The organism is Lysinibacillus sp. FSL K6-4013 (assembly GCF_038630435.1).
Lineage (GTDB): Bacteria > Bacillota > Bacilli > Bacillales_A > Planococcaceae > Lysinibacillus > Lysinibacillus boronitolerans.
Window position 1 is genome coordinate 2,245,692 of record NZ_CP152031.1, and the last position, 115,343, is coordinate 2,361,034.

At 38.4% G+C, this 115,343-nt stretch carries 110 protein-coding genes, 1 pseudogene, 1 riboswitch and 1 other annotated feature (2 of these 113 cut by a window edge); of the genes and pseudogenes, 80 read left to right on the top strand and 31 right to left on the bottom strand.

Going from position 1 to position 115,343, the window contains the following annotated elements; translation table 11 throughout:
* Positions 1-230: the 3' end of a GNAT family N-acetyltransferase gene (locus MHB39_RS11120; RefSeq protein ID WP_342546755.1), read on the top strand. It extends 295 nt beyond the left edge of the window; only the last 230 of its 525 coding nucleotides appear in the window; the start codon falls outside the window, past its left edge; the stop codon is at positions 228-230.
* 32 nt (positions 231-262) lie between these two features.
* Here MHB39_RS11120 and MHB39_RS11125 read toward each other — a convergent pair whose 3' ends face one another.
* Positions 263-1,420, bottom strand: a complete 1,158-nt coding sequence (locus MHB39_RS11125) for a Ger(x)C family spore germination protein (RefSeq protein WP_342546756.1) — start codon at positions 1,418-1,420, stop codon at positions 263-265.
* A gap of 155 nt (positions 1,421-1,575) precedes the next feature.
* On the opposite strand from MHB39_RS11125, the gene MHB39_RS11130 reads away from it, so the two are divergent.
* Positions 1,576-2,370: a PhzF family phenazine biosynthesis protein gene (locus tag MHB39_RS11130; protein ID WP_342546758.1), complete on the top strand. Its 795-nt coding sequence runs from the start codon at positions 1,576-1,578 to the stop codon at positions 2,368-2,370.
* A gap of 272 nt (positions 2,371-2,642) precedes the next feature.
* Here the strand turns inward: MHB39_RS11130 and MHB39_RS11135 are convergent, their stop codons facing one another.
* Positions 2,643-4,019, bottom strand: coding sequence for an MATE family efflux transporter (locus tag MHB39_RS11135; RefSeq protein WP_036078928.1), 1,377 nt, complete (start codon positions 4,017-4,019; stop codon positions 2,643-2,645).
* A 20-nt stretch (positions 4,020-4,039) separates the two neighbouring features.
* On the bottom strand, positions 4,040-4,519 hold the full coding sequence (locus MHB39_RS11140) for a DUF6530 family protein (protein WP_016994140.1): 480 nt from the start codon (positions 4,517-4,519) through the stop codon (positions 4,040-4,042).
* A 242-nt stretch (positions 4,520-4,761) separates the two neighbouring features.
* On the opposite strand from MHB39_RS11140, the gene MHB39_RS11145 reads away from it, so the two are divergent.
* From MHB39_RS11145 to MHB39_RS11155, 3 genes are read left to right on the top strand one after another with little or no spacing between them, the layout of a single operon-like run.
* The gene (locus MHB39_RS11145; RefSeq protein WP_342546761.1) at positions 4,762-6,393 is read left to right on the top strand and encodes a diguanylate cyclase; all 1,632 of its coding nucleotides are present in this window, start codon (positions 4,762-4,764) and stop codon (positions 6,391-6,393) included.
* Positions 6,394-6,416: 23 nt separating this feature from the next.
* Positions 6,417-6,779, top strand: coding sequence for a response regulator (locus tag MHB39_RS11150; RefSeq protein WP_016994138.1), 363 nt, complete (start codon positions 6,417-6,419; stop codon positions 6,777-6,779).
* Positions 6,772-9,339, top strand: a complete 2,568-nt coding sequence (locus MHB39_RS11155; RefSeq protein ID WP_342546765.1) for an ATP-binding protein — start codon at positions 6,772-6,774, stop codon at positions 9,337-9,339. The genes MHB39_RS11150 and MHB39_RS11155 overlap by 8 nt, the downstream gene beginning before the upstream one ends.
* A gap of 34 nt (positions 9,340-9,373) precedes the next feature.
* Here MHB39_RS11155 and MHB39_RS11160 read toward each other — a convergent pair.
* A protein-coding gene (locus MHB39_RS11160) for an IS3 family transposase (protein WP_339280167.1) occupies positions 9,374-10,704 on the bottom strand; the annotation gives its coding sequence in 2 pieces (ribosomal slippage) (positions 9,374-10,323 and positions 10,323-10,704; 1,332 coding nt in all).
* Between the two features lie 122 nt (positions 10,705-10,826).
* Here MHB39_RS11160 and MHB39_RS11165 point away from each other — a divergent pair.
* The 5 genes from MHB39_RS11165 (at position 10,827) to MHB39_RS11185 (ending at position 16,072) form a co-directional block, all read left to right on the top strand.
* Positions 10,827-11,030: a response regulator gene (locus tag MHB39_RS11165; protein WP_342546767.1), complete on the top strand. Its 204-nt coding sequence runs from the start codon at positions 10,827-10,829 to the stop codon at positions 11,028-11,030.
* A gap of 648 nt (positions 11,031-11,678) precedes the next feature.
* Entirely contained in the window at positions 11,679-13,364 is a 1,686-nt protein-coding gene (locus MHB39_RS11170; RefSeq protein ID WP_342546769.1) for a methyl-accepting chemotaxis protein, read from the top strand.
* Positions 13,365-13,574: 210 nt separating this feature from the next.
* Positions 13,575-13,913: a hypothetical protein gene (locus MHB39_RS11175; RefSeq protein WP_342546770.1), complete on the top strand. Its 339-nt coding sequence runs from the start codon at positions 13,575-13,577 to the stop codon at positions 13,911-13,913.
* A gap of 19 nt (positions 13,914-13,932) precedes the next feature.
* Complete coding sequence (locus MHB39_RS11180) at positions 13,933-14,535, top strand: histidine phosphatase family protein (RefSeq protein WP_342546772.1); 603 nt, start codon at positions 13,933-13,935, stop codon at positions 14,533-14,535.
* A 343-nt stretch (positions 14,536-14,878) separates the two neighbouring features.
* The gene (locus MHB39_RS11185) at positions 14,879-16,072 is read left to right on the top strand and encodes an MFS transporter (RefSeq protein WP_036078941.1); all 1,194 of its coding nucleotides are present in this window, start codon (positions 14,879-14,881) and stop codon (positions 16,070-16,072) included.
* A gap of 24 nt (positions 16,073-16,096) precedes the next feature.
* On the opposite strand, the gene MHB39_RS11190 is transcribed toward MHB39_RS11185, so the two are convergent.
* Entirely contained in the window at positions 16,097-17,749 is a 1,653-nt protein-coding gene (locus tag MHB39_RS11190; protein ID WP_339280866.1) for an IS1182 family transposase, read from the bottom strand.
* A gap of 242 nt (positions 17,750-17,991) precedes the next feature.
* Between MHB39_RS11190 and MHB39_RS11195 the strand changes: the two genes are divergently transcribed.
* The 3 genes from MHB39_RS11195 (at position 17,992) to MHB39_RS11205 (ending at position 19,410) form a co-directional block, all read left to right on the top strand.
* Entirely contained in the window at positions 17,992-18,528 is a 537-nt protein-coding gene (locus tag MHB39_RS11195) for a TlpA disulfide reductase family protein (RefSeq protein WP_333004138.1), read from the top strand.
* A 73-nt stretch (positions 18,529-18,601) separates the two neighbouring features.
* Positions 18,602-18,940, top strand: a complete 339-nt coding sequence (locus MHB39_RS11200; RefSeq protein WP_342546773.1) for a hypothetical protein — start codon at positions 18,602-18,604, stop codon at positions 18,938-18,940.
* Between the two features lie 245 nt (positions 18,941-19,185).
* On the top strand, positions 19,186-19,410 hold the full coding sequence (locus MHB39_RS11205; RefSeq protein ID WP_342546774.1) for a hypothetical protein: 225 nt from the start codon (positions 19,186-19,188) through the stop codon (positions 19,408-19,410).
* 50 nt (positions 19,411-19,460) lie between these two features.
* On the opposite strand, the gene MHB39_RS11210 is transcribed toward MHB39_RS11205, so the two are convergent.
* On the bottom strand, positions 19,461-19,973 hold the full coding sequence (locus MHB39_RS11210) for a GNAT family N-acetyltransferase (RefSeq protein WP_016994060.1): 513 nt from the start codon (positions 19,971-19,973) through the stop codon (positions 19,461-19,463).
* 360 nt (positions 19,974-20,333) lie between these two features.
* Between MHB39_RS11210 and MHB39_RS11215 the strand changes: the two genes are divergently transcribed.
* Complete coding sequence (locus MHB39_RS11215) at positions 20,334-23,405, top strand: ATP-binding protein (protein WP_342546775.1); 3,072 nt, start codon at positions 20,334-20,336, stop codon at positions 23,403-23,405.
* 48 nt (positions 23,406-23,453) lie between these two features.
* On the opposite strand, the gene MHB39_RS11220 is transcribed toward MHB39_RS11215, so the two are convergent.
* Positions 23,454-24,344, bottom strand: a complete 891-nt coding sequence (locus MHB39_RS11220) for a DMT family transporter (RefSeq protein WP_342546777.1) — start codon at positions 24,342-24,344, stop codon at positions 23,454-23,456.
* Between the two features lie 191 nt (positions 24,345-24,535).
* On the opposite strand from MHB39_RS11220, the gene MHB39_RS11225 reads away from it, so the two are divergent.
* The 3 genes from MHB39_RS11225 to MHB39_RS11235 all read left to right on the top strand — a co-directional run bounded on the left by MHB39_RS11225 (position 24,536) and on the right by MHB39_RS11235 (position 25,963).
* The gene (locus MHB39_RS11225; protein WP_103118092.1) at positions 24,536-25,024 is read left to right on the top strand and encodes an Lrp/AsnC family transcriptional regulator; all 489 of its coding nucleotides are present in this window, start codon (positions 24,536-24,538) and stop codon (positions 25,022-25,024) included.
* Between the two features lie 225 nt (positions 25,025-25,249).
* Positions 25,250-25,528, top strand: coding sequence for a metalloregulator ArsR/SmtB family transcription factor (locus tag MHB39_RS11230; RefSeq protein ID WP_066036897.1), 279 nt, complete (start codon positions 25,250-25,252; stop codon positions 25,526-25,528).
* A gap of 51 nt (positions 25,529-25,579) precedes the next feature.
* Entirely contained in the window at positions 25,580-25,963 is a 384-nt protein-coding gene (locus tag MHB39_RS11235) for a VOC family protein (protein ID WP_054548625.1), read from the top strand.
* A 46-nt stretch (positions 25,964-26,009) separates the two neighbouring features.
* On the opposite strand, the gene MHB39_RS11240 is transcribed toward MHB39_RS11235, so the two are convergent.
* A complete protein-coding gene (locus tag MHB39_RS11240; protein WP_342546780.1) occupies positions 26,010-26,183 on the bottom strand; it encodes a hypothetical protein in 174 nt (57 codons plus the stop codon).
* A 91-nt stretch (positions 26,184-26,274) separates the two neighbouring features.
* Positions 26,275-27,120, bottom strand: coding sequence for a copper amine oxidase N-terminal domain-containing protein (locus MHB39_RS11245; RefSeq protein WP_342546782.1), 846 nt, complete (start codon positions 27,118-27,120; stop codon positions 26,275-26,277).
* Between the two features lie 301 nt (positions 27,121-27,421).
* On the opposite strand from MHB39_RS11245, the gene MHB39_RS11250 reads away from it, so the two are divergent.
* Entirely contained in the window at positions 27,422-27,586 is a 165-nt protein-coding gene (locus MHB39_RS11250) for a hypothetical protein (protein ID WP_004230164.1), read from the top strand.
* Positions 27,587-28,102: 516 nt separating this feature from the next.
* Here MHB39_RS11250 and MHB39_RS11255 read toward each other — a convergent pair.
* Positions 28,103-28,582 carry a DinB family protein gene (locus MHB39_RS11255; protein WP_342546783.1) on the bottom strand — a complete coding sequence of 160 codons (480 nt, stop codon included), beginning with the start codon at positions 28,580-28,582 and terminating at the stop codon, positions 28,103-28,105.
* Positions 28,583-28,666: 84 nt separating this feature from the next.
* On the bottom strand, positions 28,667-29,284 hold the full coding sequence (locus MHB39_RS11260; RefSeq protein WP_004230157.1) for a LysE family translocator: 618 nt from the start codon (positions 29,282-29,284) through the stop codon (positions 28,667-28,669).
* Positions 29,285-29,497: 213 nt separating this feature from the next.
* Here MHB39_RS11260 and fabZ point away from each other — a divergent pair, with 213 nt between their 5' ends.
* The 5 genes from fabZ (at position 29,498) to MHB39_RS11285 (ending at position 31,958) form a co-directional block, all read left to right on the top strand.
* Positions 29,498-29,923: a 3-hydroxyacyl-ACP dehydratase FabZ gene (gene fabZ / locus MHB39_RS11265; RefSeq protein WP_004230156.1), complete on the top strand. Its 426-nt coding sequence runs from the start codon at positions 29,498-29,500 to the stop codon at positions 29,921-29,923.
* A gap of 17 nt (positions 29,924-29,940) precedes the next feature.
* Positions 29,941-30,123, top strand: a complete 183-nt coding sequence (locus MHB39_RS11270; protein WP_112118705.1) for a hypothetical protein — start codon at positions 29,941-29,943, stop codon at positions 30,121-30,123.
* Between the two features lie 88 nt (positions 30,124-30,211).
* A complete protein-coding gene (locus MHB39_RS11275; RefSeq protein WP_048392926.1) occupies positions 30,212-30,706 on the top strand; it encodes a hypothetical protein in 495 nt (164 codons plus the stop codon).
* A complete protein-coding gene (locus tag MHB39_RS11280; RefSeq protein WP_112118704.1) occupies positions 30,690-31,148 on the top strand; it encodes a DinB family protein in 459 nt (152 codons plus the stop codon). The genes MHB39_RS11275 and MHB39_RS11280 overlap by 17 nt, the downstream gene beginning before the upstream one ends.
* Positions 31,149-31,211: 63 nt before the next feature.
* The gene (locus MHB39_RS11285) at positions 31,212-31,958 is read left to right on the top strand and encodes a polysaccharide deacetylase family protein (RefSeq protein ID WP_048392923.1); all 747 of its coding nucleotides are present in this window, start codon (positions 31,212-31,214) and stop codon (positions 31,956-31,958) included.
* A gap of 43 nt (positions 31,959-32,001) precedes the next feature.
* On the opposite strand, the gene MHB39_RS11290 is transcribed toward MHB39_RS11285, so the two are convergent.
* Entirely contained in the window at positions 32,002-32,286 is a 285-nt protein-coding gene (locus tag MHB39_RS11290; protein ID WP_342546788.1) for a translation initiation factor 2, read from the bottom strand.
* Between the two features lie 131 nt (positions 32,287-32,417).
* Here MHB39_RS11290 and MHB39_RS11295 point away from each other — a divergent pair, with 131 nt between their 5' ends.
* From MHB39_RS11295 to MHB39_RS11335, 9 genes are all read left to right on the top strand, one after another.
* Positions 32,418-33,191, top strand: coding sequence for a GNAT family N-acetyltransferase (locus MHB39_RS11295; RefSeq protein ID WP_342546789.1), 774 nt, complete (start codon positions 32,418-32,420; stop codon positions 33,189-33,191).
* 300 nt (positions 33,192-33,491) lie between these two features.
* On the top strand, positions 33,492-35,006 hold the full coding sequence (locus MHB39_RS11300) for a S41 family peptidase (protein ID WP_048392917.1): 1,515 nt from the start codon (positions 33,492-33,494) through the stop codon (positions 35,004-35,006).
* 68 nt (positions 35,007-35,074) lie between these two features.
* Positions 35,075-35,977: a CobW family GTP-binding protein gene (locus MHB39_RS11305; RefSeq protein WP_257961012.1), complete on the top strand. Its 903-nt coding sequence runs from the start codon at positions 35,075-35,077 to the stop codon at positions 35,975-35,977.
* 443 nt (positions 35,978-36,420) lie between these two features.
* On the top strand, positions 36,421-37,110 hold the full coding sequence (locus MHB39_RS11310) for a CAP domain-containing protein (RefSeq protein WP_257961011.1): 690 nt from the start codon (positions 36,421-36,423) through the stop codon (positions 37,108-37,110).
* 206 nt (positions 37,111-37,316) lie between these two features.
* Complete coding sequence (locus tag MHB39_RS11315) at positions 37,317-37,523, top strand: helix-turn-helix domain-containing protein (RefSeq protein WP_342546792.1); 207 nt, start codon at positions 37,317-37,319, stop codon at positions 37,521-37,523.
* A 178-nt stretch (positions 37,524-37,701) separates the two neighbouring features.
* Positions 37,702-40,656 (top strand): EAL domain-containing protein, encoded by a 2,955-nt coding sequence (locus MHB39_RS11320; RefSeq protein WP_342546793.1) that lies wholly within the window; start codon positions 37,702-37,704, stop codon positions 40,654-40,656.
* Positions 40,657-40,777: 121 nt separating this feature from the next.
* A complete protein-coding gene (locus MHB39_RS11325; protein ID WP_342546796.1) occupies positions 40,778-42,211 on the top strand; it encodes a spore germination protein in 1,434 nt (477 codons plus the stop codon).
* Positions 42,208-43,236, top strand: coding sequence for a GerAB/ArcD/ProY family transporter (locus MHB39_RS11330; protein ID WP_342546797.1), 1,029 nt, complete (start codon positions 42,208-42,210; stop codon positions 43,234-43,236). The genes MHB39_RS11325 and MHB39_RS11330 overlap by 4 nt, the downstream gene beginning before the upstream one ends.
* Complete coding sequence (locus MHB39_RS11335) at positions 43,226-44,302, top strand: Ger(x)C family spore germination protein (RefSeq protein WP_342546799.1); 1,077 nt, start codon at positions 43,226-43,228, stop codon at positions 44,300-44,302. The genes MHB39_RS11330 and MHB39_RS11335 overlap by 11 nt, the downstream gene beginning before the upstream one ends.
* Before the next feature lie 40 nt (positions 44,303-44,342).
* On the opposite strand, the gene MHB39_RS11340 is transcribed toward MHB39_RS11335, so the two are convergent.
* Positions 44,343-45,689 (bottom strand): MATE family efflux transporter, encoded by a 1,347-nt coding sequence (locus MHB39_RS11340; protein ID WP_342546801.1) that lies wholly within the window; start codon positions 45,687-45,689, stop codon positions 44,343-44,345.
* A 171-nt stretch (positions 45,690-45,860) separates the two neighbouring features.
* On the opposite strand from MHB39_RS11340, the gene MHB39_RS11345 reads away from it, so the two are divergent.
* Positions 45,861-46,937, top strand: coding sequence for an undecaprenyldiphospho-muramoylpentapeptide beta-N-acetylglucosaminyltransferase (locus MHB39_RS11345; RefSeq protein WP_258858972.1), 1,077 nt, complete (start codon positions 45,861-45,863; stop codon positions 46,935-46,937).
* Positions 46,938-47,020: 83 nt separating this feature from the next.
* Here MHB39_RS11345 and MHB39_RS11350 read toward each other — a convergent pair whose 3' ends face one another.
* A complete protein-coding gene (locus tag MHB39_RS11350) occupies positions 47,021-47,569 on the bottom strand; it encodes a GNAT family protein (protein WP_036078985.1) in 549 nt (182 codons plus the stop codon).
* A gap of 542 nt (positions 47,570-48,111) precedes the next feature.
* Here MHB39_RS11350 and MHB39_RS11355 point away from each other — a divergent pair.
* The 9 genes from MHB39_RS11355 (at position 48,112) to MHB39_RS11395 (ending at position 60,320) form a co-directional block, all read left to right on the top strand.
* The gene (locus MHB39_RS11355) at positions 48,112-50,139 is read left to right on the top strand and encodes a diguanylate cyclase (protein ID WP_342546805.1); all 2,028 of its coding nucleotides are present in this window, start codon (positions 48,112-48,114) and stop codon (positions 50,137-50,139) included.
* 112 nt (positions 50,140-50,251) lie between these two features.
* Positions 50,252-50,926: a response regulator transcription factor gene (locus tag MHB39_RS11360; protein WP_048392894.1), complete on the top strand. Its 675-nt coding sequence runs from the start codon at positions 50,252-50,254 to the stop codon at positions 50,924-50,926.
* Entirely contained in the window at positions 50,923-52,308 is a 1,386-nt protein-coding gene (locus tag MHB39_RS11365) for a HAMP domain-containing histidine kinase (protein WP_342546807.1), read from the top strand. Before MHB39_RS11360 ends, MHB39_RS11365 begins: the two co-directional genes overlap by 4 nt.
* A gap of 232 nt (positions 52,309-52,540) precedes the next feature.
* A complete protein-coding gene (locus MHB39_RS11370) occupies positions 52,541-55,366 on the top strand; it encodes a 2-oxoglutarate dehydrogenase E1 component (RefSeq protein ID WP_342546809.1) in 2,826 nt (941 codons plus the stop codon).
* A 91-nt stretch (positions 55,367-55,457) separates the two neighbouring features.
* Positions 55,458-56,717: a 2-oxoglutarate dehydrogenase complex dihydrolipoyllysine-residue succinyltransferase gene (gene odhB, locus MHB39_RS11375; protein WP_036078993.1), complete on the top strand. Its 1,260-nt coding sequence runs from the start codon at positions 55,458-55,460 to the stop codon at positions 56,715-56,717.
* 340 nt (positions 56,718-57,057) lie between these two features.
* Positions 57,058-57,244: riboswitch (Lysine riboswitch) on the top strand.
* 118 nt (positions 57,245-57,362) lie between these two features.
* A complete protein-coding gene (locus MHB39_RS11380; protein WP_036078994.1) occupies positions 57,363-58,220 on the top strand; it encodes a transporter substrate-binding domain-containing protein in 858 nt (285 codons plus the stop codon).
* 169 nt (positions 58,221-58,389) lie between these two features.
* On the top strand, positions 58,390-59,115 hold the full coding sequence (locus MHB39_RS11385; RefSeq protein ID WP_004230111.1) for an amino acid ABC transporter permease: 726 nt from the start codon (positions 58,390-58,392) through the stop codon (positions 59,113-59,115).
* Between the two features lie 12 nt (positions 59,116-59,127).
* Positions 59,128-59,859, top strand: coding sequence for an amino acid ABC transporter ATP-binding protein (locus tag MHB39_RS11390; protein ID WP_016994031.1), 732 nt, complete (start codon positions 59,128-59,130; stop codon positions 59,857-59,859).
* A gap of 263 nt (positions 59,860-60,122) precedes the next feature.
* Positions 60,123-60,320 carry a DUF6501 family protein gene (locus MHB39_RS11395; RefSeq protein ID WP_016994029.1) on the top strand — a complete coding sequence of 66 codons (198 nt, stop codon included), beginning with the start codon at positions 60,123-60,125 and terminating at the stop codon, positions 60,318-60,320.
* A 46-nt stretch (positions 60,321-60,366) separates the two neighbouring features.
* On the opposite strand, the gene MHB39_RS11400 is transcribed toward MHB39_RS11395, so the two are convergent.
* Both MHB39_RS11400 and MHB39_RS11405 read right to left on the bottom strand, forming a co-directional pair.
* On the bottom strand, positions 60,367-61,434 hold the full coding sequence (locus MHB39_RS11400; RefSeq protein WP_036078996.1) for a toxic anion resistance protein: 1,068 nt from the start codon (positions 61,432-61,434) through the stop codon (positions 60,367-60,369).
* Positions 61,431-62,081, bottom strand: coding sequence for a 5-bromo-4-chloroindolyl phosphate hydrolysis family protein (locus MHB39_RS11405; protein WP_342546813.1), 651 nt, complete (start codon positions 62,079-62,081; stop codon positions 61,431-61,433). The genes MHB39_RS11400 and MHB39_RS11405 overlap by 4 nt, the downstream gene beginning before the upstream one ends.
* A 372-nt stretch (positions 62,082-62,453) precedes the next feature.
* On the opposite strand from MHB39_RS11405, the gene MHB39_RS11410 reads away from it, so the two are divergent.
* On the top strand, positions 62,454-62,666 hold the full coding sequence (locus MHB39_RS11410) for a hypothetical protein (RefSeq protein WP_036078997.1): 213 nt from the start codon (positions 62,454-62,456) through the stop codon (positions 62,664-62,666).
* 68 nt (positions 62,667-62,734) lie between these two features.
* Here MHB39_RS11410 and MHB39_RS11415 read toward each other — a convergent pair whose 3' ends face one another.
* Entirely contained in the window at positions 62,735-63,016 is a 282-nt protein-coding gene (locus tag MHB39_RS11415; protein ID WP_016994023.1) for an acylphosphatase, read from the bottom strand.
* 45 nt (positions 63,017-63,061) lie between these two features.
* Positions 63,062-64,789, bottom strand: a complete 1,728-nt coding sequence (locus MHB39_RS11420; protein ID WP_312124385.1) for a globin-coupled sensor protein — start codon at positions 64,787-64,789, stop codon at positions 63,062-63,064.
* A 123-nt stretch (positions 64,790-64,912) separates the two neighbouring features.
* Here MHB39_RS11420 and MHB39_RS11425 point away from each other — a divergent pair, with 123 nt between their 5' ends.
* From MHB39_RS11425 to MHB39_RS11435, 3 genes are all read left to right on the top strand, one after another.
* On the top strand, positions 64,913-65,197 hold the full coding sequence (locus tag MHB39_RS11425) for a DUF1033 family protein (RefSeq protein ID WP_208644731.1): 285 nt from the start codon (positions 64,913-64,915) through the stop codon (positions 65,195-65,197).
* Positions 65,198-65,419: 222 nt separating this feature from the next.
* The gene (locus tag MHB39_RS11430; RefSeq protein WP_004230088.1) at positions 65,420-65,620 is read left to right on the top strand and encodes a cold-shock protein; all 201 of its coding nucleotides are present in this window, start codon (positions 65,420-65,422) and stop codon (positions 65,618-65,620) included.
* 274 nt (positions 65,621-65,894) lie between these two features.
* A complete protein-coding gene (locus MHB39_RS11435) occupies positions 65,895-66,386 on the top strand; it encodes a DUF1232 domain-containing protein (RefSeq protein WP_066036791.1) in 492 nt (163 codons plus the stop codon).
* A gap of 61 nt (positions 66,387-66,447) precedes the next feature.
* Here the strand turns inward: MHB39_RS11435 and MHB39_RS11440 are convergent, their stop codons facing one another.
* The gene (locus MHB39_RS11440) at positions 66,448-67,263 is read right to left on the bottom strand and encodes a serine protease (protein WP_103118108.1); all 816 of its coding nucleotides are present in this window, start codon (positions 67,261-67,263) and stop codon (positions 66,448-66,450) included.
* A gap of 58 nt (positions 67,264-67,321) precedes the next feature.
* On the bottom strand, positions 67,322-67,960 hold the full coding sequence (locus tag MHB39_RS11445) for a hypothetical protein (RefSeq protein ID WP_342546820.1): 639 nt from the start codon (positions 67,958-67,960) through the stop codon (positions 67,322-67,324).
* 171 nt (positions 67,961-68,131) lie between these two features.
* On the opposite strand from MHB39_RS11445, the gene MHB39_RS11450 reads away from it, so the two are divergent.
* The 4 genes from MHB39_RS11450 to MHB39_RS11465 all read left to right on the top strand — a co-directional run bounded on the left by MHB39_RS11450 (position 68,132) and on the right by MHB39_RS11465 (position 71,454).
* Positions 68,132-68,602 carry a DinB family protein gene (locus tag MHB39_RS11450; RefSeq protein ID WP_342546821.1) on the top strand — a complete coding sequence of 157 codons (471 nt, stop codon included), beginning with the start codon at positions 68,132-68,134 and terminating at the stop codon, positions 68,600-68,602.
* A gap of 81 nt (positions 68,603-68,683) precedes the next feature.
* Positions 68,684-69,241 carry a TetR/AcrR family transcriptional regulator gene (locus tag MHB39_RS11455; RefSeq protein WP_339280941.1) on the top strand — a complete coding sequence of 186 codons (558 nt, stop codon included), beginning with the start codon at positions 68,684-68,686 and terminating at the stop codon, positions 69,239-69,241.
* 27 nt (positions 69,242-69,268) lie between these two features.
* Positions 69,269-70,504 carry a beta-ketoacyl-ACP synthase II gene (fabF, locus tag MHB39_RS11460; protein WP_342546822.1) on the top strand — a complete coding sequence of 412 codons (1,236 nt, stop codon included), beginning with the start codon at positions 69,269-69,271 and terminating at the stop codon, positions 70,502-70,504.
* A 203-nt stretch (positions 70,505-70,707) separates the two neighbouring features.
* A complete protein-coding gene (locus MHB39_RS11465) occupies positions 70,708-71,454 on the top strand; it encodes an amidohydrolase family protein (RefSeq protein WP_036079015.1) in 747 nt (248 codons plus the stop codon).
* Between the two features lie 58 nt (positions 71,455-71,512).
* Here the strand turns inward: MHB39_RS11465 and MHB39_RS11470 are convergent, their stop codons facing one another.
* The gene (locus MHB39_RS11470) at positions 71,513-72,232 is read right to left on the bottom strand and encodes a metallophosphoesterase family protein (protein ID WP_036079017.1); all 720 of its coding nucleotides are present in this window, start codon (positions 72,230-72,232) and stop codon (positions 71,513-71,515) included.
* Positions 72,233-72,359: 127 nt separating this feature from the next.
* Complete coding sequence (locus MHB39_RS11475; RefSeq protein ID WP_036079018.1) at positions 72,360-73,964, bottom strand: ATP-binding cassette domain-containing protein; 1,605 nt, start codon at positions 73,962-73,964, stop codon at positions 72,360-72,362.
* A 592-nt stretch (positions 73,965-74,556) separates the two neighbouring features.
* Here MHB39_RS11475 and MHB39_RS11480 point away from each other — a divergent pair.
* The 5 genes from MHB39_RS11480 to recQ all read left to right on the top strand — a co-directional run bounded on the left by MHB39_RS11480 (position 74,557) and on the right by recQ (position 82,905).
* Complete coding sequence (locus MHB39_RS11480; protein WP_342546825.1) at positions 74,557-76,443, top strand: FAD-dependent oxidoreductase; 1,887 nt, start codon at positions 74,557-74,559, stop codon at positions 76,441-76,443.
* Positions 76,444-76,523: 80 nt separating this feature from the next.
* Positions 76,524-76,743, top strand: a binding site (T-box leader).
* A 44-nt stretch (positions 76,744-76,787) separates the two neighbouring features.
* On the top strand, positions 76,788-78,461 hold the full coding sequence (gene argS, locus MHB39_RS11485; protein WP_342546826.1) for an arginine--tRNA ligase: 1,674 nt from the start codon (positions 76,788-76,790) through the stop codon (positions 78,459-78,461).
* Between the two features lie 130 nt (positions 78,462-78,591).
* Positions 78,592-79,773, top strand: a complete 1,182-nt coding sequence (locus tag MHB39_RS11490) for an MFS transporter (RefSeq protein ID WP_342546829.1) — start codon at positions 78,592-78,594, stop codon at positions 79,771-79,773.
* A gap of 248 nt (positions 79,774-80,021) precedes the next feature.
* Positions 80,022-81,125: a hypothetical protein gene (locus MHB39_RS11495; RefSeq protein WP_342546831.1), complete on the top strand. Its 1,104-nt coding sequence runs from the start codon at positions 80,022-80,024 to the stop codon at positions 81,123-81,125.
* A 7-nt stretch (positions 81,126-81,132) separates the two neighbouring features.
* Positions 81,133-82,905 (top strand): DNA helicase RecQ, encoded by a 1,773-nt coding sequence (recQ, locus tag MHB39_RS11500; RefSeq protein WP_036079031.1) that lies wholly within the window; start codon positions 81,133-81,135, stop codon positions 82,903-82,905.
* 62 nt (positions 82,906-82,967) lie between these two features.
* Here the strand turns inward: recQ and msrA are convergent, their stop codons facing one another.
* A complete protein-coding gene (gene msrA / locus MHB39_RS11505) occupies positions 82,968-83,489 on the bottom strand; it encodes a peptide-methionine (S)-S-oxide reductase MsrA (RefSeq protein ID WP_081977511.1) in 522 nt (173 codons plus the stop codon).
* Between the two features lie 174 nt (positions 83,490-83,663).
* Here msrA and MHB39_RS11510 point away from each other — a divergent pair, with 174 nt between their 5' ends.
* From MHB39_RS11510 to MHB39_RS11520, 3 genes are all read left to right on the top strand, one after another.
* Positions 83,664-84,614 (top strand): LCP family protein, encoded by a 951-nt coding sequence (locus MHB39_RS11510; RefSeq protein WP_016992687.1) that lies wholly within the window; start codon positions 83,664-83,666, stop codon positions 84,612-84,614.
* A gap of 64 nt (positions 84,615-84,678) precedes the next feature.
* Positions 84,679-85,878 carry an AI-2E family transporter gene (locus tag MHB39_RS11515; protein ID WP_016992686.1) on the top strand — a complete coding sequence of 400 codons (1,200 nt, stop codon included), beginning with the start codon at positions 84,679-84,681 and terminating at the stop codon, positions 85,876-85,878.
* Between the two features lie 98 nt (positions 85,879-85,976).
* The gene (locus MHB39_RS11520; RefSeq protein ID WP_342546833.1) at positions 85,977-86,342 is read left to right on the top strand and encodes a cupin domain-containing protein; all 366 of its coding nucleotides are present in this window, start codon (positions 85,977-85,979) and stop codon (positions 86,340-86,342) included.
* A 55-nt stretch (positions 86,343-86,397) separates the two neighbouring features.
* Here MHB39_RS11520 and MHB39_RS11525 read toward each other — a convergent pair whose 3' ends face one another.
* A complete protein-coding gene (locus MHB39_RS11525; RefSeq protein ID WP_342546834.1) occupies positions 86,398-87,573 on the bottom strand; it encodes an aminotransferase class I/II-fold pyridoxal phosphate-dependent enzyme in 1,176 nt (391 codons plus the stop codon).
* Between the two features lie 232 nt (positions 87,574-87,805).
* Here MHB39_RS11525 and MHB39_RS11530 point away from each other — a divergent pair, with 232 nt between their 5' ends.
* Together MHB39_RS11530 and MHB39_RS11535 are read left to right on the top strand one after the other, a co-directional pair.
* Positions 87,806-88,687: an aminoglycoside 6-adenylyltransferase gene (locus MHB39_RS11530; protein WP_342546836.1), complete on the top strand. Its 882-nt coding sequence runs from the start codon at positions 87,806-87,808 to the stop codon at positions 88,685-88,687.
* A gap of 13 nt (positions 88,688-88,700) precedes the next feature.
* Positions 88,701-89,516 (top strand): hypothetical protein, encoded by an 816-nt coding sequence (locus tag MHB39_RS11535; RefSeq protein WP_342546837.1) that lies wholly within the window; start codon positions 88,701-88,703, stop codon positions 89,514-89,516.
* 46 nt (positions 89,517-89,562) lie between these two features.
* Here the strand turns inward: MHB39_RS11535 and MHB39_RS11540 are convergent, their stop codons facing one another.
* On the bottom strand, positions 89,563-90,357 hold the full coding sequence (locus MHB39_RS11540; RefSeq protein WP_036079040.1) for an enoyl-CoA hydratase/isomerase family protein: 795 nt from the start codon (positions 90,355-90,357) through the stop codon (positions 89,563-89,565).
* A 367-nt stretch (positions 90,358-90,724) separates the two neighbouring features.
* On the opposite strand from MHB39_RS11540, the gene MHB39_RS11545 reads away from it, so the two are divergent.
* Positions 90,725-91,600 carry a site-specific integrase gene (locus MHB39_RS11545; RefSeq protein ID WP_342546840.1) on the top strand — a complete coding sequence of 292 codons (876 nt, stop codon included), beginning with the start codon at positions 90,725-90,727 and terminating at the stop codon, positions 91,598-91,600.
* Between the two features lie 43 nt (positions 91,601-91,643).
* Here the strand turns inward: MHB39_RS11545 and MHB39_RS11550 are convergent, their stop codons facing one another.
* The 3 genes from MHB39_RS11550 to MHB39_RS11560 all read right to left on the bottom strand — a co-directional run bounded on the left by MHB39_RS11550 (position 91,644) and on the right by MHB39_RS11560 (position 94,969).
* Positions 91,644-92,498 (bottom strand): transglutaminase family protein, encoded by an 855-nt coding sequence (locus tag MHB39_RS11550; protein ID WP_048392841.1) that lies wholly within the window; start codon positions 92,496-92,498, stop codon positions 91,644-91,646.
* Between the two features lie 61 nt (positions 92,499-92,559).
* On the bottom strand, positions 92,560-93,525 hold the full coding sequence (locus tag MHB39_RS11555) for an alpha-E domain-containing protein (protein WP_342546841.1): 966 nt from the start codon (positions 93,523-93,525) through the stop codon (positions 92,560-92,562).
* Entirely contained in the window at positions 93,479-94,969 is a 1,491-nt protein-coding gene (locus tag MHB39_RS11560; protein ID WP_342546842.1) for a circularly permuted type 2 ATP-grasp protein, read from the bottom strand. Before MHB39_RS11560 ends, MHB39_RS11555 begins: the two co-directional genes overlap by 47 nt.
* Positions 94,970-95,045: 76 nt before the next feature.
* Between MHB39_RS11560 and MHB39_RS11565 the strand changes: the two genes are divergently transcribed.
* From MHB39_RS11565 to MHB39_RS11635, 15 genes and pseudogenes are all read left to right on the top strand, one after another.
* Positions 95,046-95,459, top strand: coding sequence for a hypothetical protein (locus MHB39_RS11565; RefSeq protein ID WP_016992678.1), 414 nt, complete (start codon positions 95,046-95,048; stop codon positions 95,457-95,459).
* Between the two features lie 311 nt (positions 95,460-95,770).
* Positions 95,771-96,733 (top strand): tyrosine recombinase XerC, encoded by a 963-nt coding sequence (locus MHB39_RS11570; protein WP_342546843.1) that lies wholly within the window; start codon positions 95,771-95,773, stop codon positions 96,731-96,733.
* A 57-nt stretch (positions 96,734-96,790) separates the two neighbouring features.
* Complete coding sequence (locus MHB39_RS11575; protein ID WP_342546844.1) at positions 96,791-97,285, top strand: DinB family protein; 495 nt, start codon at positions 96,791-96,793, stop codon at positions 97,283-97,285.
* Positions 97,286-97,447: 162 nt separating this feature from the next.
* Entirely contained in the window at positions 97,448-97,597 is a 150-nt protein-coding gene (locus MHB39_RS11580; RefSeq protein ID WP_004230023.1) for a hypothetical protein, read from the top strand.
* Positions 97,598-97,797: 200 nt separating this feature from the next.
* Positions 97,798-97,968, top strand: a complete 171-nt coding sequence (locus MHB39_RS11585; RefSeq protein WP_016992674.1) for a hypothetical protein — start codon at positions 97,798-97,800, stop codon at positions 97,966-97,968.
* A 391-nt stretch (positions 97,969-98,359) separates the two neighbouring features.
* Positions 98,360-100,078 carry an EAL domain-containing protein gene (locus MHB39_RS11590; RefSeq protein ID WP_342546845.1) on the top strand — a complete coding sequence of 573 codons (1,719 nt, stop codon included), beginning with the start codon at positions 98,360-98,362 and terminating at the stop codon, positions 100,076-100,078.
* Positions 100,079-100,445: 367 nt separating this feature from the next.
* The gene (gene proS, locus MHB39_RS11595) at positions 100,446-101,882 is read left to right on the top strand and encodes a proline--tRNA ligase (protein WP_112118671.1); all 1,437 of its coding nucleotides are present in this window, start codon (positions 100,446-100,448) and stop codon (positions 101,880-101,882) included.
* A 100-nt stretch (positions 101,883-101,982) separates the two neighbouring features.
* Positions 101,983-103,065: a hypothetical protein gene (locus MHB39_RS11600; RefSeq protein ID WP_342546846.1), complete on the top strand. Its 1,083-nt coding sequence runs from the start codon at positions 101,983-101,985 to the stop codon at positions 103,063-103,065.
* Between the two features lie 16 nt (positions 103,066-103,081).
* Positions 103,082-103,768, top strand: a complete 687-nt coding sequence (locus MHB39_RS11605) for a diphthine--ammonia ligase (RefSeq protein WP_342546847.1) — start codon at positions 103,082-103,084, stop codon at positions 103,766-103,768.
* A gap of 102 nt (positions 103,769-103,870) precedes the next feature.
* Entirely contained in the window at positions 103,871-104,194 is a 324-nt protein-coding gene (locus MHB39_RS11610; protein WP_342546848.1) for a winged helix-turn-helix domain-containing protein, read from the top strand.
* A gap of 36 nt (positions 104,195-104,230) precedes the next feature.
* A complete protein-coding gene (locus MHB39_RS11615) occupies positions 104,231-104,449 on the top strand; it encodes a hypothetical protein (protein WP_016992667.1) in 219 nt (72 codons plus the stop codon).
* Positions 104,450-104,742: 293 nt separating this feature from the next.
* On the top strand, positions 104,743-105,069 hold the full coding sequence (locus tag MHB39_RS11620; RefSeq protein WP_016992666.1) for a metalloregulator ArsR/SmtB family transcription factor: 327 nt from the start codon (positions 104,743-104,745) through the stop codon (positions 105,067-105,069).
* Positions 105,066-105,476, top strand: a complete 411-nt coding sequence (locus MHB39_RS11625) for an SRPBCC domain-containing protein (protein ID WP_258858943.1) — start codon at positions 105,066-105,068, stop codon at positions 105,474-105,476. The genes MHB39_RS11620 and MHB39_RS11625 overlap by 4 nt, the downstream gene beginning before the upstream one ends.
* Positions 105,477-105,579: 103 nt before the next feature.
* Positions 105,580-106,362, top strand: a pseudogene (locus tag MHB39_RS11630) (excinuclease ABC subunit UvrA); the annotation flags it as partial.
* 628 nt (positions 106,363-106,990) lie between these two features.
* A complete protein-coding gene (locus tag MHB39_RS11635) occupies positions 106,991-107,599 on the top strand; it encodes a DUF4304 domain-containing protein (protein ID WP_342546850.1) in 609 nt (202 codons plus the stop codon).
* 49 nt (positions 107,600-107,648) lie between these two features.
* Here MHB39_RS11635 and MHB39_RS11640 read toward each other — a convergent pair whose 3' ends face one another.
* Positions 107,649-108,251: a YitT family protein gene (locus MHB39_RS11640; protein WP_342546851.1), complete on the bottom strand. Its 603-nt coding sequence runs from the start codon at positions 108,249-108,251 to the stop codon at positions 107,649-107,651.
* Between the two features lie 125 nt (positions 108,252-108,376).
* Between MHB39_RS11640 and MHB39_RS11645 the strand changes: the two genes are divergently transcribed.
* Positions 108,377-108,895 carry a GNAT family N-acetyltransferase gene (locus tag MHB39_RS11645; protein ID WP_342546852.1) on the top strand — a complete coding sequence of 173 codons (519 nt, stop codon included), beginning with the start codon at positions 108,377-108,379 and terminating at the stop codon, positions 108,893-108,895.
* A 45-nt stretch (positions 108,896-108,940) separates the two neighbouring features.
* Here the strand turns inward: MHB39_RS11645 and MHB39_RS11650 are convergent, their stop codons facing one another.
* Positions 108,941-109,558, bottom strand: a complete 618-nt coding sequence (locus MHB39_RS11650; protein ID WP_313150178.1) for an FMN-binding negative transcriptional regulator — start codon at positions 109,556-109,558, stop codon at positions 108,941-108,943.
* A gap of 166 nt (positions 109,559-109,724) precedes the next feature.
* Here MHB39_RS11650 and MHB39_RS11655 point away from each other — a divergent pair, with 166 nt between their 5' ends.
* Together MHB39_RS11655 and MHB39_RS11660 are read left to right on the top strand one after the other, a co-directional pair.
* Entirely contained in the window at positions 109,725-111,140 is a 1,416-nt protein-coding gene (locus MHB39_RS11655) for a PLP-dependent aminotransferase family protein (RefSeq protein WP_342546853.1), read from the top strand.
* Between the two features lie 70 nt (positions 111,141-111,210).
* Positions 111,211-111,642, top strand: a complete 432-nt coding sequence (locus MHB39_RS11660) for a DUF2935 domain-containing protein (RefSeq protein WP_016991725.1) — start codon at positions 111,211-111,213, stop codon at positions 111,640-111,642.
* A gap of 80 nt (positions 111,643-111,722) precedes the next feature.
* Here the strand turns inward: MHB39_RS11660 and MHB39_RS11665 are convergent, their stop codons facing one another.
* On the bottom strand, positions 111,723-112,088 hold the full coding sequence (locus MHB39_RS11665; RefSeq protein ID WP_333004043.1) for a hypothetical protein: 366 nt from the start codon (positions 112,086-112,088) through the stop codon (positions 111,723-111,725).
* 347 nt (positions 112,089-112,435) lie between these two features.
* Here MHB39_RS11665 and MHB39_RS11670 point away from each other — a divergent pair, with 347 nt between their 5' ends.
* Positions 112,436-115,343: the 5' portion of an ATP-binding protein gene (locus MHB39_RS11670; RefSeq protein ID WP_342546855.1), read on the top strand. The gene runs 140 nt beyond the window's last position; only the first 2,908 of its 3,048 coding nucleotides appear in the window; it begins with the start codon at positions 112,436-112,438; its stop codon lies off the right edge, out of view.

Below are 115,343 nucleotides of genomic sequence, written 5' to 3' on the forward strand. Positions count from 1 at the left end.
TTCCTGAATATTGGGGCAAGGGCTATGCTCAAGAAGCTGTGAAACGAGCCATTTCCTATGGTTTTGAAGAGATGGATTTACTACGGATTGGCGCCATTGTATTTAAAGAAAATGAAGCTTCTAATCTACTATTGCAAAAAATGGGCTTCGACCAAGAAGGGCTATTAAAAAAATATATGCATCAAAACAATGTGCCACACGATACTTATATTTACTCGCTCATAAAATAAAATGTTAACCAGATACCTACGTCGGCATCTGGTCATTTTTTTATTGTTTCTGTAAATGTTTTTCGACCTGGATTGATTTTGGCTACATCCACATCAATTTTACTAATTGAATCCTCTGATAATGGGATTTTTCCATCTTTCTCAAGCTTTTTCCAAGCCTTGACGTTATCGCGGTAGAGATATTCTGACAATCGATAGATATCCACATCTAATTTTAGACCTTCTTTATAGGTTTCCTGAATTTCCTTTTTCACTTCTTTTACAATAAGCTCTTTCAGCTCCTGTTCGGTTACTTTTCCTTTAAAACCATTGATGGTCGCATTGATTCTCAATTTGACTTCAAATGTAACAGCCTCTTGTTTGACAAGTGGTTCCACATCGACATGTATTTTCTCAATACTGACCGTTAGTTCTTCCTGGTCACTTGTGTTTAATTGAAAGGTAATCTCCCCGCGATTTGTATAGTTATGCATCCATTGACTTCCGCGAGCCGCAGTGTCTTGCACGAACCCCTTAAAGCCATCTTTCGATAGGACACCAACCCCTGAAAAATAGGTTTCCTCAACTTGCTCCTCATCTGTTTCCCAATCGTCTTTAATGGACACATAAGGAATTGTTACTTCATAACTTGGCTCATTTAAGCCAATGACAACATCTCTTAAGTCTTTTGGTTCGATAAATGTTTCTTGTTCTGTTGGGTTGATTGGGTTACTTAATTTTGATGAGGATAACGAATTTCTTAAGATTGGTGTGACAAGCAATATATCTTCAACTGGGTTTTTTGTACAATACACCCAGATTTGATACCTAGTATCACGAAAGCGTATGAATGTATCGATGACAGGAATAATGTGTTCATTTTCCATAGCCTGCTCTGAAAAAATCATATATCGCATATGCCCCCAAAAAATTTCTTGATCCGAGGAGCGATATAATTTGTAAATTGCCTCTTCTATTGTTTTACCAGTGGCACGTCCCACTTCAGCAGGCGCCACCGTTGCGCTAGGCTGTATAGATTTCGCGACATCGGCGAAATTAATCACTTGTAAATAGACAATATACTCGTCGTTTTGGTAGTCTACACCTACTGCATTTATATAGTACATTCTTTGCGGCTCCGTAATATCCCAGCATCCAGCGAGTAAGGTCGTCAATCCGATGATCAATAAAAATTTGAAATAAGTTTTCATGGTTTCTCCACTCGAATTGCTCTACAGTTGTATTTTATAGTGTTAGCTTAGACAAAAGATGGCTTTTTTATAAAGTGCTAGCTGAGGAAATGAAATTTGGAAAATTATATCCAATGAGACAACTTTCAGATATGATGAGGCAAGGAGGTGAGATTGTGACTCGTGTTTCATATTGTCTAATTAATACATTCACGAATGAGCTGTATAAAGGGAATCCTGCAGCAGTATGTCTATTAGATGAAAAATTTTCTGAGGAGACCATGCAAAAAATTGCACAGGAGATACCTGTCCCAACAACAGCCTTTATTGAAAAAAGACAGGTTGATTTTTCGCTGAAATGGTTTACGCCACATATGGAAATACCCATTTGTGGTCACGGCACCCTTGCTAGTGCCTTTGTGCTTTGGCAGCAAGGAATTGTAACAAAGGAGCATACAATTACATTTCATACAGCAGGTGGTCCTTTACATGCCAAGTGGCAACATGAACGAGTGGAAATCGCCATCAAAACGTATCCAATTGCTGAAATGGAATGTCCTTCAGCACTGGAGGACTGGTTAGGGTGTAAGCCCGTCTTTGTAGGGAGAACTGAATTAGATTATATCGTGGAAGTAGGCAATGAAGACCAAATCGCACACTTTGAACCTGACTTTATTGCGATGAAGCAGTTTCCTGTTCGAGGAATATGTCTAACTAGCAAGTCGAAGGAAGAAGGCATTGATATCGTATCTCGCTTTTTTTCTCCAGCCCAAGGCATTGACGAGGATCATGTAAATGGTTCAAGTCATGGTGCACTAGGTCCCTATTGGTGTGAGAAATTATCCAAACAGCAACTTGTCAGCAAGCAGCTTTCTAAACGTGGAGGTGTAATGTATGTGACCCCTCATCACGACAAGGTATTGATTGCAGGCGCAGCAGTTCAAGTTTTGAATGGGGAATTAAACATCTAGATACGGTTTAGAAGGAGATTTGTAATCAAAGTAAATAGTTCATTTTCTATATTTTGGTAATTACTACCATTAGAAAAAGCGAGAAAAAAATTAAAAATTTATTGTAACCTTTTTCAATATTAAACGACTACTCTATTAGTAGAATACAAAAGAACTAAAGCAAGTAGTAACATTCACTTTTCACAAAATGACCAGGGCTCAATTTTGAGTGCCTGGTTATTTTGTTGCCATAATAAAAGGAGGGCATGCACCTATGGCATGCCCTCCTCGATTTATTCGCTTAGCATAGCTTTTAATGTTCGTTTTTGCCAGCCTAGCTTGAAGTATGCATATTGCATGATGAAATGGACGCAGAAGGTGATTGGATAGGCTAACCAAACGCCATTTAATTCTAGTGATGTATAGTGAGATAATAGGAACGCTAATGGCACCTGTACAACCCAAATTGTAATGACTAAGAAGATGGTTGGCCATAATACGACACCTGTAGCACGCATAGTGGCAGATACAGTTTGTGTGTGCCCAAAAATTAAATAGCTCCAAAAGGCGATATATAAATAATTTTTGGCAATTAGCACAGTCTCATGTGAATCAATAAAGAAAGCCAAAATAGGCTCTGCAAACAGATACATAATGAGTATGATGGCCCCACCTAGAAGATAATTAATTCGCACACCCATTTGTCGAATTTTTTTAATCATCTCCGTAGAATTGGCCCCTAACGCCTGTGCTACAAAGACAGATGTGGCAATGGCAATACTCATTGCTGGGACTTGAGCATAACTAGCCACCTGATTGACAACGCCATATGCGGCAGTGGCATCTGAACCATAGGCATTGACAAAGCCAATAACGGCAATTTCGGCCACTGAAATGGCAACCATGCTAATACTGGCTGGAATGGCTAGCTTTAATAAGGACGTTAAAATATCCTTTTTTAATTTAAAATGCTGTAAAATTGTTTTATCAAAACGTAGTAAATGCTTTGTTTTATGCAAATAGGCTAACAATAGGATCATTGTCACCAGGTTTGATAACACGGAAGCATAGGCAGCCCCATTTAAGCCAAACGCAGGCAACCCCAACCATCCAAATACTAAAGGTGGTAGGAAGGCGATATTTAACACGACACTTATCACTAAAAATAGAAATGGTGTTTTGGAATCACCAACTCCTCGCATAAAGGTTGTATACACCAAATACCAAAACATAATTGGTAACGTGAAGAAAAGTATTTGGGCATAACTAATACTCATATCTAAAATATTCGCTGGTGTTTGCATAAAGCGTAAAATCCATTCAATGAAAAAGCCACCAAAAATCGCGACAGCAATGGATAAAATGGTTGTAAAGGCGAGTGTTACGCCAACAACCTCTTTCATTTTGGCATGATTACCAGCTCCAAATGTTTGCCCGACTAAAATAGAGCTTCCTGAGCCAATGCCAATCGCAAAGGCCATTAAAAAGAAGAAAAAGGGAAAAAATGCCGAAATGGCTGCTAGGGCATCGACCCCTAAATTGCGTCCGACGATAAACATAGCAAATACCTGGCCGACAGATTGCAGCACATTCGCTAGCATCACGGGAATTAAGAAATTAAAAAAAGCTTTGCGTAGCTGTTGATCATCCTGTAACATTTGTTCGTTCATAATTAAGTTCCTCTTGAGTTTTAATAACCCATTTCTTTTAAGATTCTTGATAGTGTGCGTAGGCGTTCTCCAATGAGCTCACCATCATTATTAAGTGCTTGCTGAAAAAGCTGAATATCCTCTTTAATCTGTTCATTTTCTGTGCAAACTTCCACTGTCATAGCATCTCCCTGTAAGCCTACACGATTAATCACGGGGTTTTCTTCATCATATAAATGCTCATGACGATAAGCCTCCTTAAAATAAAGCTCTGTTTCACACACTAAAATAGCGAGATCAAGCACGCGATGGAGGGGAAGTTCTTCTGATTGGCGAGACCATTTGCCACCTGTATGTCGCCAAACCTTCGCAGAAATATCAACCTTTCCTCGATCATTCCATTGGGCCAGACCAAGTGAAAGCCCTTGTGCATCTGTTTGATAAGCCGTGCGCCCATCAATATTGGCATAATTTTCGGCCACGATGACAGGTTTATGTTTTAAATGTGTTGGAATTTTCATGGATCCGTACTCCTTATCATTTCAAATTTAGTAATTTAGTAAATTACTGCTTTAGTAAATTTAGCATTCACGCTTCTATAAGTCAATCGAAAAGCGGAAAGTTGGAACCTTTTCTTTTGGGAGCAACTAAATAGGGGCTTGGCGTAACCAATTCAATACAATAAACGTTCAAATTCTGCAATGGTTTTTACAAAATAGTAAGTTATAATTTATAGAAGTATGATTGATTGGAGAGAAAGAGGATGGAAACAGCTAAATATCACCGAATGGTTTATACACGTATATGTGAAAATTTACAAAAATGGGATAATAGTGACTTTGTTAGAGAAGACGAGCTCTATTCATTTTTACATACGTTAAAAGGCACAGCTGGATCAATCGGTTTACATGAATTAACTTCTATTGCTAGTGAAAAGCTAGAGCTTTTGACTGGAGATCGTAACAAGCAATGGACCAAATCTGAATGGAAAAAGTATCTTGCTCCTTTTATTGAAAGCGTACATTTTTATCAAGAAAATGATTCAAGGGCACAAAATATGGAACATCCTGCAACCATCATTAAAAATCCAGCAAAACAAGATTTTATTCTGATTATAGATGATGATGTTGTATTTATTTCCTATTTAAAAAATGTTTTAGAGAAAAAGGGCTACTCTGTCATTGCAGCTCATAATGGCGAACGAGGATTAGCGTTAATTTATGAATTGCAACCATCCATTGTGTTTTTAGATATCATGCTTCCTGACTCTAGTGGCTTTTCAATTTTAGACAATATTAAAAAGACGAAAAAAGAGCTCATGTTTGTGACAGTGATTAGTAGTAATGATTGTAAAGAAAATCGCGTTCGTACATTGGAGATGGGGGCTATGGATTTTATGGCGAAGCCAATCGATGAAGAGCTATTAATCGCTTATGTTTCCAATCGCTTAGCCTATAAAAGAGAATTAGAGCAGGCCATCGTCATTGACGAATTAACCCAAATTTATAATCGTAAATTTATGGAATCTCAAATGAAGCTTTTCATTAAATACCATCAGCAAAACAAAGAGCATTTTTCAATTGCGATTATCGATTTAGATTATTTTAAAAAAGTAAATGATACATATGGTCACCTAATGGGGGATGAGGTGCTCAAAGGTTTCGCTTCATTGGTGAAGGAACTAAAAGGAGATGAGGAAATTGCTTGTCGCTATGGAGGAGAAGAATTTGTAATTTTAATGCCTCGTACAACAAATAAAGAGGCATTTATTTTTATTGAAAAACTTCGTACCTCTATGGAGAAAAAGATATTTACAGCAAATGGAACAAATTTTCATGTTACATTTTCTAGTGGAATCGTGGAAGCCACTTCTTCCAATTTACATCCTAAAAAGATGCTAGAAGAGGCAGATCAAGCACTTTATACGGCCAAGCAATTAGGGAGAAATCAGACGATCATCTTTGATCATGTAGCTGCTGTGGAGAAAAGAAAAGCGAAAATCAAGATCATTGTCATCGATGATGTGTATATTATTCGTGATCTGATTACCAATCATTTTAAGCATTTGGAGGAAAATGAGGATTATAGGATTGAAACATTGGCATTCCCTGATGGCATCCGTTTTCTGGAATCCAATTGGTATGACCCTCAATGTAAATACATTATCTTATTAGATTGGATATTACCGAAAATGGACGGCATCGAGGTGCTTAGTAAAATAAGAGAGCAGCATGCTTCAAGTGATGTAATCGTCTCCATGCTCACTTCACGTGTGGGGGAAGAATACGTCATGAAAGCTTTAATTAATGGGGCAGACGATTATATTGTGAAGCCATTTAATGTGGCTGAAGTATCGGAACGTATTATTCGTTTAATTCATCAAATGTTTCTTTAATGGGAAAGGGAGAAAAAGACAAGATGGCTAGAATTTTAGTAGTAGATGATGAAGAAATATTACGCATGTTAATACGTGAAACATTAGAAGACTTAGAGTTTGATATTGATGAGGCAGAGGATGGCGAAGAAGCCCTTAAGAAACTGAAGGAAAGCACCTACGATTTAATGATACTCGACTATATGATGCCGAATTTAACAGGGATTGAGGTGATTGAACTTCTCCCACAAGAGATTAAAAAGTCGATGCCTATTCTCATGCTGACAGCTAAATCACAGGAAAGTGATCGTCAAAAGGTATTTGATTTAGGGGCCGATTACTTTATGTCAAAACCATTTAGTCCCGTTAAGCTAATGAATTTGGTGGAGGACATATTAAATGATTAAGTCGACACCCTTGCTGAATAAAAGTATACGCAGCCAATTCTTTAAAATGCTGCTTTTTCTTGTTGTTAGCTTTTTAATCATCATTGCTGCTTTTCTTGTCGTAGTCAATGCAAGTCAAAATGCCTTACAGCAGAAGAGAGAGCAAATGTATGAAAAATCAATGCTTGTCGATGAATTGGAAGAAAATTTTAATGGCATATTTTTTCGGGCAAGAGGCTATTATGCCTTTCAGAATGAGCAGGAATTAAAGCTATTGTATGAAAACCTGGAGAAATTTGAGGTCCTATTACAGCAGTTTTCGCAACTCGATTTAACGGAAGAAGAACGAGGGCTCTATAATGAGCTAGTTGAGTTTCACTATAATTACAAAACGGTTACACTCCCAAAAGCGATCAGCTTTGCGAAAATGGGGGATTATGAGGCTTTGCGAGAGCTTTCGAATAGTGGAGCAAATGACCTTGTTAATAAATTCATTGCCTATACAAAGTCCTATAAGAAAAAAACAGACCACTCCTTAAACCAAATTTTTAGCAAGACAGTGGAGCAGGGGCAATTATTTACTTTTATTTCGCTCATGATTAGCGGTCTCATTTTACTATTTGTTGGGGTCATTTTACGAAGAGTGCTGAATAATATGATTCGACCAATTGAACAATTAACACTTGCAACCAACGCTTTGGCGTCAGGGAAATCCATTGATTTAGGTAATCTTGTACAAAAGGAGGATGAGTTAGGCATTCTAGCGAACTCATTTCTTAAAATGATACTCTCCATTCAGGATAAGGAAGAGGTACTGACCACTCAAAATGAGGAGCTTTTAGCGCAGCAGGACGAGCTTCAAGAAAATCAGCTACAATTACAAAATTCATTAAATTATTTAGAAAAGTATAATCAATTAAATCATGTACTAACCTTTACGTTAAATAAACAGAAACTAATCGATAATCTCCATAATTATTTAAACGACATTTATCAATATGATACGAGTGTGCTGTATTGGATGGAGGGCAATGTTTATGCGACAAAAGGTTTATCACACCAATCTGCTGCAGCCCTAGTTGAAAATTTTGACATGGATAAACAAGCACGATTAAAGCAGGAAAAATCCTTTGTTATTACACGTCAATTGACAGCAAATGAAAAAGGAATTGCACAAGAGTCTTATTATGCCTATGACTTGTATTCTTCCGTGTTTAATTCTAAACGGGAGCTAGTCGCTATTTTAATGGCGACACGAGAGGGGCATCCCCATAATGATCGGGATATAGATAGTTTAAACGGACTATTAAATCGTGTGTCCATCGCATTTGAACGTATTCTTATGTATGAAGAGGTAGAAAAATCGAGGACGTTAAATCAAACGATTATTGATAATGTCAACGAAGGAATCCAATTAGTTTCTGCTACAGGCGATACCGTTCTTATCAATAGAGCGCTATGTGGTATTGTCAACCTCCTTAACTTGACAACAGAAACAAGTATCCCTAAAAAGGATTGGCTACAGCATTTTCAAAAATGTAGTGCCCAACCTGATGAATTAATTGAATTTTTAGAGGCATCTATTATGGAGAGCTTTGAGGAGACACGAAAATGCCGCTATTGTATGACAGCTGAACATGAAATCTTTGTCGAGGTGTATGCAACTTGTCTTTTTGATGGACAGGAAAAAGTAGGCACAATTTTTGTACATCGTGATATCACTAGAGAATATGAAGTAGATCAAATGAAATCCGAATTAGTGAGTACGGTAAGTCATGAGCTGCGAACGCCATTATCGAGCGTACTTGGCTTTACAGAGCTGCTGTTAACGAAAACGATAAAACCCGAACGACAAATTAAATATATCGATACAATTCATAGAGAAGCGGTACGCCTAACCAATCTTATAAATGACTTTTTGGATTTACAGCGAATGGAGTCAGGCAAGCAGCAATATAACATGGAGACACTACAATTAAATGAAATAGCCTTTGAAATTGTCAATCGATTCCGACATGAGCAAAAGCATAATGTCCATCTAATTGATAAGGCAAGAGAGGTCTATGTCAATGCAGATCAAGATAGACTCGTTCAATTATTTATTAATTTAATAGGGAATGCTATCAAATTTTCTCCACAAGGAGGAGATGTGGAGATTTTGTTAGAAAACAAAAATAATAGAATTCAAGTGAGTATAAAAGATGAGGGGATTGGCATATCTAAACAGGATATTGCTCAGTTGTTCCAAAAATTCAAACGAATCGATAATAGTTTAAGACGTAAAATAGGAGGAACTGGACTGGGTCTTTCCATTTGTAGAGAAATCATCTTAAAGCATGAGGGAGAAATATGGATAGAGTCAGAAGAGGGACAAGGTACTACTGTGTACTTTACTTTACCACTCGCAAATAACACTATCACCTTCGATGAAGAGGATGTAATGGAGGATAGCAACGGCTTAAACATTATGCTTGTTGAGGATGACTTAAGCTTAGCTCTATTGTTGTCTGAAGAGCTAAAAAGCAAGGGCTTTACCGTGATTCATCATCATGACCCTAAAAAAGCTTTTGAAGATACATAAACTGTACCCTTTGTAAAGGACATTTTAAAAAAAGCTAGGTAACTTGTTGAAGCTGCTGTCTGTATTTTGCAGGCGGCAGCTTTTTCAAATGCCATTGCCCTCGATAATGGTTGTAATACATCATATAACTCTTAATTTCTCGTTTGACTTCTTCTAATGTTTCACATTTCTCGATAGTTGTTTCATCTTTAAAATGTCCAAAAAATGATTCTTGTGGCGCATTGTCCCAACAGTTTCCACGGCGAGACATGGATTGTCCTAACCCCATTTTCTTCACAAGTTTTTGGAATTGTGGATTGGTATAATGGAATCCTTGATCCGAATGAATAAAGGCATCTTCCGTTAAATGGCGGTGTTTCTTCAATTGATGAAGCGTATTGAGGGCAATATCTATACTTAATGAAGACGACACTTCATACGCTAAAATTTCATTCGTTTCAGCGTCTTTAATCGTTGATAAATAAGCGCGTTTACTGCTTCCATACGTTAAATAGGTGATATCTGTCAGTAACACTTTTCCGGCCATACCCTGTTTAAAGTTGCGTTGTAATTCATTTGGGCACGTACGATGTTCTTTCGTTGCTTTTGCCATACGTCGAGTTGGATTCGCTTTTCGAATCGGGCAGATAATCTGATATTTTTTCATCACACGGCGAATACGTTTCAGATTGTACGTAATTCCATATTGATTTTCTAACGTCATTTTAATTTGACGTGCTCCTTTTTTTCGCCCTCTGAAATGATACGCTTTTAAAATGATTTCCTTTACCACTTCATCTGCTTGTTCTTGCTCCACACGCTTCTGAGCTGATTTTTCTAAAAAATAATTGTAATAGCCAGACCGAGATATACCCATCACATCACATAAATAGCTGACTAAACGCTTTAATTTATACTTTTTCATCGTGTGATGGATGAGTTCAAATTTTAGTGTCGTAGCGATTTTTATTTCTTCTTCAACATCTGCCTTTCGAGTAGATCGAGCTTTTTTAACAATTCATTCTCTGCTTCAAGTAACCGATTTTTCGCCTCTAAACGCTTCAATTTTTCTTCTAATGTCAATTCGCGTTCGGAAGGTCTACCTGAATTTGTTTTACGTGTATCTTGTAAACCTCCGACACCTGCTTTACGATAAGAAGCTCGCCAGCGTTTGCCTGAAGATTCGATTCGTTTTATACCGATTAATTCAACATCTAAACCCGCATTTTCAAAAATTTCTCTTGGGAATTTACCTTTTTCATTTTCCGCAATAAAATGACGTTTAAATTCGTCAGTATATGTGATCGCTTTCTCGCTAACTGCTTGCACATTTGGATTACATTTTAGTTGTTCTTGTTCCATTTTCGTAAAATATCTTTTGGTCATTTCACTCTACCCCAACATCTTTTTTCTCATTATAAACAAAAGTACCCTATAGGATAGACTTTTTTCAAAGTGTCTATCTTATAGGGTACAGTTTAACACTCAATACGCCTTTACTTGGTATTGTGATTGACATAATGCTGGGCGAAGAAATGAGCGGCTGGGATTTAGTCCGTGAACTAAGGAAAAGAGAGCAAACAAAAGAGTTGCCAATTATTATATCTTCAGCATTAGATGAGGTAAAAGAAATGGTGGACCAATTTCAAATTAAAAAATACTTAACCAAGCCATATCCACCTGAAGAAATATCTAAACTGTTTGTGAAATAATATGATAGGATAGCTTTATGAGTTCAGTAGCGTAATGATGAACAGCTCATAATATAGCTTACATCATTTAGCCTGTAAAATATTTTCCTAGATACTATAGTAGTATAGAGTAAAAAAGTGATAGTTTTCATAGTAGCATGTCGCTGCTTCTATAATATAAGTCTCATAAAAAATCTTTAAACGGCTACCTTTTCTGCCAACAAAATAGAATAAAAATTCTCTATTAAACTAGGTATTGTTCAACAGTACCTGGTTTTTTTAGTATTGCAGTGTTAATTAAATTAATGTATAAAAATTCATCTATTAAAAAAATTAATTTAAACCCTTTCCAATTTAGGAAAATTGAAGTAAAATAATCCTTACAAAAATACTGCATGTTTATTTCTAATTTCCTAGAAATTATGTGGATGTGCCTATTTATTAAGGATGGTGGTGAAATAATTATGAATATTAAAGGTTATAATAGTGATTTTTTGTGGAAAAGTAAAAATATCATCAATAAAAAGTAAAAATATAAGAAAGCTAACTGATCCATGGTAGCAATGAAGGCCTATCCCCTTGATTACGCAGAGGGAAAGTATTACTAGATTAAATAGTGTAAAAATTTTCATTTAAAGGTTTATTATTGAATAAAAGAGGGGGATCGTTATGAAGTTCAAATCATTGCGAACAAAAATCTTATTTGGATTTTTCGTCATTCTAATAGGGATTATGATACAAAGTGGTTATATCATTTATTCAAATATCAAAATGAATAAAGAGATTGAAGATATGGTGCATCGTGAGCTGGAATTGTCCATCGTCGATCAGCACTTAGCCAACTCCATTTCGGTGAGGATTGGTGCTGCCAGAGGGTATGTATTAACAGGCGAAAAAGTATACAAAGATACATATGAAGAATATACAAAATTGTCTTTAGCAAACGAGGAAAAAGCTCGTCAAATAGTTGAATCGCCAGAACTGGAGGTAGTTGCGGCAAGAGCAAAGGCATGGCGTCAATATGTGGAGGAAAATGTCTTTCCAATCTATGAAGGAGGTAATCCCGAATTAGCCGTTAAAAACCTAATTAGTAAAGACGATGAAATTAAGGCAGTGCGTGAAGGCTTTGAAGCGCTGGCAAGCTCACGCGAGGAGTCAATTCGTCAGGCTGGACAAACATTAATAGAGAATAATGCACGTCTCAATACAATTAGTATGGTGGCATTTGGTGTCGTTGCATTATTAGCAATTGGAGCGGGTCTCACTTCTGCATTGTCAATTTCTAGACCTGTTCAGCAAATTTCTGAACGAGTGAAGCTGATTGCGGAGGGTGATTTAAGCCATGAGATGCTAACCATTAAGGCCAAAGATGAAATAGGAGAATTAAGTGTTTCCACTAATATGATGAATGGAAAAATGAAGGACATGCTTCAGCGAATTCAAGATGTGTCCAATGAGGTGGCTGCACACAGTGAACAACTTCTACAATCTTCCATCGAAATAAAGTCAGGAACCGAGCAGGTAGCACTGACAATGAATGATATTGCGGAGGGCACAGAATCACAGGTAAATAATACGAGTGACCTATCCAATCTAATGAGTGATTTTGTCATTCGAATGAATGAGGCAAGTCAAAATGGTGAACACGTACAGAGTAATTCCAATCATGTACTTTCTCTCACGAATTCAGGTCAACATTTAATTGAAGCGTCTACTAATCAAATGACAAAGATTGATGCCATCGTCCATGATGCAGTAGATAAGGTAGAGGGATTAAATCATAAATCTCAGGATATTTCCAAGCTAGTCGTTGTTATAAATGATATTGCCAAACAAACGAATTTATTGGCACTCAATGCAGCGATTGAGGCGGCAAGGGCAGGCGTGCAAGGTCAGGGCTTCGCCGTGGTGGCAGAAGAAGTTCGTAAATTGGCAGAGCAGGTGTCATTGTCTGTTATCGATATTGAACTCATCGTTGGGCAAATTGTAGAGGAAACCAATGATGTCACAAATTCTTTAAAGCGTAGCTATGAAGAGGTACAGCAAGGGACAGAACAAATCTCTTTAACGAATCAAACATTTATCGAGATTGATCAGGCTGTTAGAGAGATGGCCACAAACATTACAAGTGTCTCTCAAAATTTAAATAAGCTAGTAGAAAACTCTGTAAGAATTGATGAAGACATCGAAGAAATTGCTGCGATATCTCAGGAATCTGCAGCAGGGGTGGAAGAAACCTCCGCAACAATGCAGCAAACTTCGAGTGCGATGGAGGAAATTTCGAATAGCTCCAATCAGCTTGCAAAAATGGCGGAAGAATTAAATAGTCAGGTAGGACAGTTTAAGCTTAACTAAGCATAAAACCAGGTCTCATCAAAAGGGTGAGCCCTGGTTTAAGTGTTGGATACAATTGTTATTACGCATCTTAAGGCTTTGATCTATACACTTTTTCTCATCTTGTATGACGTGGACTTTCTAATTCACTCGTTTTGATAATTACTCTTAAAAAGGGTATTATTGGTATTGTTGTCAGCTTAGATTTAGTTAAAAGGAGTCGACTTACATATGGAATGTGCATGTCCATCAGAAATGACCGATCAGCTAAGAGTAGAAGGGGATATAGGGGCAGACCCAATTTGGTGTCATCGTTGTTTTTGTAATTTAAATATAGAGGATGTCCCACTATCAGCTCCATTAAAACACGAATTAGAAATATGGATTCGACAATATGGAGAATGGATTGATTGGAAGAATGATGGCATTTTTCCGCATGGCGTTGAATTAGAAGACCGATTTAATCAGCAAGGAATGCAGCTAACAGAACGGGTGAGAGCAGAGCTTGCCGATACATACAAGGTATTCTATAAGCCTTCCACTTTTGCGAGGAGATATGCAGATAAGTAATAAGGCAAGGGGGATCGCAATGGAAACAACCGTTTTAATGATTCGACATGCAGAATCACCATTACTCTTTGGAAAGGAACGGACAAGAGGCATATCTAAAAAGGGTAAGGAAGATGCGAGTGCAATAACGACAGTGCTCCATTCATTTAACATAGATGTGATTGTTTCAAGTCCTTATACACGAGCTATTCAAACAATCCAAGGATTGGCTGATGATCACAAGCTGGAGATACACATAATTGAAAGTTTAAGAGAAAAACAGTTAAAGGGAGCTTATCAACTTCCTGCCGAAGAAATAGATGAAGCGATAAAAAAATCATTTCAAGAACTCGATTACTGTTTGGAGGGTGGAGAATCGAGCAGGAATGTCCTAAATCGAGCCATGCCAGAAATCATTCATCTATTAGAGAAATATGCAGGTCAAACAATCGTCATCGGTACACATGGTAATATTATGGCAATCATCTTACATTATTTCGATACCCGTTATGGCTATGATTTTTGGAAAAATACATCTAAACCGGATATCTATCAATGCATTTTTGAAGGCGTACAACTTAATACGGTTCAAAGATTAAATGAGGAAAATATGTTTTGCGAAATTTTCTTCAAAAATGTGTAACCTTTGCCAAGCTGGCACGACTACTGTACTAGTAGAATACAAAACACTAAAGCAAACTAGTAGGTTTCACTTTTCACAAAAAGACCAGGGCTCAAATTTTTTGAGGATACCTGGTCTTTTTGTGTGCTGGCAACAAAGCTGTTGTAATGCTAAAATAAGAGTAATATTTTAGAATTTTCTTGAAATTAATAGCAAGGCGATCAAAATCACGCATAGAAATGGAAAAAATGAAATCCCCCATTGTTTTTTTCAACTAGGCGTAAAAAGGAGTTCAGACATGCAGGCTCGTCCAATTTAAAAATCTCCCAAGAAAAAATAAAATCTTAATTTTGGGGGATAAAACGTGTTTAAAAACCGATCTTTTTCACTTTTATTAACAGGTCAATCTTTAGCGGATATTGGCGATATTCTCTATATTGTAAGCGTGATTAGTATAATTTATCGTTTAACCAACTCGGCGATTGCTACTTCCTTCGTACCGTTTATTATTACTACTTGTATGTTGATTTCCAGTCTGCTAACACCTCTTATTACGGCGAAAATCTCATTGAATCAATTGCTAACCATTTCTCAGGGCGTTAAAACCGCTGTCCTTTTGGGCCTCGCCTTGTATGTACAATGGGTAGGTGACCAGCCGATGATTGTCCTTGTGTTTTTATTGATTGCGATGGTTGCGTTTTTGGATGGCTGTGCCAACCCTATTCGTCAATCCTTGCTGCCTCATTATGTGGAAGAAAGGGATTTATTACGAGCAAATAGCATTGCAGAAACGGTTATCCAATCCATTCAGGTGGGTTCTTGGTTTGTTGGCAGTTCCTTGCTTCTTCTCTTTACACCATCACAGCTTATATGGGGTGTTGTCGTCCTTTTTTTCATCGCAACCTTGCTTTTAAAGCTTCTACCAGATGTGGCACGTATGGAACGTCCACAAACAAAGAAATGGCCGTTAATTATGGAAGGGTGGCAATCCATCCATCAAACGCCTGTACTAAAAGTAGCTGCACGTATGGATTTACTGGAATCGATGGCAGGAGCAGTATGGGTCGCAGCGATTTTACTTGTCTTTGTAGAAGAAGCATTGCAGGCTTCTTCTCAATGGTGGGGTTATCTCAACGGCATTTTTTTTATTGGCATGATTATAGGCAGTATGATTTGTTTAAAATGGACCAAATTTATTGAGCGTAAAAAGGCTATGTTCATAAGTGGAGGTGCGCTGCTATCCGCTATTTTTACATTATGCTTTGCGGTGAGTATCACACCATTTATGGCGTTACTCTGTTCTTTACTGATTGGCTTATGTGGGCAATTAAAAAACATTCCACAGCAAACCATCATTCAAACAAGTGTCTCAAAGGAGAAATTACCAACGGTGTATACATCGTTGAATGTCATTGTGACAGGGGTATTCGGCCTTTCATCTTTCATGATGGGCATGTTGTCAGAATGGTATGGGATACGAGTTGTTTTTTTCCTTTCAGCTAGTTTGCTACTTCTCGTAAGTGTGATTGCCTATAAAAATAAAACATCTTTCACGTAAGAAAGAGTAGAGGCTGGGACAGAACTAGCTTCGAATAAGGAGAAAGGAGAATTTGAGTTCGCTCAAATTCTCCTTTCTCCATTTTTTACTATTTAATTTTATATGTTCTTGTTTGTTGGCCGTGTATTTTCGTAAATTCACGGCCAGTAATGCGAGCCCCATTTCGTTTTCTACCTTCGATTTTCCTCGTACAGAAAATCGAGTGAAACGCAAATTAGCCTTCAAGAATCCAAAAACTGGCTCCACGTCAATTTTGCGTTGACGATAAATGGTACGCGTTTTTTCTTCTGAAAGCTTTGTTCTTATATATTCTTTTTGTTGTTCCCATTTTTCATTCACCATCATTTTTCGATTGGTGCCTTCTTTTGCTTTTGTACATGATGAACGGAATGGACATCCTGAACAGTCCTCGCATTCGTAGATGTTGAACGTATGTTGGAAGCCTGTCCGATCATTCCGTACAGTTTGATTTTTCCATTCGAGACGTTTCTGATTCGGGCATGTATAGGTGTCTGTTTCTTTATCATATGGCCAGTTATCGGTGTTAAATTGGTTTTGTTTGTACTTTTTCTTTTGCTCCTTCTCATACATGGTATAGGGAATCAGTGCTTCTCGTTTTCTGTTCGAAAGGATCTCCTCATAGTTTTGTTCACTACCATAACCTGCATCTGCGACAATGTATTGCGGTAACTCGAAATAATGCTGCTCGATTTCATTTAGAAATGGAATGAACGTACGTGTATCCGTTGGGTTCGGAAAAATGCTGTAGGCAAGCGCATACTGACCTTCTGTTGCGATTTGTACGTTATAGCCTGGTTTTAGTTGTCCATTCTGCATGTAATCGTCTTTCATTCGCATAAACGTCGCATCTTTGTCCGTTTTTGAATAGCTGTTGCGTGTGTCAAAAATCTCAAAATCTTTTTCGTACCTCTGCTTACGAATCAGCCAGTCATGTACTTGTTTTAACAGTTGCTTTGGCGTTTTTCGTTCACTACGCAGCTGTTTCCGCATCCCGACATCATCCGTACTATCGATTTTTTGTGTATAGTCCTCGACCACTTCCTCTAACTTTTCAGCGATTTGCGTGAGTTCTTCCATAGAAAGCTGCTCCTCATCTTCACGTTGCAATGCTGGTATAATTTGTTTTTCAAGTAGCTCATTATACAATTGATTCGATTTTTCAACGAGATTGTGATGATGTTTTTCCACTGCTTTCTTCCAAACGAACGTGAATTTATTGGCATTCGCTTCAATCTTCGTACCATCAATAAAAATGGCCTCTTGATCGATGATTTTTTCTTGGACAAGCTGGACACGGAACTGCACAAAACACTGGCGAATGAGCTCTTTCATATCGGGATGAACACGGAAACGATTGATCGTACGGTAGCTTGGTTCATACCCTTGGGCCAGCCACATCATCCGTATACTGTCTTTGGTTAGGTCTTCTATTTTACGGCCAGAGAAAACCGATTGCGTGTAGCCACATAAAATAATTTTAAGCATCATGCGTGGGTGATAAGATGGGCAACCTGTTTGGCGTTGAAAGGAGTCGAAGGTTCTCTCAGGAATACTTTCGACTAAATGATGGATGGCAAAAGCAATATCATTTTCTTGTAATGGAACTTCTAAATCTAGAGGCAAAACTAATTGATTCATGTTATAATTTTTGAACATAAGGATCCTTCTTTCCTGTAAAATTTTGTGTGGTAACTTTATTTTATCAGAAGTGGTCCTTATTTTTATTCAATAATTATTGAAAGCCGTTGAAATTTTACTCATCGTAAAATTTCAACGGCTTTTTCAGCTCAAAGGTGGGTTTTGTCCCACCCTCTATTTTTTAGGAAAAGTTTATATCCTGTTAGTTGATAGTATGGTAAAATATACAAATATTTGTATATTTTAAAAGGAGAAGTAGTATGAATCGTAAAAAAATAAGTTTTATTATCTCAGCACTTATTATCGCAATTTTTATTGGTGTGGCATTAAAAAATGTTTTTTTTCAAGCAACTCTTACACCCGCTATGACTGTTTTGGAGGATGGCACAAAACAAATTAATTATGAAACTGCTTTAACTAAGCTAGATCAATCCTCCACAACGTTTGAAGCTTATAAGGGCAAAATAGTAGTAGTGAATTTTTGGGCGTCCTGGTGTGGACCTTGTCAACAGGAAGCACCTGAACTAGAGGCATTCTATCAACAAAAATCAAAGGATGTCGAGCTACTAGCCATTAATGCCACAGCCTATGATAGCTATAAGAAGGCGGCAGCATTTAAGGACACCTATGATTTATCGTTTCCTATCTTCCTAGACGAAGAGGGAGTACTACAGAAAACGTTTGAAGTGATGAATTATCCTAGTACCTTTATCTTTGATGAAGAAGGGAAATTACAGCACAGCGTGAAAGGTGAACTCACTCAACAACAATTAACACAGTTGATTGATGAGCTCTAAGAACAGAAAAATGAAACTTCTTCTAAAAAGTTGCGTAGAAGAAGTTAAAGAAAAAGGGAAGGGGGCTCTTTGAATGCCACGGAAACACATTCTTATTATCATCATTGCATGGATTGTAGAAATATCGTTGACGTATTGGGTTGCCAAAATGATCTCTGTGCGATTTATCGAAGTGATGTTTTTCACGGGCGTTGCCTTTACCTTAGGAACGTTTTACTTTTCGAGTAGCGGTGGAGCCATGTCAAGGTTTTATACATCCCAAGTGAGTGCACAAACAGGGATCATTCATGAGCGGGAACGGTTCAAGGTTAAACTTGGCCCCGTATTTATAGCGTCACTATTATTTTTCCTTATTGGATTGGTATTCTTTATTTTACTTGTAACAGGCATTATTCCTCCACAAAAGGTGTGAAAGTTATTGGCTTTCACATGCAAAAAATCAAGATGGCTAGGTGCTCATTTTGATTTTTTTGCGTTGTATAGAATTTGTAGCGTGCTATATTATAAAGTAGGCTTCAATAATTGTATTTTTACAATGAGAAAGGAATGAAAGGATAACTATTATACTAGAATTACCTTTCATTATTAGTAATTTGTCATGCAAAATATGTATATCTATGGAGGTATACGATATGTTAAAGGAGTTATCAAACCGCAGTGCCCCAAAATCGAAACCAACAAAATACAGAGAAGAGTAGACAGCAAGCACCTGACGTTCAATCGAAAGCTATGCTAGAAATTCAAACGATGGAAAGCAGTATCAAAAGATACATAACAATGCATGGTGACCACTTGAATGCAGCTGAATATCATTCTTTACTGCAAATGATTAAGAGCTTAGAGGAATTGAAAACAGCGATTAAAGGTGTTACATTAGACTAGACACATGCTTTTAAATTGGATGATCTGACAATATGGTTTGTCAGATCATTCTAGGAATTAATCCACCGATAATAAGTAAAAGTGAAGTTTTGACCATTCATTTCAAATGATTCTCCGCTTCTATCCAATTGTTTAAAGCCGTTTTTTTCTAATACTTTTTGAGAGGCTCTATTGTTCGTCGTTGTTTGTGCCTCAATGATGAGCATGCCTTGCTGGCGCATAAGGTCTAAGACTAATTGTAAGGCTGTATGGGCAACCCCTTTTCCACTATATTCTTCTCCCACTCGATAACCGATATGACCTAATCGTTGATCCTTATCAATATCGATTACATTGATTCTGCCTATAATTTCTTCAAGCTCATTTTTTATTAGATAGAAAAAGGATAGCTGCTGTGCTTGTTCCTCTAATAGCATGTCGTTTTTTCTTATGAAATTTGGTAATTGGTAATAGTCATCCCCTCGACTTGGTACTGTTTTTTCAAAATACGCCCTATTTTTAACCTCAAAAGCAAATAAGTTTTCAAAATCATCCCTTGTTAATTTTTCTAATCGAATGTTCATGGTATCTCCAATCTAGTTTACTTTTTTATTTTATTATACCTGTAGTCTAGCGCTAATTTCACCTGTTTTTAATTGTTCAGGAGGTGTAGATGTGCGATTAGTACAATGGTTGCGTTCATAGAACAGATGTTATTCATCATTGGATCGTGACCTAGGAGGTGAAATAGGCAAAAGTGAATAGGTGTGTTTTGTAAAAGAGTGTTGGATCAGGACAGACATGAATACTGGTTTGCTTCTTTCAGCCATCCACTAAAAAAGGGGGCGTTATCCATTAGCCTTTTTGATGTTTTATAAAAAAGGTTGGTACGGATGACACTATGACGGCATTCATTAAAACATCACCTTTTGCCAAGATCGCTTATGAAAAAGATGGTAGTTATTATTATCTTCTTTATTTTATTGTTAACAGGCTCGCGATTGTTATGGTTGCAATTATTTATACAGTCACATCAACCCTATGCTGAAAAGGGACAACTGGATTTACGAGATTTCGATTTCCAACATCGCACGCTTACATTAGATGGGGAATGGTTATTTTATCCATCTGGCTGGTTGATGGACAAGGACAATCCTCCGACGTCCACGACATATATACAGGTTCCAGATGGCTGGGACGAAATTTTTCAAGAGGATGAATGGACACCATATGGTTATGGTTCTTATCATTTGAAACTATTGATAGACCCTGAAAGAGCTTTTACATTTAGTATGAGAGTGCCAAGTATTCGTAGTGCCGCAGAAATATATGTGGATGGGCATTTAATTGCGGCTGCAGGAGAACTAGGTGAAAATCGTCAGCAAACGGTTGCCAAAAATGTACCGTTTACCGCTTCGTTTGAAACAAAAGGACGTAGTGAAATCGACATTATCGTGCAGGCTGCGAACTTTCAAGACCCACGGAATGGGGGGATTGTACGTTCCATTAAATTCGGACAAGAAAAGATGATTTTTCGGGAAACACAATTATCTATCACGATGCAGCTTCTAGTAGCAGTTGTGTTAATCTTACATGCTATCTATTCTGTTATTCTGTACTTACTTGGCAATAAGGATAGTCGTTTACTATTCTTTTCTGTTCTAACCATTAGTATTATGTTTTATTACCTTTTAGGGAGTGATGATAAGCTTCTCTCTTTTTGGTTTCCAATCAATTATGAATGGGGCTTTAAATTCGTTCATCTTTCGATGGTTGGCATTGGATATTCACTGCTCCAATGTATTGATCCATGGTTACCCCGCCATATCCATCGTGCTAAACAGGGTTTTGCCCTTGTTTGTGCTTGTGCAGTCGTATTGGCGATTCTTTTACCAACACGTTATGCTGTCACAATGCAAGGTGTTTATATTGTCCTTTTAGCTGTGCCTATTGTTATTACACTGGTATTAATGCTAGGAAGGACAATAAAAGATATACGTCATAATGTGTTTCTACTTTTAGCCATCCTTGCTTTTGTCAACAGCATTCTTTGGGATGTCTTGCTGCTTATTACAGGGATTAAGGTGATATCGTATCCATTTGATTTGATTATTACCATTGCCTGTTTAGCCACATTGTGGTTTAAGGATTATGTGAAAGTACATGCTGATACAAAAGAGCTTGCACATAAACTACAAAAGGCAAATCGACTCAAGGATGAATTTTTAGCTAGTACTTCTCATGAGTTGCGTAATCCACTTCATAGTATTATCAATATGTCAGAAGCCGTGTTAGAGCGTGAATCAGCCGTTCTTACTCATAAAAGTGTCAATGATTTAGAAACGGTGCTAGCTGTTGGCAAACGCATGTCCTTATTGTTAAATGATTTACTTGATGTAATGAGTCTAAACGAAAATACGAAAAAGCTTCATCTAGGTCCTGTTTCCATACACACAATTGTCGAGGCAGTGTTAGAAATGCTTCGCTTTATGATTGAAGGGAAGCCGATTGACTTTGTTAACCAAATTCCAAGGGACTTTCACAAGGTAATAGCAGATGAAAATCGAGTGATTCAAATTGTCTTTAATTTAGTACATAATGCAGTAAAGTTTACCGATGAAGGAGCTATTACGCTATCAGGCTATACGACAGGAGAGGGTATGGCTAAAATTGTTATAGCAGATACAGGCATTGGTGTGGATGCGGAGACAATGCAGCGTATATTTGAGCCATATGAACAAGGGACCATTAGTAAGACCATAGTCGAAGGGGGATTTGGACTAGGGCTCAATATTAGCAAACGGCTTATTGAATTACATGGGGGAACACTAGAGGTACAATCTGTAGTAGGGCAAGGCTCAACTTTTGCCTTTACCTTACCTTTATCGGACGAAGCAGAGATTCAAGGTACCTATGAGAAAGAACAGAATCACAAAAAACAGGAAAGCGTAGTTGAACAGTCAGACGTGGAGAAAAAGCGTTTAACAGTATGTAACCGTCCCCGCATTTTAGTCGTAGATGACGAGCCCATAAATTTAAGAGTAATCGAAACGATATTAACGAATGAAAAATATGAAGTGGTGACTGTGACAAGTGGTTTGAAGGCTCTTAAATGCCTTTGGTCTGAGGAGTGGGATTTAGTGATATCAGACGTGATGATGCCGAAAATGTCTGGATATGAGTTAGTACGTAGCATTCGCAAGCAATTTACAATGACCGATTTACCTGTCTTATTGTTGACAGCGCGCAGTCAACCCCATGATATTGAAAATGGCTTTTTAGCAGGGGCCAATGATTACGTCGTCAAGCCTGTGGATGCCTTGGAGCTCCGATCTCGTGTTGAGGCGTTAACAAAGGTGAGGCGCTCCATTCAAGAGCTACATCGTATGGAGGCTGCATGGCTTCAGGCACAAATCGAGCCGCATTTTCTCTTTAATACGTTAAATGCCATATTGACGTTAAGCGAATTAGATAGTGAGCGGACAAGTAAATTAGTAGAGGCATTGAGCGATTTTTTAAGAGAGTCCTATAATTTTCAAAATGGTGAAGCACTTGTTCCACTAGAAAATGAACTTAGATTGGTTCAAGCCTACCTCTATATTCAGCAGGAGCGTTTTGGTAAGCGTATTCAGGTTGTATGGCAACTAGAGGTCGAGACAAATGTACTTATTCCATCACTGACTATCCAGCCATTAATTGAAAATGCATTAAAGCATGGAATTTTAAAGCGTTCTGAGGGGGGAACGATACATATTCGTATGATCAATGTTGATACCCACCTTGAAATTACCGTAGCGGATAATGGCGTCGGAATGGATAAAGAGCAATTGGCAAAACTACTGCAGCCTAAAGAACGTTCATCCAGCAGTATTGGTTTAATCAATACCCATAGAAGATTGCAACACCATTATGGTCAAGGCTTACGTATTACAAGTAAGCTTCACGAAGGAACGTCGGTTTCGTTTGTTGTAGTAGCAAAAACACCATTAGATGCATTGCCTCTCGATAAGTATTAAGAGGGGGAATGCATCTTTTATTTATTTGCATGTTTGAAAAATATGATTTTAAAGCACAGCCTGAGGCGTCTTCGTTTTAAAATGTGTAAATAAGTAGCATCCCATAATCACGGTTATTCCCCCAAAGCCTTGCAGCCAGCTTAGCTGTTCTCCGATAAATAAAAAGGCGAGCAGAGCTGTAAAAATGGGATTAAAGTTTAGAAAAATACCAGAGGTTGTGGCACCTAATTGTTGAACGCCAATATTCCAAAATACCATACAAACTACTGTAGAGATGACCCCTGTATAAAGAAGCGAAAGGATGAAGGAGGATTCGATTTCGGAGAAGGTAAAATCCGTAATTGTGAATGGGACTAGGATGAGTACCCCAAACAAACCTGCATACAATGTCGCCATTAACGGAGAGGTTGTTTGCATAGCCCACTTACTACATACAGAATAAAGTCCCCATACGCAAACGGCTGCCACCATCCATAAATCTCCTGTATTCAATTGGAAGTGCCATAACAGCTGCCAATCTCCTTTCGAAAGGACAAGAAAAACACCAATTAAAGAGAGTACCATCGCCAGAAGTTGCAAGCCATTTATTTTTTCTTTCAGAAAGGCGAAGGAAAAAAGTGCGATGGACATGGTATTCATTGTAGAAATAAGACCAGCATTCGTGGATGTTGTTCGTTCCAACGCTAAAAATTGAAATATATTAAATAAGGCAACACCTGTAATGCCCATCAGGAATAATGGCACAAGAGCGGCTTTAGCAGGAACCAATCTCTTCTCTTTCCACCAAACTAACGGTAGCAGGACGATCACTGCGATCAGCCATCTGACCAACGTTAAGGTCATTGGAGAGGCATGAGCCACTAGCGTCTTAGCCACAACAAAATTGCCTCCCCATAGTAAGCTCGTGACAAGCATTAAGCCCATATAAAATTTAACCACAGTATAGGTACACTCCTTTTGCTTTTATGTATAATAAGAATCATAGCACTATTAGTGATTTATCAGTATAATATTTTGTATAATTGAATAAAATCAAAATAATCGAAAGTTATTTAATGAATATCAAAATAATATTTTGAAATCGCATTAAAAACTTCCTTGTCTAAAAATAATCAAAAGAGGAGAAAACAATGGAGGATATAAAAAATAAAGGATTAGATAATGTCGATCTGCAAATATTAGCGATTTTGCAGCGAGAGGTTCAGATTAGCAATGCGGAATTAGCTAGACGGGTGAATTTGTCCCCACCAGCAACCCATACAAGGGTGAAACGTCTAGAAAATGAAGGCTATATTGATCAACAAGTCGCAATTTTAAATCAGGAGAAACTAGGGTTTGATTTATTGTGCTATATATTTATGAGCACAAATATTCATCAGGAGAAGGAAATAGAGGAGTTAGAAAACAGCTTGAAAACAATGACCGAAATTATGGAATGTCATTGCTTAACAGGTGCCTATGATTATTTGTTAAAGGTCGTAATTCGAGACCGCCAAGACTTAGATCAATTTATTCGAAAATTAAATAAGCTTGGCGTTTCTAGAATTCAAACGAATTTATCCTTACGAGAAATTAAATATTCTACAGTGTTACCGATCGAAGAAAAACAGCAAGTCTGAGTAAGCTAACTCAGGCTTGCTGTTTTTTACTCATGATAGGTAAGCAGCCGCTCCAAATGAGTAGAGAAGCGCTCGAAAAAGGTAAGCAGCCGCTCTAAATGAGTAGCACTCCGCTCACGAGGGATTATCCCAGCTCCAAATAAAGAGACCACACGTACAAAAATCATACAACCCACAAGTTGCTTATAGTTGACATGCAACCATATAGTTGCCTATAATCAAGCTATGAATTGGGATAAAGACGCTATTTTTAAAGCACTAGGGGACTCGACTCGGAGACTTATATTAGATGAACTGGCTGAGTGTGATGAGATGACGTTGTATGAATTGACGGTGCGTCTTCTAATGAAACATGAACTTTCCATTTCGAGGCAGGGGATTGCTAAGCATCTGTCTGTCTTAGAGAGTGCTGGACTCGTCCTATCACAGCGAAAGGGAAAATATCGAGTCATTCTTTTCAATAAGGAACCACTTAAAGATTTACTGAAAGGATGGGTAGAGTAAAGTTTACGTGTGAAGGATGCTTCTTAAACGACTTAAAAGGAGGAAAAGCAATTGAATATTATTGTCAACAGTATCTTTGTACAAGATCAGGAAAAGGCACTGGCATTTTATACGGAAAAGCTAGGGTTTGTAAAAAAGGAGGATGTCCCAGTAGGAAAACATAGATGGCTAACGCTTGTGTCGCCTGATGATTTAGAGGGCACTGAGCTGTTACTTGAGCCAGATGAGCATCCTGCAGCAAAGGACTATCAAAGGAGGATTTTCGCTGAAGGCATTCCAGCAACAATGTTTGGAGTTGCTGATTTAGAAAAGGAGTATAGCCGTTTACTGGAGAAAGGCGTTGAATTTACACTTAAGCCGACAAAAGCGGGAGAAGTCACAATAGCAGTTTTTAATGATACATGTGGCAACCTTATTCAGATTATACAAAAATAGTGTAGAAAAGCGTGTTTGATAAAAAATATCAAACACGCTTTTCTCATTACTCAGCTATTACCCAACTTTTATCATCGTTCAAAACGTTTAGATTTTCTTTTGGCTGCGCATTTACGGTCTGTTCTTTGGCTTCTGCTTCCTCGCTGGGCGGAGCTTCTTCCGACGAACAAGCAGATAAAAGGAATAGTAGCGCTATACTTAATGATAGGAATTTCTGCATGAGGCAAACCTCCATCAATCAATCGTTGATATGAATATTTTGCACATCTTTTTACAGAATATGTTGTGTATAGCTGCCATTAATAATTTTTTTAAGCGACTGTATTACTAATTATTTTGCTAAAGCCATTATTATATGCACTATTAATCAGCTGCTGTATTGACTTCACTGCTTGCTCAGAGAAAATATACCAGTTATCGCCATCGAAATCATGGAGTAAATACTCAGGATAGCCTTGTAATAATTCCTCTGGGAAAGGTTGATTTAATGTATAGATATCATATTGTTGAACACTGTTTTGATCATAGCTCATAAAATCAAATTGACCAAGCTTGTAATAAGATCCAGGAGTTTCTAGATTGAGGTGCCAATAATAATCTTTCGGAGCCTCTACTTTGTCGCCTTTCTTTTCTTGGAAAATTTTGAAAAGTGCTTGGTGATAGGCATTGCCCTTGATGTCCTGAATGACACCACCCATTGTCATATGGTATTCATAGCGTAGTACCTTGATTTTTTCATCTTCAATTAGCAATGGTTCAGTCGTAATATTCACTGTGCCATCATTATAATGCACTTGGCTGCCGAATGTTTCAGCGATAAAGCGAATTGGTACATAGGTGCGATTTTTTTTCATGTATGGTTGTACATCCAATTGCTCTTTTTGACCATTTTTAATGACTGTTCGGTTATTAAGATTCAATTTAATGGTTGTTTGATCCATTGAAAGGGTGATTTGTGAATCCTGCCAATGAACTTGCGCACCAAGATTTTCACTGATCACTCGTAATGGCACCATTGTTCGATTGTTTTTTTGCTCGGGTGCTGTATCAGATTTTACCACAACATCGTCGATTTTGATTTGTGTCGTTGCGGCATCAGCAGGTGTTGCTACAAATAATGTAGATGTTAAAAATAGCCCTGTAAAAAATTTTTTCATGGTATATAACCTCCTTATACTTTAACACTTACCACCATCGGAAATTTTACCATAATATTCTTATGTATATAATAAAAACTTTACTATTTTTTCTTTTGGCTGGAAAAGGTTGTGTATCATCATCAATATTTTGGACTTGATTTCGCAGTGTGTCATTTAGATTAAAACCATCGTGTTGCTAGATATCAAAGTAAAGAAGTTGAAATAAAATAACACAAAATCACCACCACTATTAGCAACTTTTTGACAGTGTATAATCTGTATTTGTTCTCGAATACTAATGCTGAAAGGAGGTTTTTAAATGAAGTTTTTGACATGGGGCATTGTTGGTGCAGCATTATTTGCTGTGATGAAAGGCTACGGAAAATCGAATCAAGGACAAAAGGATAGCTTTCAACAAACAACTACGCCTGTACAATTAGTCGCCAATGCAAATCCGCTGACAGCCAATACACCGAAACAATAAAACAAAAGCTTATAGATTATAGGGATCTATAAGCTTGCTATATTTTTATATAAATAACTATTATTGGCATATAGATGAATTTTACAAACGATCATGACGATTGCTTGGAAGAAATTTTGTAATTATTTTTACGGACTGTACATAGGTATTCACAGGCCAAATTGTAGGCTTGTCCACCGTTAGCAATGCAACCATTTAAAGTAGCGGCTTTGGCAACAGTCTTTAAGAAATAATAAGACCTATGTCGCAAGGGAGCATCATCGAATTGACAAATTTGGATCAGCCTTCATGACACATAAGGGTTTTCAGGGACAAGGGAATAGAAGCAGACGCAAAAAAGCTTGGTCTAACACATATTTACACGGATGCTAGTCTTACAGCGGGACCATTTTTTGAACGGAAAGGATACCAAAAAACAAATGCATATCGTTAATGAACGTGATGAAAAGGACGGGTGAAAAGCATGAGTTATGTAAAGATTTTTGTTCTATTAAAACAAGAACAACAGACCCAGTATCAAACTCGGTCTGTTGCTTCGTTTAGGCATCGATAAATGGTTAAAATCGCTTGTAAATGCATACCTTCATGAAAGATGGTGCGTAACAGTACTTGTTCAATAGTTTGCATACCCATATCAATAGGAGGGAATTCCTCTGACAATCGATGACCATACTGTTCCTTTAATTGTTCAGGCTGCTGAGCTAAATACTTCTTTAATTCCTCAAAGGATGGCGTTTCGTCGTCAAAATGCTTTGGCGATGTACCAAAGCCAAACCATTTCTTGAGAGCTTCTAAACCTGTATCCTTTTCTTTTGTTAATGCCTCTATCCATAAATATTGATCGAGATAAACATGACCCATATTCCAGCGAATATTATTATGAAATCCAGCTGGGATGATGTTCGCTTTTTCTTCTGATACATGCTCGAGTAAGTGAAGCAGCTCGCCACGATAATTGGCTAGCTGCTGAAATAGATTTTCTTGACGTTGATTCAAATGTAACCCTCCTTTTTAATATTATTGGCTATTAAAACTCCATTTTCCTGCAAAAAAAGAAGAACACTTTTTGTGTTCTCCAATTTATCTACTTTGTGTCTGTAATGCTAAACGGACACCGAGACCGATATAAACGAAGCCAACTGTCTTTTCGAGCCAGCGTGAGCTACCGCTTGTTTTTGTAAAGATTTTTTCGCCAATGAAGCTTGTAATTACTGCGAGTAGGATTGTATATAAAGCACTCATCACGACAAATGTTATACCGAGTGTTAGCAATTGGCTTGTGACAGATTGCTCGTTATGCTGAACAAATTGCGGTAGGAAGGCTAGGAAAAACAGTGCCGTCTTTGGATTGAGGATTTCTGCTAAAAAGCCTTGACGGAATGAAGTACTAGCAGGACTTTGTTCGACAGTCGGTTGCTCAATTTTCTTTGGCTTTGTGAGGAGCATCTGAATGCCTAAGTAAACAAGGTATGCCACACCAATATATTTCACCACTTCAAAGGCAGTGGCTGATTTCATTAAAATAGCAGAGAGACCTAAAACAGCCGCTAATGTATGAACCAAGTCACCAAGACCGATACCTAAAGCTGTATAAATACCATTCTTTTTTCCGCTTTTTAATGTTTGTGTAATGGTAATAATTACTGCAGGACCTGGAATTAAAAATAATAAAAGAACTATTGCGATAAAAGATAACATGCGAAACCATCCTATTCTAATAAACTAATCATTCTAGGGTGAATGCATGGAATATTATATTCTAGCTATTGTGTGGCTGTCGATAAAGAAATATTGAAAAAATAATGAAAAATAATTCAGAAAACTAATGAATAATACTTATTAAATTTTATTACCTAGTACTAATATTTAGTGTTAGAATAAGATTATAAAAAATACGTTGGAGGAATTCATATGTTAACAAGTCAACAATTACAAGCTATTTTGCCACACCGATATCCATTTCTTTTGGTAGACCGTATTGTGGAGTTAGAAGAGGGCAAGCGCGCAATGGGGTTGAAAAATGTAACGATTAATGAAGAGTTTTTTAAAGGTCATTTTCCACAGTATCCTGTGATGCCAGGTGTGCTAATTGTTGAAGCATTAGCACAGGTTAGTGCAGTGATTATGCTGACAAAGGCTGGGAATGAGGGAAGATTAGGTTTATTGGCAGGAATCGATCATTGTCGCTTTAAAAAGCAAGTAAAGCCTGGTGATCAGCTACATCTAGAAGTGGAGATTACACGTGTGAAGGGCGCTGTTGGGAAAGGCAGAGGGATTGCAATGGTAGATGGAGAAATAGTTTGCGAGACGGATCTTGTTTTTGCTTTTGGATCTTAGAAAATGGAGGCTCTCGGTTGAATTACACATTTATGCTTTATATCGCCGTTTGTATCATGCAAATAGCGCTATTAGCGAATATTTCGATTGCTAAAGGCGCTTGGAATGGGGTGACAATGTGGCTTTGTACGGTAGTTTTTGTTTTCGCAACAGCTATTTTTGGATTAAGTAGAGCGCGGCAAAAAGACACTCAAAGATAAACGACTTTGCTTCAATTCGTACTACACGGCTCTCTTTCCTTCATATAGTAAATGGAGTGAAAGTTTTAATATGAGAGGGTGAGGAGGTTTGAGGGTCGCTTTTATAGAACATAAAGAAGAACAGCTACAGCCAGAGCAAGCGTTGGCGCACGATTTCTGTGATCAATTTGTGCAAAAGATGCATAAAAATATATTGCATAAAAAGCTTGATGAGGATGTGTATCAGTCCTATTTTGTTATCCTTCAGCAACAATATACAAGGCAAGAGCTGCGATTTATTGTCCATCTGTTAAAGGTACAGGCAAATGAGATAATACGCATGAAGCCAATGTTTATTACCATGAGTGGTGTTATTTTATCCATGTTTACATTGCTTGCTACAACCATGAATAGCAAACTCATGATCGGCATGTCGCTTGTCCAAATCGTTGCATTAGCCGTCTTGAGTTTTAATGTCGCCATTATATGGATTTCCTTTAAAATTGAAATCGAACATAAGCGGGTGCAGGCAGTGATTGCATTATTAGATTATTACGTAACAATTGTTTCAGAAGGGAGTGACCTTCGTGCAAAAGACAGTTGAACAATTACATTATTGGCTTATAAAAGTACCAGAAGTATTTCGTGTGATGACAGAAGCGGAAATAACACAACGACCTGCTCCAAAAAAATGGTCCAAAAAAGAAGTAATCGGTCATTTATGTGATTCGGCTATTGTCAATCTTGAACGATTTCTTCAAATTCAGAATGAAGCTTCACCCTATGTAGTGACTACATACGACCAAGTACAATGGGTCGCGTTACAGGGCTATCAGGAATTACCAATAGAAGATATTTTAATGTTGTGGACAAGCATCAACAAAAAAATCATGTATGTACTGAACCACCTTGATGAAGAGACATTGGCCCAGCCATGTGTGATGAATCAACAACAAAGGACATTGGGATGGTTGATAGAGGAGTATATGCAACATCTGGCACATCATATCCACCACCAAATTTTAATGAATGAATGTGAAACATAAGCATTTTTTTAGGAAATCCTCAAATAATAAAGTACGAAAATAATTATTTGGGGACGTGAAAATATGAAAAAGTTTTTATTGCTTTTACTACCACTTAGTCTAATCACGGTGTCGCTTTTTTATGTAAAAGTGAGTTCTTCTGAAAATAAAGGAAGAAAGTATTATGAGGAAGCAGGTCAAATTCTTTGGGAAATTCAGACAGATGAAAAAATCATTGCCTTAACATTTGATGATGGGCCACATCGCAAATATACAGCGAATATCCTTGATGTATTGGAAAAATATAATGCAAAAGCAACCTTTTTTATTGTCGGTCAAAATGCAGAAAAAAATCCTGAGCTGATTACAAGAATGTACGAAGAAGGACATGAATTGGCCAATCATACCTATACACACCCTTTAAGAACAAATGTTACCAATTTAATGAAAGAAATACAGCAAACAGATGAAGTGATTGCAGGGATTACAGGCTATCAGCCAACATTATTTAGACCAGTTGAAGGACAATATACCGATGCGATGATTGATGCAATTTCAAAAAAAGGCTATAAGGTTGTTATGTGGTCTTGGCATTTAGATACGCTTGACTGGAAAAGCCCAGGTGTTCATCGCATCGTGAATACCGTTTTAAAAGGTGTGAAAGCAGGCAATATTGTCCTATTTCATGACGGTGGGGGAAATCGAGCACAAACGGTTCAGGCAATGGAACAAATCATACCGGAGCTTGAAAAGCAGGGCTATCAGTTTGTGACGGTTTCTGAATTATTGGAAATCCAAAGGACACATAAGAAAATGGAAAAAAAACAGTAGTGTTGAAGCAGAAACGTCTTCAACACTTTTCTTTATGTAAAGGTTATTTAAACATTTTTTTGATGTGTTTAAGCTCAGCAATTAAATAATCAATTTGTTTCTGCATATTATCTATTTTAACTGTTTGATGCCCATTTCCATTTCCATTGCCATTATTCGTTTGAGAAGAATCATTGTTCGCGTTTTGGAGCGCTTCTAATGCGAGTCCCGCTGCAATGGTTTGTAAACCATCCCCTAATGTTGAAATGGCTGTGCCAATATAGGATAGCTTAGCCGCATAAATTTCTATGGATTCATTGCCTTGGCTCGGTTTATTATTTCTCCCCATTATTCTTCCTCCTTACATTTGTCATTACTTGCATCATATGCGACAACAAGTGAAAAGGCGATTCCGATGATCGTTGAATGATTCACTAAAAATGGTAAAATTAGTACAATCAACGGATTGGGGGACTAGCATTGACACACCATGTAGAGCTGATTGAAATGAATGGTGAGCTGTTAGAGGGGAAGGGCAGCTTTTGTTTACGAAGCAAGAAAAAAACAGAGGGCTATCAGAACAAAAACAAATGGCTTAATCAACAATTTGAAAAGGGCTTACATTACATACAAGTACTTGAAAATCAAAAACAAGTAGGTTTTATAGAATATACAGATGCGGAATACTCTTCAAGAGTTGTACATGCAGATGGCTATGTGGTGATTCACTGTTTATGGGTAAGTGCAGTGGGTAAGGGCTATGGTACACAATTACTGAAGAGGTGCTTAAAGGATGCCAAGGAACGTGGGAAAAAGGGAGTGGTGGTCATTACAAATGACCAAACTTCCTGGACGCCAAACAAGGATTTATTTTTACAGCACCAGTTTCAGCATATGGCAACAGCACTCAATGATTTTGAATTATGGGCCTTTCCATTTCATGAAAGCGTTGAACGGCCATACTTTCCTGATAATTGGCAGGAACGATTAACGAGATTTCCTCATTTAACGATTTTACGTTCCTTTCAATGTCCATATGTAGACGTCGCCACGGAAAATATTCAATTAGCTGCCGAAAAATTAGGATTGCAGCCAGTGCTGGTGGATCTTCAAACGAGAGAAGAGCTGATGGAGAAATCACCGACACCATATGGTATTTTTTCAGTGGTTTATAAAGGACAATTGATTGCCTTTCATCGATTAACCGTGCATTCCGTATATAAAAAACTGCAAAAACTCATGAATAATTCCTGATAGGATGCAACTTTTTTGGACACTGGCACGTTATATTCTTATAGCATTTCTATGATTCTTTGAGTTTTTTGTTGACTGCTACTAGGAAATGAGTAAAATTAAAAGGCAGTACCATAATATGCCTAAACTTAGTAGTATGATGGCTGAATAGGTGCTGGAATGCTAGTTAGAATGAAGCATGATCGGACAAGGTCTGTCATGAAATTTTGACAGTCTTTTTCTTTTCGTCTTCTGGATAACCTGTTAAGATGGTAGTAGTGTGACAACAAGTTAGTGTAAATGAGAGTGGTGACAATCAAGATGGATGAACAGAAAAAAGAAAGTACAGAACAGCAGCAGGAGCCGACTCCAGCTGAAATAAAGCCGGCAGGACAATTTATACAACTGAAACCGTTTAAATTTATCATGCTAATGTTCTTTACAATTCTTATTACGGCAGGTTTAACAATATTTGCGTTAACCTTTGGTGATAAGAAAGTAGTAGAAGTGAAAGTTCCGATTGAACGAGAGGAATTTACAAAATTATATGAAGCATTTGATTTACTGAAAAATAACTATTACCAAGATATTGACGATGAAAAAGTGGTCGATGGTGCGATCAATGGTATGTTTGATGCATTAGGCGATCCTTATTCCGATTTCATGGTAAAGGAAGAAGCGGATCAATTTAATTCTGGCTTATCTTCAAGCTTCCAAGGAATTGGTGCAGAAATCCAAGAACGTAATGGTTATATTACAGTTGTGTCACCTATCAAAAATTCTCCTGCTGAAAAGGCAGGCTTATTACCAAAAGATATTATCTTAACAGTTGATGGGAAAAGTATTCAGGGCTTAAGTGCAACAGAGGCAGTTGCACTGATTCGTGGCGAAAAAGGAACACCCGTAAAATTAACGGTAAAACGTGGCGAAAATACGGAACCTATTCAAATGACGATTGTTCGTGATGACATCCCAGTCGAAACCGTTTATGGTGAAATGCTGGATGGCAATATTGCCCATATTCAAGTTACATCATTTAGTGAACAAACTGCCCAAGAGCTTGAAAAAATCCTTACTGAGTATGAAGGTAAAGGAATGAAGGGCATTGTATTAGATTTACGTCAAAATCCTGGTGGCTACCTAAAGGCTGCAGTCGATATCTCTAATTTCTTTGTACCAGAAGGAAAGGCGATTGTGCAGGTACAAGAAAAAGATGCGGAGCCTCAAATTACAAATGCCATTGCAGGTAAAAAATATAACCTACCGATTACGGTACTAGTTGATAGTGGCAGTGCTTCAGCCTCTGAGATTTTGGCAGGAGCATTAAAAGAGTCAGTTGGTGCTAAAGTTGTTGGTGAAACATCATTCGGTAAAGGAACTGTCCAAAATGTTACACCATTAAAAGACGGCTCTAATTTGAAATTTACGACAGGTAAATGGTTAACACCGAAGGGCAACTGGATTAATGAAAAGGGAATTGAGCCTGATGTCAAAGTTGCGTATCCATCCTATGCCTCTTTACCATACTTGAATGCCTCTTTAGAAATGAAGACAGGCCTACAATCTGACTCTGTGAAAGCAGCAGAGGAGATGCTTCAGGTGCTAGGGTATGAGCCTGGTGAAGTAGATGGGATCTTTGATGACAATACCGCACAGGCAGTAGAAAAACTACAAGCAGCGAACAACCTTGAAGAAACAGGCATTCTAACAGGTAATACAACGTATGCTTTAATGGATGCGTTACGTGCAAAAATGAAAGCCGATGATCCTCAGTTACTAAAAGCGAAAGAGCTTCTTGTAGGAACAGCCGAAAAAACAGAGGAAACAACAAACTAACAATGTAGCTGTCGCAACAGTTGTCTTTCACGGCATCTGCGACAGCTTTTTTTATGGGAGGAACTAATATGAAAGATGTGTACCTATTTAGTGGCTTTTTAGGGAGTGGCAAAACATCCATGCTGACAGACGTCATTCGCCAGCTAAAAGAAAAGAAATTAAAGCCTGCTGTTATTATGAATGAGCTCGGGAAGCTGCCATTTGACTCGCAGGCAGTGGAAAAGGATATCCCGCTAAAGGAGATGCTAGAGGGCTGTATTTGCTGTTCGGGTGCTGAAAAAACAGAGGCACAAATTCAATCTCTTCTATTAGATAGTGATTTTGATGTGCTCATTATCGAGACAACAGGTGCAGCACATCCTGTAGAAGCTTTGGATGCCGTTTTTTCACCGCTTTTTGCAGATCAGCTCAATGTGAAAGGCATTATCACGGTGGCTGATTCTAAGCTCTGGCTACACCGTGATACATTAACACCACAAGTGCGCTCTTTATTTCTGGAGCAAATTCGCCATGCACATCTATTGTTAGCAAATAAAACAGACTTATTAACAGAGGCAGAGCAAGGTCAGGTCGTCTATGAACTGCAGGGCTTGAACCCTCATGCCTTTATATTGCAAACGACAAATGGACGCGTACCACTCAGCTTATTAGAGGGGCTGAAGGCAACAACACAGGTCGATAAAGCAGATATAGTTAAAGCGCCAATAGCCTCAATGCAGCTGGGCTCTCGCTTAGTAGATTTTACAGATCAGGAATTTACACAGGAGCAGTTTGAAGATTGGGTGCGTGCATTACCTGAAACGATTTATCGTATGAAAGGCTATGTACCAATTAAGGGCATCAAAAACCCAATGTTGTTCCAATATGCTTATGGAATGGTGCAATGGCTCCCAGAATATCTGAAAATGCCAGCAAAACTTGTTATTATTGGAGAGAATGTTAGTGATTTACCTGTTATTGGGATTAATTGAAGAATAAAGCAACCAGTGAATTTCTGCACGTGAACAACCTGTGTAGCTTTACACAGGTTGTTTTATTTTTATGTAAATGAAATGTAACGCTCTTGTAACACAATTGTAATATTAGGCTAACATGAGGCTACGACACTAGCCATCTCTAGGGTGATGCAAAGAAAGTAATGAAGAAAGGCGATTAAAAAATGAGTGTATAAAACATACATTTTTTATTCATATCAGCTGTTTATTTTCTAAAATATTTACGAGTTTAGGAGGGGTGTCAACCCTCTTTCAAACGTAAGTATTTCATAGATTGGTGAAACCTGCTAAAAAATAACGCGAAAAAAACGTGATTTTTCGCGCATTTTCTTCTTCGTTGGCGTAGTTAGCAGATGTTGGTAAGATTTTAATGAAAATCATCCCTTACGATTAGTGGCAGAGAAGGAGGAATTGCAAACATGAAAAAAACACTAACTGCAATTTGTGCAACATTTCTTTTAGCAGCTCCAATTCAAATAGCTTCTGCTGCTGCAAATACAACAGAGGGGAATTCCGTACAGCAATCAACAAACTGTAATGTTTATTATTATAAATGGTCAAACAATAATCATAAGTGGTCGATTAAACTTCCACAGGCATCTACACCATCTAATGAGACGCCAACAACAAATAATACAACACCAACAAAGCCAAATAATAATCAATCATCACAAAATGAAAAGCCAGCAACACCACCAACTACTTCAACACCATCAACAACAACTTCAGATGTGGACGCATTTGAACAAGAAGTAGTAAAATTAACAAACGCTGAGCGTACAAAAGCTGGTTTATCACCACTTCAAACAGATGCGAAATTAATGGCTGCAGCTCGTGAAAAATCACAAGATATGCAAACAAATAAATATTTCTCACATACGAGCCCAACATTTGGTTCACCATTTGATCGTATGAAAGCTTTAGGTATCGCTTATAAAGCTGCAGGTGAAAACATTGCTCAAGGTCAACGTTCACCACAAGAAGTAGTACAAGCGTGGATGGACTCACCAGGACACCGTGCGAACATTTTAAACGGTAAATTTACACACATCGGTGTAGGTTATGTGAAATCAGGTAACTACTGGACACAACAATTTATCCAAAAATAATCATTTATTAATAGAAAGATGCTCTATAAGTCTATAAAGGCTTATAGAGCATCTTTTTTTATTGAATTAATGGTAAAATTTGATGAGAAAGGGAGGATAGAATTGAAACAATATAGCATAGCAATGGCGATTTTCTCATTAGCCGTGAGTTTTTAATAGGAAGCTGGCTCATCGCCACTAGTTTAAAAGAGCAGCCAAAGGAATCCGTGCAACATCAGCTATTGTCACAACAAGAGGCAGCTAATTATTTAGGAATCAGTGTAATGGAAGTGCTAAAATTAACAGAAGTGCCAGATGGATCAAATAGTTACATAAGCGAAATCCCTCATGTAAAGGTAGGGGACAAAGTCTATTATCCAAAGCAAGCCATTGATCGCTGGCTATTGGATATGGAATTAATCGTAGTACCTTAAGAAAAACATATGAACTATTTCTTTGGATAGGGGCATCACTTAATAAAAAAGAGCGCTTCTCCAGCGAAACACGGTCGATGAAACTTTTCTTTCTCTTTTATAAATAGTAGTTTTTAAACTGTATTTTGGGGGAATTGATAAATAAGTAGTGGGTAAAAAGTAGGGAGAGGTGAGATGGATGAAAAAGCCGAATCTATTAAAGCAGTTTTTTACAAAAGAAGAAAGACCGCATACGTTTGCGCTGGCAACAGCTCAAGACCATCGTTTATTTTCATATGCCATGTCCTTTGCCAAGTATCACCCCGATATGATGATTGTGTTTTCGGCAGATGGCGAAATTATTTATGTCAATCAAGAAGCACTCTTTGAACTATTACAATATCGACCTAGCCATGCGAAGGATTTTAAGAAAATTCTGACTGATGCAGATTATAAACGATTAAAAAGAGCATTCAATCGAACATTGCGAGGAAAGTCGGTCAAAATTGATATTGAACGACTACAGCATCAAGGACAAAACCTAAGCCTAGTGCTGACGTTTATACCGATCAAAAATGACGACAATTATTCGGAGGGGCTTTATTTAATCATTGAAGATATGTCCACATATTCAGCCATGAAGCATCAGTTAATGCTCCATGAGAAGCATTTAAATTACGCCCAGCATATTGCGGCAGTTGGGAGCTGGGAGTACTTTATTCAGCATGACAAACTTTATTGCTCAGATAACTTTTATCATATTTTTGGCTTTACGCGTTCAGATAACGATGGGATTGATCACGTTTTCCAGTTCATTCATCCAGATGATTATGAAAGGACATATGATGCATTTAATCATGCGCGAAAAGGGACTAATTTTGACAGTGACTTCCGAATTTATCACGGCAAAACCAATGAACTGCGTTTTTTACAAGCTGCCGCCGAAGTCATTTGGAAGGATGACAAGCCCTTTAAGATGATTGGGGTTGTCAAAGACGAAACGGCTTTCAAACTACTTGAGAAAACGCTAAATGATACGTTAGCCAACTATCATTCTATCTTTGACAATTTAGATGCAGGGATTTGGATGCGGGATTCCATTCGTGGTAATATGCTGTTTGCCTCTAAAGGACTGGAGGGAATTCTAGGTATTCCATTAGCTAAGCTTTACGAAGACTCAGAAGTATGGATTAATATGATTCATCCTGCACATCGTGAGGAAGTATTAGCGTATACAGATCATCTCGCTTCAGGCAAAAGCTATCAAGTGATTTATCGTATCCTAACAGGGGAGAATCAGACAAAGTGGTTGCTGGAGCAAATTGTGCCGAGACTAGATCAGGAGGGAGAGGTCAACCATATTTTTGGCTTAGTAACTGATATTACAAAGGAAATCGAACGAGAAAAGAAGCTGAATTATTTAGTGTACTATGATGAATTAACAGGTTTACCAAATCGATTGAGCTTACATGATAAAGTCGATACATTATGCTTAGCTGGCGAACCCTTCGCGCTATTATATATTTCGATTAACCGCTTTCATATCATAAATAATTCGCTAGGTACGAAAATCAGTGATGAGCTTCTGCGCACGGTGACCAACTACTTTTCCACACTAACAGATGATCGCAGTTACATGGCACGCCTAGACAATCAGCATTTTATCATTGTCATTAAAAAATATGGGAGCAAGCAGCATATTTCCGCGCTGGCTAGCCGTATACTGAAAACCTTTGATACACCTTTTTCTATAAAAGACTATCGCTTGCACCTATCTGCTAGCATTGGCATTGCTTTTTATCCAGAGGAGGGCCTAACGAGAAACATTTTATTAGAAAATGCCTATTCAGCTTTATGCTACGCGCAACAGCAGGGAAGGAATCGTTTTCATATTTATGCCTTTACGGAGGATATTACTTCCTATAAGCAGTACGTGTTAGACCGAGATATGCGACAAGCCATGTTAAATGAGGAATTCGAATTATATTTCCAACCATTGGTGGAGCCGCAAAAGGGAATTATCAACGGCGCAGAAGCATTAATTCGTTGGCATCATAAAGAATGGGGCCTTGTGTCACCTGGTGAATTTATTCCATTAGCGGAAGAAAACCATATGATTCATATCATTACAGATTGGGTGATTAAAAAAGCATGTGCGTTGTTACAGCACTGGAAGCAGCAAGGGCATGTGCTGCGAACAATTAGTATTAAGATATCGCCAATCCGTCTGATGAAAAAGGGCTTTATTCAGTTTGTCCAAGAGCAATTACAGGGAAATTCGATTGACGCGCATTATTTACAGTTCGAGATAAGTGAAAGTACCATCTTAAAAAATAGTACAAGTGTGATGACTGTTCTCAAAGAATTACAAGAAGTTGGTGTCAAAATTGCTATTGGTGATTTTGGAACAGGCTACTCATCCTTAGAATCCTTGCGAACATTCAAGCCAACGACACTCCATATCTATGAAGCGTTTATTCGTGAAATTCGTCATGATCGTCCGATTGAAAATGGACTCATTTCAACAACGATTTATTTAGCCAAAATGCTTGGTATTCAGGTAGTGGCAAAAGGAGTTGAAAGTTACGAGCAATTTATCTTTTTAAAGCAGCAAGCATGTGATTATCTGCAAGGTAGCATTTATACGAAGGCTGTTCCAGCGAAAGCCTTTGAAAAAATGCTGGCACAAGGCATTTTAACACCACAAAAAGCTAGTGTTCATAAAAAGCCTGTGGTGGAACGGCGCAAATATTACCGCTTTCAATTCCCTGCCTATGTGAAGGGCTTCATGACGATTATTGAAATGAATGAACAAAAGCTAAATATTGGACATACCCCTATCATCATCGAAAATATTAGCTTAGGCGGCATGAAGATACGCTCTTCTTTGAAGCTACCAGTTAATCAAACGATGAAATTTAAATTTAGCTTTATTTTGATGAATCAATCATTTAACCTAGAGGGCACATTTAGATGGACCTTAGAAGAAAAATACCAAATCTATTCTTATGGTGTCGCCTTCAATCTAACGCAGGAGGATGAAGGAAAATTAGCACCGATTATCAATCGAATGACGGCCTTGCATAATCACCATGAAAAAATAGAGGGAACGCCCTTTATGTATGAGGATATTGAAGCTTATTTTAAAAAATAGCGAATCATGAAGATGCCCAAATGTTCTAGTGGGCATCTTTTTTTCATGGTGTGGAATCACACGATCTAAGCGTTTGAAATACTCGAAAGATGCTTATACTCTCCAGTAGAGGAGGCGTTTTATGGATAAAGTGGAGTATATGATGAAAAGCCTACAAAAAGCATTCTACCATTCCTCGGATTTGACCGTCAGACAAATAGATTGGCATGAAGGGGACACGGCTATTTTATGCTTTTACGCTTCTCTTGTTGATGCGAAGGAAGTCCAAAAAATACTGGATACCATTTATGCACGTTTAGATACAGAAAAACCTTTTTGGAGTGAAACCCTACTTACAACACTCGATAATTTTGCGCTACCGCAAGCGATTGAACGGGTTTGCCAAGGTGAAACGCTCGTGATTTTGCCTGATACGGGAAAAATGCTGACGTTAGCGATTACCAATGAAGTTCGTCGTAATCTTGAGGAGCCAAACAATGAACATATTCTGCGAGGCTCCCATGAAGGTCTTGTGGAGCGGGCGGATACCAATTTAACATTGATACGAAAGCGAGTGAATAATCCCGCTCTTGTGGTCAAATCTTTTACAATTGGACAACAAACGAACACTAAAGCTTATTATCTCTATATGGATGGGGTTATACAGCCTGAAACCTTACAAGAGATGGAAAAGCGGATTGCGGACATTAAAATCGACTATTTTTATAGTATTGGCCAGTTAAGTGATGCATTAGAGGATTCCGTGTTATCGCCATTTCCACAATTGTTAAATACAGAGCATCCAGATCGTGTGGTAGCCCACTTAGTGGAGGGTAAAGTTGTGGTCATGACCAATATTTCGCCGTCTGCCTTGATTGGCCCTGTAACATTTTTCTCTTTCTATCAAACACCTGATGACTATAATAGTCGGGTAGTGGTTGGCTCTTTTTATAAAATAGTGCGTTTACTGTCGTTTGTAACGGCGGTTTTTTTACCAGCATTTTATATTGCTGTGATTAGCTTTCACTTTGAGGTATTACCGTTAGAATTAAGTAATCAAGTGAAAAATGATGTTAATGATATCCCTTATCGACCGCTAATTGAAGCACTGATACTTGAGATTATTATGGAGCTCATACGAGAATCAAGTATTCGCTTGCCACAATCAGTAGGGCAAACGATTGGGATCGTAGGAGGATTAGTGATCGGTGATGCCATTGTAAGTGCGGGACTCGTGTCAAACTTAATGGTCATTGTTGTTGCCTTAACGGCCATTTCAAGCTATGTCGTCCCGTCCGTTGAATTGAATAGCACGATTCGCATGCTCCGTTTTCCGTTTATGCTACTTGCCTCATTATTTGGATTTTTAGGCATTGTGGTAGGGGTTGTCATCCTATTAATTCATTTAATTAGTTTAACGTCATTGAAACAGCCGTATTTTTCACCTATTGTACCTTTTCAACCGAAAGCTGTTTATAAAATTTTTTTACGCTGGCCATTTATTAGACCGACAATCCAAGTTACTTCCTTTCAACCACCGAAGGATGAAAAGGGAAAAAATGAGGATACACCATGAATTTTTCTCTATCAAAGGCACAATTTTTTTTACTACTCTTTATCATTCAGACAGGTGTTGTCTACATTTCGTTTCAAACACCGTTAATCATATACAGCCAGCATAGTGCATGGTTTGTCTTCATCCTTGCTAGCCTTTTCCATTACGGCTTGCTGTTATTTTTTGAACGCTATTATCAATTTTTCTTTTTAAATGGGTTCTTTCGCTGGGTCTATCTTATCTATTGGTTATTAATAACAGCTGTATTAATTGCCTATATGGGGTATGTTCTGGCCTCATGGGTCTTGCCCCAAACACCTGAATGGCTTGTTGTCATGCTGATTGTAGGATTATCCTTGTATGCCAACCTCGTCAGACCAGAAACGGTCATCAACATTGGTGTCATGCTAATCCCGATCATTTTCCTCTTTGTCATTTTTTTAATGCTGGCAGTTCCGGATCTAACGTGGAGTAATCTTTTCCCCGTTGAATGGAACCATACTAAGCAAATCATGGCGGGCATGATTCATAGCATGTATGCCTTTTTTGGGATTGAAATGTACCTCCTTTATCGTCCATTTCTCAAACAGGATTTACAGGTGAAGGGAAAGCCCTTATTGATTTATCAACTCGTCATTTTTTTCTTTTATTTTATTTCGGTTGTCTTTACACAAATGTTCTTTGCTTTGGAGGAGGTTCAACTAATACCAGAGCCTATTATGTATATTTTAAAATCACAGGAAGTGAATTTTGTAAAACGGCTGGATATTTTTTTCATCTATATTTGGCTTTCTTGGTCCATTGTTACGGTCATGATCTACGGTTTGTCCCTTCGTGTGCTTTATTTGTCAAAAAAACGGAAGCATCCGAAACGAAGTATTGTTTTTTTTCATCTTCTCTTAGCCATCCTGCCGCTATTTGTCATGCAATTTCAGCGCATTGAGTTTATCAAAAATTCTATACACTACGTACTCATTGTGTTTACGATTCTACTACCAATGATGATCATTTGTTGGAATAAATGGAGGGGAAAACGTGTATCGTAAAGGGATTATGCTCCTCTTGTCTATGTTACTTTTAGCTGGCTGTTGGGATGAACGACTTTATAAAAACGCTTCCGTTGTGACGCTCGTTGGGGTGGACGGATATATAGGGGCATACAAGGGATATTATGCCTATCCGAATACAGCAGCTCAGCAAAATGAAGTGATTGAAGCGGACGGCATTTCACCAAGAGATGTACGGAATCAAGCCAATTTAAAAGTAGAACAAACACTTGATTTATCTGAGTTATCGACCATCCTTGTATCGGACCAAACGGTAAGAGAGCCTCTTTATGATATTTTGGATATTTATTTTCGTAATCCCCAAAACCCGATATCGATAAAAATTGCTGTAACAGAAGGGGATGTCAAGCCGTTTATAGAGCTCACAAAGGATTTGGCAGGGGGTTCAGGAGACTATTATGAACGTTTTATGGAAAGTACAGAGGAAAATACAATTTTTCCGAGATTAGATTTACAGACGGTTGGCTCCATGCTATTTGAACAGACAATTGATATAGCACTACCGTATATTCAGTTAAGTGAGGATAAAAAGCATGCTGTTGCGGCAGGCGTCACTTTGTTTTCAGGTCAAAGGTTTACGGGTACAGTATTAACACCAAAACAATCTCTCACGATGCTTCTCTTAATGAATCAACCTAGCAAACAAGCACGGATGAGCTATATGTGGAAGCATGATGGAAAAGCGATGCCAATCACAGCAGAGGTCATTCATATCAAGCGTCAATGGACGGTGAATGAGGAATTAAAAAGAATAGACATGGATTATCTCATCGAGGTAGAAATTGAGGAATTTGCACATGACCATTTATATAAAGACCCCATTTTCAAGGAGGTTCAGCAGCTGATTCAAAATCAAATGCAGGCAGAGTTTGAGGAGGTTTTGCGGATTCTTCAAGGACAGCAATCGGATACGTTGGGGATTGGTCGATATATTCGTGCCTATCACCCCAAGATGTTTCAGAAGGATTGGCATACTATCTATGCATCCTTACAGCTAGTGCCGTCTGTTCAAGTGAAAATCATTCGTACAGGTGTTTTACGTTAAAAATCGCCTTTCTCAAGTTTGGAGAAAAGGCGATTTTTTATTAAACAGTTACTCTTTTTTGAACAATCAGCAGACGGATTAATAGAGTAACGGCCCCCATTGTTAAACCTGCCACAAGGCCAATCCAATAGCCAAATGGACCGAAATCCGTATGTGTGGCAAGGGTATACCCAACTGGCAAGCCAATCACCCAATAAGAAATAATGGCCATGATAAATGTGATCATGACATCTTTATAGCCTCTCAATGCGCCTTGCACTGGTGCTTGTATCGCATCAGATAGCTGGAAAATGGCTGCATAGACTAAAAATTGTACGGCATACTCAAGAACCATCTGATCTGTCGTATACATATGCGCTACAGGTTCACGTAAAATAAATAAGATGCAAGCTGATATAAAGCTAAATAAAATGGCTGTACCGACACATAGATAACTATACATACGAGCATCTCGCATGCGTCCTGCGCCAATCTCAAAACCTACTAATATTGTGACACCCATAGAAATACTGAGTGGAACCATGTATAACAGAGAAGTGAAATTGATGGCAATCTGATGGGCTGCGATGATTTCTGTGCTAAAATTACTCATCATCATGGTCACAGCAGAAAAAATACTCGTTTCTGCAAATAGGGAAATACCGATCGGTACCCCAATCAATAAAATTTCCTTCCATCGAAGCCATTCAAGCTTAGGCCAATCATGAAACAGACGGAATCGTTCGAACGGTACTCGTTTAGCGATGATCCATACTGTAATCATGAATATTAGCCAGTACGTTATTGCTGTCGCTACACCAGCTCCGATGCCGCCAAGCTCAGGAGCACCAAATTTGCCGAAAATAAAGATATAGTTCAGCACGATATTAATGGGTGTTGTCATTAAGGTAATGATCATCGTGACCCGTGTCTGACCAAGGGCGTCAATAAAGCAACGCATCACAAAAAATAAGAAAAGTGGTAAAAGACCAGCACACATCGCATAGATGTAGCCTTTTGCAATGCTATGTACAGCAGATTCTAAGTTCATCTTACTAAGTATCCAATCAATGCCAAAGAAGAGTCCTGTAAAAATAAGGACCGCCAGCAATATCGCGACATAAATGCCTTGCTGGACTGCCTTTTTTGCATCCATCTCTTTTTTCGCTCCCACAAGCTGTGAGACAATTGGGGTAATAGCTAGGAGTATACCTGAAAGTCCAGTATAGATCGGCATCCAGATAGAGGAACCAATCGAAACACCTGCTAAATCAACCGTCCCGTAACGACTGGACATTAAAATATCAAAAAATGAAATAAGATAAATAGCTACCTGTGTCACTAAAATAGGGACAATCATTTTTAAGAGTAGCACGTATTTTTCCTTAATTGTGGATGTTTGATACATATTTTCTACTTCCTTCATGAACATAATGAACAAGTATAGCATATGTAAAGAGAGAAAAGCTGAAATTTTCATGCTTCATCTATATCTTTTCGTCAGCATATAGTAAAATAGAACACTGTAAACAAAAAGTAGTGCTAACTACAATGGTTTTTAAGGAATAGGAGAATTTGTGTGAAACAACAAACAATCATTTTAACCGGTGGTGGGACAGCTGGCCATGTATCGTTAAATCAGGCGATACTCCCGTCTTTACTAGAACTTGGTTATGATGTCCACTATATTGGCTCAGAGCAAGGTATTGAAAAAGAATTAATTGGCGAGGCGTTCCCCGATGTTCCGTTTTATGGCATTGCGAGTGGTAAATTGCGTCGTTATTTCTCCATGAAAAATTTTACAGATCCATTTAAAGTGCTTGCTGGAATGATGCAGGCTTTTCGTATTATTAAAAAAGTGAAGCCACAGGTTGTCTTTTCAAAGGGAGGGTTTGTCTCTGTACCCGTTGTGATGGCAGCGAAATTAGCAGGTGTGCCAGTCGTCATCCATGAATCTGATGTAACACCTGGTCTTGCTAATAAAATAGCCTTACCTTTTGCTTCGCATGTATTCACAATTTTTGAAGAAACTCTGAAGCATTTACCTCAAGAGAAGGCTACTTGCACAGGCTCCATTATTCGTCCTGAGTTATTTGAGGGAGAAAGAGCAAGGGGGCTAGCTTTCTGCGGCTTTTCTACTTTAAAGCCTGTTTTACTTGTTATGGGAGGGAGTTTAGGCTCTGTTGTCTTAAATGAGGCACTACGTAAAAACTTACCAGAGCTCCTCAAGCAATTTCACATCATTCATTTATGTGGGAAGGGGAATTATGATGAAGCACTGGAGGCAATGCCAGGCTACAAGCAATTTGAGTATGTGACAACAGAGTTACCTGATTTATTGCATGCTGCAGATTTTATTGTGTCACGAGCAGGCTCTAACTCCATTTTTGAATTTTTAGCGCTTCACAAGCCGATGCTATTAGTACCTCTCTCAGCGCAAAAAAGCCGTGGGGATCAAATTTTAAATGCCAACCTGTTTAAAAAACAAGGTTACGCAGAAGTGTTACAGGAAGACGAGTTGACGAAGGAATCTTTTATGAAGTCTGTTTATACACTAACAGAGCGTAAAGTGGAAATGGTGGAGACAATGGCAAAAACGCAAAAGCCAAAAACACCAGATGAAATGGCGTCATTAATTTTACGTTACAAGAAATAAGTATTATTTGAAAAAAGAAAAGAAGCTGTGAGGTAGGTCGAAATGACAAAACCTTATAGCTTCTCTTTTATATATATCGCACACTACATTGCTTGCTCTTCGCCCTCTTGCAATTGATGTGCCGTTGTTAGGTAGAATAAATCTTTTGGAATTTTAAATAAATTAAATTGTGCCTCACCGCTATTAACCTGCGTTAATAATGTGGGATGACTTTCATTGGCGCTCACCACATAAGGAAGCTTTAAAGCAGCACGCTGTGATTTTAAATTTTCAACACGTATACGGAGAAAGACCGTATGAAAATTATAGTCAAAAAATAACTCGTTCAAAAATAACATTTTTGCTTTTTGATTATAACCTTTACCTTGGTAAGGGAGTCCAATCCACGTTCCTAGAAAGCCTGCACCGTCCTCCACATCGTGAATACTAATGGTGCCGATTGGTTGACCCCAATCATCAGTTATGGTCCTCGAGATAGCGAGTCCTCTCGCTTCCTCTTCAATCAGTTGTTTTGTCATAAACCAATATTCATCAGCGGATGTGGCTTTTTGACGGACAAAAGGGAATACAGAAGGGTGTGATAATAGCTCATAAAGCTCTGTACATTCATGCAGGTCTCGATGTTTAAGCATACGAAACGCCTCCTTTACTAGGGTAGTTAAAACAATTCCGTTGAAGCATAAAGAAGAAAACTAAAATTCGTACTGGAATTAAAACCCAAAGAACTAGACGTTATAACTATGATATTCCATAATCTCCCGCTGTCTTACTGATTTCGACCATACCGAAAAAAGGCTAGTTTTTTAAATATAATATAACATATAATCTGCTTGATGCAATTATTTTGCTCGTAAAAAAACAAAATTTGAGTTTAATAGTCAGTAAATTCTGATAAATGAAACGAGATGATCGATAATATTGTTGTTTTATAACATTAAGCCTATCCTATCAATTTTATCTAATATTAATCATTTATCTACATCTTTAGTAGTATTGGTTACTTGTTATAATAGGTAATATATCAAATATTATCCTTAAAAGGATATAAATTTTATGATTCTAGAAAGGTAATTTTTTATTTTTATGTTATAATAGTAGTATTATTTTTAATCTCACGAAACATACATATGAACATTTCTATCATGATGGCAAGGGCTTTTCTGGAGGTGACAGCATGGAGTATATTTTAAGCGAAGATTTCTTTAACTCATTATTTATTGGCAAGGATTTTGTTTTTCTCGTGAAAAAAGTAGGGGACGATTATCAATATATTCGCTTAAATCAAGCAGCTCAAGATCTGTTATCGAATGAGGCGATTGGCAAAATGATTTCGACCGTTACCTCAAAGCGTAATTTTTCGATCATTCAGAAAAATTATGATGAGGCAATTATAGAACATAAACAGGTTGACTATGTAGATTATGCATATGTTCAGTCGGAGGTTCGTAAATATGAAACATCCGTCAGACCGTTGAAATATAAGAATGAAGACTATATATTAGCCATTACGAAGGAAATACTCTATGACCGTAGTATTGAAGATAAATTTTTATTTATGCGGTCCATGTTTGACCATGCCTTTTTTTCTACGGTCATTTTATCGGCTGAGGGCATAATATACGAAGTGAACTCAAGCTTTATGGATGATTTTCAATTAGATAATGAAACCGTCAAACAAAAAATGTTTGTGGATTTACCAATTATTCCAAAAGAAGAAGTTGAACAACTTAAAATTTGTTTGCAAAAGGCTGCAAGAGGGGAAAACGTTGGCGAGAAGTTCATTAAATTGCATACAATGGACCAGCAGGAACGCATGTATTTGCTGTCACTATCACCAGTGATGCAGGATGATAATTCCTTTGCCATATTTCTAATCATGCAGGATTTTACACAATTTACTATACAAAAAGCAGAATTACGTTCGAAGTCTCACGGGCTAGAGGTATTTAAATCGGCATTAAACTCAGCTACGGCCATTGCCGTATTAGATAATAAGGGGAATATTACTGAAGTGAGTGATATGTTTTTACAGGCTTCTGGCTACACGGCAGAGGAGTTAATCGGTCAGCCCTACGCATTAATCGAACCTCGATTCCGTGGGCAAAATCTTTTACAGATAATTGAAGATAAGCTGGATACGATGGGGATGTGGCGTGGAGAGCTTTGCTATCGAACGAAATATCATGCCGATTACTGGGTAGAAGCTACCATCGTTCCATTAAAAGATGAGTTTGGTCAAATCGAACAAATTTTAACCATTAACTATGATATTACAGATAAGAAAAGAATGTTCACAGAATTAAAAAATATTGAACGTACTTTCCGGCTCATCACGGAAAATACAAATGACTTAATTGTGATTACAAATGAGGATGGCATCATTATTTATGCTTCCCCGTCCTATGGTATTTATTTAGGTTATGAAAATGTAGAGCTACAAGGACAGTTTTACAGTGACATTATTGATCGAGAAAGTAAAGGCGAATGGCAAACATTCTTGAATAATTATACAGGGCAAACAGATTCACAGTTTGAGCTTTTACTGAAGGCGAAAGATGGAACACCGATATGGACAGAAGGAAATGTCACAGTTGTGCATGATCCTGAACGTGAAAAGGTTTCGCAAATTATGATGGTGTCTCGTGAAATTACGCATCGCAAAGAAAGAGAAAATGATTTGCTGTATCTAGCCTATCATGACGCCTTAACACAGCTACCAAATCGGCGCTTTTTACAAAAGGAGTTTCCTAAAATCCTAGCAGAAGCAAATGAAAATCAAACCTGTGTGGCGATGCTCTATATAGATGGTGATGATTTTAAAGAAGTAAATGATCGTTTTGGCCATGAGACGGGCGATGCGTTTATTCAGCGATTTGGCAGTTCCTTGAACAAAACAGTTCGAAGCCATGATCTAGTTATTCGAATAGGTGGCGATGAATTTATTGTCATCTTAACTGGCTTAACAAGAGATCAGGAAAAAAGACATCATCAAATTATGCATATTATTCGACGGATTCGTGATGAATTAGCAGAAGGCTGGATGATAGAGGACCATCTTTTTACACCAACTGCTTCAATTGGCATTGCCTATTACCCAGACCATGCTCGAACATTGGATGAGCTAATGGATTTAGCTGACCAAGCATTATATAAATCAAAAGAGTCGGGGAAAAACAACCTCTCCATTTCAGATATACACTAAAAAGTCTGTCCACAAGGTTTTCCTTGTGAGACAGACTTTTTATTTGATGTTATGCTATAACAGTATAGGGATAAAAATCCTACATCGTTATTTTGGAATAGAAGGTGATATGATGCCTAAGAAGATATTGTTGGTAGAAGATGAAAAGCATATCGCTCGCTTTGTCGAACTTGAATTACAACACGAAGGCTATGAAGTAAAAACTGCCTTTGATGGTCGAGAAGGATTGGCTTTGGCAACATCGGAAAATTTTGATGTACTTTTACTGGATGTGATGTTACCAAGTATTAATGGGATTGAGATTTGCCGTCGTATCCGAACACAATCACAAGTACCAATCATTTTATTAACGGCACGAGATGCTGTGATGGATCGTGTAGCAGGACTCGATGCAGGGGCTGATGACTATATCGTCAAACCTTTTGCGATTGAAGAGCTGCTGGCTAGGATACGGACGATTTTACGTCGTGTCACGCCAGAGCAGACAAGCAGTGAATCTTTATGCCTACGGGATATTGAAATAGATGTAGCTGCCTATGAAGTTTTCGTTCAGGGGAATAAACTTGATCTAACAAAGACAGAATATGACTTATTGAAACTATTAATTGAGCACAAAAATAGAGTATGTACACGAGAGCATATTTTAACATCCGTTTGGGGCTATGATACGGATATCGAGACCAACGTGGTAGATGTTTATATCAGACATTTACGTACAAAGCTCCCTGGGGCGATGAATGATTATATTGAAACCGTTCGCGGTGTTGGGTATGTGATGCGAGAATGAATAAGTTAAGAAATTATTTGCGTCAGCAGTCGTTGCAGAAAAAATGGATGCTGACCTCAAGCAGTGTCATCTTTATTAGCTTTACGATTATTTGTGTAGTCGTCTATCTTTCTTTGCATACATGGTTATTAAACGATGAGGAGAGTAAGGTCAATCGGACAAGTAAGGATATCATCTCTTTTTTTGAGTCACAGGGTCCTACAATTACCATTCAGCAAATTCAGCAAAATACAGGCTTGCTCAAATCGATTGCGGATCGTGATGAGACGGTCCGAATATTTAATGCAGATGGTGTGGATATTTTACGGATTAATGATACCTCTGCTGCTGCACCACTTAATTCGTTGCAAGAAATTTTTGAGATGACCATTGATAAGCAGGATGTGCTGGTCATCAATGAACCGATTCGGATGGGCTTTTTCCAAGGCTATATTCAGGTGATTCATCCCTTAACTAGTTTTCAATCTCTCATGCATTATCTTTTGACAGCCATGCTGATTGCAGGGTTAGGTGCCTTAGTGTTATCTGGCTCTATTGGCTATTATCTAGCGAACTATTTAATGAAACCACTACATGAATTGCGTGCATCCATGAAAACAGTAATGGATCAAGGATTTAATGAGCCAATACAGCTAACCTATACATCACATGACGAAATTGGAGATTTACTGAAAATGTACAATGCCATGATGAATGAGCTCCAAATCTCATTTACCCAGCAGCAGCAATTTGTCGCAGATGCTTCACATGAGCTGCGTACGCCTATTCAAGCAATTGAAGGGCATCTTTCTCTTTTAAAAAGGTGGGGCAAACATGATCCTGCCATATTAGAGGAATCCATTGATACCTCCTTAACAGAAATTGCACGTATGCGCAAAATGATTGAGGAATTATTAGAGCTTGCACGCCGTGAGGAAAAAGATGAAACAAGTGAGGCCAATGCACTAGTGGTCATTGAAGCAGTAATGGATGAGCTGAGGCTTGTTCATCCACAAGCGCGAATGTCGCTGTCGAAACATGGTGACATCGGTCCATTATTTATCACCGAAAATGCACTAAGTCAAATCGTCCGTAATATAATAGAAAATGCTATTCGTTATTGTGAAAAAATTCCTGAGATACAAATTTCTATTTCTGTTGCTGGAAATTATGCATGTTTAGAAATTGCTGATAATGGTATAGGAATAGCACCAGACAATATTCCGTTTATCTTTGATCGTTTTTATCGAGTGGATGAAGCAAGAAATCGCCAAATTGGTGGAACAGGCTTAGGGCTTAGTATTTCGAAGATGTTACTTGAAAAATACAATGCAACAGTAGAAGTCAAGAGTGAGGTTCATATTGGAACCGTTTTCTCGCTGAAAATCCCACTAAAATATTAAGAAAAATACACGCTTTATTTCATTATTCTATCCTTTGCGAAAAAAATTGCTTAATTTGCTAAAAAGAGTTGTATTTTTTGTGAAGAGTAGTAAGATTGAGATGGAAAAAACGTTCTTTAAAATATGGTAAAGTAGTGTGAAACATTCTTTTAAAGAACGGCTAAATATTATATAATTAATTGCAATTTAATTAATGGAACTGCCGAAAGGCAAAATTTGGAGGTCATTTTTCATGTCGAACAACGTTACAACTGTAAGTTCTCCATGGTCAGCTTTCTCTGGTCCTAACCTAGGATATGTGATGGAGCAATACGACTTATTCTTACAGTCTCCTGAAGAAGTAGAACCGGAGTTAGTTTCTTTATTCCAACAATTTGGTGCACCAGTAGTAGTAGAAGGTGAAGTAGCTGTAGCTAGTCATACAGCAGCGGCTCCTGCTGGCGATTACAAAAAAGTGTTAGCCGCTGTAAAACTAGCAGATGCAATTCGTTCACGCGGTCATTTAGCGGCAGATATTTATCCTCTGAAAAACCGTGAACTACAAACAGCTCAAATTGAAGAAAGCGCGTTCAACTTAAGCGCTGCAGATTTAGCTGAAATTCCTGCAGCAATCTTCTTCAAAGATGTGCCAGCAAACGTGAAAAATGGTAAGGATGCAATCGACTATTTAAAAGCTATTTATACAGATAAAGTAGCATTTGAATATGGTCACGTAGTAGCTACTGAAGAACGTGATTGGATTCAAGCGCAAATCGAATCAGGCTCATTCAAACAAGCATTATCTGCGGATGAGAAGAAAGCCTTATTAGATCGTTTAACTCGCGTTGAAAATTTCGAGAAATTTATTCATAAAACATTTGTAGGACAAAAGCGTTTCTCTGGTGAGGGCTTAGACACGCAAATCGTTCTATTTGATGAAATCATTAAAACGGCAGAAGCGAAAAATGTGGAAAACGTACGTATTGGTATGGCACACCGTGGTCGCTTAAACGTTTTAACACACATTTTAAATAAACCTTATGACATGATGTTCTCTGATTTTGCACATGTTTCCAATGATTTATTTATGCCAGAGCATGGCCGCCTTGAAATTACAAAAGGATGGACAGGTGATGTGAAATACCACATGGGTGCTTCTTACAACCGTGAATCTGGTATGAACGTGAAATTGGCTTACAACCCATCTCACTTAGAAGTAGGCAATCCAGTCGTACTTGGTGCTACTCGTGCAACACAAGATGATACGTCTAAACCAGGGCAACCTGTTTTCGACCGTACAAAGGGCTTAGGCATTCTTGTGCATGGTGATGCTGCATTCCCAGGTCAAGGGATTGTAACAGAAGTGTTAAACTTCGCTAAAACAGAAGGCTTTACAACAGGTGGAACAATCCATATTATCGCAAACAATATGATTGGATTCACAACAGAACATTATGATTCTCGTTCTTCTGTGTATTCTTCTGACCCTGCAAAAGGCTATGAAGTACCAGTAATCCATGTCAACGCAGATAGCCCAGAGGCAGTAGTGCAAGTTGGACGTTTTGCGGCAAACTACCGTCAAACATTTGGCAAAGACATTATTGTGGACTTAGTAGGTTACCGTCGCCATGGTCATAATGAAACAGATGACCCAACCGTGACAAACCCAGAAACATACAAATTAGTGTCTAAACATGAAACAGTGCGTGCATTATATGGTGCACAATTAGTGGCAGAAGGTCTTGTAACTGCTGATGATGTAGCTGCACTAGATACAGCTATCTATGCAGAAATGCAAGCAGCCTATGACCACGTCAAAGAAATGGCAGAAAAAGATGATCATCATCATTTAGAAATGCCAGAAGAATTAAAAGTAGAGTTCCCACAAATTGATACAGCAGTAGGTGCGGAACGTTTAGAAAAAATCAATGAAGAGCTTTTAGTGTTTGAAGAAAACTTCGAACCACAGAAAAAGCTTGGTAAAATCTTAGAAAAACGCCGTGATGCTTACGCGTCTGCAAAAGTTGACTGGGGTCATGCTGAAACTTTAGCGTATGCAACGATTATTCAAGATGGAACACCAGTACGCTTTACAGGTCAAGATGCACAACGTGGTACATTCTCTCAACGTCACTTAGTACTGCATGATAAAAACAATGGCAATGTCTTCACACCACTACACCATATTTCTGGTGCGAACGCATCCTTTACAGTACACAACTCTCCACTGACTGAAGCTGGGGTGGTAGGCTTTGAGTATGGTTACAACCTAGAAAACAGCCATGTACTAACAGTATGGGAAGCACAATTCGGTGACTTTGCGAATATGGCACAAGTGATGTTTGATAACTTTATTTCAGGGGCACGCTCAAAATGGGGTCAAAAATCTGGTCTAGTTATCCTTTTACCTCATGGTTATGAAGGTCAAGGTCCAGAGCACTCTTCAAGCCGTATGGAACGCTATTTACAAATGTCAGCTGAAAATAACTGGTTTGTAGCGAACTGTTCAAATGCAGGAAACTACTACCACTTATTACGCCGTCAAGCAGCATTATTAGGTACAGAAGGGGTACGTCCACTTGTAGTCGTATCACCAAAATCATTATTACGTCACCCATTAGCTGCGGCGAATGCTGAGCAATTAGCAAATGGTTCATTCCAAGAAGTGATTGAGCAACCAGGCTTAGGGGCTAAAGCAGAAGCTGTAGAGCGTATCGTTTTAGGTACAGGTAAAGTGATGATCGACTTAGCAGAGCGCGTGAAAGACGGCGAAGGCTTCGATCACCTACACATTATTCGTGTAGAACAACTTTACCCATTCCCAAAAGAGCAAGTTGCTGGTATCATTGCTAAGTATCCTAATGCAAAAGAGATCGTTTGGGTACAAGAAGAACCGAAAAACCAAGGCTCATGGAATTATGCATTAGAAACATTATATGAACTTTCAGAAGGTAAAAAGCTTCGCTATGTAGGCCGTCCTGCAATGAGCTCAACTTCTGAAGGGGATGCAGATTCTCATAAAGCAGCACAAGCAGCTCTTATTGAAGAAGCGGTTGCTGAGCCAGTAAAGGTTAAATAATCACATATTAATTTTTGAAACCGGGCTACTTGCCCTTAAGCAGTAGCCCTTCTATGTGCGTCATGCACGTTAATCAAAGGAGGAAATGAAAGTGGCTGAAATTAAAGTCCCTGAATTAGCAGAATCGATTACAGAAGGTAGTATCGCACAGTGGGTAAAAAAAGTGGGCGATCGCGTTGAAAAAGGTGAATTCATCGTTGAACTTGAAACAGATAAAGTAAACGCTGAGATCATTTCTGAAGAAGCAGGTGTATTAACACAAATTTTAGCTGAAGAAGGCGATACTGTACTAGTTGGTCAAGTTATCGCAGTAGTAGAAGCAGGCGAAGGCGCAGCAGCAGCTCCAGCAGCGGCAGCACCAACTGAGGCAGCACCTGCACCAGCAGCGCCACAAGCCGCAGCAGCACCAGTTGCAGCAGCTCCAGTAGTAGAAGAAACTTCTGGTGAGCGTGTAGTTGCATCTCCAGCAGCACGTCGTCTTGCACGTGAAAAAGGTATTGACCTTGCAGCGGTATCTCCAGTAGATCCACAAGGACGTGTACGTGTACAAGATGTAGCAGCTCATGGTACAGCACCAGCTGTAGCACCAGCAGCACCTACATCAGTAGCAACTTCAGGTGGCCCAGTAGTGTTCACACCAGCAGCTAATTCTGACCGTGTAACAATTGAAAAAATGAGCCGTCGTCGCCAAACAATTGCAAAACGTTTATTAGAAGTGAAACAATCAACAGCAATGTTAACAACATTCAACGAAATTGACATGACAAACATCATGGCACTTCGTAAACGTAAACAAGAAGAGTTTGTAAAAGCAAACGACATCAAACTTGGTTTCATGTCATTCTTCACGAAAGCTGTTGTTGCAGCACTGAAAAAATATCCATACGTAAACGCTCAAATCTCTGGCGATGAAATTCATTTAAATAACTTCTTTGATATCGGTATTGCTGTATCAACTGAAGAAGGTTTAGTCGTACCAGTTGTACGCGATGCAAATAGCAAAAACTTTGCAGAAATCGAAAAAGATATCGCTAACTTAGCGACAAAAGCTCGTGATAAAAAATTAGGCTTAAATGACATGGCTGGTGGATCATTCACAATCACAAATGGTGGTGTATTCGGTTCATTAATGTCAACACCAATTATGAACGGTACACAAGCTGGTATTTTAGGTATGCACTCAATTGTAAACCGTCCAGTTGCAGTAAATGGTGAAGTTCAAATCCGTCCAATGATGTATGTAGCACTTTCATACGATCACCGTATCATTGATGGTAAAGATTCTGTAGGATTCTTAAAAACGGTTAAAGAATTAATCGAAAATCCTGAAGATTTATTATTAAATTCATAATGTCATTAGACCCTGCGAACAATGTTCAGCAGGGTTTTTTGTGCATGACGAAAGGTTTGGCCAATTCTAGTTTTGAAAGAGTACTAATGTTATATCGTTAAGAGGAGCAAAAAAGAAATAAACACAACTTTTCTCACATAGATCACGTAGTCTATAATAAAAATTTGTTGTAATTTTCAGAAATATCGACGAAAGCTCAACGATTTAAAATGGATACAGAACGCGCAATATCCTAATATTGTCATTAGTCAGAAAAATGTCAAAATCGTCTTGACGAACATATTAGTTTTATAGTAGTATCTAAATATCAATTAAATAAACAAACCTCACGAATTGTTACCAGTGAGGTAGAGGCGCGGTATTTATTAGTTCATTGTTGAGTACAAGCAAGCGAAGACGCAATGAAGAAGGAAATATCGCCGAAGTATAAAAGGAGCTCGTACTTTTATACTGGGTCTGCAGTGAATAAGTGCAGGACTGTCCTAGTAAATGGATTTCCAGATTTACTAGGTTGTGCTATCTCGGAAACATGGAAATTATAGTGAGGATTTGGGCAACTGTCATAAAAGGTAAGACCTAAGTTCAATATACTTAGGTCTTTTTTAGTACAGTTGTCTTATTTTTTACAGAAAAGGGGAGTTTTTCATGAAAAGAAAATGGTTGTTAGTAATGATCTCTATCATGACGGCAATTGTGCTAGCTGCATGTGGCACGAGTGACAAAAAAGAGGGCGGTTCAAGTGATGCTGGAACTGACAAAGAAGAAAGCGGCGGTGAATTCCGAATCGGAATGGAGGCTGGCTACCCACCGTTCAACTGGACACAGCAAGACGATGCAAATGGCGCAGTGAAAATTGCGGATAATGCAGAGTATGCAGGTGGCTATGATGTACAAATGGCAAAGAAAATTGCTGAAGGTTTAGGCAAAGAGTTAGTCATTGTTAAAATGGAGTGGGACGGATTAGTTCCAGCGCTACAATCGAACAAAATTGATGCAATTATCGCAGGTATGTCACCAACAGAAGAACGTAAGAAAACAATTGATTTTACAGAAAACTATTATACTTCTGATTTTGTTATGGTTATTAAAAAAGGTAGCAAATATGAAGACGCAAAATCGATTCAAGACTTCTCAGGTGCTAAAATTACATCACAATTAAATACATCTAACTACACAGTGATTGACCAAATTAAAGGTGTAGAAAAACAAACGGCAATGGAGAGCTTCCCAGCAATGCGTGTGGCTTTAGAAGCAGGTAAAATTGATGGCTATGTAGCTGAACGTCCAGAGGGCATTTCCGCTTCTGCTGCCAACGATAAATTCACATATGTAGCATTTGAAGAAGGCTTTGATACAGACCTCTCAAATACTTCAATTGCTGTAGGCTTACGTAAAGATGACGCAAATCGTGAAAAAATCAATGAAATCCTAAAAGGCATTTCAGAAGATGATCGTCAAGCGATTATGGAAGAAGCTATTTCTCAACAACCCGCAGCACAATAATGACATGGCACGGACTAGCAAATAGTCCGTGCATGATCATTTCATCATTATCAAAATGAGAACCTCTCTACATAATGATAATGTCCTAGCGTGACAAATCATAGAATGGTAGAAAGAGCTAGGGCACAAAAAAATAAGCAAGCAAGATGACATTGTTAGGAGGAACATCATGAGTCTTGAATGGATACTTTCAATTATTGAAAACAACTGGCAAATGTTTTTACGAGGTGCGTATTATACGTTACTGATTTCGAGTATTAGTACAATTATTGGTGCATTTATCGGATTTTTCATCGGAATTATGCATACGATTCCAGTTCGTAAAAAAGGTGTGAAATTTTATAGCTTAAAGCTCATTAATTTTATACTGACATGCTATGTTGAATTTTTCCGTGGTACACCAATGATTGTACAGGCTATGGTTGTCTACTACGGATTAGATATCGCATTCGGTATCGATATGCACTTTATTACAGCAGGTATTTTAGTCGTTTCCCTCAATACAGGGGCTTATATGGCAGAAATTGTTCGTGGCGGTATTGTCTCCATTGATAATGGTCAATACGAGGCAGCATCAGCAATTGGCATGAATCACTTCCAAATTATGCTTCATGTTGTCTTACCACAAGTAGCGCGTAATGTTTTACCAGCGACAGGTAACCAATTAATCATGAATATTAAAGATACAGCCGTATTAAATGTCATTGGGGTAACGGAATTATTCTTCCAAACAAAATCAATTTCGGGTAACAATTTCCGTTACTTCGAATCATTCTTCGTTGCATGTGTTCTTTACTTCATCATGACATTTACCGCATCTCGCATCCTTCTCTATGTTGAAAAACGTCTAGATGGTCCTGATGCCTATCAAAAAGAACAAAAAGAAGCCGTATAGGGGGACGCACAAATGGCAGTCATTAAAATCGAACATTTAAGTAAATCATTTGGACGTAACCAAGTGTTAAAAGATGTGAATTTCCAAGTGGAGAAAGGGGAGGTAGTTTGTTTAATTGGCTCCTCTGGCTCTGGTAAATCCACATTGCTTCGTTGCATAAATTTATTAGAAACGCCAAGTGGCGGTCAAATAATTTATAAGGGGGAAGACATCCTAGATGAAAAGCACAATATACAAGAATATCGTACACATCTAGGCATGGTGTTCCAGCAGTTCAATTTATTTAACAACCACAATGTCATAAGTAATTGCACAGTGGGCCAAATCAAAGTGTTAAAACGTTCGAAAAAAGAAGCGGAAGAAACGGCGCTTAAATATTTGAAAATCGTTGGTATGGACCAATATGTCAACGCCAAGCCACGTCAGCTCTCAGGCGGACAAAAACAGCGTGTGGCCATCGCTCGTGCCTTATCAATGAATCCAGATGTAATGCTATTCGATGAGCCAACATCCGCATTAGACCCAGAAATGGTGGGTGAGGTGTTAAAGGTAATGCGTCAGCTCGCAGATGAGGGCAATACGATGCTCATCGTGACACATGAGATGGAATTTGCCAAAGAAGTAGCTGATCGTGTTGTCTTTATGGACAAAGGCGTAATTGTGGAAGAAGGCCCTCCAGCACAAGTATTAGTCAATCCGCAACATGAACGTACGAAGGAATTTTTAAAGCGTACATTAAAATAAGCACAAAAAAGTGAGTCCAACCTGTTGGACTCACTTATTTTCTAGAATTCCATTCTGCATAAAGCACAAAGCAGATTGCGAATGCTACAGCAATGATAAAAAACCATTGCGGTACACCACCAAAACTCATCATAACACCTCAAATTTTCATTTTTTTTGGATAGAATAGGTATAGTATTTCTTTTTTCTCCACAAAAGACCAAAAATATTATAAAATAAGCAATAGACATTAGCTTTTGCTAGTAAAGAGAGGTAGAGAGAATATGTTACATTTAAAATGGAAAGATGCGCCAACATTACGAACGGTTACCTGCAAACATACAAACGCATCGAAATACTTAGTATCAAACGTGTTAACAGTAGGCAAAGAATATGAAGTGAAAAACGAAACAGAAGAGTTCATTTTTATTATCGACAACACAGGAAATGTCGGCGGCTATTATAAAGATTATTTTGAATAAATAAAAACAGGGTGGTTCAGAGCATTTGCTGAGCCACCCATTTTTTTTAATCCCGCTGATAGCCTTGAGCACCCGCTACATCTTGCAGCTGTTGTTTCTCTTGTTCGGTTGCTGTATGCAGTGCAAAGACATCCTTAATCGCTGTTTGTAATTCTCGCTGTGTTTCTTTAAATTTCGAAACTTGCTGTTCAAACGTAGGACTTGAGAAGCGATCATGGGCCCTTGATAATCGTTCTTCTAAACGTGCATAATGATGATCCATATGCATGGACAGCATCATCGCCAGTTGATTTTTCCAGAGCGGAATTAAGGTAACGATAGAAAATTCAATTTTTTCAGCTAACGTTTGATTGGCCTGCTGAATCATACGGATTTGAGGAGCTGTTTGCAGCGCGACTTGCTGAGATACTTGTAAATCATAAATACGTTGATCCAGTCTTTCAATTTGAGCAGCAAAGTCATTTAATTGCTGGATCGCAAGTGGCTGTTTGCTTGCTTGGACACTCGTTATTTGTGCAGGTAGCTCTACCTCAATGGCTTGCTGCTTCTTCATTTGTCCTGCGGCAATGGCAGTTGCCAATTCCTCAAAAAATCCTCGATTATGGGCATAAAGCGCTTCTAAGTTTTCAACATCCTTTATCAGCTGGAGCTGTGCACGTTCCAGCTGTACACCAATACGCTCCACCTGTATACTAATACGTTCAAATTCTGTTAGTGTTTGCTTTACAGTAGGCTCGGTTTTGCCAAAGATTTTTTTGAAAAAGGTTTGCTTCTTTGGTTCCAAGGCGGTCGGATCTACTCGATCTAACGTCTGCATTAAAGAATCAAGCATTTGGCCAATTTTTGTAACGTCCTTTTGCTTAACTTGAGCAAGCATGCGGTCGGCAAATTGAGACAGAGCTCGCTGTGAATCTTGCCCAAGGGACAGCAATGATTCAAAATCAGTCAAATCGATTTGACTGGCATATAGTAATGCACGACTTTGTGCAAGAGGCGATAGCGTTTCATAAGTCGCCATCGCCTCGTTTTGTGGAGTTGTTTCTAAATAGGATTGGACTAGTGGAGAAAGCCCTGGTATGGTATTTAGTTGAAATGCGTGTTCGTTTGCTGTCATTTATCATCGCCTCGCCAGTCCAATTGTTCTCTACGTCTAAGATTGGAACGATTTGCGAATTCAATCTCCATTTGCAGATGATCGATATCATTAGCAAGCGCATCCTTTAAATCAATTTGAATTGTATCATTCAAATCAGTTAGGGTTTCACGTGTTTTGGATAAGGTCAATTGAATTTCCTTATCCTTCACGGGCTGCTTTGAAAGCATCGTATATTTATCCGTTAATTCCACAGCAGAAGGTAAGTGTGCATAGAAAAATGGTTCCACATTATAAAATTTACGTGGGTCTGTCTTGACGATTTTGACGATATTTTTGGAGATACGTGTCATTTCAAGTAGTTGTTTAAAAGCAGAAACAGAACGTACACGTAAATAGTTTTGACTCAATGTTTGAATATGCTTATTAGCTGTTAATACTTGTGTTTCAATGTGTTTGAATTCTTCTTTTGTGATGCCTGCTATTTGCATGACTTTCTTTTTTTGTCTATGTTTCAGCAACGCTGTACTCGTCGCATAGGAACCCGCAAACAGTAAACTACCAAGGAAGAATCCAGGATTTGCCGCAATTGCTGCGATAGAAACAGTCGTGAGCGAAATAAGAAAGCTGGCACTATGTCTAGAGAAAAACTGTCCGACACTAAGCATTGTTTCATCCTCCTTGCTTTTCAATATGTCTATCTTCTTATACGAAATAATCGACATAAAGTTTCATTGAAAATTAATCCCTTACATAAATTTTACTGCTATTTGTGAACTTTCTCAATGATAATACATAGAATAAGTGAGTTGTTTCGATGAATAAGTCGGTTTTGTAATCCTAAGGAGCCATTTTGGCATCTGAATGAGCGATTTTTTGCAATTCGGTCTTTGCATAGAGGAGCGCAATTTGATTCAAGATCGCTTCTGCCTCAGAGCGAGCGGTTAAATGAAATCCATGAGCTAATAAATGGAATTTTAGAGGCCTTGTATGAAACTTTTTCCAAATGAATTCGTAACTGATACAAAGGGGGATATAGGATGACGAAAATTTTTCTGGTGTCTATTACTAAAAATATCGATGAACAAGTAAGTGAGCAGAAAGTGAAAGAAAAAGTCTTTGAGAAAAAATCAAAAGTAAAAGCCTATTTAAACAAAGAAGGGTATATGAAGGAATCTAAAAATCAATATGTGAAAATCACTGATGAATCGATATTAGTTGCTGCAATTCAAAAAATAAAAATCAAAAAATAATGATGAGGTCATGTTCTTAAGAGCATGACTTTTTTATGATTTTAAAAGCTATTTAAAAAAGCCAGACATTAAACAATGTCTGACTCCATACGTATATAGCCTTTTAAATCATCGTATAATTCTAAAGAAAATGAATTGGAATCGGCTTGGGGGCTAACGCCTTTTTGGACAAAAAGAAGAAATTCATTGAGTGCCTTTTCTGAGCCCTCCACTTCCACTTCAATTTGTTCAGCGTCATTCAATCGACAGTATCCTTTTAACCCTAATTCAATAGCTTTTTGCTTGATGAAGAATCGGTAGCCTGTGCCATAGACATCACCAAAAAATTTTATACTTGCTCGTTTGTTCAAGGGAATACCTCCTACTTAATAGAGGAGAGGGGCGAACCTCTCCTTTTATTGCATGACACGTTCTTTTTCTAAATAGGCAATTAAGTTATTAATGTGATAAAGTACATGCTTAGATGCCTCATCGACTTCTTTTAGATGAACATCAGCTTGTTCGATATGACCCGCTTTATGGGCTTCAGCCGCAAGCTTCGCTGATTCATGGACGCGTAAATGATAGCCATCTAATTCATGATAGTCCTGTAAATGACCGAAACGTTCGACTGTACGAGGCGCAGTGTACCATTTGCCAAGTCGACAGTCTCTATGAGAAGAAACATCGCTTGGATCAACGTTTTCTAGGCCAAGGAACATGTTATAAATGCGCCATTTCCATAAGATATGATCCGCCTTCGATAATTGTAAAAGGGCAATAGATGAAAGCTGTACATTATTGTTTGCAATAAGATCATTACGGAAGCGGTTAATTTCTTTCCCTAATAAATGAATATCGCTGGAAGTATTATGACTATAATCACGAATATCTTCCTGCAAGCTTGAAATTTGGATCATTCTTGCTGAGACTTCATCAATCGCAGCTGCTTGTTCCTGGGAAATGGCAGCTGTATTTGTCACATCTAAATTAATACCCTCAATCGCTTGAACAATGGCATTTAATAATGGTAACGAATCTTTTGCTTCTACGGTTGCTTCTTTAATAATAGCTGTTGTATCTGTAATCGAGTTAGATACATCGTTGGAATAACTCTTTAAATGATGAACATTGGCAGAAACTTCACTTAGCGCAGCTACCGTGTTTTCAGCAAGCTTTCGTACTTCCTGTGCAACGACCGCAAAGCCTTTTCCATGCTCACCTGCACGCGCTGCTTCAATGGAGGCATTAAGCGCGAGTAGGTTGGTTTGATCGGCGATTTGGTTGATCAATGTGACAACTTGCTCAATATCATTTACCCGTTTTTGCAGTTCTGAAAATGAGTCTACAATGGAAGTAAAGGTTTCTTCTGTTTTAAAAATCTCCGACAAAGCATGCTCAATTGCGTTTTTACCTTTCGTAGCATGGTCAACAGATTCAGTTGTTTTCTCGGATATATGGGAAGACATGCGTGCAACCTCATTGATAGAAGCTGCAATCTGTTCTGTTGCAGCAGTAGAGGATTGAATCTCTTCATTTTGCTTATCTAGGCTAAAAACTAAATCCTTCATGTACATAATTTTGGCATTGACATCCATTAAAGAGGATACTTCTCCCACCACATTTTCAATAATGCGCTCTGTCAACACTTCCACTAATAATTCTTGATCAACATTGACAGCGGATTGGAATGATTTCATATATTGAAATGCTTTATTCGGCTTGATTCCAAAATTATATAAAATATATGTAGTAATATAGAAGGCAAATTGGTTGAAGACAACAATTAATTTACCTGGCTCATATTGATGCTTGCGAAATAGATTGAAAAATTTGACAGTTTCGTCTACATAATGATCATCACGAGTTGCTAAGAAAAACTGCGTTAAGTATTGATTAATATTTTCTTCACTAATGATTAATTGAGAGGTAGGGGAAATCTCGCTTAAATAATGATGAAAAATGGCATTCATGGAAGGGGTAATATCTTTGAGCTTTTGATAGAGTGCCTTTAAGTGCTCCTCATCTTGTGAATTGAAATGATTGAATGCCAGTGTTTGGTAAAATCGGCCTGTTGCATGTAAATCTGTACCACGTTTTAGTAGTTCTTCTAGCTCTGCTTTAGGTCGAATACTTGAAAACATAAAAAAACCTCCAAAAAGTATGTATAATAAGGTAATAATAGCATAATTCAGGTGGTTTTAATAGACATTTCAGTTGTGTTTGCTAAAATGAAACTATCTTATGACAGCAAGGAATGGGCAAATATGTATACAATTATTTACATGAAAGCGGACTATGAGCCTTGGTGGAAATTTGAAGGCTGGGAAGCTTATATTCAAACAGAGGATACATTTGACACGAAGGAGCTCTTTGAACGTGCATTACAGCAAAAATTAGCGCATTTTCGTTCCTCTTACGATAATGAGGCAACGAAAGAGGAGCAATATTGGGCTTTTTGGTCTGAGGATGAAAGCTTTTATTGTGAGGCTTGCGATGATGATGCACAAGTATATCATGGAATAATTGCGTGTAAAATAGAAGAGAAGTAAAATAATTTTGAAAAAAAGTAAAAAAGATTTTTTCTTTATTTGACAAAATTATGAATGGCAGTTATACTTGAGTTAACAATTTAATTGCTTCACCGGAAACATGAATTCACATATTACAAAAAGTGATCGCGTTAGTTCGGTACTCTTTGTAATATGTGAATTTTTTTCAATCGCTGAAGAAATTACATATTGTTCACTTTTATTTTTTGGAGGTTTTCTTAAATGAAACAAGGTACAGTAAAATGGTTTAACTCAGAAAAAGGTTTTGGATTTATCGAAGTTGAAGGTGAAAACGACGTATTCGTACACTTCTCAGCTATCCAAGGCGAAGGTTTCAAAACTCTTGACGAAGGTCAAAAAGTGGAATTCGAAGTTGTAGATGGCAACCGCGGACCACAAGCTGCTAACGTAACTAAACTTTAATTCTCAGTAATTAAAATTACTTCGTTAAACCCAAGACATCCTATGCAAATAGGATGTCTTTTTTGTATCATTTGTAAGTTTAAGGATTACAAATCCTATTTTAGGTTAAATATATAGTAGTGGCGGATAGCCATGCAAAAGTAAAGGATAGCGCTATAAAAGTAGCGGATAGCCATGTGAAACTGAAGGATACCTGCACAAAAGTAGCGGATAACCCTATAAAATGGAGGGTAGCCCCGCCAAAATAGCGCATCGCTTGTAAAGAAGGAGGCAGATGAATGTGAATAATGAAGAAAAATTGCCTGAAGAACAGGAGCAGCAAGATTTTTATCAGAAACTACGTACAAAATTAGTAGCTTTTCTTGGGTCGAAAAAGGGAAAAAGTAACAAGTTTACTCCGTATTTAATGTTTGTGCCTGATTTATTTCATTTGTTAATTAAAACAGTAACCGATGCGGGTGTAGATAAAAAGAGTCGTGCATTAATTGGGGCATCCATTGCGTATTTTGTATTACCGATGGATTTAATGCCAGAAGGACTGCTAGGCTTTGGTGGCTATTTAGATGATGTTGTATTAGCAACTTTTGTGGTAAATACCATTATTAATAAGTTGGGTCCAGATGTAGTGGAAAAGCATTGGACAGGGGATGACAAGCTTTTACATGTGCTACAAAAGGTTGCAGAAGTGAGTGATGAGGTTGTCAGTAAAATTCCTGTAAAATCGCCAATTGCTCAGTTCGTCAAGCAAGAAAGTAAAGATAAATAATAATATTATGTAAACCTAAGACACCTTATAAAAATGAACCTGCTTATTACAGGTTCATTTTTTATTGCTCTTCTAATAAATTTCGGAGTTGTTGTACAGGTACAAATAGGCCAACATTTCCAATGGGCTCATATTTCATCGTGGCAAAGATAACCCCAATGACCTCACCATGTTGATCGATTACAGGGCTACCACTATTGCCACGATAAACAGGAGCTTTTAGCATCCTAACTGGCTCCTGCCAATCTTCTAATTGAATGGCTTCTAGCAATGTTCCTTCATTAGCGATGCCGGTGAAAGCAAGTGGATTTCCAATAAAATAGACATGTTCATTAACAGTGTAAGGTGGATCTTCTGCAAGAGGTAGATAGGGAAGTTGCTCAGCTTGCACCTGTACAAAGGCTAAATCTACGGCTGGATAGCTCTCGATTAATGTTGCTTCCATCAGTCCCTCATCAGGAAAGACGACTGATAATGTTGTGGCATGTTCGACAACATGGGCGTTGGTGACAATCAGACCATCTGGTGAGATGGCAAAACCAGTGCCTTTACTGGAGCCTGTTGAAATTTCAACGACTGCCTTTTTATAGGTTTGTATATCCTCTTGTGCAGAGAGCCGCGTTGAAACCTTGATAAATTCAAGCGCGGGTATGGAGTAGATTTGAAAAATGAGGGCAAATGTATTGAAAAACAGCACTAGTGCCATACCCCATACGATCCAGCGTACAAGAGGCTTTTGTTTTTTTGGCTTTTTTCCATAAATGCGTTCTTCTCGCGCCTGTGCTAATGCTTTTTGCTGTTCCTCGAGTACAAGTTCAATAAATTCTTCTTCCGTTAATTCATCTTGCTTTGGGGTTGCGTTATGTATATCACTCATTGATTGGCCTCCTTTGCTAAAAAACAGACGCCCAAGCAGGACGCCTGTTTTCTTTCAATTATTCTATTTTTTGCAAGGTTGATGTCACAACAAATGGCTCATCTTGCTCTGTTTCCATCGTATCCTCTTTGCGAATTAGACCAATGTCCTTTGCAAAATATTTGGTTGTGGTCATTTGATCTTCAGAGCGACTTAGCTGGATGACATCTTGATAGACCGTTGTACCAGTATCAACAGTAGCGGTCGTTGATTCAATGGTCCAACCTTGAAAGCTTGTCCCGACTTGTAAAGGCTTTTGAAGTACGGTTTCCAGTACAGGATAAGATGCTGCCTCAGCTGCACTTGGCATGCTTGGATTACTGTCAACAGGTTCTCGATAGACAAGATCAATACTTGTATCCGTTATGCGGTAGATTTTTAATAGTGTCACTCCACCATTATCCTCTATTTGTACGATATGCTGTGTATCGAGATAGGTAGTTTTTAGTGTGAAGCTGGCAAATTCATTTCCTTCCCCTTGAAAAGAAGCAACAGATCCATCAGGTGGAAAATAGGAGAGAAGTGACGTGTGATCTTGTTCTACTGTTTGCTTGTCCTCCACAGCCGGAGTTGGTGATGGCACCGACTCTTCCTGGACTTCTTCACGACAGCCAGCAAGTAAAAATGCTACAGAAAGTACTAGAACAGGGTATCTCATAGGCAAACTCCTTCGCTATTTTCTTTTATTATACGTGAACGAGAAGTGTTATACGAATGAAATGAGATATTAATGCAATAATATTATTATGTAAACTAAATAATAGAAACTTGTAACAGCATGGAAAATTATCTATGATAGAATTGAAATTAAAAAATGGGGGGCAAAGACATGTATAGACAAGTAGATGATTTCTTACAAGAATGGTCCAATGCATCAAACGGAACACTGCAGGTATTACAGGCTTTAACAGATGATAAGCTAGATCAAAGTATTGTAGAGGGTCACAGTACACTTGGCTGGTTAGGTTGGCATTTAGTTGGAGCAGCAGGTTATTTTAGCTATCTTGCAGGTTTAAAGGTACCGTCGATTCGTCAAGAAGATCCAGTGCCAACGACTGCGGCTGAGATCGTGACAGCCTATGAAAGCGTAGCAAAAGGTATTAAAGAGGAAGTGGCTAAGCTTGCTAATGAAGATTTATTAGAGGTTGTAAATGGCTTTACTGCGCCAATGCCGAAAGGGGCTATATTACGTGTATTAATCGACCATCAAACACATCATCGTGGACAAATGACGGTTCTGCTACGTCAAGCAGGTTTACCAGTACCTGGCGTGATGGGACCAACAAAGGAAATGCAATAATCACGTGAGCGGCGGATAAATAGTTTATCTGCTGCATTTTTTTAAATTGACACTTACCTACTAGTAAGTTAGTATAAAGCCATGACAAATAGAAAAATGGAAATTATAGAGTTAACATTGAAGAATATTCAGGAAAAAGGATTCACATCATTTAGTTATGAGCATTTAGCAAAGGAGCTTGGCGTCACGAAGGCCAGTATTCACTATCATTTCGAGAAGAAGGGAGATTTAGGGATTGCTGTTTGCGAAAGAATTCAACAAGGGTTAGAGAGAACTTTTACATTGATAAAGGAGTCCACTATGCCAGCTGAGGAAAAGCCGTTTGCCTTTATTATGCAGCGCATAAAATTTCTTGAGCAAGACGGCATTTGTCCTATCTCAGCGTTGCAGGCAGATTATCAAGAATTACCGCAACCAATGCAAGATAAGCTTCAGCAGCTTAGTCAAATGGAAATCGATGTCTTTGTTGAGCTATTGAAAGAAGCAAAACAACAGGGTGCACTCCAAGCTACTAATGATTTGGAGGCTCTCGCTATATTACTTATTTCGAGTACGAAAGGGGCATTACAATATAAACGTGTTGTAGGAGAAGCATTCTTTTTAAAGATGCTGGAGCAATTAAAGGAACTGTTAAAGTAAGACATGAAACGAGAAGGAGCGATGTGCATGGTACGAAGAGTCGTTGTGACTGGCTATGGTGTTGTTTCCCCGTTAGGTAATTCGGTATCAGCCTTATGGGAGAATATTAAAGCAGGAAAATCAGGGATTCAAAAAATTCAAGGGGAGGCATTCAGCGGCATTCATACGCAAATTGCTGGGACGAGTACGGATTTCGATGCAACGCAGTATATGGATAAAAAAGAAATCAGTAAATATGATCTATTTGTGCAATATGCTGTTGCCGCTGCCCAACAAGCTCTGACACAAGCCAATTTAAATATGGAGCAGGTAGATAAGGAGCGTTTAGGCGTTTACATTGGCTCTGGCATTGGGGGCATTGACACAATTTTAGAAAATCATCAGGCTATGCTTGATAATGGGCCTCGGAAGGTGTCACCATTTATGGTGCCAATGATGATAAGCAATATGGCTGCAGGAATACTAGCAATTAAAACGGGATTTAAAGGACCAAGCTTTTCACCTGTTTCAGCCTGTGCGACAGGAAACCAAGCGATTGGAGAAGCTTTCTTAGCGATTCGACATGGCTATGCGGATGGCATTTTAGCTGGCGGAGCGGAGGCACCGATCAATCCACTTAGCTTTGCAGGATTCTCACGCATGAAAGCCATGTCCACTAGAAATGATGAGCCAACAAAGGCCAGTCGACCATTCGATAGCGAGCGCGATGGCTTTGTCATGTCTGAAGGAGCTGGCATCGTATTCCTAGAGGAGTATGAACACGCCAAACAAAGGGGCGCTACAATTCTCGGTGAGATTGTTGGCTATGGTGTGACAACAGATGCTTATCATATTACAGCACCTGATTTTACAGGTGCCGCCAATGCCATGAAGCTGGCATTAAAAATGGCAGCTATCGATCGGGTAGATATCGATTATATCAATGCACATGGTACAAGCACACCAGAGGGAGATAAATCTGAAACGAAGGCGATTAAACACGTTTTTGGTGACCATGCCTATCAACTAAAGGTCAGCTCCACAAAGTCAATGACAGGACATCTATTTGGCGCGGCTGGTGGAATTGAAGCCATTATTACATTGAAAAGTATAATGGATGGCATTATTCCACCAACAATCAATTATGAAACACCAGATCCCGAGTGTGATTTAAACTATGTTCCTAATGAGGCGCTTCATCAAGACGTTAACTTTGCGCTGTCCAATGGGTTTGGCTTTGGTGGTCATAATGCTGTGCTAGCATTTAAAAAATTTGAGGAATAAGGCATTCGCTATTAGATAAAAAGAGTGGTATGAATTTGATTGTTCATACCATTTTTTTACGCTTGTTCTATCAACTTGAAAAGAGAAGAAGGAACATAAGCTATGGCAAGTCAATAAGTTTTCTTTATGACAAATGGCTAGAAATTCGTATTATAACTTATATTTAGAGTATGGTAAATTCAAAGGAAAAAGGGGGATGGATAATGCGAATCTTTGATGCACATTTTCATATCATTGACTTTAATTTTCCGATTATCGAAAATCAAGGATATACACCACCAAGCTATATAGTAGCGGATTATCAAAAGGATACAGTGAATCTTCAGATAGCGGGAGGCGCCATTGTATCAGGATCTTTTCAAGGATTTGACCAAGCCTATCTTTTAAAAGCATTGAAACAACTGGGTCCCACGTTTTGTGGGGTAACGCAATTACCTAATACGGTCACGGATGATGAAATTGTGCATTTACATAACAATGGGGTACGGGCATTACGCTTTAATATAAAACGAGGTGGCTCAGAGGATTTATCACAGCTAGATACCTTTGCACGACGGGTTTATGATTTGGTGGGCTGGCATAGTGAATTATATATCGATGCGAAGGAATTACCCGAGATAGCCTCGACAATTGAAGCATTACCAGCCATCTCCATCGATCATTTAGGGCTGTCGGAAGAAGGGCTACCACATCTATTAAAGCTTGTTGATAAGGGTATACGTGTCAAGGCGACTGGCTTTGGTCGTGTAGAGCTAGATGTGCAGCATGCGTTACAAGCGATTTATCATGTTAATCCAGATGCGCTTATGTTTGGAACAGATTTGCCATCCACAAGAGCCAAACGACCTTTTAACAATGCGGATGTTGAATTGATTCAACAGCTTTTTGATCAACAGGCTGCTGATAAAATCCTCTATGAGAATGCGCTACAATGGTATTTCCAACGTTGAATAGGAGAAAAGAATCCATTTTGACATCAAAATGGATTCTTTTTTGATTGTGACGGTACTAAGCATTTCGATAGTTGGCAAACATAATTTCCTTATAATACTGGTCTAATTGAGGCATACCCAGCTCTTTTGCGATCATTAGCTCAGCCTCACGGTCATATGCTACTCTAATAAATTGGATGGCATTATTGGACTGTGTTCCATCTAGGATGGCATAGGAAGCGGAAGTTAAGTCAAGTGAATTACCAACACTCCCAACATTACAAAGAATTCCTTGTTTATATGTATGTAAAAAAGTTGTATGGATATCACCATAGAACACAATATCAGGTTGTTTCTTGTAATGGATTGAATTGGTTACTGCATTATTCTCAAACATAGATAAACGCTTTTCAAGTGGATGACTCGGTAAGATACGTTCAAACTCGCTTCTTGGGGATGCATGGAAAAATCTAATAAGCTGGTCATTTAATTCAAGATCAATATGAAAGGGTAATGACCCGAGATACTGATAGTCTTTTGTTGTTAATCGATCTTTAAACCATTGTAGAAAATCATTGTCAGTAGGGGATTGAATAAATACATCCCAATTGCCTCGAACGACTTGCTCACAATTCTGTTGGATGAGCTCTATACATGCAGATCCTTGAGGACCCTTGCCAATTAAATCACCTAAACAAAAAATTCTGTCAATTTTTCTTAAACGAATGTCTGCTAACACGGCCTCTAATGCCGTTTTATTTCCATGAATATCTGATATAATGGCAATTTTTTTCACAACGTTTCCCCCTCATCAATGCTATACTCTATCATTCTATAAAAATCCTTTAATACCTTTATAAACCATATAAACGCAAAAGACAAAAAAATCCTCTACCACTGTTGGTAGAGGATTTTTGTAAAGCTTAGCTTAAGCCTTGGCTATCTTTCCACTCTAAGAATTCATCATATGTTAATTGCTTATCTAAAATAGTACCGTCTTCACGGATTTCGATGACACGGTTAGCAATTGTTTGGATGAATTGATGGTCATGAGATGTGAAAATCATTGCGCCTTTGAAACGAATTAAGCCTTCGTTCAATGCTTGAATAGATTCAAGGTCAAGGTGGTTCGTTGGCTCATCTAATAAAATAACGTTTGCTGTTGCAAGCATCATTTTTGATAGCATACAACGTACCTTTTCGCCCCCTGATAGAACAGCAGGGGATTTCTTCACTTCTTCACCAGAGAACAGCATACGTCCTAGGAAACCACGTAGGAAGCTTTCTGTTTCATCGTCTGGAGAATATTGGCGTAGCCATTCTACTAATGTTTTTTCAGAACCTTCGAAGTACTTGTCATGATCGTTTTCGAAGTAGCTTTGAGATGTCGTTACACCCCATTTAAATGTGCCAGCATCTGCTTCTTTTTCTTCCATTAAAATATCTAGAAGTGCTGTTTTCGCCATTGGGCTACCAAGTAAAACAATTTTATCTTCTTTGTTCATCGAGAAGCGAATGTCCTTGAATAGTGTTTCGCCTTCATGACTTGCCGTTAGGCCGTCTACTGTTAGGACATCGTTACCGATTTCACGGCCGATTTGGAAGTTGATGAATGGATATTTACGGCTTGATGGCTTAATATCATCCAGCTCAATTTTATCCAGCATTTTTTTACGAGATGTTGCTTGCTTTGATTTAGAAGCATTCGCAGAGAAACGTGCGATGAACGCCTGTAGTTCTTTAATTTTCTCTTCTTTTTTCGCATTTTGGTCTTGTGCCATTTTTTGCGCTAATTGAGAAGACTCATACCAGAAATCATAGTTCCCTACATATAATTGGATTTTAGAGAAGTCCAAATCCGCAATATGTGTACATACTTTGTTTAAGAAGTGACGGTCATGGGATACAACAATAACTGTATTCTCAAAGTTAATCAGGAACTCTTCCAGCCATTGAATTGCCTTTAAGTCAAGGTGGTTGGTAGGCTCATCGAGTAATAGCACATCAGGCTGACCAAAAAGGGCCTGTGCAAGTAATACTTTAACTTTGTCAGAACCTTCAAGATCGCCCATTAGCATGTAATGAAGATCATCTGAGATACCTAAACCGTTCAATAGTGTAGCTGCTTCTGAATCAGCTTCCCAACCGTTTAGCTCTGCAAATTCACCTTCTAACTCTGCAGCACGCATGCCATCCTCATCTGAGAAGTCTTCCTTTGCATAGATAGCGTCTTTTTCTGTTTTCACGTCATAAAGGCGTTTATTCCCCATAATAACTGTGTCGAGCACTGTATGCTCATCGTATTCGAAGTGGTTTTGTTTCAGAACAGATAAACGTTCGTCCTTACCCATCGATACATTGCCTTCTTGCGCTTCAATTTCACCAGAAAGGATTTTTAAAAATGTTGATTTACCAGCACCATTTGCCCCAATTAAACCGTAGCAATTGCCTGGTGTGAATTTTATATTTACGTCTTCAAATAGTTTACGATCGCCATAGCGAAGACCTACATTACTAACTTGAATCATGCAAGTTCCTCCTTTTTTCACAATGGCTCTAGTATAGCATGAAATATGTTCCATAGTCTATAAACATTATTAAATCAAGGTTTGGCGTTCTTTCCACATTTTTTGTTAAACATAAACTGAATAAAGATACAATAAAAAAATTAAATTTGGTGTAACTTTCTTTGAGAGTGGAGCGTCTATTGTAGTGTGATTAACTATTTTTGAAAAAGAATAGAAAAATGACATCATTTTCCATGGGGATTTTAGTTGCTTATTCACAAAGGTTTCGTCTAAAATGATTCTGACTGTTTATATGTCAAGTAAATCATCACTGGTGCCCACAAGACCATCCCCGTTTTGAATGCCAGCTACTCGTGGCTCTTTCATTTATCCTAGATTGGTGTTGCTAATGTTAGACTAAAAACATCACAATCCTCATAAATGATTTCATTCATTTATCTTGATGATAATTTCATAGAGAATGCTATAAGCTAAAAAATTATTCATTTGTGGTAATGATATGCCTGCGTTCAACTAGGACATTCAGCCCTTGAGGCGGGAATGATGATTAAACAAACACATTGATGGTAAATTTAACAATTGGAGGTATATTATGGGTAAGGGCTTATTATGGACAGCCACTTGTGTAATAGTAGTTTTACTTGGGTTTGGTAGCTACTATTTTATTAAAGAAATAACAAACTCTATGGCATACAATAAATTAGTGGATGAGTATAAAAAGCCAGAACCAATTGAACATATAGAGGCAGAATATGATGTTATTGTCATCGGTGGTGAACCAGAGGGTGTTGCTGCTGCTGTTGCTGCTGCTCGAAATGGTGCAAAAACATTGTTGGTCGAAAAACGACAAGAGTTAGGTGGATTATTTACATATGGTATGCTGAATTTCCTCGACATTCCTCGTGATGGCCATAACAACTCGATAAGTGAGGGAATATTTAAGGAATGGCATGAGCTTGTTAGAGGGAATGACGCTTTTGGCATTGTAGGTGCTAAGGCAGCCTTTAAAAAGCTGATCGATGAAGAGCCCAACTTAACTTTATCCGTGCAAACCGAGATCGTGAAAGCGAATGTTAAACAACAACAATTAACGTCCGTGGAATTAAAAAATAAGTACGGTACATATGTTGTGACGGGGAAATCTTTCATAGATGCTACACAGGATGCTGATTTTGCAGCCATGTCAGGCGTTCCATTCTTTGTGGGTGGAGAAGATATTGGCATAAAGGATAAGCGTATGGCTGTGACTTTAATGCTGCATCTAAAAAATGTCGATTGGGATGAAGTAAAAAAAGCGGCTAAGTCTGGTGTATTTGGCGGTGCTAATTTAAATCATACCGTTATGTGGGGCTTTACAAAGCTGCATGATGAATACAAGCCATTACAAGAGGGTACAAGATTACGAGGGTTAAACTTAGCTCGTGTAGATGATGAATATTTCATCAATGCCTTACAGATTTTTGGTATTGATGGCTTGAATGAATCCTCCAAACAAGCGGCTATTGCCACTGGGAAGAAAGAAACGTTACACATTCTAAAATATTTACAAACAAACTTCCAAGGATTTGAAAAAGCTGAAATTGTTAGCTATCCAGAAGAACTCTACGTCCGAGAAACAAGACATATTTGGGCAGAGTATCAATTACCAATGGCAGACCTTTGGAAAAATAGTGATCAGTGGGATAGCATTGGCATTGCCTCTTATCCAGTCGATGTGCAAGCGCAAACGCCTCATGATTACGGCTATGTGATCGCATCACCAAAGCAATATGCCATTCCATTCCGTTCATTAGTACCGAAGGACATTGATGGCTTACTGGTTGTCGGACGCTCTGCTGGTTACTCATCACTCGCAGCTGGTAGTGCACGTATTGTTCCAACAGGGATGGTGACAGGTGAAGCGGCAGGGACTGCGGCTGCTCTTGCACAGAAGCATGATGTAACCTTTAGAGACATGAGCAAGGATAAACAATTAATTGCTACATTACAAGAGCAATTGACTAAACAAGGTGCATATGTTGATTCATTTTCAATTGAGTACCCATATCAAGGAGAATGGTATGATGAAGCCATTCAAACGCTCATTAATTACGGCCTTGTAGTGGGCGGCTATGATAATGACCTAAAAGTAGATAGTAAGGCGACGAAAATAAAGTTTGCGAAAATGTTAAAAGAGAGTATGCTACGTGCCGGTGGAGAAAGTGCATTAGGAATGAAGGATCAGCTCGAAATTGTTATCAATAAAGTTTATAATCAAGGTGATGAACCCATTGAGCGAGATGAGCTAGCCCAATATTTGGCTGATGTCCTCATCGGTGAATCCAATGCGACTAGCTGGGATACGTTAGTTGAAAAAGGAATCGTCACTGAGCAAGTAGCCAAAAAAATCTCTCATAATAAGGAACTAAAATTAAAAGAGATGTATGCCATTATGGCTGATGTTATTCATTATGTAGAAAAAAAACGTTCCTCATTGTGAGGAGCGTTTTTTGCCGAATGGGCAACATAAAAAAGGTTGACGCTGCTAAGGAAGTCCTGTAATATATGTCAAAATCATAGAAAAATTCGATGAAAAAGAGAGTAATTGATGGGAAGACTGGCAAGCGAGTTAGGGATGGTGGGAGCCTAATGCAGGAACCATGAATGGAGTGCACTTTGGAGAAGATTCTCGAAATAGTAGTAGAGAATAGCGGGGCGTCACCTCGTTAACAATGGAAAGTGGTCATGTCACATGGCAACTAGAGTGGTACCACGGGATTATCATGCTCTCGTCTCTAATTATAGAGGCGAGGGCTTTTTTATTTGGACAGGAGGAGGAGCAAGATGAATAAACAAATCGCCGATAGTATAGCAGTCGTATTAAAGCAGCAAATAACAGGGGAGGAAATATTGTCACTATTAGAAAAACCAAAAAGCTTGGAGCTAGGGGACGTGGCCTTTCCATGCTTTACCCTAGCAAAAGTGTGGAAACAGTCTCCACAAAGTATTGCAGCACAAATAGCAAGTCAATTAAACCATGACAGTATCGAGCGTGTGCAAGCCGTTGGTGGCTATGTCAATATTTTTCTAGCTCAGCAACAGGTAACGCAACAGGTGTTGAGCAAGATTCTGCGCGATAAGCAACAATATGGTACTAGCTCAACAAAGATGGGAACTGTCGTCTTGGATTTTTCATCTCCTAATATTGCCAAGCCCTTCTCGATGGGACATTTACGTTCAACGGTCATCGGAAATGCCTTAGCAAATATAGCAGAGAAAAATGGCTATCAAGCCATTCGTATCAATCATTTAGGGGACTGGGGTACACAGTTTGGTAAGCTTATTGTTGCCTATCAGCTTTGGGGGGACAAACAGGCTATTTCAGCGTCACCGATTAAGGAGTTGCTAAAGATTTATGTGAAATTTCATGAAGAGGCAGAGCAAGATCCAACACTGAATGAACAGGCTCGTGCCGCCTTTAAAGCATTGGAGGATGGTGATGCAGAGGCACTAGCATTGTGGCAATGGTTCCGAGATGTGTCATTAGATGAGTTTCAAACAATCTATAAGCTGTTAGGAATTGATTTTGATGCCTTTACAGGTGAAGCCTTTTACAATGACAAAATGACACCCGTTGTGACAGCGCTAAAAGACAAAGGGCTACTCGTAGAATCAGACGGTGCGTATGTTGTGGAGATGGATGAGATGCCTCCATGTTTAATAACGAAAACGGATGGTGCCACGCTGTATGCGACGCGTGATTTAGCAGCCGCCCTGTATCGTCAACAGCACTATCAGCCCGAAAAGATGTTCTATGTCGTTGGTAATGAGCAGTCCCTCCACTTTAAACAACTTTTTCAGGTCATCGAAAAAATGGGCTATCCTTGGGCAAAGAATCTGCAACATGTCCCATTTGGCATGATGCTGAAGGATGGCAAAAAAATGTCGACTCGTAAAGGCAAAGTGGTGTTATTAGCAGATGTGCTAGCTGAGGCCATTGCGACGGCGAAGCGTAATATTGAGCAGAAAAATCCTCATCTTTCAAATAAAGAGCAAGTAGCACAGCAAGTGGGGGTTGCAGCGGTAATTTTTAATGATTTAAAATACCATCGTCTAAACGATATTGAATTTTCAATCGAGCAGATGATGAATTTTGAAGGCGAAACAGGTCCATATGTACAGTATACGTATGCACGTATTTGCTCTATTTTAGATAAAGCGAAAGCTCCGACTCAAGATATGATATTGAATTCTTTAGGAGAGCTGGCTTGGCCGATTATCTTATTATTAGAACAGTTTCCCAAAACGGTAGCTATGGTTTTTGATCAGGCTGATCCGTCTCAAATAGCGAAATATGCCTTACAATTGGCACGCTTATTCAATAAATATTATGCACAGCACAAAATAGTAGCAGATGATGAACAGCAAGCATCCCGTCTTGCACTATGTCAGAGTGTCGCCATTGTTTTAAAAGAGTCATTAGCCTTATTAGGTATTGAAGCACCTGAAAATATGTAATAAATAATAGCTATTTAAAGGCAAACTGTCCAATGATTGACCATCCTTCGAAAACATGATAAAAGGATAGAGGAATCCATGCAAGCTTTTCATAAATGAATGATGTGTAATAGTAGAGAGGATCGAACAAATGGCTAAAAAACAATGGACCATTTCACTCACCTTCGTGGTCATTAGTATATTTTTTGTAGCACTTAATATGAGACCAGCCGTCACGGGAATAGGACCTCTTTTTAACGTCCTCATGACATCCTTACATGTCTCGAATACAAGCATGAGCTTTCTCACAGCGATTCCCGTTTTTTGTATGGGATTATTTGCTCCATTGGCTGTCCCACTTCAGCGAAAAATGGGCACGAAATCAGCTATCACCCTTTTAATGGCTATCCTGGTCGTCGCGAATGGGCTACGCTTTTTCCAAGCAAGCTATCTCTTGCTCATCGTGACAAGCTTTGCGGCAGGCTTAGCGATTGCAATGATTGGTCCTATTTTAAATGCTTATATTAAGAAAAAGTTTCCAGAACGCTTTACGACAGTTGTCGGTATCTATTCATTCGGTATTGGCGTAGGGGCTACTTTAAGTGCAGCCTTAACCGTGACCTTTTATCAGGGTTTCAGTAATAGCTGGACAATCGCCCTTGGTATGTGGTCAATCCTTGCGATAGTTGCTCTCGCTATCTGGCTAGCGGCAATTCCATCCGAACACAACGAGCAGCTACACCAAGTAACTGCGTCAGAAGATGTCCGTAATCCGTGGACATCTAGACGTGCCTGGGTAATCTTACTGTACTTTGGTTTACAAACATCACTTTTTTTCTCAATCATGTCATGGCTTACACCGCTATTGCAGGATAAAGGCCTGTCATTAGAGGCAGCAAGTACCATGCTGACCATTATGTCGATTGTACAAATGATAGGGAATATGGCGGTACCAATGTTCATGGAAAAATGGCCCAGTCGAATGGCATGGCTACTAGTGTTAAGCTTTGTTGGCGTGATAGGATTTATGCTGCTGTGGCTGACATCAGGTATTTACCTATGGCTGGCTGTTTTATTAATTGGTATTGTGTTAAGTGGGCTGTTTCCAATCGGCCTATTGTTGCCTCTTGATGAAGCCAAAAATGATCAGGAGGCCACTAGTTGGTCATCTATGGTGCTGGCAGGTGGCTTTATGGTAAGTGCCATTATCCCCATTCTAATAGGCGTTTGCTATGACCTAACTGGCAACCATACATGGACGTATCTGATCTTTGTACTATTAATGCTCGGCATTCTAATAACGACAGGACTATTAAGGAAAAAATCATTGTAAGAGACATGTGTCAGGTTGCACATGTCTTTTTATGTGAAAATTATTTTGTGGGTATGATATCCTTCCATCCTCATAGCAAATTTCGTCTTTCCCCAATATTAATGGGTAGAAAGAAATGACTTTAGGGTAGTTGCTACATTTTTCTAATATTAATTAATTTATAATAATATTATGTAAACTTGAAACATTACTAGTCCTTGATTATGATAGAGAAGAGAGAATGTAGAAAAGAAAGTTTTGGTGAAGGTATGTATAAAAAAGTGCTCATTTTAGGAGCGACAGCTTTTCTTGTAGCAGGCTGCGACAGTCAAATAGGGACAGGATGGTTTCAAAATAAAAAGGCAGAGGTGGAAACAGAGGGAGCTGTGACGAAGCAACAGGAAAAAATTGTCCCAGAGGTCAAAGTGATTGGAGAGCATGGTGTTGGAGCAGGCATTATTATCAGACAACAGGATGATCAACTGTATATTTTAACGAATGGCGCACTAGTGGCATCCAAACCAACTGCCCTTGTTCAATTTGGTCAGGACAAGCTGGTAGCAGCAACTATTCATGTTATGTCAACCGCCTATAATATGGCCCTATTACGAGTAACCTATCAAGCGGATGTGCAAGTGCCCAAGCTATATGAAGGTGAACTCAATCAGCTAGCTGTTTATGTGAATGGCTTACCCTATACGATTCAAAAATACCAAGATAAAGTTGCGGCTTATTATATAGAAGCAGAACAATCGATACCTCTAGGAAGCCCTGTTATGGAGGCTGAAAATGGCGCCATTGTCGGTCTATATTTTAATCGACAACAGCAAGGAGAATCCCAGCCATACATATTGCCTATAAAGGAATTCCAAGCATCCATTGATGAATGGATTGAAGAGGGCATGACAGCCAGTGTACGACTTTCCCAATCGAAAAACTTGTACCCCTATATTGAACAAGGGGATAAAGAAGCTGTACAGCAAGCAATCGAACAATATGGAGAAAATGTATTTGCATATAATACCGATGAAATTAAGCTATTTTTAGATACGTTTCACAAGCATTTAAAGGGGGCAGTGACAACTCAGGATGCAAGTGTGATGAAATCGATTGTCGGCACAGAGGCTATACAAGAAACCTTGGCTAGTATGGTTGCCTATTATGCTTCCAAGCAAGCCAAAATTCATTTCTCCGACACGGATATTCAGGCAATTCGTGTAGAGGGACAGCGTCTTATCGTACAGGCTAAAACGGAATATATCCTAACGAATGCTGCTGGACAGGAGGCACTTGCCTACTCCAATATGGTGTATGAGTTAGAAAAAAATGAACAGGGCGAGTACAAGCTACTTGGTCTCACAAACAAGGAGTGAATTTTGCATGGAGCAAGCTAGACAAATGCTACAGCATCATTTTGGCTATGATACCTTTCGCCAAGGACAAGCCCAAATTATTGAACAAACATTACGAGGGCAGTCAAGTCTTTGTGTCATGCCAACAGGTGGAGGGAAATCCATTTGCTATCAAATTCCAGCGTTAATGCTTGAGGGGTTAACCATCGTGATTTCGCCTCTGATTTCACTGATGCAAGATCAGGTGGAGGCTTTACGTACAGCGAATATTCCAGCAGCCTATATCAATAGTACGCTGACAGCACAGGAAGTGGATGAAACCATGCAGCTTGCTCGTGCAGGTTATTTAAAGCTCCTCTATATTGCACCTGAACGACTGGAAAGTACGACGTTTCTTCAAGCATTGTCGTATTTATCTGTCCCATTACTTGCGGTGGATGAGGCCCATTGTATATCGCAATGGGGGCATGATTTTAGACCAAGCTATCGTTCGATCCACAAGCTTTTTACGCTATGGCCACAAAAGCCCACTGTTTTAGCGCTGACAGCCACGGCAACGCCAACGGTTTGTGATGATATTCGTCAATTGTTAGCGATTGATGAGCAGGCAACGGTCATGACAGGCTTTTCACGTGAGAATTTGGCACTTTCGGTGTTAATTGGTGAAAATAAAGAACGGTATGTAAAAAATTATGTACAACAAAATAAACAGGAAGTGGGCATCATTTATGCAGCTACTCGAAAAGCGGTGGACGCCATTTATGATGTGCTGAGCCGCTCTGGTGAAGCCGTTGCAAAATATCATGCAGGTCTATCAGAGAGCTTGCGGATGGCTGAGCAGGAGCGGTTTTTAAAAGATGAGGCACGTATCATGGTGGCAACGAATGCTTTTGGTATGGGGATTGATAAAAGTAATGTGCGCTTTGTATTGCATTATCAAATGCCTCGTAATATGGAGAGCTATTACCAGGAAGCGGGCCGTGCTGGCCGAGATGGTCTGCCAAGTGCCTGCATTTTACTGTATGCTTCAGGGGACGTTCAAACACAGCGTTTTCTTATCGAACAGTCACAGGATGAGGCACGTATTACACAGGAGCTAGCTAAACTACAAACAATGGTCGATTATTGCCATACAGAGGGCTGCTTACAGAATGCGATTTTAGCGTATTTTGGAGAAGTAGAGGAGGAGCCTTGTGGGCGTTGTAGTAACTGTATTGACGGGCGAGCAGTGACAGATGTGACAGAGGATGCGCAAAAGGTGCTGGCCTGTGTTGTGCGTATGGGACAAAAATTTGGTAAGACCATGGTGGCACAAGTGTTAATTGGCTCTAAAAATCAAAAAATAGCTGAATTTGGCTTTGCCCGTTTATCGACCTATGGCATTTTAAAAGGACAATATGCCTCAAAGGATGTCTCCAACTTTATCGAATTTTTAATTGCAGAGGGCTTGCTGGCCGTGAAGCACGGTACATTCCCAACAATTTATGTATCAGCTGAAGGCAAGGAAGTGCTGCTTGGCAATCGACAGGTCATGCGGAAGGAAGCTGTCACAGTGAAGAAGCTGGTGGATAATGATCCATTATTCGAACACTTACGGGTATTACGCAAAGAGATTGCTGATGAGGAAAAAGTACCGCCATTTGTTGTATTTTCCGATAAAACATTGCGTGATCTATGTGATAAAAGACCAACCGTATTGGAGGATTTACGACAGGTGAGTGGTATAGGGGAAGTGAAATATGAGAAGTATGGTCAACGCTTCTTTGACGCACTACAATCGTTTTTAGAGGCCTCCGTTTAATAAATTTGTTGCCATCGCATAGAAAAGAGGTGTCTCCAGCTTGTGAGACCCCTCTTTCTTTATTATTTTTCCCAATGCTTCGCAATGAATGTATCTCGCCCAGAAACGGCACGGTCTTGCTGATAGTGAGCTGCCTCTTTTTTATAATAATCCTGATGATAGTCCTCTGCTGGGTAGAAGCGTTCAGCATTGCGAATTTTGGTTACAATAGGTTTATCAAAGCGTCCGCTATTGGCAAGCTTTTCTTTCGAGGCCTCTGCGATTTGCTTTTGCTCATCTGTATAGGTAAAGATTGCGGTTGTATAGGATTCGCCACGGTCATGGAATTGTCCATACGCATCCGTCGGGTCAATTTGCATCCAATAAATATCAAGGAGCTGCTCATAACTAAAAATAGCAGGGTCGAATTCGATTTCCACTACTTCTAAATGACCTGACGTTCCTTTTTTGACATCTTCATAGGTTGGGTTTTCTAGGTGGCCACCCATATAGCCTGAAGTGACTTTATGTATACCGTCCCACTCGACGAATGGCTTGACCATACACCAAAAACAGCCGCCAGCAAATGTCGCTTTTTCTATCATTTGAATCATCCTTTCTTTTGTGAAAATATTATAGCATTGTTTTACGCCAAACTGTGCAAATGGGTGTAAAATAACGTTTAGATAGAAAAACATGGAATAGATCCTTTTTAAAATGAAACTTTCTAGCTAATCAATCGTTACATTAACTATATCAAAATAGAGGAGTTAGTTGTTATGGAAGAGCAAGATTATACAAGACGCTCCCAACGTCCTAAAAAGCGTCGATTACGTAAAGGGAGAGCATTTTTTACACTATTACTATTGTGTATCATTGTGATTGTCGGCTATTCGGTCATGCAATATCGCAGTGGACTAGAGCTAGCCAATGACACGAAAGTAGCACAGGAAGATTTTACGGGTGATAGCATCAAAGGGGATATCGAAAACTATTTGATTTTAGGGGTCGATACACGTGGAGAGGAAAAATCACGTACCGATACAATGATGGTATTATCCTGGAATAAAGCAAATAACGATATTAAACTCGTATCCTTTATGCGTGATATTTACGCGGATATACCAGGCTATCAATCCTATAAGCTTAATACAGCCTACTACCTAGACGGTGTTCAGCTATTAAAGGATACATTGACAAATATGTTTGGCCTACCGATCCATCATTATGCACTGATTGATTTTAAAAACTTTGAATCATTAGTGGATATTTTAGCACCAAATGGTGTGGAAATGGATGTTGAAAAGGATATGTCTGAAAATATTGGGGTAGAGTTAAAGCAAGGTGTTCATCGTTTAAATGGTCAGGAGCTACTAGGCTATGCGCGCTTCCGTCATGATGCAGAAGGCGATTTTGGGCGTGTTGCACGTCAGCAAAAAGTAATTGAAGCATTAAAAACAGAGTTATTAACACCTTCGAATATGCTGCATTTACCAAAATTTGTTGGTGCGGCACAGGGCTATATCACAACAGATTATTCATCTACTGAGGAAATGCAGCAAGTGCTAAAATTGCTATCAAAGGGCAAGGTAAACATTGAGAAAGCAACCATCCCTATCGAGGGGAGCTATCGATTCCAAAACTTTAGCCATGCGGGCGATTCCATTGTCATCGATGTAGAGCAAAACAAAGCCTTTTTAAGTGATTTTTTAGGTATTTCACTAGAGTGATGTTTCGCAAAAACCAGCATTATCCTGTAATATAAAGGTAGAGCATTTGGATTGGGGTGGATATATGGAAAAAGAGAGACCAAAAGAGCGTTCAAGCCTGTTAGCAACCAAGTTTATTCGTTTTTTAGGTGGTAGAAACCTATTATTTACACTGGTGATTTTATTACTGGTGGCATGTGTTATTTTTATGTTTAATCAAGTTTCCTTTATCTTTACCCCGCTACAAGTTTTATTTGAAGTAGTCATTTTACCTGGGGTACTAGCCGTCATTGGTTACTATTTATTACGCCCATTGCTGGCGATTCTGGTACGATGGCGTATCCCAAGGATATGGGGTATTTTAATCCTCTATATTGCGGTCATTGGTGTCATTACATTACTTGTGGTGCTAGTCTATCCATTTTTACGCGATCAGTTCACTAATTTAGCACAGGAATTCCCAGAGTACTTCATGGCATTTACGCAAAACATTGTAGAATTCCTGAATCATTCACGTTTTAATGAGTACTTAGATAAAATTAGTTTTAATTTTGATGAAGTTTTGAATAACTTCACAACAGATATGGTAAAAACAGTGAAGGATATGGCTACCAATGTAGCGCAGGGTGTGGCATCTGGTATTACGGGCTTCCTATCAACGTTAACAGGTATTGTGCTATCACTTGTAACGGTGCCATTCATCCTGTTTTATTTACTAAAAGAGGGCGAAAAATTACCGAAATTTATGCTGAAAGTGTGCCCGCCACGTATGCGTAAAGAGGTAACTGAGATTTTCCATGACATGGACAAGCAAATTAGTTCGTACATACAGGGACAGATTTTAGTATCCATGTGTATTGGAGCAATGGTGACGATTGGCTTCTTAATTATTGGCATGAAGTATGCTTTATTGCTCGGCTTCCTTGCGATGATTACAAGTGTGGTGCCCTATTTAGGACCCGTTATTGCGATCACACCAGCAGTCATTATCGCTCTTGTTACATCTCCATTGATGCTGATTAAGCTAGCGATTGTATGGACAATCGTTCAGTTAATCGAAGGAAAGTTCATTTCTCCGCAAATTATGGGGAAATCACTCAGTATTCATCCAATTACGATTATCTTTGTGCTATTAACGGCAGGCTCGTTATTCGGTGTCCCAGGTGTTATTTTAGGGATTCCTGGCTATGCGATCTTTAAGGTACTTGTCACGCATTTATTCAAGCTCTTTAAGCAGCGCTATAACCGCTACGAAGATGACGTTCATCAAAAATATGATATCTAACAAAACAGCTACTGCTAGCAATGCAGTAGCTGTTTTTTGCTGTGGAAAATCGCAGTATGCTATTCTACTAGTAGAGCTAAAACAAGGGGGAAAAGGAAATGGCATACATACCGATCAATTTTCAAGAGAAATTGGCTAAATTTCAAGAGCATTGGTCTCCAAAGGTCATTGCTGAAATGAACGATTATCAATTCAAACTCGTTAAAGTTCAGGGGGATTTTGTTTGGCATAAGCATGAGGATACGGATGAGGTGTTTATTGTCCTGGAGGGGCATTTAATCATCGAATTCCGAGATGGCCAGGTAAGCTTGCACGCAGGAGAGATGTTTGTGGTTCCTCGCAATGTGGAACATAAACCCTTTGCTGCTTCGGAGTGTAAAATTCTGCTTGTAGAGCCAATGGGTGTCGTGAATACAGGTGAGGAGCAATCAGAGCTTACCGCTGAAAATGATGTGTGGATTTAACCATCATAGAAAAACCCTTCCAACAAAATGTTAGAAGGGTTTTTACATTGACTAATTATTGCTTTGCTAATAATTGTACTTTTGCTAAGCGTTCCACGGCTTCTTGCAGAAGTTCCTTTGGTTGAACTAATGCTAAACGTAAATAGCCTTGTCCAGCTGTACCAAATACGGTTCCTGGAACTGTGACAACGCCTACTTGTTCAATCAATTGAAAGGCTAATTCTGTGCAATCGATAGCATAGGGATATTTAGCCCATACGAACATTCCACCATCAGAGGGTGCGGCTTCCCAGCCTAAAGCTTGTAAGCCATTCATCAGCGTTTTATGGCGCTCTGAGAAAGTGGCACGTAAGCTTTCCGTAATTTCCTCAGCGTTATCCAATGCTACGACAGCCGCATCCTGAATAGGCTCGAAAATACCGAAATCTAAATTTGATTTTAATTGCTTAATAACAGCGATCATTTCTGCATTTCCTGCGATATAGGCAATACGTGTTCCAGCAAGGCTAAAGCTTTTAGAGAGGGAGTTAATCTCCATACCGACCTCTTTTGCACCTGGTGCAGCTAGGAAGCTAATAGGGCCATCTCCCGTAAAATAGAACTCTGAATAGGCAGCATCATGGAGGACGATGATATTATAATTTTTAGCAAAGGCGATGACTTTTTCAAAGTATGCTAATGACGGCATCGCTGGTACAGGATTTCCTGGTAAGTTTAAAATCAATAACTTTGCTTTCTGTGCAATTTCTTCTGGTACAGCGTCTAAATCAGGTAAATAATCGTTGTCGGCTGTTTGAGGCATGTAATAAGGTGTTGCGCCAGCTAAGTGAATCCCTGCGTCATACGCTACATAAGCTGGGTTTGTGGATAAGACGATGTCTCCTGGATCACAAAAGGCAATTGGTAAATGCACTAAGCCTTCTTGCGAACCAATTGTTTGAATAATTTCTGTCGCGGGATCTAGATCAACATTACTACGACGCTTATAGTAGCGACTCACCGCGTCATAAAAACGCTGTGTGCCAGTCAGTGTATAGCCATAAGATTCGGCTAAACCTGCACGATAGGAAAGATGCTCACGTATTTTGGCATGTGGAGGAAGATCAGGGCTGCCTAAGCTTAGGTCAATTAAGGTCATGCCCTTTGCTTGCTGCTCTCGAGCAAAATTTTTCAAATCTCCGAAAATTGCTGGTGTAAATAATGACATTTTTTTAGATGGTACGATTTTCAAAACTAGTACACTCCTTGTAGTTGTATAACAGAATAGTAGTTCACATTTTATCATACTGAAGCGCAGAAAGGGACAGATATTCTGAAAAAAGAAAATATTTATATAATGGAGAGGATGTGTGCATAGACTAGCGAAAAAAGATTTTCTACCATTGGGGGAAGCTACTATAAATTCCTTCAAAGAGGAAAGTGTATTATACTGAGTATAAAGCTTTTCAGGTGGGGTGAGTCTTATGAGAACAGAGCAAGAAATGTATGATTTAATCCTAGCCACTGCACAACAGGACACTAGAATTCGTGCTGTTTACCTAAATGGCTCAAGAGCAAATCCGAATGTTCCAAGGGATATGTTTCAAGATTTTGATGTTGTGTATGTCGTAACAGACATAGCCTCTTTCTTACAAGATGATAAATGGATTCACGTATTTGGTGAGCGGCTGATGGTGCAGGAGCCTGATCGATTGGATAAGGGGCTTGGCTTGGACAAAGACTTTTCTTATAGCTATACATATTTAATGCTACTGAAGGATGGGCATCGCATTGACCTTCGCTTATTATCGATACAAGCTATGCTAGATGAGTATGGCCAAGACAAGCTGACCGTCCCTTTACTCGATAAGGATCAGCTTTTGCCACCTATCTCTCCATCCTCAGATTGCGACTATCATATTAGTCCACCGACTGAGGGGCAATTTGCTAGCTGTACGAATGATTTTTGGTGGTGCTTACAAAATGTAGCCAAGGGCATTTGGCGAGACGAACTCCCATATGCCAAGCAAATGTTTGAGGAAACGACAAGGCAGTCCTTGCATCAAATGCTTAATTGGTGGATTGGTCAGCACTATCATTATCAGATATCTACAGGCAAAATGGGGAAGTATTTAAAAAATTATGTGCCAGCTAATTATTGGGCATTGTACGTAAAAACCTATGCCGACGCTGATTATACTAACATGTGGAATGCCCTGTTTGCGGCATGCACACTCTTTCGAAGTATCGCAAAGGAGGTAGCCCATCACTTTCAGTTCGCGTACCCTCACGAGGATGATGCTCATATGTCAGCCTATTTGAAGCATGTACGCACATTACCACCAGATGCGAAAACGATATTGTAAGGGGGGAAGGGCAGTGAAGGTTTATTCATTAAGTGGACCAAGTGGCACAGGCAAAAGTACAAGTGCGCTGGCCTTTGCCCATAAATTAGGGGTGGAGGCCATTGTTGATGATGGATTACTCATTGTGAATGGTGTCAGGGTTGCAGGCGTTTCTGCAAAATTTGAAAAAAATACGATTACCGCTGTACGACGCGCCATTTTTACAGATCCTGTCCATCGTGAGGCTGTCCAAAAGGCGCTAGTTCATCATCAGGTACAGTCTATTTTACTGATAGGCACATCGACTAAAATGACGAATAGTATTGCCAAGCAGCTAGAGCTAGGTCCAATTGATCACTATTATGATGTGGAAGATGTCCGTTCATTAAAAGAAATTCAAAAAGCACGCTTTATCCGTCAAACACAGGGTAAGCATGTTATGCCAATTCCATATAGACAAGTGGAGCAAAATTTCTTTAAACGATTGGTGCAAAAGGGCATGGAGATTTTTTCATCGAAACGTGAAAAAATCGGAGAAACGACAATTGTACGCCCTGATTTTCAGCGGGAATATATAGAAATCAGCAAGCATGTTTATGTACAGCTACTGACATACTGCTGTAGCCAACAGGCCATTGTACAAAAGGTGGAGCAGGCACAATTTGTGCTAGGAGATCAGGTTCAAGCTATCCTCACTATTCAGGTAAAGCTACCGATCGATTATCCACTAGCAGCACGTTTATTGGCATTACAACAAGCTGTGCAGCAAGACTTTTATCTACATTTTGGCTATGAATTAGATGCTATTCATGTACATGTGAAAACGGCTTTGCAAAAGAAAAAAGCGTAAAAAACAGGTACTCTGCGCGCACGTTGGCGTTAAGAGTACCTGTTTTTTACTTTGGTTGGCGGGTGAACCGTGGCTGGCGTTTTTCCACAAAGGCACGACAACCCTCTGCGAAATCACTGCCTACAAATGGCGAAGAGCCTTGCCATAAGGTCGGCACACTATCGAGACATTCTTGAACAGATTGCTTCACGGCAAGTAAGGATTCAGGCGACATTCCTGCAACAAGCTTACCCATACGAATCATGTATTTATTTAAATCTTTTTCAGCTACTAGGTAGTTAAGCATTCCAAGCTTGAAGGCTTCCTCTGCTTTAAACATTCGTCCTGTAAAGACTAAATCCTTGGTTGTGGCAGGGCCAACGAGCTGGACTAAACGCTGTGCAAATTTGTTGTTTAAGGTGATTCCTAATTTACCGACAGGAATACCGAGCTTGGCCTTGTCCGAGCCAATGCGGATATCGCAGGCCAAGGCTAATTCCAAGCCAGCACCCATCGCAGGCCCATTGATGACGCCAATCGTTGGAATCGGGAGGCGCTCAATGGTAGAAATGGTTTTTTCCATATGTACAAAGGCTTCTTCAGCTTGTTCAAGAGAAATGGCATTGAACTCTTTAATATCAGAGCCTGCTGTAAAGTTTTGGCCAGAGCCCCGTAAAATTAGTACTTTATTTTTCGGATTATCTAATACTTGTAGGGCAATCTTGGCTAATTGATCCCACATGTTTGCGGTTAATGCATTTTTTGCTTGTGGTCGATGAATCGTAATTATCGCTAGTCCAGCTGTTTCTTGATAAATAATTTTTGCATCTTCTGCTTCCAGTCGAGTCGTTTTTACTTGCATATCGGAAAGCCTCCTACATGTTAGTGTCTACCTTTATTATATAACACAATCAACGATAAACACGAAATGATACGAATTTTCACATAAAATTGCGTTGTTATACAAGAATGTAGGGAATAGTAAGCATTTATTGTACTACAACAGGGGAGCGGAATTTACTATTGTAAGAAAGCAAAAATTATGAGAAACTACTTTCGGAACATATGTTTCTTCATTATGTAAGGGGCATTTAAATGGTAGAAGCGGGTTTATGTTATGGAAATACAGATTATCCGACATTACAATATATTAAAATGAAATTAAACCTACGCACCCAAAATATAGTAAAATATAAATAACTCACGCCAAGTAAACAAGGAGGGGCGACATGGTTACACTCAAGGACGCATGGAATAGCTATGTATTACTGCTGCAATCATTGAAAAAAAGTGCTGCCACAAAAAAACAATACAATATGGATGGGCAGCAATTTTTAACATTCGCCCATAAGCAAAACTACTTGTATGTAGATCATCAATTGAAAAATTTATTACAGCTCTACTGCGACTATTTAAAGGAAACCTATAGTAATATCAATACTTTTAACCATAAAATAGCGACATTACGAGGCTTTGTAGACTTTATTTTTTTACGAGAATGGGTGAAGCCCTTTGATTATCAGCATATTTTACAGCCAAAAAAAAGACAAAAAGAGACACTGCAAGCACTGACAAATAAGCAGATCATGCAAATTGCAAACGTATGGCCCACCTATTTTCAATATGCTAAAACAAAGGAGCATGCATGGCTGGCAAGACGCAATGGCTGTATCGTTCAAGTGTTGATGGAAACAGGTTGTAAGCCTGCCGAGCTCGTTCGCATGAAATGGACACACTTTAAGGAAGAAAAAGCGACTCTTTTTATAGCCAACCGAAATGGTCGTCGAGAAATAAAGTGTTCAACGATCCTCATGGACATGCTCGCACAGTATAAAAAAGAGACGAGCAATTTACATGAGCAAGAGGTGGGAGAATGGGTTTGGGTAAGCGAGGCAAGTATAGCGAAGCCAATTACTACGAAAACAGTTGAACGCATTTTTCAAACGATATCCCAAGATATAGGGAAGAATGTAAGAGCCACTGACTTGCGTTATACGGTGATGCAACGGGCGTTTCAACAGGAAAAAACACTGGAGCATATTCAACAAGAAATGGGCTATGTACGAAAATGGGTGCTAACAGAAAGACAGCAGCGCCTAGAATAAAAGCGTGCAGTAATCGCGATTTATCACCATTACTGCACGCCTTTTATAAATGATTCAATGCTTTGACATTTACTTTGACTGTTAAATCATGCTTGCCTCCTGTATATACCCCTTCCACAGGGCTAATGTCACTATAATCGCGTCCAATACATAAAATAATATGGTTTTCTAATACTTCCACATTATTTGTAGGATCAAGACCGATCCAGCCAATACCTGGAATCATGACTTCTACCCAGGCATGTGTAGCGATATCTCCGATGAGGGCTGAGTTTTCATCGACATATAGATAGCCACTGACATAGCGAGCTGGTATTCCTTTCGCCCGTAAAACAGCAAGCATGACATGGGTGAAATCCTGACAAACACCCCGTTTTAATGCAAATGCCTCACTTGCTATTGTAGTTACATTGGTCGCTGTCGGGTCATACTCAAAGCTAGAATATAAATACTGCATTAAATTAAGCGAAAAGAGCACAGGATTTTCAGCATGACCGATCGCATGATAAACTTCCTCTAGCTGCTGCTCTGTCATAAATGTAAAATGTGTTGCTTTTAAATACGGTAAATAATGCTCATAGAATAGCTGTGAGTGAAAGATGGTCTGCATTTCGGGCGAATATTGAATACGATGAATAAATGGTGCACGCTGAATACTTACAATTGAAGATGTATGAATTTCTAGTATTTGATGTTGCTCTGGTATATAAAAGGAACCAACAGTATTGCCCCAAATATCCGTATGCTCACGGGTTAGGGAGGATGGCGTTATGGCAATTCGATAAGATAATAATCGCTGACGCTCATCGCTACGCGGCTTTAAACGAATCGTATTCAAGCTTTGATCGACTTCAGACTCATATTGAAAAATATTTGTATGCTGAATTTCAAATTTCATCGTGTCCGCTTCCTTCTGCTTACTGACTTGCCTGTTGAAAGGGAGCTGTGGTGAATTCCTTTCAAGGTTGTACGCTGGGTTCATATAAATGATAGATTGTCGAAAAGGCTTCACTAAAAGCCATACATTGAGACAATCTTTCCTCCATCAGTTTTAGGGTTTCCTCAATAGTCATTTGCCAAAAATCAATATGATCGATTGCAAGAACGAGGCTACTAATATCCGACTGAAGCGTTAAAAATCGTGAGGATAAAGAATCGTGTTCAATAGCCGTTATGGCTTCTTCTATTTTCTTTACACAGAACATCACAGAACATGGGAAATGCACATCTTGGACTAAATACCGAATGACCGTTAGTAAATTGGTCTGGCGATGCTTCCGCATGTAGGATTCTCTAGCTGCGGAAAGCTCCAATAAAAAGGTACCATCATCCTCTAACAGTGATGTGCCTGTTCGCTTCTGTTGTTCTACGATTACAACGATCATCCGAATGGTTTTTTCTGCTCGTTCAAGCCATTTGCCGACCTGCATAAAATAGAAGGGAAGATCGCGATCCATTGTACCCTCAATTAGCCCTGTCTCCATCCATAAAGTCTTTCGAACATCCTGTAAAAAATCTTGAAGGGCAATGAGTGGAATAGGTCGCTCTCTTTTTAGTATGGACTGTTGCTTTGTTAAATAAAAGGAATTTTGAATTTCCCAAAGTTCCGTTGGCATACTATCACGTGTAACTCGTGCATTTTCCCGAATAGCACGTAATGTGGCATGAAGGGCATTACCGTTTTTCTCAGAAAACAGAAGATAATCAATCAATGGGTTAACACGAATCGTTGTGTAATGTGCTAAATACTCCTCCTTAGAGGCACAAATATTTAAAACAGCCTCCCAATGATCAATATAATCATGTTCTTGCCCTGATTGCTCCAACATATTCAACAGCTGTACCTGTAATATATGTGCATTTGTTTGTGTACGTTCACTATAACGTGCCATCCAGTACAACGCGTCGGCTACTCGACTTAGCATGCTGCAATTCCTCCTTTAAAATCCACGTATCCTTTGCACCGCCCCCTTGAGAGGAATTCACAACAAGAGACCCTTCTTGTAGTGCCACTCTAGATAAACCGCCAGGCAACACATAGCAATCCTCACCCTTCATAACATAAACACGTAAATCAACATGGCAAGGATAAAATCGCCCATTCTGGAAGGCAGGGGCTCTGGACAATTTAATCGTTGGTTGTGCAATATATTGATAGGGCTGATCAATAATTTTTTGCTTAAACAAAGCAATCTCTTCTTTATTTGCATGTGGACCAATTAACATGTCATAGCCACCAGAGGCTCCTACATTTTTAATAACGAGCTCGTGTATATGCTCTAGCACCCATTCACGCTGACTGACATTTCCTAGATGATAGGTTTTCACATTCTGTAGAATAGGTTCTTCCTGTAAATAATAGCGAATCATCTCAGGCACATAGGCATACATTGCCTTATCATCTGCCACCCCATTCCCAACGGCATTCAAGATGGATACATGACCTGCTTGATAAGCAGCCATTAAATGTGGAACACCTAATAAAGAATCCTCACGAAAGACAGTAGGATCTAAAAAGTCATCATCAATTCGACGATAAATAATATCGATTTGCTGTAGGCCATAAATGGTTTTCATATAGACCTTCAAATCCTGTACAACTAAATCGCGACCCTCGACGAGCTGGATGTTTAAATGCTGGGCTAAAAAAACATGGTCATAATACGCAGAATTGTACATGCCTGCTGTTAGGAGGACAGCTTTAGGCTCTCTTTTTGCTTGCAAGGAAGGTGGGCGATGTTCAAGAAGTGCTTTTTTCATATAAGCCATTTGTTTATCAAGAGGACGAATCGTATGCTTGGAGAAAAATTCAGGGTATACTTCCTTCATCACATCTCGATTTTCAAAGACATAGGAAATGCCAGAAGGGTTGCGTAAATTATCTTCGAGTACATGATAATCACCTTTTTCATCCCGAATTAAATCAATCCCTGCTAAAAAGATATGATTCGCAATTGGTACTTGAAGTCCTCTCATGGTTGGTTTGAAATATGGGTTATTTTCGACAAGCTGTCTCGGAATAAGACCGTCCTGAATGATCTTTTGCTGTCCATAAACATCCTGTAAAAATTTATTGAGGGCTTCCACGCGCTGTTTGACACCTGCTTCAATCATGGCCCATTTGGTTTGAGGAATAATAATTGGGACACAATCAAAAGGCATGGTACGTTCTGTTCCGTCTTGTGCACCATATACCGTAAATGTAATCCCTTGTCTGAGAAAGCTCGCTTGCGCTTGTCGGTATTTTTCTTCAAGTTGCTCCCGCGAAAAAAAGGATAGCTTATGATGAAAAGATCGATAATGAGGCTTTGGCTTATTGCCATCAAACATTTCATCGAAAAACAGACTAGAATCATATAAATTCATCATATGGATCGCCTCCGAATTCAAGTAGTAGTGAAAACATGTTACACTGTGAATAAATACATAAAAGGAGCTAACAACCATGACCATCATTAATTTAATGCAAGCGTATGAATTAGATAAACTATCCAAATTAAATTTATCAGACGAGGAGATTTTACGAGCTTTGCGTTCGGGGGATGTATCAGCTTGGCAAGAACAAGTACCAAACTATGAATTTAGTGAGACAATGGCTCTTTTTCAGGAAGGGGAACAACAGTTCTTGGATGCGTACAATGGCCATTATCGAATCAAGTATGTAACATTACCAGGCATCCAACGTTTATTGCAGCTACGCTTTCAATTAGAAGAAGGGAAGGATTACCAACTATTAGAAACAGGTATCCAGCATTTAACGTGTGATGAGGAGACAGTCACAAGACTTCAGCAAATGTTATCGACAAACTGGTCACTAACAAAACAAGAGGATGGGACTTATTCAGTTTTTGTAAAATAATTCCATGTGTGTTGTGAGACGAATTGACATGGACAGTTACCCATCTACTGTTTTTTCAACGCGTCTCACACAGCAAATAAAGTCTACTAGATTTTAATATTCATTTATCGTGAACTTTATGCCTAAAATCCTATAACTGTCACAAAATAGTTGTAACAAAAAACCTCTTTTTAAAAAGGGTTTTTTTATTACCCTTAAACAGAACATTTGTTCTGTAGTGCGAAAAAGGGCATTTTTTTTCAATAAAGTTCCCAAATTTATATTTGGGAACGTTTTTTCATGGTAAAATAGAGAAAATAGAGGTGATGAGCATGCAACAAACGAAGCAACCAAAATTCATGAAGGATTTTCTTGTCTATTTAACAACCATCAAAGGAAAGTCCCAGCGTACAAGAAAAGAATATGAATATGACCTGACCTTATTTTTTCGCTTCTACAAAGCTGTCCAAGAGGATTTGGATATAGAGAATTTATCCACCATTGATATTGGCACTATTACAATAGAAGAAATACGCGAAATGACATTAGAGGATCTTTATTTATTTATGGAATATTGCGAAGTACAGCGAGGCAATTCAGCTGCTGCAAGAGCGCGAAAAGTGGCAACATTAAAATCCTTTTTTAAATATTTAAAAGGCAAACGTCGACTTATCGAGGAAAATCCAGCAGATGAATTAGAAACACCAAAGATAGGCAGAAAACGACCTATTTATATGAACCTACAAGAAGCTACACAATTTATAGATGGGATTAAAAGCAATCAGGCATCCCCGAGAAATTATTGCATGATGATGTTTTTCTTAAATTTAGGAATACGTGTCACCGAGCTATGTCAGCTTAACAAGACATCCATTCAAGGACGTTATTTAACCGTAATTGGGAAGGGCAACAAAGAGCGCACAGTCTATTTAAATGATAGCTGTATGCAGGCACTTGCTGACTATGAAAACAGTGGGAAGACACCCTATAAAGGAGAAGGCGAGGAGCCCCTTTTTGTGTCACAAAAGGGAACACGCTTTACACGTCAAACCGTTGCCAAAATCGTTAAACGCATTAATCAGCAGTCAGGTCTTCAAAAAGAACGACTTACACCACACAAGCTACGCCATACATCTGCAACGATGATGTATAAAGCAGGGGCAGATATCCGTAGTTTGCAGCACATTTTAGGGCATTCTAGCGTCGCAACCACGCAAATTTATACACATATTGAAGATGAGCAGCTACAGCATGTTTTAGAGAATAATCCATTTAATATTGTTCGTGAAAGATGATTTTCCCCTCTCCATATCGAATATATAGTAGAAGACCTAATGAAAGGGGAGCCAAGGATGTCAAACGTCAAAGAACATCTTGATGCCACAAGAACACAATTGCTTCAGGAGATTCACACATTGGACGATACAGCCTTTAATAAGAAACCAGATGCACAAAGCTGGAGTGTAGCGCAAATCTGCCACCATCTCGTATTAGTAGAGGAAGCAACAAAGAAAGCCATTACATGGGGATTAAAGGCAGAGGAACAGTCAACACCCGCTCGAAAAAATGTTCAGCTCATCTTAGATCGAACAAGAAAGTTCCAAGCACCGCCTATTGTAGAGCCAGCAAAAGAGCCTTTCACTGTTCAAGCGATGCTGGATTTACTAGCTACAACAAGAAAGAACCTCCTCGCCTTTTTACAAACAATTGAGGAAACTGAAGCATTAGCTAAGCGCGCTGTGCAGCACCCAGCTTTAGGCGAATTACCACTCGATCAATGGATTGAAATGGTCTATTTGCACGAGCAACGTCATATCAAGCAATTACAAGAAATCGTTAAAGAATAACATGTATGAAAGGAATTTGGCCACAGGAGATGAGCTAAATTCCTTTTATTGTTATTCAATTTTTCTGTTATAATCTCTTGACGTGCTACATAATCTGTTATATATTAAATAAAAATAATAACAACTGTTATAAAACAGTTTTCGTTAGAGGAGGAAATATAAATGTCAAAGTATCGTGATGGTTATGAATTTTATTGTGAAATGTGTGAGCGCTATGGATTGGAGCCAATTTCTTTCCGTTACTATGTATTACAATTATCACAGCAACAACTTTCAGCTTACAATATGCAAGCAAAACAATTAGGAATTTAAAAGGAGTGATTATGACGGAAGCCGCCGTGAATATTTTATGAAAAGCCCAGCCATACTAAATAAAATGGTCTGGGCTTTCGTAATTTCAGATAATTTATTGACAAGTATAGTAGCCTGTTATATATTTTTAAACAAATAATATTTCTGTTATATAACAAAAAATAGACATATAGTAGCAAATGTGAAAGGAAGTTATGAGGATGACAGATTATCGAGAAGGTTATGAATTTTATCGCCAAGTATGTGAGGAGCATGGGCTAGAGCCTATTAATTTTCACTATTACATTTTAAATTTATCTCAAGAGCAATTAGATGCCTACAACAAGCAGGCAAAATCAACGGGGGGTTCAATAGAATATGAGGTCTCTTAACAACTAACATGCCTTACTTCCTATGCGGGACAGTAAGGCATTTTACTTTAACAAAAATTTTACAAGACATCAAAACGTACTATATGAAACTTTTATATTTTGTATTAAAAAGATAAATAGCCTAAATAAACTAACTCATATAGTTCAAAAGTATCGAAAAACTATATATTTAGACAATTTCAAGGTGTTTAGATACACTAAATTTTGTCTATTTTATTAAAAACTATCAAATGCTGCTTTGAATGTTTTTGAGATTTGGGTTGAATTAACTGCTTTTCTAAGACTATAATATAATTACATAAAAAAGGGCGATATACCACAACTTTATACCTCGCTGTAAGATAAAGCAAAAGTACCAAACCCTTCATATTTTAATGAATGGAGAATGAAAATGATGAATATCACGCCTAGTAGTGTTAATCAAATGAACTACAGTCTAAAAGAATTACAAGATATCTTTTCCGCCATGAATAGTTCCATCATTGTAGCGATTACAGATCGCACCGGAAAAATTACTTTTGTTAATGATCATTTTTGTAAAATTTCAAAGTATACGCGTGAAGAATTAGTTGGCCAAGATCACCGTTTACTAAATTCAGGCTTTCATCCTAAATCTTTCTTTAGAGAGATGTGGAAAACAATCGGTAATGGCGATATGTGGAATGGCGAGGTGTGCAATCGTGCGAAAGATGGCAGTTTATATTGGGTGAAAACAACGATTTTTCCGTTCCTAGATGAACGAGGAAAGCCTTATCAATATATTGCCATTCGCGTAGATATTACAGCGCAAAAGGACATTAAAAAAATTACTCATATTGCCTATCACGATGAACTAACAGGGCTACCAAATCGTCGCAAATTAGAACAGCGTTTAGAAAATGAATTTCATCAATCTCGACGTACAGGAGAGAAGTTTGCGTTATTTTTCATTGATGTGAATCGTTTCAAACACATTAACGACGGACTTGGTCATATTATTGGCGATATGTTTTTAGTGGAAATGTCCAATCGTCTGCGCAATATTGATCATACATCGAATTCTTTCTATCGCCACAATAGCGATGAATTTGTCATGATTTTAAATGATGTCAATCGCATTGATGAAATGGCTAAGGAAATTATTGGCGTCTTCAATGAAAGCTTTATTGTCGATACCTATGAATTTTACGCGAGTACTAGTATCGGCATCAGTGTATTCCCAGATCATGCAAACTCTGTGGAAGAATTATTGAAAAATGCGGATATTGCTATGTATGCAGCAAAATCTACACGAGGCAATCAATATCGACTCTATCGCGACAATATGGACGAGGCCAATGATAAATGGCTTTTACTTGAAACAAAATTACATCAAGCATTAAAGCAAGATCGTCTAGAATTACATTATCAGCCAAAGATCGACTTAAAAACGGATTCTGTTATTGGTATGGAGGCATTGCTACGCTGGTATGACCCTGAATTAGGTCATATTCCGCCAGATCGTTTTATTCCATTTGCAGAGGATTGTGGATTGATTAATGATATTGGTGTATGGGTTTTACGTAAAGCCTGTGCTCAAGCTCGTCAGTGGAATGAATCACATGATTTATCATTGCGGGTAGCTGTAAATATTTCACCAATTCATATTAGTACAGGTGGCTTTGTAGATATGGTGCGTAGTGTCATTGCAGAAACAGGCATTGACCCTAATTTATTAGAAATTGAAATTACCGAGATGAGTATGCTTGATTATACGGAAGATTTAATTGATACGATCAAGCAATTACGAGAACTAGGTATAACTATTTCATTAGATGATTTCGGGACAGGCTATTCATCGTTAAATTATTTAAAAAAATTCCCAGTGGATGTACTTAAAATTGATCGTGCCTTTGTCCGTGATATCGTACCTGAGAAGTCTGGAATCGCTATGATTTCAGCCATGATTTCATTAGCACATGCCTTAAATCTCCAAGTAGTAGCTGAAGGTGTAGAGGAGGAAGCTGAATTAAATGTTCTGCGTGAGCATGGATGTGAGTATGTGCAGGGCTATTATTTTAGTAAGCCTTTATCTGTAGAAGATTTTACGAATCTCATTGTTAATACTGTCACAAATAAATCCAGTTATTAATTGCTATTCCTGAATGATTTTGCTAAAGTGGGATAAAGTAAAACTGTTAACATGATAAACCATTTGATGATGTGGCCAAGTAAGTAAGAATTGTGAAACAGAAAATATAGCACCTGCTGAGAGCTATATCACCGCTTCTTGACTGAACACCTACCACGGAGATGTTATGCAAACATAACCGAGTCGTTTTCGTTACCAAACGTGAGAGGGCTTTATATTCAACATAAAGCTAAATCAAGGTGGTACCACGTCATTCCAGCACAAAGACGTCCTTATTCAGAGGACAGCTTTGTGCTTTTTTCTTGCTTCAGCTAAATCTTCATACGGGTTGAACAAGTATTCATTTAACAAAATTGGAGGAGAACACATGTCAAGACAACTAGAAGATTTTTCGAAATGGTATATCGAGACCATCCAAAAAGCCGATTTAATGGATTATACACCTGTTCGAGGCTGTATCGCCTTTAAGCCAGACGGCTATGAAATTTGGGAGCATATTCAGGAGGAAATGGATCGTCGCTTTAAAGAGACAGGACATCGTAATGCCTATTTCCCAATGCTTATCCCTGAATCCTTCTTTCAAAAGGAAAAGGATCATATCGAAGGATTCTCACCTGAGCTTCCTTGGGTAACCGAGGCAGCAGGGGAACAATTAGAAGAACGGCTAGCCCTTCGTCCAACATCTGAGACGATGATTGGTCATCTTTACTCTAATTGGATTAAAAGCTACCGTGACCTACCAGTGCTAATCAACCAATGGGCAAATGTCTTCCGTTGGGAAAAGAAAACACTACCTTTTATCCGGACATCAGAATTTTTATGGCAAGAAGGGCATACAGCGCACGTGGATGAAGCAGATGCTCGGCAGGAAACAATGCAAATGCTAGACATTTATAAAGAAGTAGTAGAACAGGTGCTAGCAATTCCTGTCTATGATGGACAAAAAACACCTTCTGAACGTTTCGCAGGGGCTGTCGATACGTACTCTATTGAGGCAATGATGAAAAACGGCAAGGCTGTTCAAGCAGGAACATCGCATTATTTAGGAACAAAATTTGCTGAAGCCTTTAATATCAAATATTTAAATAAAGCAAACCAGCATGAATATGTGCATACAACATCTTGGGGTACTTCTACACGCTTAATTGGCTCGGTTATTATGGTGCATGGGGATGAGCAGGGACTTGTTTTACCTCCACGCATCGCACCAACGCAAGTCGTTTTAATTCCAGTAGGTCCATGGAAAAAGAACCCTCAAATCATGGAGCATTTAGATGAGATTTTTGCGGCCTTAAAAGCGAAGGGAATTCGTGTACGTCTGGATGACTCAGACCAATCACCAGGCTATAAGTTCAATGAATGGGAGCTAAAGGGCGTGCCTGTGCGTGTTGAATTAGGGCCACGTGACCTAGAAAACAAGCAAGCTTTACTGAAAGCGCGTGATGAAGAGGAAAAACGAACTGTCGATTTAGCTACAATCATCACAGCTATTGAAGAAGAGTTAACAACCATGCAAACGCGCTTATTAGAAAAAGCTCGTCAATTCCGTGAAGCAAATGCTCACACAACGATTGACACGCTTCCACAATTACAACAGCACATTGACACAGCAAAAGACAATGGCACAATCCCAGGCTGGGTGCTTGCTGGCTGGTGTGGCGAGGATGCATGTGAGGAAAAAGTGAAGGAAGAAACAAAATACACATCTCGCAATATTCCATTCAATCCACCAACAACGAAAACCACATGTATTGGCTGTGGAAACGAAGCAAAACATACAGTTTGGTTTGCACAAGCTTATTAATATCATTCAAACACCCTCCTATTTCGTAGGAGGGTGTTGTTGTTAGATTATGATAAAATAAAGGGACGTTATGACTTGCCATAAAGAAATGAGGATATGCATGGTGAATGTACAAGCATTATTCAATAACTATCTAAATATCAAATTCAATCGGGGATTACAAGCTGTTCCAATGGAGGACTTTGAGTATGCTGTATTAGACGATCATAGCGCAGAGCTCTTTTTTAGTGCTCATGAGCATGAAACATTTTTGGCGTGGGCAGAGGAGCTTCAACCACCAGATCCGCAGTACAGTGATATGCCAAATGAGAAACCTATACTCTCATCGAATTTCCATCAACTCGATGTTTACGATGAGCAAGTATTTTACTATTTAATCTATACTATTAACGCTACGACGAAGATCGTTCCGCGTAATCGTTATAATAAGATGAATGACTTGATGAAAAATTATTGTTTCTTCCAGCTATCTCAGCTAGCGTCTATTACTAGATTAGACGATGAGCAAAGACGACAATTAAAGGATTTTTTCTTCTTTTTCTATCTGTATGCGCATCCAGTGAATGAGGAAACGTTATACGCCTTTTCTTTTCTCGACCAGACGTTAGTGCATACAAAAACGAATATCCATCTAGGGCAATATATTTCTTTTTACCATGATTATTTTAATGAGCATTTCTACAACTATCAGGAGCAATTAGTCATTGCACCTGAAGACATAGATGCTTGTAAGCACCTCACATTAGAGCTCTTACATACTTTAGAGGGGAAATCCAAGAAGCTCGCGATGCCTTATGAGGAAGGACTAGGGGAAATCATACTATTGCTGAATGATGTCAACCATTTTTTACATATGTATACGGAAAATAAACTAGCATTCTTTCAACTGCTACACAGCACTGTGCTAGAAGAACAGACAAATCCTTATCGAGAACATTGCGTAAGTATGTTATTACAAAATTATGCTACTTATATTTTGTCTTTCCATTTCGGTGAGCTAGATGATTTAATCGAGTATTTTCAGGACCACCCATTACCGTGTAAGCTCATCCTCAATAAATTGTTTGCCGAAACGATCTTTTTACAGAAAATCATGAGGCAGTCCAATATGGACATCAACAACTATCCGAAAATTACTCAGTTTTTCGACGAGGAAGCTAAAAAAATCTATCTCGATAAATAATAGGGAGGAACGTAAAATGACAGATAGCACAAACTGGAAAAATAATGCGCTGAATCAAAAATTTATTGCTTCATTTAGTGGTGGAAAGGATAGTGTCTTAGCTTTATATAAAGCATCACAGGAGGGTCAAGCAATGGGTCTTATCGTGATGTTGGAGGAAGAAGGGCAACGCTCAAGGTCGCATGGAATGCCACCAGAAATTATCCAAGCACAAGCCGACTCTATTGGGCTACCTGTCTATACGGCTGCTGCAAGCTGGGCCGAGTATGAGCAAGTGTTTATTGGTCTTTTAGAAAATGCAAAAAATCAAGGAGCTGAGGTATTAGTTACAGGTGATTTAGATATGCCTGCACACGGCTGCTGGCATGATCAAGTGGCAAAAAAGGCCGGATTAAAGCTTGGTATGCCTTTATGGGAAATGAACCATCGGGAAGCTGTCGATGAATTTATTCACTTAGGATTTAGCACGATGATTGTCACAGTTAACCTATCGTTAGGTATGACCGAAGCAGATTTAGGAAGAATCCTTACTAACGATTATGTTCAGGAACTAGAAGCACGCGGCATTGACCCTTGTGGTGAGGGCGGAGAATTCCATACAACCGTCTTAGATGGACCGCTTTTTCAGCAGCCAATTACTGTCCGGAAATGCCCAGTAATACGAGATGGAGACTATGCATTTTTACCTTTGGAGCTTGCGTAAGTCACTCAAGATAACCTTTAATGTGATGACCAATTCATTACATTAAAGGTTTTTTTGATCTCTTCTTGTCTTTTTATTTCATATGTAATAAAATTATTACATATGAAAGATATATTTAAAGGTGAAGAGCTGTTAACAGTATTGGGTGCGCTGTCAAATCCTTATCGTTTAAAAATTATTGCCATTCTTCATCAAGAAAAGCAATATGTTAGTCAACTTGCAAGAGAGTTAGGAATCAGTAGACCATTACTTTATTTGCACTTACAGAAATTAGAGGAAGCCCACTTAATTAATGGCTATCATGAGGTTTCTGAAAGTGGTAAAGCAATGAAGTATTATACCCTAAACCCTTTTAGCCTGACCTTAAATGCCGATGTCATTTCCCAAGTTGCAAACGACATCACGGATAAAAATAGTAAGGAGTAGACTTTGTAAGAATTAGATAGAAAAGGAGGTCAACAAATGTCATCAATGTCGATAGTTTCTGTAGTTTCTTTGCTGCCACTTATCGTTCTTATTTTAATTTTTATTTTTGTGTTCACTGTCATTCGTCGAGCGGAGCGCCGTGCCGAAGAACAACTAAAATTAGATAAAGAAACAGCTCAATTGCAACAACAGCAAATTCAAGAAATAAACAAACGCTTAACGAATATCGAAAATATATTGAAACAAGTGGATTAGGGAATACTACTGTTTGTAGGATTATTGTCCTGTATTAAATATTTGAAGAATTTTCTTTTCAGATAATCAGTCTAAGGATCATCCTTTGTCTACGTATGCTGGATAGTTATAAAAAATGAATTAGTTTAGTAAAAGTACAAGGTGCTCACCTCTGTACTTTTTTGTATTTCACCTATTTCTTTTTTGATGATTAGAATACATAGCATTTTGTCTAAAATAACATTTGACTGGACACTAAATGGTGGCATATAATTAAGACACCATTTAGTGTCCTATTAGAAAGGGTGGTGGTTTTGAGTAACAATCATCAAGAGCGTGACGTCTATGTAGCTATCGCTGATCCAACAAGACGAACATTGATTCGTTTATTAGCAGAGGCAGAGGAGTTACCGCTTCACGAATTAACCGCTCAATTTGATATGGGGCGTACGGCCGTATCGAAACATTTAGCCATCCTGAAAGATGCAGGTCTTGTTCTGGCTCGCAAGGAAGGTAGAGAGACGAGGTACCGCTTGAATGCTGCTCCATTGAAGGAAATACAGGATTGGGTCTCGTTGTATGAAGGATTTTGGAAAGAAAGAATATCAAAACTACAGCTTTTATTGGAGGAAAACAAATGAAACCAGATGTATCCTTAGATTTTAAATTTACAAGTTCAATCGAGCAAGTATGGCACGCTTTAACTGATTCAGAGACACTTGCAAAATGGATATGGAGCAATGACTTCCAACCCGTTGTGGGGCATAAATTTCAATTTCGTGCTGAACCAAACGAATGGTGGGACGGCATTGTAGATTGTGAGGTGCTGGAAGTAGAAGAGCCTCACAAATTATCTTATACGTGGACAAGTGCTGGCGAAACGACTACAGTAACTTGGACATTAGCAGAACAATCAGATGGCACAATACAGCTTCACCTCGATCAAAGTGGCTTTAGCGAAGAAACAAAGGCTCGTCAAGGAGCAATTGAAGGTGCTAAATACGCTTGGACAAATATGGGTGCCCAGCTTGAAAAAGTATTAGCCTAGCCTAATCATTATTTATAATCTTACAATGAAGAACGCAATTCCTAAGCAAGAATTGTGTTCTTTCATTTTCTAACAAGCCTACTATACACGAAAGGATTATGACATGAAGATCAATCAATTAATTGCCAATAATATCAGTCGTTTAGATGTTGTCTTACCAGAGGATCAATCACTTGGAATTGCCGGGTTATCTGGCTCAGGGAAAACGACATTTTGTCAAACGATTGGGGAAGAGTCAAAAAAACGTCTCGTCTCTTTATTACCAAAGGCTGAATATCAATATTTGTTTCCAAACATTATGGAAACGAACTTCAGTGCCATTAAAATGGAGGACATGCCTCTTGTACTTTTTCTAGGAAAATCCTCAATCTCTAGCAACCCACGTTCCACGATTGGTACACACACAGGTGTTTTTAAAGAAATTCGTAATCGACTGGCAGATGAATTTCATCTTTCTCCAGAGATGTTTTCCTTTAACAATGCGTTAGGCTGGTGTCCTGCATGTAAGGGGCGAGGCACGACAAAAAATGTAGAATGTAAAAAATGTTTGGGTAAGCGCTATAGCCCAGAAGTGGAGCAGCATAAAATCACTTTATGGAATGAACTCTATAGTATTTCTGATATTCACAATTTAAGTATAGAAGCCATCTATTCCTTATCAGAAGAATTAAATATCAGCGAAGAAAAACAGCATATTCTTCACAATATTATGCAAATGAATATTGGCTACTTAACCTTAAATCGCATTATGGGGACTTTATCAGGTGGAGAATTAACAAGACTGTACTTAGCAGAATTCATGGCAACAAGTGAAAACACCGTGATTATTGTTGATGAAATTTCTGTGGGTCTGGACCATAACACCTTACTAAAAATTTTAGAGCAAACTATATATGCTTTTGCTGTATTTGTTATATCTGCTATTGTTGCCGCTTTCGCATCATGAATACCCATACCTGTAAAGAACATAAACGATGCGAAAATGGGTAGTAACCATTTTTTCTTCAATTCATTCTTACTCCTTTCAAAAAGCTTTCGCCTTTTTGAACTAAAGTAAGAATAGCATGAAATAGGGTAGAGTTATTTTTCAATAATATTACCGATTACCCCTCAACACCAAAATTGAAACCTTAATTTTAATTGTGTAAAACTTTTGCAATAATAATGGGCAATTTTACTAAAAATATATGAAATTAATGGATTTATAGGGACATAAGTGTTAATTTAAACGTTTTATCCAATTAAAAAACCGTTATTTTTAGTGGCTTTCCAAAATAACGGTTATTTAAACATTATTATTTTTGTGTGATACTCACGTTATGACACTAAGGATGGTGGTAGAAAATTCTGCTTTTATGTAGTTCCGGTAACTGCAAAGTCGTATTTTGTTAGATAGAAAAAGTTAGCCTTAATTTATGTTTTTGAGCAATGGATACGTTAAACTATAATAGAAATAAATAGGTTCAATAGGAGATATTAATCGAATTAATATTAAACGAGAAGGAGGTATTCCATTGCAGCAGATTTTTAATGCATTAATAAAACAGGACATCAAGCCATTTCTAATCAAGCGAGGCTACAAAAAGAAAGGATTGAATTTCTATCGAACAACGGAAAACCTTATCTATCTGATCAATTTCCAAAAATCTTCTGGTAATACAGTCGATACGATGATGTTTTATGTGAACTGTGGGATATATGCAGCAGAGCTAGCACAGCTACAATCAAGAGAAATGGTGACAGCACCCAAAGAAGCAGCATGTCACTTTCGAGCAAGGATTAGCTCCATTGTCGAAGACGCACCTGATCGATTTTCCATCACAGCCACTACAAATATGGACGAATTAACAAACATACTGCTGCTGGGGTTAGAGGAGGTTCATAATTTCTATGAAACGATGACTTCTGCAAGATCCATTGTTGATTATTATATAGCAGGGCCATTTTTGCACTTGGGCGAAGAAAGTTTTCATTTTTTATTACAAGCCAATGATGTAACAACAGCAAAGCTCTATTATAATGCATTGCAGAAGAAGTATGGAACCGAACAGAGGTGGTCCATTTTTCAAAATAAATACCAAGCCATTTTCAATCAATACGGTGTGGAACTTGAGGAAGATTAGGCATCACAAAACCAGAATTTATTCTTGAGCGAGTAACTAGTTTTATAAGTTAGGATTTATTCAATATATTATCTAGTATTCTTCCAGTTATCGGCATAAAAAAATGGAGGATATAGCCACCGAAGCAAACGGTTAATAATGTACCGACACCGATTGGACCATTAAAAAAGATAGCCAACATGAAAAATAAAAGATAAATAAGAGTTCTTGAGAAAAAAATCGTTTTTCTAGTTAATTCTTTGATAATTAAAGTAAGTCGATCTACAGGAATTGGTGCAAAATTTGTGTGTAAATAAGTCGCCGTTCCTAACCCAACTATAACTAAACCAGTAGTAAAACAGACAGCTTGGCTAAACAAAATATCTGGGGATACTACATCATGTAATAAAAATAACCACATATCTATCCCTATGCCCGTGATCAATGCGGTGATCAACCCTAAAACTTCAGGCTTTTTTCTAGCTAATAGGGAATTACTACCTATTAAAAGGAGTGCTAAGATGATTTCCCAACTACCGACCGTTAGCCCCACATTTTTAGATAAGCCTACTAGAAGCGCATCGAAAGGTGAGGTGCCGAGTTTAGATTGAATTGTGAGCGAAATACCTAGCGTTAAAATTAAAATGCCCACTACATAAAAGATATATTTCAACTAAAAGACCTCCTCCTGATATTTTTATTGCAAATACAACAAAATTGCGATAAATTGACTATATACTCTTTTTATTGCATTTGCAATATAAAATCTAGAAAGAGTTACGAAAAGGAGTGGAATCAATGTCTGTTAAATTAGAGAAGTGTGAGCACGCAGATTTAAAACAGCTTCAAGCAATAAGTATTGAAACATTCAATGATACATTTAAAGATCAGAACTCCCCCGAAAATATGAAGGCTTATTTAGAGCGTGCCTTTCAGGAGCAGCAGCTAGAGAAGGAATTAGCCAATTTGGATTCAGCATTCTATTTTATCTATTATGAGGAAGAAATAGCTGGTTATTTAAAAGTAAATGTCAACGAAGCACAATCCGAACGAATGGGGGATGAGTCATTAGAGGTGGAGAGAATTTATGTTCGACATCAATATCAAGGAAAAGGGCTTGGCAAATACCTTATGAATAAAGCAATAGAGGAGGCTGTAGCTCAAAACAAAAAAAGCATTTGGCTAGGGGTTTGGGAGAAAAATGACAGTGCGATCGGTTTTTATCAGAAAATAGGCTTTGTCCAAACAGGCGCCCATTCTTTTTATATGGGTGACGAAGAACAAATTGATCTTATCATGACGAAAACACTTGCCTAAATGTTATGGCAGAAACGTTGATTCACAACATTTCTGCCTGCTATTTTAATGGCTTCTATTTTTCTTCATCGCCTCAGCCACCGCATCAGCATGTGGATTTTCCTCTTTATAAAGTTCCTTTATTATATTGGCGTAATCATTAGCATTTCGATTTTGACTTAATTTATAGGCTGCCTGCACTTCTTCCACCTTTATTTTAAACCCCTTTATTCCTTTCATTTCTTGCTGCAAAAGCTCAGGAGATAGTTTATCCCACAACACAGGATTTTCACGGAATGACTCATATTTTTCAAGTAAGCTAGTCAAATCTTGTTCTAAAGCTATTCCTTCAATCAGACTTGCCTTTCCATATACATGGACAGCTTGATAATTCCAGGTTGGCACATTTTCATGCTCATACCAAGAGGAAGAGATATAGGCATGTGGACCATTAAATATCACGAGAATGTCTTGTACTTCCTCAAAGGTCTTCCATAAAGGATTACCATAGGCTAAGTGACCAGTCAAATAATAGTCATTCTCGATTTTTTTCAGCAACACGGGGATATGAGCTGCAATTGGCTTACCTTTTCTTATTGAAACGATTGTTGCGAAGGAATTATGTTGAATAAATTCTTTGATTTCTTCTAAATCCGATACTTTGTAATACTTAGGAACATACATGGAAATCTCTCCTTATACATAAAATCATCGCGAGTTTTTTGAATAAAAAAATAATTATGCAGGGATGTCTTTACATTTTCTACTCAACAATGTAGATTTTATTATAATCAATCACTGGCACCTCTTAAAAGTGCCAATAACGCTATTTCTAAAGGAGCCAAGCATCATGCTCGAAATGACCCCAAACCTGAATAATGAGGAACCACTTTACCTTCAATTATATAACTATATAAAAGTAGAAATCCAAAATGGAAAGATAAGGGCTCAACGTAAATTGCCGTCTCAGCGTAGTTTAGCTAAACATTTACAGATTAGTCGCAACACAGTAGATGCAGCATATCAGCAGCTTCTTGCAGAGGGCTATGTGATAAGTAGAGAGCGAGATGGACTATATGTGGTTGACCTTGAAAAAGGTTATTTTCAAGGAGGCCCTCATCATTTTGAACCACAATTAGCGACTCAGCAGAAACAAGACCGACCAGCAATTAAGTACGATTTTAATTATGGAGATATTAATTTAAAAGATTTTCCCTTTAAAATATGGCGTAAATTATCAATGCAGAGCCTTGATGAAGAACAGGCTCAACTCCTTTTATATGGAAATCCACAGGGAGAGCTGGAATTAAGAAATTATATGGCAAGCTATCTTTATGAATCAAGAGGGGTGCAATGCAGTGCAGAGCAAATCGTTATAGGAGCAGGCTTGCAGTATCTTCTGGGTATCGTATGTAACCTAATTGGACGAAATGAGCTTTTTGCTATGGAAGATCCAGGTTATTATCGCGTTCGTTACCTGTTTAAAGATACTGGGATAAAGGTGAAACCAATCCCACTTGACGAGCATGGTATTCATATCAATCCGTTAAGGAAAAATAATATCAAAGCTGTTTATGTCACCCCCTCCCATCAATTTCCTCTAGGAACGGTTATGCCTATCTCAAGAAGATTAGCATTACTAGAGTGGGCAAAGGAAGAAGATGCTTATATCATCGAGGATGATTATGATGGAGAATTTCGATATGCTGGGAAACCGATTCCTGCACTACAGGGATTAGATTCGAGTGATCGCGTCATCTATATGGGCACCTTTTCAAAATCTTTGATTCCATCCATTAAGCTAAGCTATATGATATTACCAAGAAAATTAATGGATTTATTTCATCAGAACAATTACTATGTTCAAACTGTGTCCAGACTCCACCAGCATACGTTACAGCTATTTATAGAGAGTGGGTATTGGGAGAGACACTTGAATAAAACAAGGAATAGTTATAAGCGAAGATATGAGGCTTTAGTAAAGTCCATTCATCAAACTTTCGGGGAAAATGGGAAAATATATGGGGCCAGCAGTGGCTTACATATTTTACTTGAACCAAATAATAAGATGACTGAAGAGGAATTGATTAATACAGCAAAGATGGTTGGCGTTAAGGTCTACCCAACATCCATTTTTTATGCAAATCCCTCGTTCGTACAGCCCGCTAAGGTATTATTGGGGTTTGCTAATTTGGCGGAAGATGAGATAGCCATGGGCATTAAGCTAGTAAACCATGCTTGGTTTAATAGCTCTACTATGACATGAATCTCTTTCAAAGTTCTATTTCCACATTTCTTGTATATACATAATAGAGATAAGTGGGAGGGGGATTTTCATGCAATTTTATTATGGCAATCAAATGCCATTACGTGTATTAGATGAAGCTGAATTTTGGAAGCACCAAGAAGAAGAGCATACAGTAGTAATAAGAGAGCTTGTGAAAGATTTGGAGCAGCCATATGTCGATGCGTTAAAGGAATGGGAAAAAGCTTTCGCTCAAACACATCAGCAAGTTGTAAGATATATAGAAACCGTCAATCGTTCACAGGGACAAGTTTCTCCAGCTTTATTTCAGGATATTTTACAGCTGACTTCCTTCTGTCTTCAACAGAGTGATCAATTTATCCAGTTTTGCCGAACGCTTATGCAAGAAAGTCAACCGATAAGCACCAATCCGACAGCTAAAGTTGTATTAAATCATATCATTGTAGAATCCGAATATTTTATCGGAATCGCTCAAACCATTTTGTATCAACAGAAATACTAGATCTTAGCGTCTAGAAAATGGAGTTTGGAAATAGGACACTTGCCATACTCCATTTTTTGACCGCTATTACCATCACAATATTAACTATTCGGAATTTTCTCTTTATACTTAAAGGAAAGGAGACTTAAAGAATAATTCTTCAGTGTATCTGTGTTAACAAAATCATTTAGAATACTTTCAATTGAACTACAATGTTGATTGATTACATTAATTTCTTCTATATAATCTGAATCAATCAAAACTTCTTTTAATGTTTTAAACACTACTTTCTGCTCGTTAAATAAATAAACCAGTTCAAACCTAGTGTTCAATATCAGAGTGGTAATCTCAGGGAAAACAATTCGATCCTTTAGTACTTCAAGAATAGACTCCACGGATTTTACTCCTTCAATAGCTTGTAAAGATGAAAAAACACCATTTAGTAACTCTTCAAAATCAACCTTCATCAAAATCCTCCATCAATCAAAATCCTTTCTAATCATAACATTTTTTTAGAAAAATTTTAATGATTAATATTTTCCTTCAATAATGTGGAAAGTCTATTTAGACAATAGTAATTTATTGAAAACAATTCACTTCACATGTTTCCAGAGGCTAATAAAAATTTTTAATCCGCTCACAATCATTTTTTTAAAATAACAACAAACAAAACATCAAGAAAGGTATTATTATTGTTTGTTTAGATTTTGTTCAAACACAGTATGCTACTATCTCAAAAGGGGTTGATTGTAAAAACAGTGAGCAATATGATGTAAAGATACATCATAAATGATCGATCTTTGGGGGCACGAAAATGAAAAAAAATATCATAATTATTGTAAGTATAATCATGCTTTTTGTGATTGTTTTTTTTATTGGTAATTGGCATTATTTCTCCACTAATCAGCCAAAAATTATACATAAAGGTGTAGGAAAATTAGAGGAAGAGCAATTATTAAAGCCTGTAAAGCTAGAAGGAGAATGGGCCTTTTATCCAAATGTATTAATTTCTTTGGGGGAAAATTTTGATAGCTATCAACATAAAAAACTGAATTTAAATGTACCCTTTAATTGGCAAGCATATGTAGAGCCAAATGAAGAGGGGCTTTCGGTGGGAACCTATCACGTCAACATAGAGGTACCATCAGATGGAGTTTACGGCCTATATATTCGAACGATTCGTCAAGCTAGTCGTGTATTCATTAATGGCGTTGAGGTGGGGGCTAAAGGAAATCCAAGTACTGTTTTAAGCGCGTATGCATCTGAAAATGATGATAAATATACCGTTTTTTCTCCTAGTGTCAATAAAAAACTAGACATTGTCATCCATGTTGCAAATTACAATTATCCTCAGGCTGGAATTGTTTATCCTATTGAATTTGGTACGATGAAGGCTATTCAAAAGCATTATCACTGGAAAGTGTTTTTAGATATAGTAGTGAGTATAGGTCATATTATAGTTGGTGCGATCTATGTCTTTACATTTTTACAGAATCGCAAGCGTAAGGAAGAGTTATTCTTTGGTCTATTTACTATTTCATTAGGATTTTATATGTCGTTTATCAATCAAAAAGTGTTTTTCCTTTTATTCACTGATCTATCGACGGTCAATCAATTACGTCTGCAATTAGGAATCATTCCACTCGCACTGCTTGCTTTAACATTTTTTATAAATGCGATGTATCCACAATTACTAGAAAGAAAAATTTTATACACGCTTGCCATATTACTTGGTATCGTGTTTGTTATGTACGGTATCTATAATCCCTTTACAAAAAATGAAAGGGCCTCCTCAGAATTTGAAATGATTATGAGAAAAATAATCTATATCAGTGTCACGGCTCCAGTTATTTTCTATAATATATGGTTGCTTATAAAGGTCATGCTAAAACGTTTAGAGGCTGTGCGTTATGTGCTAATAGTTATTACAGCGATTAGTTGTTATTCTATTTTACTCATTTGTAACTTTTTATTTGGGATGCCTTTTGACTATACAGAATTCATGTTATTTTTACTAATATTATTTGGCTTTGCCTCATTATTAAATTATCGTGCCAATCAAGCTGTTTTAAAAATAGCAGCATTGTCAGAAGAATTGCTTGAACATAATCAAATGAAGAATGAATTTCTTCTGAAAACTTCGCATGAACTCCGTGCCCCCCTAAACGGAATATTAAATATATCCAGATCCTTAATGGAAGGTGCTCAAGGACCATTAAAACGATCTCAACAGGAACAAGTTATTCTAATTCACAGCGTTACACAGCGCATAGGTCATTTAGTAGAAGATTTATTGTTTTCTTCTAATCAAATGACAGGAGAAGTAAGGATTAGTCTACGCAGTGTATCTCTATCTGTTATACATGAGGTAGTAGCCGAAATTCGTAGTTTTATGCCCAAAAATAGTCAAGTAAGGGTAACAGCAGAGATAAACTTAGATTTGCCAAAGATCTACACGGATGAATTACGCTTTAAACAAATTTTATATAACTTGCTGCATAATGCGATTAAATTTACACAAAATGGAACAATCATAGTCACTGCGCATGTTGAACAGGAGCAGATGGTCATCCAAGTAAGTGATACAGGCTGTGGAATTCCGACACAAGAATTAGATCGTATTTTTAACGCCTTTTATCAAGGAAACAATCATCATAATAAAGAAGGGCTAGGTTTGGGACTAAGTATTACTAAAAATATTATTGAAAAATTAAATGGTAACATTTATGTGACAAGCACTGTAGGGGAAGGGACAACATTTACATTTACAATGCCCCTCTCAACACTAGAAAACGTAAGTAATGAACAAGCTATCATTACATCACATACAGATACAGAAATACAGCTTCGACTGCCCCTTATTTATAAAGGAAGCGATAAAAAAATACTGGTGGTAGATGACAACCATGTCAATATAAAAACTTTAACGGAAGCACTAAGTTTAAAGGGATATACAGTGATCGCCTTAGATAACGGCTTTGATGCGATCGATTATATTAAAACCAATCATGTAGATTGTATGTTAATCGACCTAATGATGAATGGAATGTCAGGTTATGAGTTATGTAAACGTGTACGTAAACAATATGATATGCTGGAACTACCAATAATTATCTTAACTACAGTTATGAAGCAATCTGACTTACTGCAAACGTTAAAAGTAGGGGCGAATGATTATCTACAAAAGCCGATTTCTACCGATGAACTTTTTATTCGTATTGAATCTTTATTGGCTGTTCGACAATCATCAATCGATGCAATCGAAGTAGAAATGAACTATTTATATTCACAGGTCACACCACATTTTGTATATAACACACTTAATACGATTATTGGTTTAAGTTATACAGATATGGAAAACACACGTGAAGCTCTTTATTGTTTAGCCACTTATTTCCGTGCAAAACTGAATGTTCATTATCGAAATAGCATTGTCCCCATCGATGAGGAGATGGAGCTTGTAAAAGCCTATTTATCAATTGAAAAAATGCGCTTTGGAGATCGTTTACGTATTAAATATGATATTGACGAATCGATACAATTAGGAATCCCTGCATTGTCCATTCAACCTTTAATTGAAAACGCAGTGTTCCATGGTATCTCTAAAAAAGTAGAGGGAGGGACCATAGAATTAAGCCTACAGAGAGAGGGACAATTTGTAAGAATTAAAATCTATGATAATGGTGTAGGAATTTCAGAAGAAAAATTGCACCAATTGCTAA

Bases quoted from the DNA above. Each gene is read 5' to 3' on its own strand.
- MHB39_RS11430 (WP_004230088.1), top strand. From the start codon at position 65,420: ATGAAACAAGGTACAGTAAAATGGTTTAACTCAGAAAAAGGTTTTGGA.
- fabF (WP_342546822.1), top strand. From the start codon at position 69,269: ATGGTACGAAGAGTCGTTGTGACTGGCTATGGTGTTGTTTCCCCGTTA.
- MHB39_RS11600 (WP_342546846.1), top strand. From the start codon at position 101,983: ATGGTGAATGTACAAGCATTATTCAATAACTATCTAAATATCAAATTC.
- MHB39_RS11580 (WP_004230023.1), top strand. From the start codon at position 97,448: ATGTCAAAGTATCGTGATGGTTATGAATTTTATTGTGAAATGTGTGAG.
- MHB39_RS11560 (WP_342546842.1), bottom strand. From the start codon at position 94,969: ATGATGAATTTATATGATTCTAGTCTGTTTTTCGATGAAATGTTTGAT.
- MHB39_RS11425 (WP_208644731.1), top strand. From the start codon at position 64,913: ATGTATACAATTATTTACATGAAAGCGGACTATGAGCCTTGGTGGAAA.
- MHB39_RS11245 (WP_342546782.1), bottom strand. From the start codon at position 27,120: ATGAAAAAATTTTTTACAGGGCTATTTTTAACATCTACATTATTTGTA.
- MHB39_RS11455 (WP_339280941.1), top strand. From the start codon at position 68,684: ATGACAAATAGAAAAATGGAAATTATAGAGTTAACATTGAAGAATATT.
- MHB39_RS11440 (WP_103118108.1), bottom strand. From the start codon at position 67,263: ATGAGTGATATACATAACGCAACCCCAAAGCAAGATGAATTAACGGAA.
- MHB39_RS11125 (WP_342546756.1), bottom strand. From the start codon at position 1,420: ATGAAAACTTATTTCAAATTTTTATTGATCATCGGATTGACGACCTTA.
- MHB39_RS11190 (WP_339280866.1), bottom strand. From the start codon at position 17,749: ATGTTCAAAAATTATAACATGAATCAATTAGTTTTGCCTCTAGATTTA.
- MHB39_RS11405 (WP_342546813.1), bottom strand. From the start codon at position 62,081: ATGCTTAGTGTCGGACAGTTTTTCTCTAGACATAGTGCCAGCTTTCTT.
- MHB39_RS11135 (WP_036078928.1), bottom strand. From the start codon at position 4,019: ATGAACGAACAAATGTTACAGGATGATCAACAGCTACGCAAAGCTTTT.
- MHB39_RS11520 (WP_342546833.1), top strand. From the start codon at position 85,977: ATGGCATACATACCGATCAATTTTCAAGAGAAATTGGCTAAATTTCAA.
- MHB39_RS11555 (WP_342546841.1), bottom strand. From the start codon at position 93,525: ATGCTAAGTCGAGTAGCCGACGCGTTGTACTGGATGGCACGTTATAGT.
- MHB39_RS11215 (WP_342546775.1), top strand. From the start codon at position 20,334: ATGAAAAAGATGGTAGTTATTATTATCTTCTTTATTTTATTGTTAACA.
- MHB39_RS11170 (WP_342546769.1), top strand. From the start codon at position 11,679: ATGAAGTTCAAATCATTGCGAACAAAAATCTTATTTGGATTTTTCGTC.
- MHB39_RS11225 (WP_103118092.1), top strand. From the start codon at position 24,536: ATGGAGGATATAAAAAATAAAGGATTAGATAATGTCGATCTGCAAATA.
- MHB39_RS11195 (WP_333004138.1), top strand. From the start codon at position 17,992: ATGAATCGTAAAAAAATAAGTTTTATTATCTCAGCACTTATTATCGCA.
- MHB39_RS11550 (WP_048392841.1), bottom strand. From the start codon at position 92,498: ATGAAATTTGAAATTCAGCATACAAATATTTTTCAATATGAGTCTGAA.
- MHB39_RS11155 (WP_342546765.1), top strand. From the start codon at position 6,772: ATGATTAAGTCGACACCCTTGCTGAATAAAAGTATACGCAGCCAATTC.
- MHB39_RS11350 (WP_036078985.1), bottom strand. From the start codon at position 47,569: ATGCTTAAACATCGAGACCTGCATGAATGTACAGAGCTTTATGAGCTA.
- MHB39_RS11585 (WP_016992674.1), top strand. From the start codon at position 97,798: ATGACAGATTATCGAGAAGGTTATGAATTTTATCGCCAAGTATGTGAG.
- MHB39_RS11140 (WP_016994140.1), bottom strand. From the start codon at position 4,519: ATGAAAATTCCAACACATTTAAAACATAAACCTGTCATCGTGGCCGAA.
- MHB39_RS11465 (WP_036079015.1), top strand. From the start codon at position 70,708: ATGCGAATCTTTGATGCACATTTTCATATCATTGACTTTAATTTTCCG.
- MHB39_RS11660 (WP_016991725.1), top strand. From the start codon at position 111,211: ATGCAATTTTATTATGGCAATCAAATGCCATTACGTGTATTAGATGAA.
- MHB39_RS11365 (WP_342546807.1), top strand. From the start codon at position 50,923: ATGAATAAGTTAAGAAATTATTTGCGTCAGCAGTCGTTGCAGAAAAAA.
- recQ (WP_036079031.1), top strand. From the start codon at position 81,133: ATGGAGCAAGCTAGACAAATGCTACAGCATCATTTTGGCTATGATACC.
- MHB39_RS11340 (WP_342546801.1), bottom strand. From the start codon at position 45,689: ATGTATCAAACATCCACAATTAAGGAAAAATACGTGCTACTCTTAAAA.
- MHB39_RS11540 (WP_036079040.1), bottom strand. From the start codon at position 90,357: ATGCAAGTAAAAACGACTCGACTGGAAGCAGAAGATGCAAAAATTATT.
- MHB39_RS11570 (WP_342546843.1), top strand. From the start codon at position 95,771: ATGCAACAAACGAAGCAACCAAAATTCATGAAGGATTTTCTTGTCTAT.
- fabZ (WP_004230156.1), top strand. From the start codon at position 29,498: ATGTTAACAAGTCAACAATTACAAGCTATTTTGCCACACCGATATCCA.
- MHB39_RS11490 (WP_342546829.1), top strand. From the start codon at position 78,592: ATGGCTAAAAAACAATGGACCATTTCACTCACCTTCGTGGTCATTAGT.
- MHB39_RS11445 (WP_342546820.1), bottom strand. From the start codon at position 67,960: ATGAGATACCCTGTTCTAGTACTTTCTGTAGCATTTTTACTTGCTGGC.
- MHB39_RS11515 (WP_016992686.1), top strand. From the start codon at position 84,679: ATGGAAAAAGAGAGACCAAAAGAGCGTTCAAGCCTGTTAGCAACCAAG.
- MHB39_RS11435 (WP_066036791.1), top strand. From the start codon at position 65,895: ATGAATGTGAATAATGAAGAAAAATTGCCTGAAGAACAGGAGCAGCAA.
- MHB39_RS11145 (WP_342546761.1), top strand. From the start codon at position 4,762: ATGGAAACAGCTAAATATCACCGAATGGTTTATACACGTATATGTGAA.
- MHB39_RS11385 (WP_004230111.1), top strand. From the start codon at position 58,390: ATGAGTCTTGAATGGATACTTTCAATTATTGAAAACAACTGGCAAATG.
- MHB39_RS11665 (WP_333004043.1), bottom strand. From the start codon at position 112,088: ATGAAGGTTGATTTTGAAGAGTTACTAAATGGTGTTTTTTCATCTTTA.
- MHB39_RS11210 (WP_016994060.1), bottom strand. From the start codon at position 19,973: ATGAACATTCGATTAGAAAAATTAACAAGGGATGATTTTGAAAACTTA.
- MHB39_RS11240 (WP_342546780.1), bottom strand. From the start codon at position 26,183: ATGCAGAAATTCCTATCATTAAGTATAGCGCTACTATTCCTTTTATCT.
- MHB39_RS11545 (WP_342546840.1), top strand. From the start codon at position 90,725: ATGGTTACACTCAAGGACGCATGGAATAGCTATGTATTACTGCTGCAA.
- MHB39_RS11530 (WP_342546836.1), top strand. From the start codon at position 87,806: ATGAGAACAGAGCAAGAAATGTATGATTTAATCCTAGCCACTGCACAA.
- argS (WP_342546826.1), top strand. From the start codon at position 76,788: ATGAATAAACAAATCGCCGATAGTATAGCAGTCGTATTAAAGCAGCAA.
- MHB39_RS11290 (WP_342546788.1), bottom strand. From the start codon at position 32,286: ATGGGGAGAAATAATAAACCGAGCCAAGGCAATGAATCCATAGAAATT.
- proS (WP_112118671.1), top strand. From the start codon at position 100,446: ATGTCAAGACAACTAGAAGATTTTTCGAAATGGTATATCGAGACCATC.
- MHB39_RS11370 (WP_342546809.1), top strand. From the start codon at position 52,541: ATGTCGAACAACGTTACAACTGTAAGTTCTCCATGGTCAGCTTTCTCT.
- MHB39_RS11480 (WP_342546825.1), top strand. From the start codon at position 74,557: ATGGGTAAGGGCTTATTATGGACAGCCACTTGTGTAATAGTAGTTTTA.
- MHB39_RS11250 (WP_004230164.1), top strand. From the start codon at position 27,422: ATGAAGTTTTTGACATGGGGCATTGTTGGTGCAGCATTATTTGCTGTG.
- msrA (WP_081977511.1), bottom strand. From the start codon at position 83,489: ATGATAGAAAAAGCGACATTTGCTGGCGGCTGTTTTTGGTGTATGGTC.
- MHB39_RS11285 (WP_048392923.1), top strand. From the start codon at position 31,212: ATGAAAAAGTTTTTATTGCTTTTACTACCACTTAGTCTAATCACGGTG.
- MHB39_RS11260 (WP_004230157.1), bottom strand. From the start codon at position 29,284: ATGTTATCTTTTATCGCAATAGTTCTTTTATTATTTTTAATTCCAGGT.
- MHB39_RS11615 (WP_016992667.1), top strand. From the start codon at position 104,231: ATGTCATCAATGTCGATAGTTTCTGTAGTTTCTTTGCTGCCACTTATC.
- MHB39_RS11230 (WP_066036897.1), top strand. From the start codon at position 25,250: ATGAATTGGGATAAAGACGCTATTTTTAAAGCACTAGGGGACTCGACT.
- MHB39_RS11410 (WP_036078997.1), top strand. From the start codon at position 62,454: ATGACGAAAATTTTTCTGGTGTCTATTACTAAAAATATCGATGAACAA.
- MHB39_RS11390 (WP_016994031.1), top strand. From the start codon at position 59,128: ATGGCAGTCATTAAAATCGAACATTTAAGTAAATCATTTGGACGTAAC.
- MHB39_RS11300 (WP_048392917.1), top strand. From the start codon at position 33,492: ATGGATGAACAGAAAAAAGAAAGTACAGAACAGCAGCAGGAGCCGACT.
- MHB39_RS11395 (WP_016994029.1), top strand. From the start codon at position 60,123: ATGTTACATTTAAAATGGAAAGATGCGCCAACATTACGAACGGTTACC.
- MHB39_RS11360 (WP_048392894.1), top strand. From the start codon at position 50,252: ATGCCTAAGAAGATATTGTTGGTAGAAGATGAAAAGCATATCGCTCGC.
- MHB39_RS11495 (WP_342546831.1), top strand. From the start codon at position 80,022: ATGTATAAAAAAGTGCTCATTTTAGGAGCGACAGCTTTTCTTGTAGCA.
- MHB39_RS11305 (WP_257961012.1), top strand. From the start codon at position 35,075: ATGAAAGATGTGTACCTATTTAGTGGCTTTTTAGGGAGTGGCAAAACA.
- MHB39_RS11655 (WP_342546853.1), top strand. From the start codon at position 109,725: ATGCTCGAAATGACCCCAAACCTGAATAATGAGGAACCACTTTACCTT.
- MHB39_RS11200 (WP_342546773.1), top strand. From the start codon at position 18,602: ATGCCACGGAAACACATTCTTATTATCATCATTGCATGGATTGTAGAA.
- MHB39_RS11565 (WP_016992678.1), top strand. From the start codon at position 95,046: ATGACCATCATTAATTTAATGCAAGCGTATGAATTAGATAAACTATCC.
- MHB39_RS11650 (WP_313150178.1), bottom strand. From the start codon at position 109,558: ATGTATGTTCCTAAGTATTACAAAGTATCGGATTTAGAAGAAATCAAA.
- MHB39_RS11625 (WP_258858943.1), top strand. From the start codon at position 105,066: ATGAAACCAGATGTATCCTTAGATTTTAAATTTACAAGTTCAATCGAG.
- MHB39_RS11180 (WP_342546772.1), top strand. From the start codon at position 13,933: ATGGAAACAACCGTTTTAATGATTCGACATGCAGAATCACCATTACTC.
- MHB39_RS11310 (WP_257961011.1), top strand. From the start codon at position 36,421: ATGAAAAAAACACTAACTGCAATTTGTGCAACATTTCTTTTAGCAGCT.
- MHB39_RS11450 (WP_342546821.1), top strand. From the start codon at position 68,132: ATGTATAGACAAGTAGATGATTTCTTACAAGAATGGTCCAATGCATCA.
- MHB39_RS11420 (WP_312124385.1), bottom strand. From the start codon at position 64,789: ATGTTTTCAAGTATTCGACCTAAAGCAGAGCTAGAAGAACTACTAAAA.
- MHB39_RS11325 (WP_342546796.1), top strand. From the start codon at position 40,778: ATGGATAAAGTGGAGTATATGATGAAAAGCCTACAAAAAGCATTCTAC.
- MHB39_RS11645 (WP_342546852.1), top strand. From the start codon at position 108,377: ATGTCTGTTAAATTAGAGAAGTGTGAGCACGCAGATTTAAAACAGCTT.
- MHB39_RS11330 (WP_342546797.1), top strand. From the start codon at position 42,208: ATGAATTTTTCTCTATCAAAGGCACAATTTTTTTTACTACTCTTTATC.
- MHB39_RS11605 (WP_342546847.1), top strand. From the start codon at position 103,082: ATGACAGATAGCACAAACTGGAAAAATAATGCGCTGAATCAAAAATTT.
- MHB39_RS11355 (WP_342546805.1), top strand. From the start codon at position 48,112: ATGGAGTATATTTTAAGCGAAGATTTCTTTAACTCATTATTTATTGGC.
- MHB39_RS11320 (WP_342546793.1), top strand. From the start codon at position 37,702: ATGAAAAAGCCGAATCTATTAAAGCAGTTTTTTACAAAAGAAGAAAGA.
- MHB39_RS11400 (WP_036078996.1), bottom strand. From the start codon at position 61,434: ATGACAGCAAACGAACACGCATTTCAACTAAATACCATACCAGGGCTT.
- MHB39_RS11610 (WP_342546848.1), top strand. From the start codon at position 103,871: ATGAAAGATATATTTAAAGGTGAAGAGCTGTTAACAGTATTGGGTGCG.
- MHB39_RS11475 (WP_036079018.1), bottom strand. From the start codon at position 73,964: ATGATTCAAGTTAGTAATGTAGGTCTTCGCTATGGCGATCGTAAACTA.
- MHB39_RS11380 (WP_036078994.1), top strand. From the start codon at position 57,363: ATGAAAAGAAAATGGTTGTTAGTAATGATCTCTATCATGACGGCAATT.
- MHB39_RS11575 (WP_342546844.1), top strand. From the start codon at position 96,791: ATGTCAAACGTCAAAGAACATCTTGATGCCACAAGAACACAATTGCTT.
- MHB39_RS11510 (WP_016992687.1), top strand. From the start codon at position 83,664: ATGGAAGAGCAAGATTATACAAGACGCTCCCAACGTCCTAAAAAGCGT.
- MHB39_RS11175 (WP_342546770.1), top strand. From the start codon at position 13,575: ATGGAATGTGCATGTCCATCAGAAATGACCGATCAGCTAAGAGTAGAA.
- MHB39_RS11150 (WP_016994138.1), top strand. From the start codon at position 6,417: ATGGCTAGAATTTTAGTAGTAGATGATGAAGAAATATTACGCATGTTA.
- MHB39_RS11590 (WP_342546845.1), top strand. From the start codon at position 98,360: ATGATGAATATCACGCCTAGTAGTGTTAATCAAATGAACTACAGTCTA.